The organism is Acinetobacter sp. ANC 4910 (assembly GCF_004331035.1).
GTDB lineage: Bacteria > Pseudomonadota > Gammaproteobacteria > Pseudomonadales > Moraxellaceae > Acinetobacter.
The window spans coordinates 1-115,343 of sequence record NZ_SJNT01000008.1; the positions used below are offsets into that span (position 1 = coordinate 1).

At 41.7% G+C, this 115,343-nt stretch carries 124 protein-coding genes and 1 pseudogene (1 of these 125 running past the window's edge); 44 read left to right on the forward strand and 81 right to left on the reverse strand.

The window, feature by feature from the left end:
• Nucleotides 1–577: 577 nt before the first annotated feature.
• The 5 genes from E0H82_RS10000 to E0H82_RS10020 all read right to left on the reverse strand — a co-directional run bounded on the left by E0H82_RS10000 (nt 578) and on the right by E0H82_RS10020 (nt 5,789).
• Nucleotides 578–2,773: a TRAP transporter large permease subunit gene (locus tag E0H82_RS10000; protein ID WP_131264501.1), complete on the reverse strand. Its 2,196-nt coding sequence runs from the start codon at nt 2,771–2,773 to the stop codon at nt 578–580.
• A gap of 163 nt (nt 2,774–2,936) precedes the next feature.
• Nucleotides 2,937–3,518 (reverse strand): rhombosortase, encoded by a 582-nt coding sequence (rrtA, locus tag E0H82_RS10005; protein ID WP_131264502.1) that lies wholly within the window; start codon nt 3,516–3,518, stop codon nt 2,937–2,939.
• A gap of 49 nt (nt 3,519–3,567) precedes the next feature.
• Nucleotides 3,568–4,638, reverse strand: coding sequence for a hypothetical protein (locus E0H82_RS10010; RefSeq protein ID WP_131264503.1), 1,071 nt, complete (start codon nt 4,636–4,638; stop codon nt 3,568–3,570).
• 517 nt (nt 4,639–5,155) lie between these two features.
• Entirely contained in the window at nt 5,156–5,539 is a 384-nt protein-coding gene (locus E0H82_RS10015; protein ID WP_131264504.1) for a hypothetical protein, read from the reverse strand.
• Nucleotides 5,532–5,789, reverse strand: coding sequence for a succinate dehydrogenase assembly factor 2 (locus E0H82_RS10020; protein WP_016168582.1), 258 nt, complete (start codon nt 5,787–5,789; stop codon nt 5,532–5,534). Before E0H82_RS10020 ends, E0H82_RS10015 begins: the two co-directional genes overlap by 8 nt.
• Before the next feature lie 186 nt (nt 5,790–5,975).
• On the opposite strand from E0H82_RS10020, the gene E0H82_RS10025 reads away from it, so the two are divergent.
• Nucleotides 5,976–7,148: an acyl-CoA dehydrogenase family protein gene (locus E0H82_RS10025; protein WP_131264505.1), complete on the forward strand. Its 1,173-nt coding sequence runs from the start codon at nt 5,976–5,978 to the stop codon at nt 7,146–7,148.
• 47 nt (nt 7,149–7,195) lie between these two features.
• Here the strand turns inward: E0H82_RS10025 and E0H82_RS10030 are convergent, their stop codons facing one another.
• From E0H82_RS10030 to E0H82_RS10175, 30 genes and pseudogenes are all read right to left on the reverse strand, one after another.
• Nucleotides 7,196–8,686, reverse strand: coding sequence for a flavin-containing monooxygenase (locus E0H82_RS10030; RefSeq protein ID WP_131264506.1), 1,491 nt, complete (start codon nt 8,684–8,686; stop codon nt 7,196–7,198).
• 194 nt (nt 8,687–8,880) lie between these two features.
• Nucleotides 8,881–9,246: a 50S ribosomal protein L17 gene (gene rplQ, locus E0H82_RS10035; protein ID WP_116761942.1), complete on the reverse strand. Its 366-nt coding sequence runs from the start codon at nt 9,244–9,246 to the stop codon at nt 8,881–8,883.
• 18 nt (nt 9,247–9,264) lie between these two features.
• On the reverse strand, nt 9,265–10,272 hold the full coding sequence (locus E0H82_RS10040) for a DNA-directed RNA polymerase subunit alpha (protein ID WP_116761944.1): 1,008 nt from the start codon (nt 10,270–10,272) through the stop codon (nt 9,265–9,267).
• A 17-nt stretch (nt 10,273–10,289) separates the two neighbouring features.
• On the reverse strand, nt 10,290–10,913 hold the full coding sequence (gene rpsD / locus E0H82_RS10045; RefSeq protein WP_016168587.1) for a 30S ribosomal protein S4: 624 nt from the start codon (nt 10,911–10,913) through the stop codon (nt 10,290–10,292).
• 12 nt (nt 10,914–10,925) lie between these two features.
• Nucleotides 10,926–11,312 (reverse strand): 30S ribosomal protein S11, encoded by a 387-nt coding sequence (rpsK, locus tag E0H82_RS10050; RefSeq protein ID WP_004281491.1) that lies wholly within the window; start codon nt 11,310–11,312, stop codon nt 10,926–10,928.
• Nucleotides 11,313–11,331: 19 nt separating this feature from the next.
• Nucleotides 11,332–11,688, reverse strand: coding sequence for a 30S ribosomal protein S13 (gene rpsM / locus E0H82_RS10055; protein ID WP_016168588.1), 357 nt, complete (start codon nt 11,686–11,688; stop codon nt 11,332–11,334).
• 107 nt (nt 11,689–11,795) lie between these two features.
• The gene (gene rpmJ, locus E0H82_RS10060) at nt 11,796–11,912 is read right to left on the reverse strand and encodes a 50S ribosomal protein L36 (RefSeq protein ID WP_000867907.1); all 117 of its coding nucleotides are present in this window, start codon (nt 11,910–11,912) and stop codon (nt 11,796–11,798) included.
• 20 nt (nt 11,913–11,932) lie between these two features.
• Nucleotides 11,933–13,252 (reverse strand): preprotein translocase subunit SecY, encoded by a 1,320-nt coding sequence (gene secY / locus E0H82_RS10065; RefSeq protein WP_171458285.1) that lies wholly within the window; start codon nt 13,250–13,252, stop codon nt 11,933–11,935.
• Between the two features lie 45 nt (nt 13,253–13,297).
• Nucleotides 13,298–13,738: a 50S ribosomal protein L15 gene (gene rplO / locus E0H82_RS10070; RefSeq protein ID WP_131264507.1), complete on the reverse strand. Its 441-nt coding sequence runs from the start codon at nt 13,736–13,738 to the stop codon at nt 13,298–13,300.
• A gap of 3 nt (nt 13,739–13,741) precedes the next feature.
• Nucleotides 13,742–13,918: a 50S ribosomal protein L30 gene (gene rpmD / locus E0H82_RS10075; protein WP_000849088.1), complete on the reverse strand. Its 177-nt coding sequence runs from the start codon at nt 13,916–13,918 to the stop codon at nt 13,742–13,744.
• 6 nt (nt 13,919–13,924) lie between these two features.
• Nucleotides 13,925–14,422 carry a 30S ribosomal protein S5 gene (gene rpsE, locus E0H82_RS10080; RefSeq protein WP_004657688.1) on the reverse strand — a complete coding sequence of 166 codons (498 nt, stop codon included), beginning with the start codon at nt 14,420–14,422 and terminating at the stop codon, nt 13,925–13,927.
• A gap of 2 nt (nt 14,423–14,424) precedes the next feature.
• Nucleotides 14,425–14,775 carry a 50S ribosomal protein L18 gene (gene rplR, locus E0H82_RS10085; protein ID WP_131264508.1) on the reverse strand — a complete coding sequence of 117 codons (351 nt, stop codon included), beginning with the start codon at nt 14,773–14,775 and terminating at the stop codon, nt 14,425–14,427.
• Between the two features lie 14 nt (nt 14,776–14,789).
• On the reverse strand, nt 14,790–15,323 hold the full coding sequence (gene rplF / locus E0H82_RS10090) for a 50S ribosomal protein L6 (protein ID WP_131264509.1): 534 nt from the start codon (nt 15,321–15,323) through the stop codon (nt 14,790–14,792).
• A gap of 13 nt (nt 15,324–15,336) precedes the next feature.
• Entirely contained in the window at nt 15,337–15,732 is a 396-nt protein-coding gene (gene rpsH / locus E0H82_RS10095) for a 30S ribosomal protein S8 (protein ID WP_116761950.1), read from the reverse strand.
• Nucleotides 15,733–15,745: 13 nt separating this feature from the next.
• On the reverse strand, nt 15,746–16,051 hold the full coding sequence (gene rpsN / locus E0H82_RS10100; RefSeq protein ID WP_004754234.1) for a 30S ribosomal protein S14: 306 nt from the start codon (nt 16,049–16,051) through the stop codon (nt 15,746–15,748).
• A gap of 9 nt (nt 16,052–16,060) precedes the next feature.
• Entirely contained in the window at nt 16,061–16,597 is a 537-nt protein-coding gene (rplE, locus tag E0H82_RS10105) for a 50S ribosomal protein L5 (RefSeq protein ID WP_116761952.1), read from the reverse strand.
• A 15-nt stretch (nt 16,598–16,612) separates the two neighbouring features.
• Nucleotides 16,613–16,930: a 50S ribosomal protein L24 gene (rplX, locus tag E0H82_RS10110; protein WP_116761954.1), complete on the reverse strand. Its 318-nt coding sequence runs from the start codon at nt 16,928–16,930 to the stop codon at nt 16,613–16,615.
• Nucleotides 16,931–16,939: 9 nt separating this feature from the next.
• The gene (gene rplN / locus E0H82_RS10115) at nt 16,940–17,308 is read right to left on the reverse strand and encodes a 50S ribosomal protein L14 (protein ID WP_001982634.1); all 369 of its coding nucleotides are present in this window, start codon (nt 17,306–17,308) and stop codon (nt 16,940–16,942) included.
• 89 nt (nt 17,309–17,397) lie between these two features.
• On the reverse strand, nt 17,398–17,655 hold the full coding sequence (gene rpsQ / locus E0H82_RS10120) for a 30S ribosomal protein S17 (protein ID WP_016168596.1): 258 nt from the start codon (nt 17,653–17,655) through the stop codon (nt 17,398–17,400).
• A complete protein-coding gene (gene rpmC, locus E0H82_RS10125; RefSeq protein ID WP_004650482.1) occupies nt 17,652–17,849 on the reverse strand; it encodes a 50S ribosomal protein L29 in 198 nt (65 codons plus the stop codon). The genes rpsQ and rpmC overlap by 4 nt, the downstream gene beginning before the upstream one ends.
• The gene (gene rplP, locus E0H82_RS10130; protein WP_016168597.1) at nt 17,849–18,262 is read right to left on the reverse strand and encodes a 50S ribosomal protein L16; all 414 of its coding nucleotides are present in this window, start codon (nt 18,260–18,262) and stop codon (nt 17,849–17,851) included. Before rplP ends, rpmC begins: the two co-directional genes overlap by 1 nt.
• Nucleotides 18,202–19,021 (reverse strand): annotated as a pseudogene (rpsC, locus tag E0H82_RS10135) (30S ribosomal protein S3). Before rpsC ends, rplP begins: the two are co-directional and overlap by 61 nt.
• Nucleotide 19,022: 1 nt before the next feature.
• On the reverse strand, nt 19,023–19,352 hold the full coding sequence (gene rplV / locus E0H82_RS10140) for a 50S ribosomal protein L22 (RefSeq protein ID WP_004691320.1): 330 nt from the start codon (nt 19,350–19,352) through the stop codon (nt 19,023–19,025).
• 9 nt (nt 19,353–19,361) lie between these two features.
• Nucleotides 19,362–19,637 (reverse strand): 30S ribosomal protein S19, encoded by a 276-nt coding sequence (rpsS, locus tag E0H82_RS10145; protein WP_004281508.1) that lies wholly within the window; start codon nt 19,635–19,637, stop codon nt 19,362–19,364.
• Between the two features lie 13 nt (nt 19,638–19,650).
• The gene (gene rplB / locus E0H82_RS10150) at nt 19,651–20,475 is read right to left on the reverse strand and encodes a 50S ribosomal protein L2 (protein ID WP_116761960.1); all 825 of its coding nucleotides are present in this window, start codon (nt 20,473–20,475) and stop codon (nt 19,651–19,653) included.
• 11 nt (nt 20,476–20,486) lie between these two features.
• Nucleotides 20,487–20,807, reverse strand: a complete 321-nt coding sequence (gene rplW / locus E0H82_RS10155) for a 50S ribosomal protein L23 (protein WP_116761962.1) — start codon at nt 20,805–20,807, stop codon at nt 20,487–20,489.
• Complete coding sequence (rplD, locus tag E0H82_RS10160; protein WP_016168601.1) at nt 20,804–21,406, reverse strand: 50S ribosomal protein L4; 603 nt, start codon at nt 21,404–21,406, stop codon at nt 20,804–20,806. The genes rplW and rplD overlap by 4 nt, the downstream gene beginning before the upstream one ends.
• Nucleotides 21,407–21,417: 11 nt before the next feature.
• On the reverse strand, nt 21,418–22,056 hold the full coding sequence (rplC, locus tag E0H82_RS10165) for a 50S ribosomal protein L3 (protein WP_116761964.1): 639 nt from the start codon (nt 22,054–22,056) through the stop codon (nt 21,418–21,420).
• Nucleotides 22,057–22,115: 59 nt separating this feature from the next.
• Nucleotides 22,116–22,427, reverse strand: a complete 312-nt coding sequence (gene rpsJ / locus E0H82_RS10170; RefSeq protein ID WP_000070912.1) for a 30S ribosomal protein S10 — start codon at nt 22,425–22,427, stop codon at nt 22,116–22,118.
• A 272-nt stretch (nt 22,428–22,699) separates the two neighbouring features.
• Complete coding sequence (locus E0H82_RS10175; RefSeq protein WP_131264510.1) at nt 22,700–23,434, reverse strand: type 1 glutamine amidotransferase; 735 nt, start codon at nt 23,432–23,434, stop codon at nt 22,700–22,702.
• Nucleotides 23,435–23,592: 158 nt separating this feature from the next.
• On the opposite strand from E0H82_RS10175, the gene E0H82_RS10180 reads away from it, so the two are divergent.
• The 7 genes from E0H82_RS10180 (at nt 23,593) to E0H82_RS10210 (ending at nt 30,836) form a co-directional block, all read left to right on the forward strand.
• Nucleotides 23,593–24,780 carry a PLP-dependent transferase gene (locus E0H82_RS10180; protein WP_228258646.1) on the forward strand — a complete coding sequence of 396 codons (1,188 nt, stop codon included), beginning with the start codon at nt 23,593–23,595 and terminating at the stop codon, nt 24,778–24,780.
• Nucleotides 24,781–24,799: 19 nt separating this feature from the next.
• Nucleotides 24,800–26,350, forward strand: coding sequence for a helicase HerA-like domain-containing protein (locus E0H82_RS10185; RefSeq protein ID WP_131264512.1), 1,551 nt, complete (start codon nt 24,800–24,802; stop codon nt 26,348–26,350).
• Between the two features lie 214 nt (nt 26,351–26,564).
• Nucleotides 26,565–27,773, forward strand: coding sequence for an NO-inducible flavohemoprotein (hmpA, locus tag E0H82_RS10190; RefSeq protein ID WP_116761972.1), 1,209 nt, complete (start codon nt 26,565–26,567; stop codon nt 27,771–27,773).
• Nucleotides 27,774–27,858: 85 nt separating this feature from the next.
• Entirely contained in the window at nt 27,859–28,305 is a 447-nt protein-coding gene (locus E0H82_RS10195) for an RrF2 family transcriptional regulator (protein ID WP_131264513.1), read from the forward strand.
• Nucleotides 28,306–28,392: 87 nt separating this feature from the next.
• On the forward strand, nt 28,393–29,256 hold the full coding sequence (yihA, locus tag E0H82_RS10200; RefSeq protein ID WP_131264514.1) for a ribosome biogenesis GTP-binding protein YihA/YsxC: 864 nt from the start codon (nt 28,393–28,395) through the stop codon (nt 29,254–29,256).
• Between the two features lie 122 nt (nt 29,257–29,378).
• Nucleotides 29,379–30,323, forward strand: a complete 945-nt coding sequence (locus E0H82_RS10205; RefSeq protein WP_131264515.1) for a metal-dependent hydrolase — start codon at nt 29,379–29,381, stop codon at nt 30,321–30,323.
• Between the two features lie 99 nt (nt 30,324–30,422).
• On the forward strand, nt 30,423–30,836 hold the full coding sequence (locus E0H82_RS10210) for a VOC family protein (protein ID WP_131264516.1): 414 nt from the start codon (nt 30,423–30,425) through the stop codon (nt 30,834–30,836).
• Nucleotides 30,837–30,838: 2 nt separating this feature from the next.
• Here the strand turns inward: E0H82_RS10210 and E0H82_RS10215 are convergent, their stop codons facing one another.
• The 3 genes from E0H82_RS10215 to E0H82_RS10225 all read right to left on the reverse strand — a co-directional run bounded on the left by E0H82_RS10215 (nt 30,839) and on the right by E0H82_RS10225 (nt 33,787).
• On the reverse strand, nt 30,839–32,083 hold the full coding sequence (locus E0H82_RS10215; protein WP_131264517.1) for a dicarboxylate/amino acid:cation symporter: 1,245 nt from the start codon (nt 32,081–32,083) through the stop codon (nt 30,839–30,841).
• Nucleotides 32,084–32,211: 128 nt separating this feature from the next.
• Nucleotides 32,212–32,823 carry a helix-hairpin-helix domain-containing protein gene (locus tag E0H82_RS10220; protein WP_228258647.1) on the reverse strand — a complete coding sequence of 204 codons (612 nt, stop codon included), beginning with the start codon at nt 32,821–32,823 and terminating at the stop codon, nt 32,212–32,214.
• Nucleotides 32,824–32,914: 91 nt separating this feature from the next.
• Complete coding sequence (locus tag E0H82_RS10225; RefSeq protein WP_131264518.1) at nt 32,915–33,787, reverse strand: acyl-CoA thioesterase; 873 nt, start codon at nt 33,785–33,787, stop codon at nt 32,915–32,917.
• A gap of 290 nt (nt 33,788–34,077) precedes the next feature.
• Between E0H82_RS10225 and plsB the strand changes: the two genes are divergently transcribed.
• The 3 genes from plsB to E0H82_RS10240 all read left to right on the forward strand — a co-directional run bounded on the left by plsB (nt 34,078) and on the right by E0H82_RS10240 (nt 37,842).
• Complete coding sequence (gene plsB, locus E0H82_RS10230) at nt 34,078–36,660, forward strand: glycerol-3-phosphate 1-O-acyltransferase PlsB (protein ID WP_131264519.1); 2,583 nt, start codon at nt 34,078–34,080, stop codon at nt 36,658–36,660.
• A gap of 160 nt (nt 36,661–36,820) precedes the next feature.
• Entirely contained in the window at nt 36,821–37,027 is a 207-nt protein-coding gene (locus tag E0H82_RS10235) for a helix-turn-helix domain-containing protein (RefSeq protein ID WP_131264520.1), read from the forward strand.
• An 80-nt stretch (nt 37,028–37,107) separates the two neighbouring features.
• Complete coding sequence (locus tag E0H82_RS10240; protein WP_131264521.1) at nt 37,108–37,842, forward strand: hypothetical protein; 735 nt, start codon at nt 37,108–37,110, stop codon at nt 37,840–37,842.
• Here E0H82_RS10240 and E0H82_RS10245 read toward each other — a convergent pair.
• Both E0H82_RS10245 and E0H82_RS10250 read right to left on the reverse strand, forming a co-directional pair.
• Complete coding sequence (locus E0H82_RS10245) at nt 37,839–38,912, reverse strand: DNA cytosine methyltransferase (protein ID WP_131264522.1); 1,074 nt, start codon at nt 38,910–38,912, stop codon at nt 37,839–37,841. The two genes, E0H82_RS10240 and E0H82_RS10245, sit on opposite strands and share 4 nt — an antisense overlap.
• A gap of 302 nt (nt 38,913–39,214) precedes the next feature.
• On the reverse strand, nt 39,215–40,024 hold the full coding sequence (locus tag E0H82_RS10250) for an NAD(P)H-binding protein (protein WP_131264523.1): 810 nt from the start codon (nt 40,022–40,024) through the stop codon (nt 39,215–39,217).
• A gap of 33 nt (nt 40,025–40,057) precedes the next feature.
• Between E0H82_RS10250 and recG the strand changes: the two genes are divergently transcribed.
• Both recG and E0H82_RS10260 read left to right on the forward strand, forming a co-directional pair.
• Nucleotides 40,058–42,103 carry an ATP-dependent DNA helicase RecG gene (recG, locus tag E0H82_RS10255; RefSeq protein ID WP_131264524.1) on the forward strand — a complete coding sequence of 682 codons (2,046 nt, stop codon included), beginning with the start codon at nt 40,058–40,060 and terminating at the stop codon, nt 42,101–42,103.
• Nucleotides 42,090–42,728, forward strand: coding sequence for a ComF family protein (locus E0H82_RS10260; RefSeq protein WP_131264525.1), 639 nt, complete (start codon nt 42,090–42,092; stop codon nt 42,726–42,728). Before recG ends, E0H82_RS10260 begins: the two co-directional genes overlap by 14 nt.
• A 39-nt stretch (nt 42,729–42,767) precedes the next feature.
• Here the strand turns inward: E0H82_RS10260 and E0H82_RS10265 are convergent, their stop codons facing one another.
• Together E0H82_RS10265 and E0H82_RS10270 are read right to left on the reverse strand one after the other, a co-directional pair.
• Nucleotides 42,768–43,169: an NUDIX hydrolase gene (locus tag E0H82_RS10265; RefSeq protein WP_131264526.1), complete on the reverse strand. Its 402-nt coding sequence runs from the start codon at nt 43,167–43,169 to the stop codon at nt 42,768–42,770.
• Nucleotides 43,169–43,768, reverse strand: coding sequence for a TIGR00730 family Rossman fold protein (locus E0H82_RS10270; protein WP_131264527.1), 600 nt, complete (start codon nt 43,766–43,768; stop codon nt 43,169–43,171). The genes E0H82_RS10265 and E0H82_RS10270 overlap by 1 nt, the downstream gene beginning before the upstream one ends.
• Nucleotides 43,769–43,922: 154 nt before the next feature.
• Between E0H82_RS10270 and E0H82_RS10275 the strand changes: the two genes are divergently transcribed.
• On the forward strand, nt 43,923–44,936 hold the full coding sequence (locus E0H82_RS10275; RefSeq protein ID WP_016168624.1) for a magnesium and cobalt transport protein CorA: 1,014 nt from the start codon (nt 43,923–43,925) through the stop codon (nt 44,934–44,936).
• A gap of 102 nt (nt 44,937–45,038) precedes the next feature.
• Here E0H82_RS10275 and E0H82_RS10280 read toward each other — a convergent pair whose 3' ends face one another.
• The 8 genes from E0H82_RS10280 to dxs form a co-directional block, all read right to left on the reverse strand.
• Nucleotides 45,039–45,323: an STAS domain-containing protein gene (locus E0H82_RS10280; protein WP_131264528.1), complete on the reverse strand. Its 285-nt coding sequence runs from the start codon at nt 45,321–45,323 to the stop codon at nt 45,039–45,041.
• A 12-nt stretch (nt 45,324–45,335) separates the two neighbouring features.
• Nucleotides 45,336–45,968: an MlaC/ttg2D family ABC transporter substrate-binding protein gene (locus tag E0H82_RS10285; protein WP_131264529.1), complete on the reverse strand. Its 633-nt coding sequence runs from the start codon at nt 45,966–45,968 to the stop codon at nt 45,336–45,338.
• 19 nt (nt 45,969–45,987) lie between these two features.
• Nucleotides 45,988–46,656, reverse strand: a complete 669-nt coding sequence (locus E0H82_RS10290) for an outer membrane lipid asymmetry maintenance protein MlaD (RefSeq protein ID WP_131264530.1) — start codon at nt 46,654–46,656, stop codon at nt 45,988–45,990.
• A complete protein-coding gene (gene mlaE / locus E0H82_RS10295; protein ID WP_116761088.1) occupies nt 46,656–47,435 on the reverse strand; it encodes a lipid asymmetry maintenance ABC transporter permease subunit MlaE in 780 nt (259 codons plus the stop codon). The genes E0H82_RS10290 and mlaE overlap by 1 nt, the downstream gene beginning before the upstream one ends.
• Nucleotides 47,432–48,250 carry an ABC transporter ATP-binding protein gene (locus E0H82_RS10300; protein WP_131264531.1) on the reverse strand — a complete coding sequence of 273 codons (819 nt, stop codon included), beginning with the start codon at nt 48,248–48,250 and terminating at the stop codon, nt 47,432–47,434. Before E0H82_RS10300 ends, mlaE begins: the two co-directional genes overlap by 4 nt.
• A gap of 402 nt (nt 48,251–48,652) precedes the next feature.
• Entirely contained in the window at nt 48,653–50,569 is a 1,917-nt protein-coding gene (locus tag E0H82_RS10305) for a DEAD/DEAH box helicase (RefSeq protein WP_131264532.1), read from the reverse strand.
• Nucleotides 50,570–51,007: 438 nt separating this feature from the next.
• Complete coding sequence (locus E0H82_RS10310) at nt 51,008–51,838, reverse strand: inositol monophosphatase family protein (protein ID WP_116761081.1); 831 nt, start codon at nt 51,836–51,838, stop codon at nt 51,008–51,010.
• 116 nt (nt 51,839–51,954) lie between these two features.
• A complete protein-coding gene (gene dxs, locus E0H82_RS10315) occupies nt 51,955–53,862 on the reverse strand; it encodes a 1-deoxy-D-xylulose-5-phosphate synthase (protein WP_131264533.1) in 1,908 nt (635 codons plus the stop codon).
• Between the two features lie 302 nt (nt 53,863–54,164).
• On the opposite strand from dxs, the gene ribA reads away from it, so the two are divergent.
• On the forward strand, nt 54,165–54,767 hold the full coding sequence (gene ribA / locus E0H82_RS10320) for a GTP cyclohydrolase II (RefSeq protein WP_131264534.1): 603 nt from the start codon (nt 54,165–54,167) through the stop codon (nt 54,765–54,767).
• A 57-nt stretch (nt 54,768–54,824) separates the two neighbouring features.
• Here the strand turns inward: ribA and hemN are convergent, their stop codons facing one another.
• The gene (gene hemN / locus E0H82_RS10325; RefSeq protein ID WP_131264535.1) at nt 54,825–56,195 is read right to left on the reverse strand and encodes an oxygen-independent coproporphyrinogen III oxidase; all 1,371 of its coding nucleotides are present in this window, start codon (nt 56,193–56,195) and stop codon (nt 54,825–54,827) included.
• Between the two features lie 232 nt (nt 56,196–56,427).
• Between hemN and hemF the strand changes: the two genes are divergently transcribed.
• From hemF to aroE, 3 genes are all read left to right on the forward strand, one after another.
• The gene (gene hemF, locus E0H82_RS10330; RefSeq protein WP_131264536.1) at nt 56,428–57,375 is read left to right on the forward strand and encodes an oxygen-dependent coproporphyrinogen oxidase; all 948 of its coding nucleotides are present in this window, start codon (nt 56,428–56,430) and stop codon (nt 57,373–57,375) included.
• Nucleotides 57,376–57,604: 229 nt separating this feature from the next.
• On the forward strand, nt 57,605–57,796 hold the full coding sequence (locus E0H82_RS10335) for a hypothetical protein (RefSeq protein ID WP_131264537.1): 192 nt from the start codon (nt 57,605–57,607) through the stop codon (nt 57,794–57,796).
• Between the two features lie 113 nt (nt 57,797–57,909).
• Nucleotides 57,910–58,698, forward strand: coding sequence for a shikimate dehydrogenase (gene aroE / locus E0H82_RS10340; RefSeq protein ID WP_131264538.1), 789 nt, complete (start codon nt 57,910–57,912; stop codon nt 58,696–58,698).
• A 72-nt stretch (nt 58,699–58,770) separates the two neighbouring features.
• Here aroE and E0H82_RS10345 read toward each other — a convergent pair whose 3' ends face one another.
• The gene (locus tag E0H82_RS10345) at nt 58,771–61,158 is read right to left on the reverse strand and encodes a hypothetical protein (protein WP_131264539.1); all 2,388 of its coding nucleotides are present in this window, start codon (nt 61,156–61,158) and stop codon (nt 58,771–58,773) included.
• Nucleotides 61,159–61,398: 240 nt separating this feature from the next.
• Between E0H82_RS10345 and E0H82_RS10350 the strand changes: the two genes are divergently transcribed.
• Nucleotides 61,399–63,222 (forward strand): acyl-CoA dehydrogenase C-terminal domain-containing protein, encoded by a 1,824-nt coding sequence (locus tag E0H82_RS10350; RefSeq protein ID WP_131264540.1) that lies wholly within the window; start codon nt 61,399–61,401, stop codon nt 63,220–63,222.
• 108 nt (nt 63,223–63,330) lie between these two features.
• Here E0H82_RS10350 and E0H82_RS10355 read toward each other — a convergent pair whose 3' ends face one another.
• Nucleotides 63,331–64,197, reverse strand: coding sequence for an alpha/beta fold hydrolase (locus E0H82_RS10355; protein ID WP_131264541.1), 867 nt, complete (start codon nt 64,195–64,197; stop codon nt 63,331–63,333).
• A 339-nt stretch (nt 64,198–64,536) separates the two neighbouring features.
• On the opposite strand from E0H82_RS10355, the gene E0H82_RS10360 reads away from it, so the two are divergent.
• On the forward strand, nt 64,537–64,722 hold the full coding sequence (locus tag E0H82_RS10360; RefSeq protein ID WP_131264542.1) for a hypothetical protein: 186 nt from the start codon (nt 64,537–64,539) through the stop codon (nt 64,720–64,722).
• Between the two features lie 169 nt (nt 64,723–64,891).
• Here the strand turns inward: E0H82_RS10360 and hchA are convergent, their stop codons facing one another.
• Nucleotides 64,892–65,761 (reverse strand): glyoxalase III HchA, encoded by an 870-nt coding sequence (hchA, locus tag E0H82_RS10365; RefSeq protein ID WP_131264543.1) that lies wholly within the window; start codon nt 65,759–65,761, stop codon nt 64,892–64,894.
• A gap of 805 nt (nt 65,762–66,566) precedes the next feature.
• Nucleotides 66,567–67,766, reverse strand: a complete 1,200-nt coding sequence (hemW, locus tag E0H82_RS10370; RefSeq protein ID WP_416224498.1) for a radical SAM family heme chaperone HemW — start codon at nt 67,764–67,766, stop codon at nt 66,567–66,569.
• Between the two features lie 79 nt (nt 67,767–67,845).
• Here hemW and E0H82_RS10375 point away from each other — a divergent pair, with 79 nt between their 5' ends.
• The 4 genes from E0H82_RS10375 to E0H82_RS10390 all read left to right on the forward strand — a co-directional run bounded on the left by E0H82_RS10375 (nt 67,846) and on the right by E0H82_RS10390 (nt 71,662).
• On the forward strand, nt 67,846–68,307 hold the full coding sequence (locus E0H82_RS10375; RefSeq protein ID WP_131264545.1) for a DMT family transporter: 462 nt from the start codon (nt 67,846–67,848) through the stop codon (nt 68,305–68,307).
• Between the two features lie 92 nt (nt 68,308–68,399).
• Entirely contained in the window at nt 68,400–69,698 is a 1,299-nt protein-coding gene (locus E0H82_RS10380; protein WP_323052914.1) for an MATE family efflux transporter, read from the forward strand.
• Nucleotides 69,699–70,005: 307 nt separating this feature from the next.
• Nucleotides 70,006–71,310: an ABC1 kinase family protein gene (locus E0H82_RS10385; protein ID WP_131264547.1), complete on the forward strand. Its 1,305-nt coding sequence runs from the start codon at nt 70,006–70,008 to the stop codon at nt 71,308–71,310.
• A gap of 97 nt (nt 71,311–71,407) precedes the next feature.
• Nucleotides 71,408–71,662 (forward strand): type B 50S ribosomal protein L31, encoded by a 255-nt coding sequence (locus E0H82_RS10390; RefSeq protein ID WP_131264548.1) that lies wholly within the window; start codon nt 71,408–71,410, stop codon nt 71,660–71,662.
• 91 nt (nt 71,663–71,753) lie between these two features.
• On the opposite strand, the gene crcB is transcribed toward E0H82_RS10390, so the two are convergent.
• Nucleotides 71,754–72,137: a fluoride efflux transporter CrcB gene (gene crcB / locus E0H82_RS10395; RefSeq protein WP_131264549.1), complete on the reverse strand. Its 384-nt coding sequence runs from the start codon at nt 72,135–72,137 to the stop codon at nt 71,754–71,756.
• Between the two features lie 162 nt (nt 72,138–72,299).
• On the opposite strand from crcB, the gene E0H82_RS10400 reads away from it, so the two are divergent.
• A complete protein-coding gene (locus tag E0H82_RS10400; protein ID WP_131264550.1) occupies nt 72,300–72,632 on the forward strand; it encodes a HopJ type III effector protein in 333 nt (110 codons plus the stop codon).
• Nucleotides 72,633–72,719: 87 nt separating this feature from the next.
• Here the strand turns inward: E0H82_RS10400 and E0H82_RS10405 are convergent, their stop codons facing one another.
• Nucleotides 72,720–73,241, reverse strand: a complete 522-nt coding sequence (locus E0H82_RS10405) for a hypothetical protein (protein ID WP_228258651.1) — start codon at nt 73,239–73,241, stop codon at nt 72,720–72,722.
• A 190-nt stretch (nt 73,242–73,431) separates the two neighbouring features.
• On the opposite strand from E0H82_RS10405, the gene E0H82_RS10410 reads away from it, so the two are divergent.
• A complete protein-coding gene (locus tag E0H82_RS10410) occupies nt 73,432–74,064 on the forward strand; it encodes a class I SAM-dependent methyltransferase (protein WP_131264552.1) in 633 nt (210 codons plus the stop codon).
• Nucleotides 74,065–74,095: 31 nt separating this feature from the next.
• Here the strand turns inward: E0H82_RS10410 and E0H82_RS10415 are convergent, their stop codons facing one another.
• Nucleotides 74,096–74,566 carry a Holliday junction resolvase-like protein gene (locus E0H82_RS10415; RefSeq protein ID WP_116761046.1) on the reverse strand — a complete coding sequence of 157 codons (471 nt, stop codon included), beginning with the start codon at nt 74,564–74,566 and terminating at the stop codon, nt 74,096–74,098.
• Nucleotides 74,567–74,677: 111 nt separating this feature from the next.
• Here E0H82_RS10415 and E0H82_RS10420 point away from each other — a divergent pair, with 111 nt between their 5' ends.
• The 5 genes from E0H82_RS10420 (at nt 74,678) to E0H82_RS10440 (ending at nt 80,108) form a co-directional block, all read left to right on the forward strand.
• A complete protein-coding gene (locus E0H82_RS10420) occupies nt 74,678–75,322 on the forward strand; it encodes a ParA family protein (RefSeq protein ID WP_131264553.1) in 645 nt (214 codons plus the stop codon).
• A 117-nt stretch (nt 75,323–75,439) separates the two neighbouring features.
• On the forward strand, nt 75,440–76,570 hold the full coding sequence (locus tag E0H82_RS10425) for an AI-2E family transporter (protein WP_131264554.1): 1,131 nt from the start codon (nt 75,440–75,442) through the stop codon (nt 76,568–76,570).
• A 145-nt stretch (nt 76,571–76,715) separates the two neighbouring features.
• A complete protein-coding gene (gene sodC / locus E0H82_RS10430) occupies nt 76,716–77,261 on the forward strand; it encodes a superoxide dismutase family protein (RefSeq protein WP_131264555.1) in 546 nt (181 codons plus the stop codon).
• Between the two features lie 251 nt (nt 77,262–77,512).
• On the forward strand, nt 77,513–79,663 hold the full coding sequence (yccS, locus tag E0H82_RS10435; protein WP_131264556.1) for a YccS family putative transporter: 2,151 nt from the start codon (nt 77,513–77,515) through the stop codon (nt 79,661–79,663).
• 160 nt (nt 79,664–79,823) lie between these two features.
• A complete protein-coding gene (locus E0H82_RS10440) occupies nt 79,824–80,108 on the forward strand; it encodes a DUF3817 domain-containing protein (RefSeq protein ID WP_131264557.1) in 285 nt (94 codons plus the stop codon).
• Nucleotides 80,109–80,185: 77 nt separating this feature from the next.
• On the opposite strand, the gene E0H82_RS10445 is transcribed toward E0H82_RS10440, so the two are convergent.
• The 4 genes from E0H82_RS10445 to E0H82_RS10460 form a co-directional block, all read right to left on the reverse strand.
• Complete coding sequence (locus E0H82_RS10445) at nt 80,186–81,415, reverse strand: MFS transporter (RefSeq protein WP_131264559.1); 1,230 nt, start codon at nt 81,413–81,415, stop codon at nt 80,186–80,188.
• 295 nt (nt 81,416–81,710) lie between these two features.
• A complete protein-coding gene (locus E0H82_RS10450) occupies nt 81,711–83,090 on the reverse strand; it encodes an AbiH family protein (protein WP_131264561.1) in 1,380 nt (459 codons plus the stop codon).
• Nucleotides 83,091–83,182: 92 nt separating this feature from the next.
• On the reverse strand, nt 83,183–83,554 hold the full coding sequence (locus E0H82_RS10455) for a hypothetical protein (RefSeq protein WP_116761034.1): 372 nt from the start codon (nt 83,552–83,554) through the stop codon (nt 83,183–83,185).
• Nucleotides 83,555–83,735: 181 nt separating this feature from the next.
• The gene (locus E0H82_RS10460) at nt 83,736–85,145 is read right to left on the reverse strand and encodes an FAD-binding oxidoreductase (protein ID WP_131264563.1); all 1,410 of its coding nucleotides are present in this window, start codon (nt 85,143–85,145) and stop codon (nt 83,736–83,738) included.
• 356 nt (nt 85,146–85,501) lie between these two features.
• Between E0H82_RS10460 and serA the strand changes: the two genes are divergently transcribed.
• The 4 genes from serA to E0H82_RS10480 all read left to right on the forward strand — a co-directional run bounded on the left by serA (nt 85,502) and on the right by E0H82_RS10480 (nt 90,161).
• Nucleotides 85,502–86,734 carry a phosphoglycerate dehydrogenase gene (gene serA / locus E0H82_RS10465; protein ID WP_131264565.1) on the forward strand — a complete coding sequence of 411 codons (1,233 nt, stop codon included), beginning with the start codon at nt 85,502–85,504 and terminating at the stop codon, nt 86,732–86,734.
• 279 nt (nt 86,735–87,013) lie between these two features.
• Nucleotides 87,014–87,919, forward strand: coding sequence for an EamA family transporter (locus E0H82_RS10470; protein ID WP_131264567.1), 906 nt, complete (start codon nt 87,014–87,016; stop codon nt 87,917–87,919).
• Nucleotides 87,920–88,001: 82 nt separating this feature from the next.
• On the forward strand, nt 88,002–88,892 hold the full coding sequence (locus E0H82_RS10475) for an EamA family transporter (protein WP_131264569.1): 891 nt from the start codon (nt 88,002–88,004) through the stop codon (nt 88,890–88,892).
• A gap of 183 nt (nt 88,893–89,075) precedes the next feature.
• A complete protein-coding gene (locus E0H82_RS10480; RefSeq protein ID WP_131264571.1) occupies nt 89,076–90,161 on the forward strand; it encodes a glycosyltransferase in 1,086 nt (361 codons plus the stop codon).
• A 76-nt stretch (nt 90,162–90,237) separates the two neighbouring features.
• Here E0H82_RS10480 and E0H82_RS10485 read toward each other — a convergent pair whose 3' ends face one another.
• Both E0H82_RS10485 and truB read right to left on the reverse strand, forming a co-directional pair.
• Nucleotides 90,238–91,008 carry a sulfite exporter TauE/SafE family protein gene (locus E0H82_RS10485; protein ID WP_131264573.1) on the reverse strand — a complete coding sequence of 257 codons (771 nt, stop codon included), beginning with the start codon at nt 91,006–91,008 and terminating at the stop codon, nt 90,238–90,240.
• Between the two features lie 13 nt (nt 91,009–91,021).
• On the reverse strand, nt 91,022–91,927 hold the full coding sequence (gene truB, locus E0H82_RS10490) for a tRNA pseudouridine(55) synthase TruB (protein ID WP_131264575.1): 906 nt from the start codon (nt 91,925–91,927) through the stop codon (nt 91,022–91,024).
• Between the two features lie 153 nt (nt 91,928–92,080).
• On the opposite strand from truB, the gene E0H82_RS10495 reads away from it, so the two are divergent.
• The 3 genes from E0H82_RS10495 to E0H82_RS10505 all read left to right on the forward strand — a co-directional run bounded on the left by E0H82_RS10495 (nt 92,081) and on the right by E0H82_RS10505 (nt 95,274).
• Nucleotides 92,081–93,118, forward strand: a complete 1,038-nt coding sequence (locus tag E0H82_RS10495; RefSeq protein WP_131264577.1) for a lipase secretion chaperone — start codon at nt 92,081–92,083, stop codon at nt 93,116–93,118.
• 33 nt (nt 93,119–93,151) lie between these two features.
• Nucleotides 93,152–94,135 (forward strand): lipase family alpha/beta hydrolase, encoded by a 984-nt coding sequence (locus E0H82_RS10500; RefSeq protein ID WP_131264579.1) that lies wholly within the window; start codon nt 93,152–93,154, stop codon nt 94,133–94,135.
• A gap of 167 nt (nt 94,136–94,302) precedes the next feature.
• Entirely contained in the window at nt 94,303–95,274 is a 972-nt protein-coding gene (locus E0H82_RS10505; RefSeq protein WP_131264581.1) for an esterase/lipase family protein, read from the forward strand.
• Between the two features lie 61 nt (nt 95,275–95,335).
• Here the strand turns inward: E0H82_RS10505 and rplS are convergent, their stop codons facing one another.
• From rplS to ispH, 12 genes are all read right to left on the reverse strand, one after another.
• The gene (rplS, locus tag E0H82_RS10510) at nt 95,336–95,710 is read right to left on the reverse strand and encodes a 50S ribosomal protein L19 (protein ID WP_131264583.1); all 375 of its coding nucleotides are present in this window, start codon (nt 95,708–95,710) and stop codon (nt 95,336–95,338) included.
• Between the two features lie 188 nt (nt 95,711–95,898).
• On the reverse strand, nt 95,899–96,633 hold the full coding sequence (gene trmD, locus E0H82_RS10515; protein ID WP_131264585.1) for a tRNA (guanosine(37)-N1)-methyltransferase TrmD: 735 nt from the start codon (nt 96,631–96,633) through the stop codon (nt 95,899–95,901).
• 43 nt (nt 96,634–96,676) lie between these two features.
• On the reverse strand, nt 96,677–97,225 hold the full coding sequence (gene rimM, locus E0H82_RS10520; protein ID WP_131264588.1) for a ribosome maturation factor RimM: 549 nt from the start codon (nt 97,223–97,225) through the stop codon (nt 96,677–96,679).
• A 25-nt stretch (nt 97,226–97,250) separates the two neighbouring features.
• Entirely contained in the window at nt 97,251–97,508 is a 258-nt protein-coding gene (gene rpsP / locus E0H82_RS10525; RefSeq protein ID WP_126035106.1) for a 30S ribosomal protein S16, read from the reverse strand.
• A 146-nt stretch (nt 97,509–97,654) separates the two neighbouring features.
• A complete protein-coding gene (locus E0H82_RS10530) occupies nt 97,655–98,098 on the reverse strand; it encodes a type IV pilin protein (RefSeq protein WP_131264590.1) in 444 nt (147 codons plus the stop codon).
• Nucleotides 98,098–98,664, reverse strand: coding sequence for a type IV pilin protein (locus E0H82_RS10535; protein ID WP_131264592.1), 567 nt, complete (start codon nt 98,662–98,664; stop codon nt 98,098–98,100). Before E0H82_RS10535 ends, E0H82_RS10530 begins: the two co-directional genes overlap by 1 nt.
• Complete coding sequence (locus E0H82_RS10540; RefSeq protein ID WP_131264594.1) at nt 98,652–102,581, reverse strand: PilC/PilY family type IV pilus protein; 3,930 nt, start codon at nt 102,579–102,581, stop codon at nt 98,652–98,654. Before E0H82_RS10540 ends, E0H82_RS10535 begins: the two co-directional genes overlap by 13 nt.
• 17 nt (nt 102,582–102,598) lie before the next feature.
• Nucleotides 102,599–103,426, reverse strand: a complete 828-nt coding sequence (locus tag E0H82_RS10545) for a pilus assembly PilX family protein (protein WP_131264595.1) — start codon at nt 103,424–103,426, stop codon at nt 102,599–102,601.
• On the reverse strand, nt 103,423–104,409 hold the full coding sequence (locus E0H82_RS10550; RefSeq protein WP_131264597.1) for a PilW family protein: 987 nt from the start codon (nt 104,407–104,409) through the stop codon (nt 103,423–103,425). Before E0H82_RS10550 ends, E0H82_RS10545 begins: the two co-directional genes overlap by 4 nt.
• A gap of 1 nt (nt 104,410) precedes the next feature.
• Entirely contained in the window at nt 104,411–104,953 is a 543-nt protein-coding gene (gene pilV / locus E0H82_RS10555; RefSeq protein WP_131264598.1) for a type IV pilus modification protein PilV, read from the reverse strand.
• Nucleotides 104,953–105,450, reverse strand: a complete 498-nt coding sequence (locus tag E0H82_RS10560; RefSeq protein WP_131264600.1) for a GspH/FimT family pseudopilin — start codon at nt 105,448–105,450, stop codon at nt 104,953–104,955. Before E0H82_RS10560 ends, pilV begins: the two co-directional genes overlap by 1 nt.
• A 164-nt stretch (nt 105,451–105,614) precedes the next feature.
• Nucleotides 105,615–106,565 (reverse strand): 4-hydroxy-3-methylbut-2-enyl diphosphate reductase, encoded by a 951-nt coding sequence (gene ispH, locus E0H82_RS10565; protein WP_131264602.1) that lies wholly within the window; start codon nt 106,563–106,565, stop codon nt 105,615–105,617.
• 135 nt (nt 106,566–106,700) lie between these two features.
• Here ispH and gmk point away from each other — a divergent pair, with 135 nt between their 5' ends.
• The 6 genes from gmk (at nt 106,701) to bfr (ending at nt 111,582) form a co-directional block, all read left to right on the forward strand.
• A complete protein-coding gene (gene gmk / locus E0H82_RS10570; RefSeq protein ID WP_016168687.1) occupies nt 106,701–107,324 on the forward strand; it encodes a guanylate kinase in 624 nt (207 codons plus the stop codon).
• A 79-nt stretch (nt 107,325–107,403) separates the two neighbouring features.
• Nucleotides 107,404–107,685 carry a DNA-directed RNA polymerase subunit omega gene (gene rpoZ, locus E0H82_RS10575; protein ID WP_004978050.1) on the forward strand — a complete coding sequence of 94 codons (282 nt, stop codon included), beginning with the start codon at nt 107,404–107,406 and terminating at the stop codon, nt 107,683–107,685.
• 222 nt (nt 107,686–107,907) lie between these two features.
• Entirely contained in the window at nt 107,908–110,013 is a 2,106-nt protein-coding gene (locus E0H82_RS10580; RefSeq protein ID WP_131264604.1) for a RelA/SpoT family protein, read from the forward strand.
• A gap of 74 nt (nt 110,014–110,087) precedes the next feature.
• Nucleotides 110,088–110,471 carry a RidA family protein gene (locus tag E0H82_RS10585; RefSeq protein WP_044739681.1) on the forward strand — a complete coding sequence of 128 codons (384 nt, stop codon included), beginning with the start codon at nt 110,088–110,090 and terminating at the stop codon, nt 110,469–110,471.
• A 219-nt stretch (nt 110,472–110,690) separates the two neighbouring features.
• The gene (locus tag E0H82_RS10590) at nt 110,691–110,885 is read left to right on the forward strand and encodes a bacterioferritin-associated ferredoxin (protein ID WP_016168690.1); all 195 of its coding nucleotides are present in this window, start codon (nt 110,691–110,693) and stop codon (nt 110,883–110,885) included.
• 232 nt (nt 110,886–111,117) lie between these two features.
• The gene (gene bfr / locus E0H82_RS10595; protein ID WP_131264606.1) at nt 111,118–111,582 is read left to right on the forward strand and encodes a heteropolymeric bacterioferritin subunit Bfr; all 465 of its coding nucleotides are present in this window, start codon (nt 111,118–111,120) and stop codon (nt 111,580–111,582) included.
• Nucleotides 111,583–111,623: 41 nt separating this feature from the next.
• Here the strand turns inward: bfr and E0H82_RS10600 are convergent, their stop codons facing one another.
• The 5 genes from E0H82_RS10600 to E0H82_RS10620 all read right to left on the reverse strand — a co-directional run.
• Nucleotides 111,624–113,252: a PglL family O-oligosaccharyltransferase gene (locus E0H82_RS10600; RefSeq protein ID WP_131264608.1), complete on the reverse strand. Its 1,629-nt coding sequence runs from the start codon at nt 113,250–113,252 to the stop codon at nt 111,624–111,626.
• A 137-nt stretch (nt 113,253–113,389) separates the two neighbouring features.
• Nucleotides 113,390–113,830 (reverse strand): pilin, encoded by a 441-nt coding sequence (locus E0H82_RS10605; RefSeq protein WP_131264610.1) that lies wholly within the window; start codon nt 113,828–113,830, stop codon nt 113,390–113,392.
• A 183-nt stretch (nt 113,831–114,013) separates the two neighbouring features.
• Entirely contained in the window at nt 114,014–114,487 is a 474-nt protein-coding gene (locus E0H82_RS10610; protein ID WP_131264612.1) for a pilin, read from the reverse strand.
• Between the two features lie 263 nt (nt 114,488–114,750).
• The gene (locus E0H82_RS10615) at nt 114,751–115,311 is read right to left on the reverse strand and encodes a TPM domain-containing protein (protein WP_131264614.1); all 561 of its coding nucleotides are present in this window, start codon (nt 115,309–115,311) and stop codon (nt 114,751–114,753) included.
• Nucleotides 115,305–115,343, reverse strand: the 3' portion of a protein-coding gene (locus E0H82_RS10620; RefSeq protein WP_131264616.1) for a TPM domain-containing protein. Its footprint extends 1,011 nt past the window's final position; only the last 39 of its 1,050 coding nucleotides appear in the window; its start codon lies off the right edge, out of view; it ends in the stop codon at nt 115,305–115,307. Before E0H82_RS10620 ends, E0H82_RS10615 begins: the two co-directional genes overlap by 7 nt.

Genomic DNA, 115,343 nt, shown 5'->3' on the forward strand with positions numbered 1-115,343 from the left:
AATTTAGAGGGTCGCCCTGTTGATGATAAATGAAGATTGAGTACATCAATCATCACTTTATAAGTAGACCAAGATATTCCCGTTAGGCGTTTGAACTGAGGATCAGTCAGTTTCTGTATATCAATATATTTCATGCATAAATTATGCATGAAATATCAAAAAATGTCGGTGCAGAATTACAGCAAATGATTGTTCGGTTTATGAGTTATGCAAGTTGTCTAATTAAAAATTTAATGAATTACATTCTTCTGATCCTGTCAGAATTTATCTCCATATGATCAGCAATTATTCATGTAATCACGTTCTAAGCATGAATAATCCAATAACATAAATTCAATCTATATCAATAGATAGCCATACCTAAAGGCTCATCGAACCAAATCTATCCGTATTTTTCTTCAAATAGAATCCAGAATCCGTTGTTACGGCATTCTTTCTAAGTACCCTGTTCTCATGAGATTTTTTAAATTTTTAGCAGTTTCATGGTTTTCACTGCTAGGGTGGAGCATCGTACCTATTTCCGAACTCCTAAAAGCCATCAAGCACCCGAAGGTGCTTGATGTATGACAGCATGTGATTAATGATACCAACCAAATAATTTAAAAATATAAGGAGCAAAAGTCACCAACATTAACGATGGAAATAACACCATAATCGGCAATAACCAACGTTCATAACGATAATAAAATTTGGTGTATTTTTCTTTGGCTTCAGCATCCGCTGCTCGTACTTCATCATCCCCTACCGACATTCGGGTCAATAAGTGATTCAGTGCTACTGGTGGCGTGACATAACCCAATTCAAAAGCAACCAGTACGATCATCCAGAAATGAATTGGATGAATGCCATTTTCATAAGCCACAGGAGCAACAGTGGCAGCAACCAGAATTACCGCACCAAATGGATCGGTTGTCATACCTATAATTGCAAGCAGTAATGCAATAAATGCCAGCGAAATATAGATATTGCCTAAATGCGTTGGCAATAGGGTCACTACTTCTGAACGTTCAATCAGCCCGCCGACACTCGCGGATAAAGCCATTAAAATAATTAATGCCCCAATATGTCCAACAGTCTCAGCCGAAGCAAACCAAATCGAACTCCCAAAACTGCGCCGATTTGCCTTATGTCCACCATGATCACGTAAAAATTGCGAATTTTGTTCATGCTCTAATGCCAATCTAGTATGTGCATCTTTAGGCTCTGGACTAAACCGATCGGCCCACCAGCGATCAAACATAATATAAGCAATCAGTATGATTGGAAGTACAACGGGCGCTGTAAATTCGTCCATTTGCGTATCTAAACCATACTTATAAAAAGCAATGACAAGCATAGTAATCACAACGTATGGAATCACTGGAACACAAGCACGTAGCATTCCTGGAATGGCAACTTTCGGGGAATTCACTCGGAAACGAGTTTCTGCCAACCACAGTGAAATTCCCAAGAATACAAAAGCGGTTAACCAAAAAACATACATACCATGATCAAATAACTCATCTGAGGTGACATGACGGCTATCCAGCATCGAAATCAAAATAATCAATAAACATGGTCGTATAACAACACCAAGTGAACCCGACATTGCCGAAACAGCTAAGGCAAACTGACGGCGAGAACCTGCATTCCAAACTTCTTTATAAATGATGGCACCCGCAGCAACCACAAAAATCCCCGATGCGCCGGTATACGCTGTCGGAATCGCGGCGGCAATTAAAATTAACCACGTTAAGGTTTCTGGTGCTAAATTCCACGGGCGTAATATGCCTAAAAATAGATCCATGACACGCGTTTGAGTCAGCAACATCCCTGCCCAAATGAACAATGCTAAATTTAAGAAAATTCCTGAAAATTCAACCAAAATACCGAGATAAATCCCTTGCCCCATCGGATAGTCCATGAAGAAGGTAAATGCAATGCCTGTAATAATGGCCATGTATGCATATAAAGGTACACTGAGCAGCGCTAAACCAACATTTCCACCTGCTTGTTTTGGTGCTGGGGGCATAAAGAGCTGAAATAAGCTCAAAATTGTCTGGATCATAAATAATCCGATCCAAATCCAATATCCCGCTAAGGTTTCAAAAGTACTGCTCACGCCAGAATTAATAACCGAATGATACTGACTCACAACGGAATAACTCAGTAAGCCATTCCCCATAATCATAAATAAGGCATAAACACGGTAATCAATTTTTGAAGCTGGTGCGCGTAAGCCAATATGGTGATATTTCACAGTAGCTGAAATTGCCGCGAAGAACACCATCACCAATAAGATGAGTACACGATTCTCAGAGCCAAATTTAAAAATACCGAAAAAGCCTGTTTCTATGGTTCTATAGGTTCTTAAACTTGGATGATCATCTAGATATTTCATAGATTTATCATAAAACTGATATTTTTCTTCACATTGCCGTACACCCGCCAATACGGAAGCACGTACATCTGACTCCGAGGCTGTACCAAAAATATCAGCAAACTCATCAGCTGAACTGGCTTGCATTTGAGTCCGCACTAAAGCATCAACATCTGGGTGACGATTACAATCGGGTTTAACAGGTTCCGCTCGAAGAAATGAGTACTGCATACCCACTGTTTCATTCCCATACAACCGCTCTCCTACACGTAAGAGCTGTCCATGAATCATTTCACCTGTGCCAATAATCAACGTCAAAATTAACAACAGCAAGATTACAAACGTTGAAATCCATTCTGTCCAAATATTCTTGATTAGGTCTAGTCCAGACCTTTTCTGTCCTGCATCCTTCATATGTGTTCCTATTTTTATTTTACTCATCACCAATGATGGTGTAGATATCCTTCAAGGACAGAACATCTCCATATTCTGTGCCAATCTTTATTGTTCAGCTTCACTCTGCATGTATTTTGGACTGAATAAAATGACTGTTTTTGTTTTCTTTCTGCCTAAAATGTCAACTTTTAGAAGTAACTATCCGATAATGAAAAGGAAAATATAATAAACCAAAGACCATTCCCCAGAATGCGCCCAGCAAATGTGCTTCAACCAATACAGGGCTGCCGATCAGTTCTGCTGTTCCAGTATTACCAACCGTGTTTTCCCAAATCAATTTCAGCACAATCAGCCCCAGTACTAGGGCGGCAAATTTACGTTCATGCGTATAACTTAAGTGGATCAATGCCACTGCGACATAAGCACCGTGCAATACGCCTGATAGTCCAGCATAAGCCTCAATGTCAGGAAAAACGTAATAGAAACTTAAGCTGATACAGACTGGAAGCACGACCAATAGGGCAGCCAAATGCCAGATTCTGACATGTGGAAAAATAAAAGGGAAACAGGCAAAGGCAAGCATATTCAGCAAATAATGTATCCATCCGACATGTACCCAATGTCCTGTCCAAAGACGCCAGAATTGCTCCAACAAATCTGGGCGCCAATAGATAAAATAGTCTGCAAAAATCTGTAAACAAGCAGATATTGAGGCAACTCCTGCAATAAAGACCACCTTTCGAGCAAAATATGGGTCATTCATCAGCATCTCCCTCGATTCCTACAGCAATTCTTGTATTGATACTTCAACGCTATGGGCTATTTTTTGCCGTACTTGCGGCATCCTCTGTGGCATTGAATAAGTCATCCAAGCCAGAACTATCCTCTTGCTCATCCCAGAATTTCTGCATACCATCATCGGCTGTACGTTTGCCTGTGTGTTCCGTCCAGTAGCGGTCTGAAATACCCTGCACCATACTGGCGGCCATACTGTCAATCAGCTTAAACTGAGGATTAACAGGTTTTTCATCTGAACGTGCCGCAGCAAACTGTTTTAAAGCATCACGAATTTTGGCATCATCGCCACTGGCTTGTGCTGCTACTGCATATAAGGCATGAGATAAGCGTACGCCTTTTTGCTCACCAATTTGCATGGATTGTTTAAGGGTTTGGTATGGATCTGGTTTACCATCTCCAGCACCTGGCAGCAAAGTCCAAATGGCCGCACGCGTTGCCTCGGGTGCCCCCCAAAACTTTTCATTGTTCAAGCACACCATACCGCGCTCTACAATTGCTGCAATATCTTTCGGTACATTGACTGAACCGCCCGCGTTGATGTCATTGGTCATGGCTTGTACACCGCTGATCAAGCCCAATAAGTACACGGTCTGATCAATGTCACTTTTCATTTTTGGGCAACTCTCACCCAATTCTTGCTGATACTTGGCTTGCCAACGCTTCTCTAAAAGTTGATAACCCGCATATTGCCGCTGTGCTGCTACAGCTGACCAACGCTTTTGCTCAATACGTGCATCTTGAGCTTCTATCACCTGCCCTGCTTTAGACGCACGTAAATACCGTAGTTCAGCATCAAGGGCTCTGTTTTCGGCACATGTGCCCGCAGCAGAATAGAGTAAAATTGCTATACGCGTCGGATCTGCACCCATATCTTGGGTTGACATAATTGCAGGTGTTAACGCATTCCCCGAATTACACACCATATCCGCATCTTCCATAGCTAAAATGGGCGGAACAATATGCTTTTCGCTAAATCCTAAAGCGACATTCGCACCAGATTTCACCACATGCGAACATCCTGTAAATACGGTTGTTGTAATCATTAAAATCGCCATACCTTGGCCAATTTTCTGGACTTGCGACATCTTCCTGTCCTCTATATTTTTTGTTTGTGTCCTTCGCAGTAAACATAGCAGAAGCTATTTTCGAATAAAAGAGTATTTACTCTAATTCAAAGGATTACTTTGCCATGAAAAATAAAGAGAAAAATTGACTGTAGCAGCAGGATTGTTAAATTTTGGGCAAAAAAAAGTAGCATTGCGACGGTTCAGCACATGCTACCTATTAAATGAACGCCCGATGGGCTTTATGTTTGTGCAAATCGATCCTTCAGCACAGTTCCTAAACGTCCTACAACAATTGCCAAAACAATCGCGACCATTAGAAACGACCACGTTGGAAAAATCATAGCGATCTCCTCGTTTGCTGTTGCGTGGTTTTAATGTACAAAGAAAATACAGATTAGTCTGTAAAAATTGTCTAACAATTTATACTTTATGCCAATATATTTATTTTTTGTCTAACAAAGCATTAACGAATTAATATTAAAATTTTGTTTTATATACTTTAATTAAATTGATAAAATTATTAACTGTCTAACAATCAGAACATTTTTGCCAACAATTTAAGTTTTTTCCAGTCTTTGAGTATTAACTGATCATACCAAATGACATAGCTACAAGATGATTGTTGTTGGAAATAAAGCACAATATAAAAATGATGATCAACCACTCGCGTAAGTCGCATGTGCTGTACAACCTGATCGGTTGGCTGAACAGACCATTCATCTATCGAAAATGCTTCAAAATAATGAAGTGTGGCGCGCTTAAATTGCATCCAAAAAGAAAATAGCAGCACAATCAAAATAAGTACGGCCAACCAGACAGGCAATAAAACCGAAACTAAACATTGAATAAGAAACAATAGACCAATCTGAAACACAATCGCCACGCGACTGCGTTTCAAATAATATGCGGTGTTAGCCATGAACGTAATGCTTTAATTTAAGAATAAACGTCTTAATTTCAGCACGTGGCGGTTCGCCGACTTCCATAAACCAATCGAGTAAATCAGGGTCTTCTTGTTCAACTAATTCTGCAAATAACGCTTTTTCTTCAGGAGATGCAGCTAAATAATAATTTCGAACATACGGGTCAAAATACACATCTATTTCTTTTAAACCACGACGTGCACGATAAATCACTTTGCGTTCTTCAAGCGTCATTTCTTCGCTCATTGTATTCCCCTAGACCAAACAGAAGTGCCTTAGTTTAACCGAATCATTGGCGAAGTTTCGAGACATTTCCCCTGAATGACCAAATCTACCAATTTTTTTATGGAATTGAGCATTGCTCACATTGCCCAAGTCACCACAGATCTTTTAATTTCAACCTCACAATGATAATTAATGGACATCATAATCATGCAATCTGGAGCCATTCGCCCACTGACCCACATGTTACCAAGACAACTGTTCAATTCGGAACATGAAGCATTCCGTGACATGGTACGCAAGTTTTATACTCAAGAGGTTGTACCGAATACCGAAAAATATGAACAACAACAACATGTTGATCGAGATTTATGGAATAAAGCCGGTCAGTTGGGCCTACTCTGTGCCACCATGCCCGAAGCTTATGGTGGTTCTGGTGTTGATCGTCTATACAGCATGATCCTAATTGAAGAGCAAGCCTATGCAATGGACTCCGCAACAGGATTCTCTCTGCATTCCGACATTGTCGCCAATTATATTTTTAACTTTGGGAATGAAGCACAAAAACAGCACTGGCTACCGAAAATGGCAACAGGTGAAGTCGTTACCGCCATTGCAATGACCGAACCTAGCACGGGTTCAGACTTACAAGCCATCAAGACAACTGCCATCCTTGAGGGGGATGAATATGTTATTAATGGTTCTAAAATCTTTATCACCAATGGTTATCTGTGTGATATGGCAATTGTGGTCTGTAAAACGGGCCACAGTGACAAAGGTTCTGCCAATCTCTCACTGATTATGGTCGAAGCCAAACGTGTCGGTTTCAGCAAAGGCAAGCCGCTCAATAAAATTGGCATGAAAGGTCAAGACACCTGCGAGCTATTCTTTGATGACGTGCATGTACCCAAGCACAACCTCCTGGGTGCAGAAGGTATGGGCTTTATGATGCTAATGAAAGAATTGGCATGGGAACGTATGCTAGTGGCAATTATTTGTCAGGCAGGTGCCGAAGCAGCATTTGCACATACCGTTCAATATACGAAAGAACGTCAAGCTTTTGGCAAAAGTATTTCTAATTTTCAAAATACTCGCTTTAAATTGGCTGAACTCCGCACCGAAATCGATTTTTGTCGTGCCTATCTTGATCGCTGTATGCAACTTCAACTTACAGAGCAATTAGCTGTCGATGCCGCAGCAGCTGCCAAATACAAAATCTCAGAAATGTTTTCTAAAGTGGTCGATGAATGCTTACAACTGCACGGTGGTTATGGCTACATGCTGGAATATCCAATTGCACGTGCGTATATCGATAACCGTGCCAATCGCATTTACGCAGGCACCAATGAAATTATGAAAGAGCTAATTTCACGAACTTTATAACATCATAAAAAAAGGAGCTTAATGCTCCTTTTTGATTACTTCATAGCTCAAGAAACCAATTTCGGCTTACGTTGGTCATGTGATAGTGCTTTTTGAAACTTTAACACGGCATCTTCAAAGGTTGCATTTTTTAACGCCGTACGATCCGCCAAATAATTATTGGTGACTTTCCATGGCGCGTGCTTCCCCTGTTTCGGCATCACATTGGCAGCACGGGCAATATAACCTGAAGTTAAACTTCCCATCACCGTGTCTTCCAACAGTTCAGTTGGATCACTTTGCGGAATCACCTGCACATAACCTTTTTGATCCATATAGTTAATCAAACGACAAATATAGTCAGCCGCAATATCCACCTTTAATGTCCATGACGCATTAATATAACCAATAATCATCGCCATATTCGGGACATCACTCACCATTACACCTTGATAAAGCATATGCTTTGAGGTATCGATAGGCTGGCCATCTAAAGTTGCCTTTAAGCCCCCTAAAATTTGAATATCTAGGCCTGTCGCTGAAATAATAATATCAGCTTCGAGATGTTTACCTGACTTTAACAAGACACCTGTTTCTGTGAATCGTTCAATTAAATCTGTCTCTACACTGGCTTGACCAGAGCGTAAAATTTTAAACAGATCACCATCAGGCACCACACATAAACGCTGATCCCAAGGATTATAACTTGGGGTAAAGTGTTTCATATCCACTTTACCTTTCAATTGCAACTCAATTGATTTTAATAGGAATTTACGCAAGAGTTTCGGTTGCTTTTGTGCCAAGGCATAGATACCACGTTGCATCCCTATATTGCGTGCGCGGGTCAGTTTATATGCTAGGTCTTCGGGTAAAATTTTACGCATTTTATCGTAAACAAAATCAATCGAAGGAACTGAAGCAATATAAGTCGGTGAACGTTGCAACATGGTCACATGTGCTGCCCCACCTTTTGCCATAGCGGGCACTAACGTGATTGCGGTAGCGCCACTACCAATGATAAGCACCTTTTTCCCACGATAATCTAAATTTTCTGGCCACTGCTGTGGATGAATAAACTCGCCTTTAAACTCTGGCTGATTCGGGAATTTAGGTTGATAACCGTGATCATAATTATAATAACCCGTACAGCCGAGAATAAAGTTTGCTACCCAAGTCTGTTTCTTTTGCTTATGATCTTCAATTTCAACCACCCATTTTTGAATAGTCGAATCATAATTGGCAGAAATAACATTGTGTTTAAAATGAATTTTCGAGGCAAGTTGGTATTCTTCTACAACTTCGGTTAAATAGCCTTTGATTGCAGCACCCTCAGCCAATACACTTGATTGCTGCCATGGTTTGAAATTATAACCAAAGGTGGACATATCTGAATCAGAACGGATCCCAGGATATTTAAACAAATCCCATGTACCACCAATACTCTCTCGACGTTCGATAATTTCATAAGAACGGTTTGGATTATTCTTGGATAAATGTGCAGCTAAACCAATCCCTGAAATACCTGCTCCAATAATCAATATATCAATTTGCTTTTCCATGTTGTTTTTATAACCTGACTGATAATTCTATTTTATTAAAGCACAAATTTGACAATGATCAATGTCAAGTTGAGTGAATTCAGATAAAAATCTTGTCATTTCAGGACAACAATGAATATTGTCGAACAGTAGACAATAAAAAAGGTCGGTTAAAAACCGACCTTTTTCAAGAACAACTGAGTTATCCTGCGAAATTAGTTAACTTCGCGATCTACTAGTTCAACGTAAGCCATTGGTGCAGCATCACCCGCACGGAAGCCCGCTTTAAGAACACGTAGATAACCGCCGTTACGCTCTTTGTAACGAGGGCCAAGAATGGTAAATAATTTACCAACAGTTGCTGCTGAACGAGTACGAGCAAACGCTAGACGACGGTTTGCAACAGTATCGTTTTTAGCTAAAGTGATTAAAGGCTCAGCTACACGACGTAACTCTTTTGCTTTTGGCACAGTTGTTTTGATCAACTCGTGCTCAAACAAAGAGTTAGCCATGTTTTGAAACATCGCTTTACGATGACTGCTTGTACGGCCTAATTTCACACCACTATTACGATGACGCATGGTGATAGTCCTACTTAATTAACGGCTACGATAGGCGAAACGATCGTCCATACGGAGACTAGCTGGTGGCCAGTTCTCTAAACGCATGCCGAGCTGTAAGCCCTTAGAAGCCAGAACATCTTTGATCTCAGTAAGCGATTTCTTACCAAGGTTAGGAGTTTTAAGTAACTCAACCTCAGTACGCTGTACAAGATCACCAATGTAGTAAATATTTTCTGCTTTTAAACAATTCGCAGAACGAACAGTAAGCTCTAGATCATCTACTGGACGAAGCAAAATTGGATCAACTTCTTCACGAGGTTCTTGAGCAACAGGAGCTTGATCTTTTTGAAGGTCAACAAAAATTGCAATTTGTTGTTGCAAAATTGTAGCCGCTTTGCGGATTGCTTCTTCAGGATCAACTGTACCGTTGGTTTCAAGATCAATGATCAGTTTATCAAGGTCAGTACGTTGTTCTACACGCGCATTTTCTACGATGTAAGACACACGTTTGATTGGGCTATAAGATGCATCTAACTGTAAACGACCCACTGGGCGAGTTTCGCCTTCTGGGAAACGTGAGTCAGAAGTCTCATAACCACGACCTTGAGCAACTTTCAGGCGCATTTTTAATGAGCCTGAAGCACTTAAAGTACCGATCAAATGTTCAGGGTTAACCACTTCAACATTATGAGGTAAACGAAGGTCAGCAGCAGTAACGTCGCCAGGACCTTGTTTCTCTAATGTCAAATAAGCTTCATTTTGATCGAACAGCTTAATAGACAATCCTTTTAGGTTCAGCAAGAGCTCGACGATGTCCTGCTGCAAGCCTTCCAAAGTACTGTACTCGTGCTCAACACCTTCAATTTCAACTTCAACCACAGCAGCGCCAGGTAAAGAAGAAAGAAGGATGCGACGTAAAGCATTGCCCAGAGTATGACCAAAGCCACGCTCTAAGGGTTCTAGAATAACTTTTGCCGAGGTCCCGCTAACCGCTTCGACCTTGATCGCTTGCGGAGTTAGAAACTCATTTGCAGTACGCGTCATTATTGCTACCTCAAGGATTATTTAGAATACAATTCTACAATCAAGCTTTCGTTGATTTCAGCAGGTAAATCAGAACGATCTGGTGCAGCTTTAAATGTACCTTCCAACTTAGAATGATCAATTTCCATCCAAGAAGGAATACCACGTTGAGCAGCTAATTCAACTGCGTTTTTGATACGCAATTGTTGCTTAGCACCTTCGTGAACTGCAATCACGTCACCAGCTTTAACTTGGATAGACGCAATGTTAACACGACGACCATTTAAAGTGATAGAACGGTGAGATACAAGCTGACGAGCTTCTGCACGTGTAGAACCAAAACCCATGCGATAAACAACGTTATCTAGGCGGCTTTCAAGCAATTTCAACAAGTTTTCACCAGTTGCGCCTTTAACACGAGCAGCTTCTTTATAGTAGTTACTAAATTGACGCTCTAAAACACCGTACATACGACGTACTTTTTGTTTTTCACGTAATTGTAGTGAATACTCAGATTGTTTTGCACGGCTTTGACCATGTTGGCCAGGAGCTTTAGCATGTTTTTTTGTCTTAACGTCAAATGGTTTAACGCCAGATTTTAATTGCAGGTCTGTCCCTTCGCGGCGAGAGAGTTTGCATTTTGGACCAATATAACGAGCCATGAATGTTTCTCCTTACACGCGACGTTTTTTAGGTGGACGGCAACCGTTGTGCGGGATTGGCGTCACATCGGTAATGCTGTTAATTTTATAACCCACTGCACCTAAAGCACGAACCGCAGATTCACGACCAGGACCAGGACCTTTTACAAGGACGTCCAAGTTTTTCAAACCGTAATCTAAAGCAGCTTTACCAGCAACTTCAGCAGCTACCTGAGCAGCAAACGGAGTTGATTTACGTGATCCACGGAAGCCTTGTCCACCTGAAGTAGCCCAAGCCAATGCATTACCTTGACGATCAGTGATCGTTACAATGGTGTTATTAAAAGAAGCGTGAATGTGTGCAACACCTTCAGAGACGGTACGAGTGACCTTCTTGCGTGCGCGAGTATCTTTAGCCATCTTTTAGCTTCCAGAAATCTTATTTCTTAATAGGTTTGCGCGGACCTTTACGGGTACGTGCGTTAGTTTTGGTGCGTTGTCCGCGGACAGGCAAGCTGCGACGATGACGAAGACCGCGGTAGCAGCCTAAATCCATTAAACGTTTAATGTTCATGGAAATTTCGCGACGTAAATCACCTTCGGTCGGAACCTTAGTAACTTCTGCACGAATCGCATCAAGCTGAGCATCATCTAATTCACGAATCTTAGTCGTTGGAGCGATACCTACAGCAGCTAAGATGTTCTTAGCAGTGTGGCGACCAATACCAAAGATATACGTGAGAGAGATAACAGCATGCTTGTTATCCGGAATGTTTACACCGGCAATACGAGCCATTCAATTTTCTCCAAAAAGGCAGTAGAGATAATCAACCGCCCCACAAAAATCTTGAGGGGCGGATAATAACCTAATTAGCCTACTGAAATCAACAGGTCTTGATCAGATTAACCTTGACGCTGCTTATGACGAGGTTCTGCGCTGCAAATTACGCGAATAACCCCATTACGACGGATAACTTTACAGCTACCACAAATTTTCTTTACAGAAGCTTGTACTTTCATGATGAAACCTCTAAGTGCGCTTATCCCTTCGGATGAGCAGTCGTTTTTCTCATTAACGTTTGATTATCATATTGATGAGATGTGAGATGTGCTTGCAATTGCGCCATGAAATCCATAACAACAACTACAACGATCAGCAAAGACGTACCACCCAGATAGAATGGAATACCAAAAGAACTTTGCAAAATCATTGGCATTAAACACACGATCGCAATATAAATCGCACCAATAAACGTCAAACGATTGAGAATATGATCTAAATAACGAGCAGTTTGCTCACCTGGGCGAATACCAGGCACATAAGCTCCGCTGCGTTTTAAGTTTTCCGATACTTCTTTCGGGCTAAATACTAACGCCGTATAAAAATAACAGAAAAAGATAATTAACGCACCAAAGAGCACCAAATACAACGGCTGTCCAGGCGACAATAAAAGAGCCAAATCTTGAAGACTACGCTTGATTATCCCTGCACTCGGATCTGAGCTTCCCACCCACTGTCCCAAGCTCGCTGGGAACAATAATAAAGAGCTTGCAAAGATCGCTGGAATTACACCTGCCATATTAATTTTTAATGGCAAATGCGTTTGTTGTGCAGTAAATACACGACGGCCTTGTTGTTTTTGAGCATAGTTTACTGGAATACGACGCTGCGCTTTCTCAATAAACACAATTGCTGCCAAAACACCTAGAGACAATAAGCCAAAAATAACCAAGCCAATCAGACTTGTTTGACCATTATCTACCGATGAAATTGATTGCATAATTAAATTAGGCAATCCAGCAACAATACCCGCGAAAATGATCATGGAAATACCATTACCCACTCCGCGTTCGGTAATTTGTTCACCCAACCACATTAAGAACATAGTACCTGCAACCAATGAGGTTACAGCAGGAACATAAAAGGCTAAACCAGCTGACAAGGTAATTCCTTGACTGATCAAACCTGCACACATTCCAGTTGCTTGCACTAAAGCTAAAAGCAACGTACCTTGACGTGTATATTGATTAATCTTGCGCTTCCCTTGCTCTCCTTCTTTTTTCAAAGCTTCGAGTGATGGAATCACAGTCGACATTAACTGCACAATAATCGATGCAGAAATATACGGCATAATTCCCAAGGCAAGAATTGACATTCTTTCTAAAGCACCACCTGAAAACATGTTAAACAAACCAAGGATGGTACCCTGGTTTGCATTAAAGAGGTTTTCAAGTGCAGCATTATTAATGCCCGGTACTGGAATATGCGCTCCTAGTCGAAAAACCAACAATGCACCGAAGAGAAACATCATTCGGCGAATAATTTCACGATATTTCACGTAAAACGGTTGCCCTTTCATCATGTGAACATGACCTGAAGAACTAGGAGACATAGACACTCGCGATTACTCCTCGACTTTGCCGCCAGCAGCTTCAACAGCAGCTTTAGCGCCTTTAGTCAATGCAACACCTTGTACAGTGAATGCACGAGTAATTTCACCAGAAAGTACGATACGAGCACGTAACATATCTTTACGTACAACGTTTGCAGCTTTTAAAGTTTCTAGGCTAACAATATCGCCTTCAACTTTAGCAAGCTCAGATAAACGTACTTCAGCAGTTTTCAAAGCGATTTGGCTAGTGAAACCGAATTTAGGTAAACGGCGATATAACGCAGTTTGACCACCTTCAAAGCCTGGACGAGTACCACCGCTCTTACGTGAATTCTGACCTTTGACACCACGGCCACCAGTCTTACCAACGCCAGAACCGATACCACGACCCAGACGAAGATTATCACGCTTCGCACCTTCTGCAGGCGCAAGTTCATTTAAACGCAGAGTCATGGCTTATTCCTCTACACTAACCATATAGTAGACTTTGTTGATCATACCACGGTTAGAAGGCGTATCTTGCACTTCTACAGTATGACCAATACGACGCAGACCTAAACCTTGTAAGCAAAGCTTGTGATTTTTCAAGCGGTGCGAAGAAGATTTAGTCTGGGTAACTTTAATCGTTTTCATGATTGATTACCCTTGAATTTGTTCTACAGAAAGACCACGTTTAGCAGCTACTTTCTCTGGAGAAGTCATATCACGCAAACCTTTGAAAGTTGCGTTTACAACGTTCGCAGCGTTTGTAGAACCGTAACATTTAGCAAGTACGTTGTGTACGCCTGCAGCTTCAAGAACGGCACGCATAGCGCCACCAGCAATTACGCCAGTACCTTCAGAAGCAGGTTGCATGTACACACGGCTTGCACCATGACGAGCATTCACAGGGTGTTGTAAAGTAGTACCAGCAAGGTCTACAGTAATCATGTTACGACGTGCAGCTTCAAGTGCTTTAGAAATCGCAGCTGGAACTTCACGCGCTTTACCACGACCAAAACCTACACGACCATTACCATCACCCACAACAGTTAATGCTGTGAAAGAGAAGATACGACCACCCTTAACAACTTTGGCTACACGATCAACGGCAACCAGCTTTTCAACAAGACCTTCGTTTTGTTCAACTTTAGCCATGATTAGAACTCCAAGCCGTTTTCACGAGCAGCATCAGCCAAGGCTTTGATACGACCATGATATTTAAAACCAGAACGGTCAAATGCAACTTTAGTAATACCAGCTGCTTTAGCACGTTCTGCGATTAAAGCACCTACTTTAGTCGCTGCTTCAATATTACCAGTTGAACCAGCACGTAAAGTAGCATCTAAAGTTGAAGCTTGCGCTAAAACTTTGCCACCATCTGCTGAGATAACTTGAGCATAGATGTGACGCGGAGTGCGGTTTACACACAAACGAGTCGCACCCAATGCACGAATGTGCAAGCGTGTGCTTTTCGCACGACGCAAACGGGATTGTTTCTTTTCGTTCATAAGAACCTCGCGCCTTATTTCTTCTTAGCTTCTTTACGAAGTACAACTTCATCAGAATAACGAACACCTTTACCTTTATAAGGCTCTGGCGGACGGTAACCACGGATATCTGCAGCAACTTGACCTAAACGTGCTTTATCAGCAGATTTAAGGATAATTTCAGTTGCTGTAGGAGTTTCAGCAGTTACACCTTCAGGAAGCGTATAGTCGATCGGGTGAGAGAAACCAAGGTTAAGGTTAACAATGTTACCCTTAACCGCAGCTTTGTAACCAACACCGATAAGTTGCAACTTACGTTCGAAGCCTTCGCTAACACCTTTTACAAGGTTGTTAAGAACAGCGCGAGCAGTACCAGCTTGCATCCAAGCGTCTTTCGACTCAGCTTTTGGAGCAACAGCTACAATACCGTCTTCCTGTTTAAGCTCGACCAGCGCATGCAGGTTGAAAGACAATGTACCTTTACTGCCTTTCACTTCGACCTGCCGGCCGTTCTGAGTAACTGTAACACCGTTAGGCACAGTTACTGGGGCTTTAGCCACACGAGACATGAGGAATCACCTATTAAGAAACAAAAGCAACAACTTCACCACCAACGCCTGCAGCACGTGCAGCGCGATCAGTCATGATGCCTTTGCTTGTAGAAACAATTGCAATACCTAAACCTTGCTTAACGCTCGGGAGTGCATCTTTACCGCGATACTGACGTAGACCAGGACGGCTTACGCGTTTCACAGTTTCGATAACTGGTTTGCCTTCGAAATATTTTAAAGTGATGGTCAAAGTAGCTTTGCCTTCAACTTCAGCAACTTCTACATTTGAAACATAACCTTCTTGTTGAAGTACGTTTGCAATTGCAACCTTCAACTTAGAATTAGGCATAGAAACAGATTGTTTCTTTGCCATTTGTGCGTTACGAACACGAGTTAACATGTCGGCAACGGTATCTTGCATACTCATTTCTAGTCGCTCCTTACCAGCTTGCCTTAACAACGCCTGGTACATCACCTTGCATTACTGTGTCACGTAATTTGTTACGGCTTAAACCGAACTTACGGAAGTAACCATGAGGACGACCAGTTAAACCACAACGGTTACGAAGACGTACTGGAGATGCATTACGTGGTAATGCTTGTAACTTCATCATCGCTTCGAAACGCTCTTCGTCGCTTGCATTTACATTTGCAATCGTAGCTTTTAATTCAGCACGTTTTGCAGCAAATTTAGCAACTGTCTTTTCGCGTTTCAATTCGCGATTAATCATACCTTTCTTAGCCATATCGACCTCTTATTTGAACGGGAAGCCGAATGCACGCATAAGCGCACGGCCTTCGTCATCGGTGCGAGCAGTCGTAGTAACGGTAATATCCATACCACGAATACGATCAATCTTATCGAAATCGATCTCAGGGAACATGATTTGTTCTTTAAGACCCATAGAGTAGTTACCACGACCATCAAATGATTTCGCAGAGAAACCACGGAAGTCACGGATACGAGGGATCGCAATAGAGATCAAACGGTCTAAGAATTCGTACATACGTTCGCCGCGTAAAGTAACTTTACAACCGATCGGCCAACCATCACGGATTTTGAAACCAGCGATTGATTTGCGAGCTAACGTAAGCACTGGTTTTTGACCAGCAATTGCTTGCATATCAGCTAGAGCACCATCAAGGAGTTTTTTGTCAGCAGCTGCTGCGCCAACACCCATATTGATCGTGATTTTAGTGATGCGAGGGATATCCATCACATTTTTAACGCCTAAAGTCTCTTGTAATTGAGCTTTAAGTTCGTCATTGTAACGCGTTTTAAGTCTGGCCATTGCCTTCTCAACCTATTACTTCGCTACCGCCACTGATTCACCATTTGACTTATAAACGCGAGTTTTCACGCCTTCAGTCACTTGGTAACCAACACGGTCAGCCTTTTGGGTTGTAGCATTAAAAATTGCCACGTTAGAAATATGAAGCGAAGCTTCTTGTGTAACGATAGCGCCTTCAGCACCTGTTGCACGGTTCGGCTTTTGGTGCTTCTTAACCAAGTTAAGGCCTTCAACCATAACACGGTCATTAGAAACAGACAGAACAGTACCCTGTTTGCCTTTTTCCTTACCTGCGATCACAATTACTTGATCGCCTTTTTTAATCTTAGCCATGAGTGCCTCTTATAGAACTTCAGGAGCCAATGAAATGATTTTCATGAACTGTTCAGTACGAAGTTCACGAGTCACTGGTCCGAAAATACGAGTTGCAATCGGCGCTTTGTTGTTGTTCAAAATAACAGCTGCGTTATCGTCGAAACGAATAACTGAACCATCTGGACGACGGATGCCGAATTTTGTACGTACAACCACAGCATTCATCACGTCACCTTTTTTAACACGTGCGCGAGGAATAGCTTCTTTTACAGTAACTTTAATAATATCGCCAACTGAAGCATAACGACGATGTGAACCACCAAGTACTTTAATACATTGTACGCGGCGAGCACCACTGTTGTCTGCTACGTCGAGCATAGTTTCGGTTTGAATCATTGCCCTACTCCAAAACCGTGCATCACCGGTCGCAATTTCGAAAGGCTCAAAGAGTACTCGAAATTGACCGATGATGCAAGAACGTTTAATTACTCAGCAGCAGCTTCAACAACTTCAACTAAAGTCCAAGACTTTGTTTTAGAAATTGGGCGGCTTTCTTTGATTGTCACAACGTCGCCTAATTTAGCAGTGTTGTTCTCATCATGAGCATGTAATTTAGTTGAACGGCGGATTGATTTGCCATACAACGGGTGTTGAACACGACGTTCGATAAGTACAACAATAGACTTGTCCATTTTGTCGCTTACTACTTTGCCGGTTAACGTGCGGACTGTTTTTTCACTCATTGTCCGTTCCCCTGTTTTTCGGTAAGGAGGGTCTTAATACGAGCAATAGTCTTACGAGTAAGCGCAACTTCGTGCGACTTACCCAATTGACCAGTTGCTTTAGCCATACGAAGACGGAATTGGTTAAGCTGTTGCTCATCAAGCAAAGCTGTCAACTCTTCTACCGATTTTTCACGTAGATCTTTAGTTTTCATTACATTACCGTCCGAGTCACGATAGTGGTTTTAAACGGAAGCTTAGCAGCAGCAAGCGTAAATGCTTCACGCGCCAATTCTTCGTTCACACCTTCCATTTCGTACAGGATCTTACCTGGTTTGATTTCACAAACCCAGTACTCCACATTACCTTTACCGTTACCCATACGAACTTCTAATGGCTTTTCAGTAATTGGTTTGTCTGGGAATACACGAATAAAGATCTTACCACCACGCTTAACACGACGGCTAATGGTACGACGCGCAGCTTCAATTTGACGTGAAGTCATACGACCACGTTCAGTTGCTTTAAGCGCGATTGAACCAAATGATACTGTACTACCACGGTGCGCTAGACCAGTGTTACGGCCTTTTTGCACTTTACGGAATTTGGTACGTTTAGGTAGCAACATGGATTATTCTCCCTTGTCAGCAGCACGGTCATTACGACGTCCACGACGTTGCTCTTGACCTTCACCACGACCACGACCGCGTTTAGCTGGACGCTCTTCAGCTGGAGCTGGGTTCATGACTTGTTTCATGCCACCCAAGATCTCACCACGGAAGATCCATACTTTAACACCAATCGTACCGTAAGTCGTTTCAGCACGCATAGTTGAGTAGTCGATGTCCGCACGAAGCGTATGCAAAGGTACACGACCTTCACGATACCATTCTGTACGAGCAATCTCTGCACCACCTAAACGGCCAGAAACTTCAACTTTGATACCTTTAGCACCAGCACGCATCGTGTTTTGTACCGCACGCTTCATAGCACGACGGAACATAACACGCTTTTCTAATTGAGAAGCAATTGCTTCAGCAACTAAACGAGCGTCTAAGTCTGGGCGATCGATTTCGTTGATGCTTACTTGCGCTGGAATACCCATAATTTGAGTAAGTTCACGCTGTAATTTCTCAATGTCTTCGCCTTTTTTACCGATCACGATACCAGGACGTGCAGTGCTAATAGTTACTTTAGCAGCGCCCGTAGGACGTTCGATAAGAATATTGCTGATCATTGCATTCTTAAGTTTTTTAGTTAAAAACTCACGAACTTGAAGATCTTTAAGCAAATATTCAGCGTATTGTTTCGGACTCGCATACCAGTTGGCGTTATGACGTTTTACAACACCAAGGCGGATACCGATTGGATGAACCTTCTGACCCATATCAAACCCCTACCTTAACGGTAATGTGACAAGTACGCTTAGTAATACGATCTGCACGGCCTTTAGCACGTGGCATAATACGTTTAAGGCTAGTGCCTTCATCAACGTAAATCGTAGTTACCTTAAGGTCGTCTACATCTAAACTGTTATTGTGTTCAGCGTTTGCAATTGCAGATTCCAATGCTTTTTTAACCAAAACTGCAGCTTTTTTGTTGCTGAAGTTAAGAATATTAAGCGCGTGAGCAACAGATTTGCCACGGATTAGGTCTGCAACCAAACGAGTTTTTTGTGCCGAGATAGCGGCACCGCGTAATTTAGCAGTAACTTCCATCATAGCACCTTAACGTTTAGATTTCTTGTCAACACCGTGACCGCGATAGGTACGAGTTGGCGCGAATTCACCAAGTTTGTGACCAACCATGTGTTCAGATACGATCACTGGAACATGGTTACGGCCATTATGTACAGAGATTGTTAAACCAACAAAATCCGGGAGGATCATCGAACGACGTGACCAAGTCTTGATCGGCTTACGATTGTTAGCAGCAATAGCAGCTTCAACCTTAGCGAACAAGTGCGCATCGACGAATGGACCTTTTTTCAATGAACGAGGCATTAGTCAGATTCCTTTACTTGACGCGACGATCGCGAATAATCATCTTAGTCGTACGCTTGTTGGTACGTGTCTTGTACCCTTTAGCTTTTTGACCCCATGGGCTTACAGGTTGAATACCTTTGTTACGCCCTTCACCACCACCGTGTGGGTGATCAACTGGGTTCATCGCCATACCACGAACGGTAGGACGAACGCCACGCCAGCGTGCTGCACCTGCTTTACCAAGTGAGCGAAGGTTGCTTTCTTGGTTAGAAACTTCACCAAGAACTGCACGGCACTCAACGTGAATTTTACGCATTTCACCAGAACGTAAACGAACGATGGCGTAAGAACCGTCACGACCCAACAACTGAACTGAAGTACCAGCAGAACGAGCTAATTGCGCGCCTTTACCGATTTTAAGTTCGATGTTGTGAAGAGTAGAACCGATCGGCATGTTGCGAAGCGGCAAGCAGTTACCTGGACGAATTGGAGCATCGTTACCAGATTGAACTTTATCGCCAGCGCGAAGGCCTTTAGGCGCGATGATGTAGCGACGCTCACCATCAGCATACAATACAAGTGCAATGTGTGCTGTACGGTTAGGATCGTATTCAATACGCTCTACAGTCGCAGGAATGCCATCTTTGTTACGTTTAAAGTCAACAAGACGGTAGTGCTGCTTGTGACCACCACCAACGTGACGAGTCGTGATGTGACCGTTGTTGTTACGACCACCAGTACGTTTTTTAGCTTCAACCAACGGAGCATAAGGCGCGCCTTTGTGAAGATGGTCGTGAACGACTTTCTCTACAAAGCGACGTCCAGGAGACGTTGGCTTACATTTTTGAATTGGCATAATTCTCGTCCTTATTCCGCTGTGCTTTCAGCGGTATCGCCCAAGTCAGCCATTTCAACATCTTGGCCAGCTTTCAGGGTGACGTATGCTTTTTTAACATCAGAACGACGTCCTAATGTTTTACCAAAGCGTTTAGACTTACCTTTAGTGATCGTTGTGTTAACTTTAACAACCTGAACACCAAAGAGTTGTTCAACTGCTTTTTTGATTTCAAGTTTATTTGCATCAAGTGCAACTTTAAAAACTTGAACACCAGCAGTCTCACCTAAAACTTGTGCTTTTTCTGAGAATACAGGTCCTTGTAGGACTTGATAGATACGTTCGTTGTTCATCCGAGTTCTACCTCAATTTTCTTAGCAGCAGCAACAGACATAACAACTTTATCGAACGCGATCAAGCTAACAGGATCGATTGCAGTAGCATCAACCACATCAACGTGTGGAATGTTGCGAGCTGCTAGATATAGATTCTCATCTACAGCATCAGTAACGATCAATGCGCGAGTAGCATTCAAGTCGTTAAGTTTCGCAAGCAATTCTTTAGTTTTTGGAGCTGCAACAGCAATCTCTTCAACTAATACAAGGCGATCTTGGCGAACAAGTTCAGCTAAGATACATTGCATTGCACCGCGGTACATTTTGCGGTTTACTTTTTGAGACCAATCTTGTGGACGAGCAGCAAAAGTTTTACCACCACCAACCCAGATTGGGCTACGAATAGAACCAGCACGCGCACGGCCAGTACCTTTTTGACGGAATGGTTTTTTACCACCGCCAGATACGTCAGCACGTGATTTCTGAGCTTTCGAACCTTGACGACCACCAGCTAAGTAAGCTGTAACAACTTGGTGTACAAGAGCTTCGTTAAATTCACGACCGAAAGCAACTTCAGATAATTCAACAGCAGAGCCGGAAACAGTTTTTAAATTCACGTTATTTCCCCTCAGGCCTTGATCGTAGGACGAACGGTAACGTCGCCACCAGTAGCACCAGGAATCGCGCCCTTAACAACTAGAACTGAACGCTCTGTGTCGATAGCAACGATCTCAAGACCCTGTGTAGTTACGCGTTCAGCACCTAAATGGCCAGCCATTTTTTTGCCTTTGAATACGCGACCAGGAGTCTGGTTTTGACCAGTAGAACCTAAAACACGGTGAGAAAGTGAGTTACCGTGAGTAGCATCTTGGGTACGGAAGTTCCAACGCTTAACACCACCTTGGAAACCTTTACCTTTAGACGTACCAGTAACGTCAACGATTTGACCAACTGTGAACAAATCAACAGTTAGAACACCACCAACTTCACGACCTTCAAGATCAGCTTCTGTAGCGCGGAATTCTTGAACTAGACGACCAGCAGCAACACCCGCTTTCGCAAAGTGACCTTTCTGAGCGTTAGTTACACGAGATTCGCGACGTTCACCAGTAGTGATTTGAATCGCTTGATAACCATCAGTTTCAAGCGTTTTGATTTGAGTGATGCGGTTAGGATCAACCTCAATCACTGTTACAGGCACAGAAACACCAGCATCTGTAAAGATACGGGTCATACCGCACTTGCGACCGACTAAACCAATAGCCATGTGCATAACCTCTAAAAAAGCGGCCTAATTAACTTAAAAACGTTAATTAACCGAAAGTCTTAACCCAAAGCGATCTGAACATCAACACCAGCAGCAAGATCTAACTTCATCAATGCATCAACAGTTTTATCTGTAGGTTGAACGATGTCGATCAAACGTTTGTAAGTGCGGATCTCATATTGGTCACGCGCATCTTTGTTAACGTGTGGTGATGTTAAAACGTTAAAACGTTCGATGCGAGTTGGCATCGGGATTGGACCACAAACTTGTGCGCCAGTACGTTTTGCTGTTTCTACGATCTCTTGAGCAGATTGATCAATTAAACGGTGATCAAAAGACTTCAAACGGATACGAATTCTCTGGTTAGACATACCAGTTAACTCCAAGCCAAATATATAAAGAATCACCCTTGACGCATCTCACCCCACTAAATAAAGGGTAAGTGTCAAGAGCAGTGAAATATCACTAAGGTCATGATCGATGCCACGACTGTCACGATGTTAACTACTTTCTTCGCAGTTAACCCCCTTTCATTAAAGGGTCGCTCATTATAGCCATTGTTTAACGCTTAAGCAAATCCATTTTGCCTTTTTTGGTCTTTTTTTCAAATTTCCATGATTTTCAGTTGTTTGTTATTTAACCGCTATGCTGTTTTTTGTAAGACATACTCAATCGCTTGATTGAGCAACTGATTTCCCTCGAAAAAATGTGCCCTCTGTGAGCGTTTTAATTCACTTTCAGTTTGCACAAAGGCTCCAGAAAAGTGAGCCAGCTCATCATCATTCTCTAAAAATAAACTCAGGGTTTCGGGTGTAATTTCGGGATGAAATTGAAAACCGAGTACATTTCTTCCAATCTGGTACATTTGATTACGACATACATCATTTTCTGCCAAATGAATCGCGCCTTTGGGAATTTCAAAGGTCTCACTGTGCCACTGCATGACATTGAACTGCTCAGGTAGCTCAAAGCAATCTTGGGGTACATGTTGTACTTTACGTACCGTCGTCCAACCCAGTTCCTGCATGCCACTCTTACTGACCGCAGCACCCAAAGCATTCGCGATCAATTGTCCACCCAAGCACAGACCAATAGCAGGCTTACCCAATGCCAAATAACGTCTTAGCCAGCGCTTTTCGATTTTTAACCATGGATAATTAACCTCATCATTTACACTCATGGTTCCTCCCATGATGATGAGAAGATCTACATCTTCAATTTGCGGTAAAGCCTCAATTTCCAGAGGTAAATCCACAGGTAAGGCAAAAAATTCTGTGGCTGTAATTTGTGCCTGATGTGCTTTTAAAAACTCATAACAACTACCGAACCCTTCACCAGCAATATGCTGAAAATAATGTACTTTTAAATGCGACTTCATGCGCTGTAACCTATTGTTGTAGCTTTGCTTAGATTTAGCAAAATTGAAGCCAACTTTTGATTTGGTTGCTTGTTTTTACAGTTCTTCCCAATTCGGTAGCGAAAATTGACATATTCTCTTAATCTAGGTTCCATCCTACGCTTTACATGAGTCACATCTTGAACAAGAAACCTCAAACTGCGCTAATTCATGCACCAAGAAAAGCACCCCAATATATTTCTAGCGTTCAACCTCCCCTGTTTCGTGCATCCACCATTATTTTTGAAAATACCGATGCACTATTTAATCGCCACTGGACTGACCCGTATGACTACAGCTATGGCACTCATGGCACTCCAACAACGTTTACTTTAGCAGATCAAATCGCTCAAATTGAAGGTGGCGAATACTGCTTATTGGCACCCAGTGGACTTTCTGCAATTAATTTAGTCAATTCCGCTTTACTCGCGCAAGGCGATGAAGTCTGGGTACCCGATAATGTCTATGGTCCTAATATGGAGCATCTGCGTAATCTGGAAAAACGCTACGGCATTCAAGTGCAAGTTTATAATCCTGTAGATGTTACAAGTTTTACCCCATCCGACCATGCCAAACTCCTTTGGCTTGAAGCTGCGGGATCCGTCACCTTAGAATTCCCTGATTTAATCGGCTTAGTTCAAAAAGCACAAGCTGAACAGATTTTGACAGTGTTGGATAATACTTGGGGTGCTGGTTTAGCCTTTAATCCGTTTGATTTTTCTGATGAACATTTGGCTGTAGATATTAGTGTGCATGCCTTAACCAAATATCCGAGTGGTGGTGGTGATATTTTGATGGGCTCTGTGGTGACACGCAATCAGCAACTACATCATCAATTATTCCGTATGCATGCTATACAAGGGATTGCCGTTTCTGGCGATGACACCGCCCAGATTCAGCGTAGCTTGGCTCACATGGCCATCCGTTACGAACAACAAGCAACATCAGCCTTAAAACTACTTGCATGGTTAAAACAACAACCGCAATTTAGTCAGGTCTTACATCCGAGTGATCCTGATGCTGCAGGGCATGCACACTGGAAACAAGTGTGCCTCACAGGCAAAAGTGCAGGCTTGGTGAGTGTGATTTTTAAGCCCGAATATGACTTAAAAGCAGTGCGTGAATTTTGTGATCATCTGAATTTATTTAAGCTCGGATTTAGCTGGGGTGGCCCAATCAGCTTGGTCATGCTGTATGAACTCAACCACATGCGTTCACTGAAAAATACACATTTACAACAAGGTTTATTGGTCCGCTTTTGTATAGGACTAGAAGATGCTGACGATTTAGTCCAAGATATTCAAAACGCATTAAAACAGCTCGAATAAATTCTAAAATAGGTGAAAAATGAGTAAACCAATCGTCATTGCAAAAAAAACCACGGATACCACACAAGACATTGTTTTACATTCTCAATTTGCCAATCGGCACGGTCTAATTGCGGGTGCAACGGGAACTGGTAAGACGGTGACCTTAAAGGTATTGGCGGAAAGTTTTTCACGCATTGGTGTACCGGTTTTCCTTGCCGATGCCAAGGGCGATGTTTCTAGTCTAGCCCAAGCTGGCAGTAGCAATCCAAAATTTGATGAACGCATTAAAAACCTAGGCATTGATTCCATTCCCTTTGCTGCCTCACCTATGGTTTTCTGGGATTTATTTGGCGAGCAAGGACATCCAATTCGCAGCACAGTATCTGAAATTGGACCACTTTTACTGGCACAAATGTTGAATTTAAACGACACACAGGAAGGGGTTTTATCGGCAGTTTTTCGGATTGCAGATGATCAGGGGCTACTATTGATTGACTTTAAAGATTTAAAAGCCATGCTCGGTTATGTCAGCGAACATGCCGCAGAATTTAAAGCTGAATACGGCAATCTCTCCCCTGCCAGTCTAGGGGCCATTCAACGCAACTTACTGGCACTGGCCGATCAGGGCGGAGATCAGTTTTTTGGTGAACCTAGTTTGAATATTCTTGATTTTATTCAAACCGATGCCGATGGTCGAGGTTACATCAATTTACTTGCAGCAGATAAATTGATGAACACCCCCAAACTGTATGCCACTTTTCTCCTCTGGATGCTCTCTGAGTTATTCGAGCAGTTACCTGAAGTTGGCGACATGGATAAACCGAAACTGGTGTTCTTCTTTGATGAAGCTCATTTACTTTTTGATAATGCCAGTGCTGCACTGCAAGAAAAAATTGAACAAGTAGTACGCTTAATTCGCTCCAAAGGCGTCGGGATTTATTTTGTAACCCAGAATCCGTTGGATTTACCTGAAAGCGTATTAGGGCAACTGGGGAATCGAGTACAACATGCATTACGCGCCTTTACCCCTAAAGATCAAAAAGCAGTTAAAACTGCAGCCACAACTTTTCGTGCCAATCCTGAGTTTGATGTCGAGCAAGCCATTACCGAACTGGGCGTTGGTGAAGCGCTAATCAGTTGCCTCGATGAACAAGGCATACCACAAATTGTCGAGCGTGGCTGGGTCATGCCTCCCTACTCTGCGTTTAGCCCAATTTCACCCGAAATCCGCAAAGCATTAATGAGCAAAAGTAGCGTGGCAGGCGTATATGAACAAAGTATAGACCGTGACAGCGCTTACGAACGTTTACAGCAAAAAGTGGCTGAACGCCAACAGCAAGCTCAAGCAGATGTCCTTGCGAAAGAACAAGCTAAACAACAAGAAACCTTTGCTAAACAACAGGCCAAAGATCAGGAACGTATAGCGCGAGAACAACAAAAAGAAGCCGATCATGCTGCCAAGCAGCGGGAAAAGTTCACCGAAGATATTGTGGGAACTTTTGCCAAAAGTGCTGCCCGCAGTTTAGGTGGCTCTACAGGACAAAAAATTATGCGTGGTTTACTCGGTTCTTTATTTGGTGGTAAATAGCGTTCTAATCATTTTTCAACGCCATCGACATATCAAGATACCAATACCGACCTTAGATTTTCCATCATTTCTAAGGTCTTTTTTTCTCCACAACCCCTTAGATTATTTATTCCATAAAAATAATAGGGTTTTGTGTTAAAAATAGATTGCAATTAAAATATTAAATATGTATTTTAAATACATCTTATAAATAACAGCCAAGTGAGATCACATCATGACTCCGCAGCAAATTGAACTTGTAAAAGCCACTGTCCCTGTTCTTCGTGAAAATGGCGTTGCATTAACCGGCTATTTTTATAATCGCATGTTAGGGAATAATCCTGAATTAAAAGAAACCTTTAATATGGGACACCAACGTAGCGGCGCTCAAGCACAAGCACTTGCGGGTGCCGTATTGGCTTATGCAGAAAATATCGAAGACCCTTCTGTTCTTTTACCTGTGGTTGAATTAATCGCACACAAACATGTCAGCCTAAATATTCAAGCCCCTGACTACAATATTGTGGGTGAAAACTTGCTCCATTCCATCAGTGAAGTCCTTAACATCTCAATGGAAGATCCATTAATTGATGCGTGGGCAGCGGCTTATGGGCAGTTGGCAGATCTATTTATTAGCACTGAAAAAGCCATTTATAATCTGCATCAACAAACCCAAGGTAGTTGGTTAGGCTGGCGTAATTTTAAAATTGCCAAGAAAGTGGTAGAAAGTGATGAAATTACCTCTTTCTATCTTGCGCCTGTCGACGGCGGTGCATTACCAAAATATGAAGCAGGTCAATATATTTCAGTTCGCGTATTTGTCGAAGAGTTAGGTTTAAAACAACCTCGCCAATACACTTTATCGACCAGCCCGCAAGCCGACTATTTACGCATTTCGGTAAAACGTGAAGATGAGAAAGGTGATTTAGCTGGTGGTTGGGTATCAAGCACACTGCATGGTTTGGCTGAAGGTGCTGAAATTGAAGTCTCTGCACCAACAGGTAACTTCTATCTGATTGATAGCAGCAAACGCAATGTCTTTATCAGTGGTGGTGTGGGCTTAACCCCAATGATTGCCATGCTTAATCAATTGGTTACACTGGATATGCCACAACCTGTCAGCTTTATTCATGCTTGTCGCAGCAGCCAAGTCCATGCCATGAAACAACATATTCATGAGCAGAAATCAAAATTCCCTCGCCTAACAACGTTTACTGCCTACGAATTTCCACATGAAGGCGATGTATTAGGTGATGATTATGATGTGGCTGGACGCTTAGACTTAGGCACTGTGGATGCAGCATTGTTACCAAAAAATGCCGATTACTACCTATGTGGCCCAATGCCATTTATGGCAGAACAACATAAAGCCCTCGTCGCTCGCGGCATTAAACCTGAACAAATTCATAGTGAAGCATTTGGTACAGGTGGGGTTCGCATCTAAACCTGCTACCGCATGCGTACCGTATAAGGCTAGTCTATGTTAGACTAGCCTTATCTATTCATCTCAAAAAAAGATGAGCACAATCATGCAACTAAACAAATTTACCGATTATGCCCTGCGTATACTTATGTATATTTCACGACCACGAGCACATGCTTATACCATTGCTGAAATTGCAGCAGACCTTCAGGTATCACAAAACCATTTGGTTAAAATTGTGCATTTTATGGGCAAGCAAAACTGGTTGATCACCACCCGTGGTAAAGGCGGCGGCATACGGCTGAATCCCGATGCGGTTCACCTTAAAGTCGGTGATGCAGTCAGAACCCTACAAGGTGAAAATCAGATTGTGGAATGCAACAATCCTCCGTGTGTACTTAGAAGTCATTGCGGTCTAAAAAGTATTTTAGATCAAGCACTCGATCAGTTTTATCAGCATTTAAACCAATACACCTTAGGTGAAGTACTTGCGCGCTCAAATGCTAAAAAGACCAAGACCATTACAAATGGCATTGAACTACTCAACCTATAACATTTTCAAGTTACAAGAGGAAAATTCGCGTGCGTGGGCGACTTCCTTTATACTAGGCACTTGAAAATAAGTGAATGAAGTTGAGTTATGCACCACAGCAGAGGAAAATCAAAAAACAGTAAAACCGCGCAGGCGCCTAAGCAAAAGATCAGCTATGAGAAAAAGCTTGATCCTGTGATTACTGAATATGCTGTACGCGCACTCAACTGGCTACGTAAAGCCGCATTTTTAATGAGTGCACCCAAGCTCGATATCTGCGTAGAAGATACTGGTTACGAAATTGCGTTTGCTGGACGTTCCAATGCGGGTAAATCCAGTGCAATTAATGCGTTAACCAATCAAAAGCAGTTGGCACGCGCCTCGAAAAAACCAGGGCGTACCCAAATGATCAACTTCTTTAGTTTGGGCAATCCAGATCAACGTCTGGTCGATTTACCAGGCTATGGATATGCAGCCGTTCCTGAAGCCATGAAAATTGTGTGGCAGAAAGAGCTTGAAAATTATCTGATTCATCGTCAAAGCCTACAGGGCTTGGTATTGTTGATGGATATCCGTCATCCTCTACAACATTTTGATGTGATGATGCTGGAATGGGCTTACTCACGTAAACTGTTTGTGCATGTGCTGTTGACCAAATCAGATAAGATGAACCGTGGTCCTGCCAACCAAGCCTTATTAGACGTCAAACAACAATTGAAGAAAATGAAACTCGATTTCTCGATTCAATTGTTCTCTTCATTAAACAAACAAGGTTTAGAAGAACTTGCCAGTGTCATGGGTGGGCGCCTGAATTTCACCCTTGAACAATCTGCCCAGTTTGACCTAGCGCTTATTCCTGAAGCAGAAGCAGATGATTTAGCCGAAGACAGCATTGAAGATGATGAGAGCGAAGCTTTTGATGCCGAGGAAATTGAAGTAGATACCCCTGAGCAAGCACCGAAACAAGATTAAGTGCGATTCAACCCCATCAACTCTTCATGAATTGACATTGAAATGTCCCGTATTGCTAAACACATTGCGGGATATTTTTTTCATACTGCCCTCAATGCGTCAAAAAAGCTTGAGACCGTAGAATGAAACTCTTACAACGCCTGAGAAAAACAAAAATTAGCTCTTCAATTCAATATCGTATTCAACCGCGCAAAGTGAAGTTTGAATGGCAAAATACACCCGTGGACTGGGTGCCAGAACAACCTTTTGTCAGCTATTTTATTAATGAAATTAATATGATTTTACCGGCAGGCGAGTTCTGGTTTTGCCGTTTGTACAATAAAGTCCTACCGCAAATTCAAGATGAAAAACTCAAACAAGATGTACAAGCCTTTATTCGTCAAGAAGCCATGCATGCTCAAGCACACAACTCTGCCAACAAAGAATATTTACGCGAACGCCAAATCGACATTCAACGTAATCTGGATCTGATGGATTTTTTATTTGGAAAGCTACTGGCAGATCAACCTCTGGGCTTAAACATTCCTAAACCGCTAGAACATCAATGGGACTTGTTCCGTTTAGGGATTGTTGCCACAGTTGAGCATATGACCTGTGTTTTGGGTAAATACGCACTCTACAATACCGAGTGGCAAAAACGTGGTGCAGATCCTGCCATGCTAGATTTAGTGAAATGGCATGGTGCTGAAGAAATTGAACACCGTACCGTGGCATTCGATTTGTACCGACATTTGGGTGGCGGCTATCTGGCACGTTATTACCTCAGTGTTGTGGTGATTGCTGCGGTACTTGGGCTATGGGTTGATGGCACAGCACATATCATGCAACAAGACCCACGCTTTAAATCGATTCGCCCTGCAATCTACAAAGCTTGGATTTGGCGTGAATGGTATGCAATTTCTCAACGCAACAATGGTTTGTTGCCAAACCCACTCTGGCTCATCTCTCAACAATTGGGCTACTTAATGCCGTGGTACGACCCTGTACATGAAGCCAAAACTGAAGATGCAATTGCTTACCTCAATCAATCGCCTGCTGCACTTCGCGCGATGCTCAAAGTCGCATAAATCAATTATCCGTATGTCGGAACACTACAAAAAGCAGGCTGAATAGACCTGCTTTTTCGCTCATTCTAAAATATCATGTTTAGATGTTGAGCACTCGCCATGCACGCCCATCTCAGTGTACTGACCCTTGCGGTTCATGATCTACAAGCTTCACTCAATTTTTACTGCCAAGGATTGGGTTTTAAAAGTGACGGTATTATTGGACAAGAATATGAAAATGGCGCGGTCGCCTTTATTGAATTACAGTCTGGCTTAAAACTGGCACTTTGGCCGCAACAGAGTTTAAGTCAAAATTCGGGCTTGGCTTCAACACCGTTCTGTCCGACCGGATTTTCGCTAGGACACAATGTCGGTTCAGCAGCCGAAGTCGATGCCATTATGGCACTCGCTAAAAGAGCTGGAGCAACCACCACCAAAGCTGCACAAACCACTTTTTACGGTGGCTATGCAGGCTATTTTCAAGACCTAGATGGACATCTTTGGGAAATTGTTTGGAATCCTTGTTGGGAATAAAGCTAGCTGTTTGGTTCCGTCACAGCTTCACGAGTATGGCGATCAACCACCACACTAATCATCATATCGCCTTGCACGTTTACCACGGTTCGCACCGTATCCAACAAGCGGTCGATCGGCAATAAAATCGCGATCGCCTCTGCGGGTAAACCCACCGATTGCAACACCATAATCATGGTGACCATGCCTGCACTTGGAATACCAGGTGCGCCTAATGATGCGATCATCGCGGTTAAGCAGACAATGATTTGTTGTCCCAGACTCAAGTCTAAACCAATTAAATTGGCCACAAACAACGCAGCCGCAGCTTCATATAGCGCTGTGCCATCCATGTTCAACTGCGTACCCAGTGGAATCACAAAGCCTGCGGTGGCAGGACTGACTTTGAGATTTTCTTGTGCACATTTCATGGATAGCGGCATGGTCGCAGAACTGGAACTGGTAGCAAATGCGGTAATCAACGCGGCTCGCGTACCTTTAAAGAACGTCACAGGATCCATCTTGCCAAAAACCCATAACAACAATGGCAACACCACCGCACCATGAAAAATGGTCGTTCCTGTCACCACCACAGCAAATTCGGCTAAACGGCTGAGTACCGAAAGATCTTCCGTGGCAATCAGTTTGGCGAGTAATGCAAAAATCCCCAATGGCGCCAGTTTCATGACCCAACGGATCATCAGCATCATGATTTCAAAGAACTGTCCTGCAAGCTGACGCACCGCTTTAAAACGCTCCCCCCCATGTACCAATGCCACACCAATAAAGAGTGTAAACACCACCACTGCCAAGACATTCCCTTCTGCAAAGGCTTTAAATGGATTGATTAACGTATTCTGAATAAAATTGGTAAAGAAAGACGATGGCGTTAAGGTATCAGGCGTTTGGTATTGATTCATGTCATTCTGGAATAAGGCGATATCTACCCCCTTCCCGACGTCAAATAAATGTGCACAGCCAATACCTAAAATTAAGGCTAAAGTGGTGGTGGTGACACAGCAGGCGACCGTGATTTTCCATACTTTTCCAAGTTGCCCACCTGCTTGCAAGTTGGATACCCCAACCACAATTGAGCTAAAAATGAGTGGAATTAGCAGCATTTTCAGTAGGCCAATGAAAATACTACTGATAATGCCCAAGCCATATAAACTGGTGCTAAAGAAGCTACTCTGTGGAAAGACACTGAGCAGAAAACCAAAAGCAATCCCCAGAATGGCAGCAATTAAAATCTGTGTGTTTAAATTCATTGTGATTGATAAAGAAAGCATTTGAACTTAACACTACTATGTCATGCTGATGTTGAAGAATCGAGCAATTTTTTGTCACAACCTTATGATAAAAAAGCCAATAAATGATTCACCTACCCATCGCGTTTTCAACGAAGATATTGTTGGAAGATCATTTGAGCTTTTTCTTCATTTGCTGGTACGCCATCAAAGCTAGCACCATTGACAACTAAGCCACAGGTCGAAGCATATAAAACATTTTGTGCTGAACTAAGTGCAATTACTCTGTGAATAACATCAACCCAATCCTTAAATTGCCCACCATTTATACGTTCTTTCACAATTTTTTCAGCTGTTTCCTCACGGATACTACACACTTTTGCTAACTCAGCAGCCGATGCGGCATTAATTTCCACCAAATGCAATTCATAGCGCAAAGCACGTTTAGCGTCTTTCTCTGCTTGTCTTATTTGACGTTGTTGGGCATTTCTAGCATCGTGAGCTTCATCTTCAGCTTTCTTTCGTGCTAAAGCTTCTGGTGACTTTTCCGCCTCTCTTTGAGCTTGAGCTTCTTGCATGGCACGATAAGAGTTTATATCAATACATTTATATTGTTGGTTAATCGTATAACCATCTTCTAATGCCTGATTACGCTGCTCTATTGTAAATAAGGGTTCACCATAACAGGCATTTTGGTATTCTTGTGAAGTCGATGCATCATTTGAACAACTCGAAATCGCGAAACATATACTGACGGTCATCATCGACATCTTAAGGTGAGTTCGCAATAGTCTTACCATTGAATTTTTGAGCACAGCAAACTCACCTATTAACTATTTTAATTATTTTTTCTTACTGCGTTTCAATTTCTCTGAGCCGAATCAAGCCTTCTTGGGTGGTACTACAGACCAACTCACCATTTTGCCACATCCGTCCAAAATTTAGTCCACGCGAATTCGCACTCACAGTTGCCTCCATGTCATACAACATCCAGTCATCCACCCGGAATGGTTTATGGAAATACATGGCGTGGTCAATACTGGCACATTGCAAACTTGGTGATAACCAACTCAAACCATGCGGTCGTAATGCCGTGGTCATTAAAGTAAAGTCTGAATAAAATGCGGCAATGGCTTGATGCAGTGAAACCTCATCAATTTCTGGCGCAATTGGGTCATGCGTACGAATATAGTGTGCATAAGAAGGTGCCGCTGGTTGTGGCTGATACGGATTCATTGGATCAATTGGTCGAATCTCAACATGACGATCACGCATAAAACTGGCACGTACGTTTTCAGGTACAAATTCGACCAGCATTTGTTTTAATTCAGCTTCCGATTTCACTTGCAGCGGTGCTGGATAATCAGGCTCCTGAATCTGATAATTCAAGCCTTCTTCTGGCTCTGCAAAAGAAACCATCGCGGTAAAAATGGTGCGTCCATGCTGGATGGCACGCACTTGACGACTGACAAAACTTTTCCCATCCCTTAAACGATCCACTTCATAAATGATCGGTGCATTCACATCACCCCCGAAGAGAAAATAAGCATGTAAGGAATGCGCAGGGCGATCTGCTGTGTAAGATGCGGCACGTAAAGCCTGCCCCAAAACTTGCCCACCAAAAACACGCTTACCCACCAAATTACGACTTTGACCGCGAAAAATATTCTCTTCGATTTTTTCAAGGCTAAGCAGTTCAACCAATTCTTGAGTTAAGGCATTCATAGCAGACCCGTTTTAAATTTTAGACACACCCGTGTTGGTGTTGATTAGAAAGACCATAGAGCACTCGCTCTAAAACTATATTACATAAATGTTGACCGTTCCCCTAGAGATTAATTGACTGTACTGTCACTGTAATTTTCAAATTTAATTGCTAAAAATATGTGGTTTAAGGCTAGAATCTTGGCATAAGCAGTGAATTTATCAGAAAATGACCTCTAGTTTTTGATTACAATTACCCAGAATAATTCCCCCTTCACATTTTGGGGCTTCGTACCGTATTAGGAGTATTTATGTCCAAGCGTGGCTTTGGTCAAATGTATCGCCAGCTTTCCAGCAAGCTGCTTGACCTTGTGGTAACCCCTCATATTTTGGGTGAAGTACCCAGCAACCCGACAACTCCAACAACCAGCGAAGACCCAAATGTTGCCAACACGCCCAGCAAAAAAGTGGTGTGTTACGTCTTACAAAATTATTCGCGTAGCAATGCCTTGGTGGTCGATGGCGAAACCCGTCGTTTAAAACTACCTGCCGCATTAGACCCACTATTGATTGGTGAACATAAAGAAAAAGCCTCAATCTTATTCTTGCAACATCATGATGAGCAGAACTTACTGAGTCCACCACCCAATACGTTCCCCCCTCGTCTATTACGCCTCATCGACTTACTCGAAAAACATCCAGATTTAGACATTGAGTTGGTACCTGTCACGGTGCTGTGGGGGCGTTCGCCAGATAAAGAAGACTCTTGGTTTAAACTGTTATTTACCGATACATGGGCAACACCAAGCCGTGTCAAACAAATGGTGAATATTGGCTTGCATGGACGTGAATCTTATCTGGAATTCCACGAAGCCCAATCCTTACGTGACCTGATCCAGTATGCCAAAATCACCCATCCAAATTTATCGCCTGCGACGTATATTATTAGCAGCTTAAATAACTATATGGATGCACAGCGTGAAGTGGTGCTTGGTCCTGATTTATCAGACCGTCGTAACGTCATGCATAGCCTGATTAAGGCACAAGATGTACAAGATGCCATTCGTCGCGAAAGTATTCGTAGCAAAATCAGTATGCTAGAAGCAGAACGTCGTGCGATTAGCTATTTAAATGAAATTGTCTCGGACTATTCATCTTCTGCGGTACGCTTTGCCGATATGGCGCTGACGCGTTTATGGACGCAGCTCTATGATGGCGTTGAAGTGCATAACTTCAGCACGGTACGTGAACTGGCGAAAGAATACGAAATTATTTATACCCCATGTCACCGTAGTCATATCGACTACCTGTTATTGTCTTATGTGATTTATAAACGTGGCTTGATGGTGCCGTATATTGCTGCGGGCGATAACCTGAATATGCCATTTGTAGGTCAATTATTACGTGGTGGCGGTGCGTTCTTTATTCGCCGAACTTTCCGTGGCAATGGCTTATACACTACTGTCTTTAAAGAATATTTATACAGTATTCTGGCGCGTAACACGCCTTTGGAATATTTCATTGAAGGCGGACGTTCACGCACAGGCCGTCTATTGCCCGCAAAAACAGGCATGCTCGCCATGACGGTACACAGCCATCTTCGTGGACGTGCAAAACCGATTGTGTTTGTTCCTACCTATATTGGCTATGAACGCCTGATGGAAGGTTCAACCTATGTTGGTGAAATGCAAGGCAAACCGAAAGAAGCAGAATCAGTCCTCGGGATTGTGAAAACCCTGCGTAAAATTGAACGCATCTTCGGTAAAGTACATGTGAACTTTGGTGAACCTGTATTCCTAGACGACAAACTTAAAGCCTTCGGTGCTGAAAATATTCGCATTGAGAAAAATGACGATCCAATTCCAAATGAAGTCTCCGATGCTGTGAGTAGTGCTGCACATACCATTTTGGAAAACATCAACCGTGCCGTAGTGATTAACCCGGTATCTTTGTTGTCTTTAATTTTATTGGCGACACCAAAACATACACTGGATGAAGAACTGTGCATTAAACAGTTAGATGCTTATCGCAATTTGCTGACTGCACTGCCTTATGATGAGCGCACGCAAGTTACGCCACTTTCTGGCAAAGAAATTATTGCCTACGGTTTAAAACTCAAACTGATTAAGCGCGTGAAGCACGTTCTGGGTGACATTATCGCGATTGAAGACAATCAAGCTGTATTACTCACCTACTTCCGCAATAACATTGTGCATGCTTTTGTCTTGCCATCTTTGATTGCAGCATTGGTGGAACATAACGGCAGCATCAAGCGTCACGATTTATGCAATGTCATTCGCACCCTGTATCCATTCTTGAAAGCTGAGTTGTTCCTGAAATGGGATGACGAAAGCTTAAAAGCGCAAATTTCCGCTTACGCAGATGCTTTACTCAGTACAAAACTGATCACTGAAGATGCCGATGGACACTTGATTTCTCCTGCACCAAATACTGAAGAACATAATCAATTGTTAGTGCTCGCTGGTCCTGTAATGCAAAGCCTAGAGCGCTATTACATGACCTTAGCGCTGATTACACAGCGTGGTTCTGGCAACATCTCGACGCGTCAAGTGGAAGAGTTGAGTCACTTGGTGGGTCAACGCCTCTCAGTGTTGTATGAATTCAATTCGCCAGAGTTCTTTGATAAAGCGCTATTCCAAGGGTTTATTCGTGTACTGACTCAACAAGGCTATATCAGTACCAATGCCGAAGGCTCGATTGTGTTTGACAGCAACTTTAGCAATATTGCTGCCAATGCGAATTTGGTACTGGATGATGTGACTTTACAAATGTTGCAACACATCACTACCTTTAGCGATGAAGAGTTAAAGCAGGTATTAGATGCAGTTGCAGCACAGCAAGCGAAACGTCGTTTGAAGCGCAAGAAGAAGTGATTTTAAGAAGCATAGGTATCTGCAATTGGTAGATGCCTATGCTGTATGTATAACAAGAAAGTTACATCTATTTCGTAGATGAGATTTTATGTTAAATATTATTTGTATGTGACTTATAGTATGTAGACTTATAGTCTACTTTTGACAGATATTTATATACATGAATATCTGTCAAAAATTTGGTATGAAAGTACGCGAAAATCGCGAAAGACTGAAATGGTCACAAGAAGATCTTGCTGAACATTGTGGTTTACATCGTACTTATATTAGTGGAATAGAAAGAGGTAAAAGGAATCCAACATTACAAATTGTTGGTTGTATAGCTACTTGTCTTGAAGTTAAGCCAGAAGAATTATTAAAAGATTGAATACATTTACAATGTTACTTATAGGCTGTGGTGAGAACATTCTCTTTGCTAAAAAATTATCATTTTTTTAGTATCTAATAATGATTTTTTCTACCCCTGATCAAATCCAACGTATTGCTAGTATTTTATATTCTTATGCTCGTTTACCATTTGTAAGTAATAATATTCCTGGTGCAATAATGGAAAGTGTTTTAGCAACTGTTAGAGATGCTGAAGTACTAGATACATATGACTTTATTGATGTTTTAAACAAAGATACAAAAATAGGATGGCAAGTAAAATCTACACAAGCATCAACTCCAGTAACATGGAAAAGAGCAAAAATAACTAATTCTTCAACCTTGATTAATGATTCTCTGAGTAGTCCTGAAGCATGTCAAATTTTAGGTGATGCTATTATTAAATTTTGCAATGATCATGCTCAACATAGTTTGGATCTTTATAATTTAGAAGAAATTGGTTATAGCCGATTAATTCTACATAAAAATAATAAAGCTACCTATTTTGAGAAAAAACTATGTGATAAAAATTCACCACTAATTTTTAAATCGGAAGATTATTATTGGGAATGGTCTATTCCAAAGAAAACAGATAAGAAAGAGCAATTACCATCTTTCAAAGGCATTCGAAAATTAGATCGCAAAAAAGTATGGGCATGGCATGGATTGGGTGAAAATCAATTACATTTTACTGCAGAAAAAGAGTGGTGGCTTCCTGTAGGGCATATCAATAGGATTGATTTTGATATGCCTACAGATATTCAAAAATTCACTTTAGAACAAATTTTAGAAATGCTGGAAAAAGGCTCTAATTAACTAATATCTTCAATCATACTTTCAATAATAGCCTTGATTAATAGAGGTGGAACCGCATTACCTAGTTGCCCTGCTTGATCTGTGTATGTACCTGTAAATTCATACCAATCGGGGAAGCTTTGAAGTCGTGCTGCCTCTCGAATGGTTATTAACCTGTAGTCAATTGGATGTCCCCAACGGCCTGAACCAGGATGAAAAACCCATCTTGTTATTGTTGGTGCAATCATATCTTTAGTCAGACGACCATATGCCCCACTGTACCCACCTTTTACTTGTAAATGTTCAGGTAAGTCTTTGAGTCCTTGTCCTGGTAAAAGGGCTTTAATTCGCTCTTCCTGTAATGGTTTTAATGGTTTTGCAAAATGGTTCTTTAAATCCGTTGAAGCACCATTGCGCATTATTTTTTGGAAATCATTTAAGGGGGGAAATTCGTAATATGACTTTTTTTCATCTAAATCTAAATTTGGAAGATCACCAATAGCATCCCATACTGTAACATGTTGTGATTTAGTATGAGTTGGATGCGGAATCTTGAATTTCACACCTAAGCGATTAGCTATAAAAAAAGCTCGTTTCCGTCTTTGAGGAACGCCATAATCAGCTGCATTAAGTACCATTTCAGTAACTTGATAGCCTAGATCAGAAAGTCCTTCAAGAATTCTATTTGCATAAGACCCTTCAAAACCATTTTTCATTTCAGCAACATTTTCCATCAATATCATTTTTGGAAAAATATCTGAACAATATTTCAAAAACGTATTAATTAATTGGTTATTTTGGCTATCAATTTCCCTTGCTTTACGAGGCACATTTTTAGAGAAGCCTTGGCATGGTGGCCCACCTACTAGAATATCTAGTACGCCTTTTTCAAGATTCATCTGATCTAAAATTATATTTGGCTCTGTGTATGATAAATCACAGGTAATAGCTTGGCTTTTTAAAAAATTATTTTCAAAAGAACTAATGTATTTTTTTTCAACATCTAAACCTGCAATCACTTCTACATTAGCCATCAACAGGCCTGTTGAAATGCCTCCACATCCACAAAAAATATCTATAGCTTTTAACATCAATAGCGCCTAATTGTTACTCATAGTATTCAAAATGTTTGAACTAATTGTATGTCAGTAAGCTTTTTTCAGATAGTAAAATATATTTTTATTTTTGTTGATTCATCTTTTAGTTATTTTAAAATTAACATAATGTACGTTATACGTAATGCTATTTTTTATTATTATTTAAATCAGTCGGTTATCGTGTTGTTTGAAGCCCAATCCACCCCGATTGGGCTTTTTTATGCACTTTTCATGTTCCACGGTCAATAAGCGAGCAAAGTTCCACATCTTTCATTAGATAAAATACAAAATTTACTTCATTCACTCTTCGCCAACAGCGCCAAATAATCCTCAAAACAATCAGGATGCTGTAATTCAAAATCCATCTTCTGCATATTGGAAGCATAAATTCGCTTACCTGATACCACATCGCTTTCCAAGACTAAAACTGGTAGTGCCAACTGCTGCTGAAACCACTGAATAATTTCATGCAAAGGAATAGGCTGATTATTTGTGACAATATAAGAGCTTTCAGGATGTTCCACGTGAATCAAATGCGCCAGAAAGCGGGCTAAATCTTCAATATGAATACGATTGCTATAATGAATGTTCGGATACGTCGAGGTCTGCTGCGCCAGTTTCACCATACGTGCGACAGAAGCTCCGTAAATGCCTGTCGGGCGAATAATAATACTTTGCTCAGGATACGCAGCCTGCCACAACAATTCCATCTGCCGTAGAATCTCGCCTTGTGCATCGATCGGCTTAGGCACACTAGCATCATCAATACGCTCCCCCGCTTGTTCGCCATAAACTCGTGTTGAAGACACTACGATGACTTTTTTGACAGGATGAGCTTGTAAGGCCTTCTGCATCGCAGGAATCGCATCGACAAAAGTCGCTTGATAGCCTTCAGGTGTACTCGATGCAAGAGATAATAATACATAGACGATATCTACGGGAGCAATCTGACTCAAATCAAGTTGATGAATATCTTGAATCAAATGCGTGGCAAAATCTTGCGGTTTAGCTGTACGACTAATTGTGGTAATTTGGTGGCCTTGTTGAAATAATTGTTTAGCAACCCGTTGAGATGTTTTACCATAACCTATAAATAAAATATGCATTTAGCACCTAATGAGCACTTTAGTTGAGGGGACATGGCCGCAGTCCAACAATTGCATGGGGTTGGAAGTGCCTCTGCTGCATTACTTGAAAAACTGAATATTTTCACCACGGATGATTTACTGTTTCATCTGCCGCGGGATTATGAAGATCGTAGCACGATCATTCCAATGAACCAATTGGCGGTTGGGCGCAGCTATCTGCTTGAAGGTACGGTAAAATCTGTCGACTTTCCCTCAGGAAAGCGCAAATCTATGGCCATTTTACTGGATGATGAACTCGGTAAAGTCACGCTACGCTTTTATCACCTGTATAAAGCCCTGACTGACCGCGGCAAGGTGGGCAACCGTTTACGGGTTTTTGGAGAAGTTCGTGTCGGTGCTCGTGGTTTGGAAATGTATCATCCTGAAATTCAGTTAATTAGCGAACATACGCCTCTACCACAAACCCAGCTCACGGCAATTTACCCTGCTACCGATGGGCTGACCCAAACCAAGCTACGTGAATACGTCAAACATGCCTTAAAACAGCACAGTGATGATCTACCAGAGTTGCTACCACAGAAATTCACCAATGGCTATGCATTAAAACAAGCCTTATATTACATCCATGAACCGCCACTGGATGCCAATATGTTGCAGTTGAGTCAAGGCTCACATCCTGCACAGCAACGCCTGATTTTTGAAGAGTTGGTAGCTCATCAAGTCAGCCTGCTGACCCGTCGTGCCTACATTCAGCAAATTGCAGCTCCTTCGTTTACCAACAGTAAAACCTTTGCTAAACAACTGCTTGCCGCTTTACCCTTTAAAATGACCGCAGCCCAGCAGCGCGTGTCTAAAGAAATCTCCGATGATTTAAAGCAACACAAGCCAATGTTACGTCTGGTACAAGGCGATGTTGGTGCGGGTAAAACGCTCGTGGCAGCTCTTGCTGCTTGTCATGCTTTAGAAGAAGGTTGGCAAGTTGCCCTCATGGCACCGACTGAAATTCTCGCAGAACAACATTATTTGAATTTTAAACGCTGGTTTGAACCTTTGGGTTTAAGTGTGGCATGGCTATCAGGCAAGCAAAAAGGTAAAGCCCGTGCCTTAGCAGAGCAACAGATTCAACAAGGCTCGGCTCAACTGGTAATTGGTACCCACGCCTTGTTCCAAGACAGTGTTGCCTTTCATAAATTGGGTTTGGTGATTATTGATGAGCAACACCGCTTTGGGGTCGATCAGCGTTTAGCGCTTCGTAATAAAGGCGCACAGCAAACCACGCCACATCAACTGGTGATGACCGCAACCCCTATTCCACGTACTCTCGCCATGTCCGCATATGGGGACTTGGATACCTCAGTGATTGATGAATTGCCGCCTGGTCGAACCCCGATTCAAACGGTGACTATTCCTTTGGACCGTCGTGAAGAAGTGTTACAACGGATTGCCAGTAATTGTGCCGAGGGCAAACAAGCCTATTGGGTTTGTACATTGGTCGAACAGTCAGAAACTTTAGATGCTCAAGCCGCAGAAGCCACCTATGCCGAAATCAAACAACGTTTTCCAACACTAAATATCGGACTGGTACATGGCAAAATGAAAGCCGATGACAAGCAAGCCGTCATGCAACAGTTCAAGGACAATGAGCTACAACTGCTTATTGCAACCACAGTGATTGAAGTCGGCGTGGATGTGCCAAATGCCTCTATTATGGTGATTGAAAATGCCGAGCGTCTGGGCTTATCACAACTGCATCAGTTGCGTGGTCGTGTCGGACGTGGTGCCAAGGCCAGTTTTTGCGCCCTGCTGTATAAAAATCCACTCTCGCAAAATGGACAAGAACGCTTACGCATCATGCGTGAAACCAATGACGGCTTTATCATTGCAGAGAAAGATTTAGAAATTCGTGGTCCCGGTGAATTACTCGGCACTAAACAAACGGGAGATATGGGCTTTCGCGTTGCCAAATTAGAACGGGATGATCATTTGCTCAATCAAGCACATTATGTCGCACAGCAAATCCTGAAAGACTATCCAGTTCAGGCAGATGCTTTACTTAAACGCTGGCTGCCTGAAGCCCCTCGCTATGCCTATGTTTAAACCTTTTTTATCTAGCGCTCAGCAATGGCTACATTCAGTACTACCATGTCAGTTTTGTGGACTTGAGCGTGGTCATCAGGCGAGCCTCTGTCAAGATTGCTGGAACCATTTACCTTGGTTCAAACAAAGTGTGCAACGCCAAGAAATTGAGGTTCAAGTCGCCTGCCATTATGCCTATCCGCTCGATCGCGTGATTCAGCAATTTAAATACGAGCAACAACTACATTTTCAAATTTTGCTGACTGGACTACTGAAACAGCTCGAATATCGACAAATTCAGGCGATTGTCCCTATGCCGATTTCGACTCAGCGCTTAGCCGAACGAGGTTATAACCAAAGTGTCATTCTGGCACAGCGTTTGGGACAACACTTAAACATTCCAGTCTGGCAACCCATTCAACGGCAGCATCAACATGCACAAAAAGGCTTAAGCCGTTTAGAACGGCTGGATCAAATTGAACAGCAATTTAAAATCGCCCCGACAAATCGACTGCGTTTTCGTCGCGTGTTAATGCTGGATGATGTAGTGACGACAGGCAGCTCGCTCAAAACCTTAGAACGAGCACTTGCCGAATTGGGTTGCCGAAAAATTGAAGCGGTTTGTATTGCGGCAGCTCAAGCCTAACCTTCGCCAAATTTTAAACAACCGCTCAGATCAAATGCACTATGCTTGGGTTTTGAATTGCTCACGCACCCACGGCAACACGATTTCTCGAGTCAATGGGGCCAATGGCGTCATTTGATCATCCCAATCAATCCATTTCAGTTCTGCAATTTCAGCCGCAATTTGTGGTGCAGTGTCTAGTTCCACATGGAATACATGGCTTATCAATAAATGATCGGGTTCATTGGCCGCAGCGGTTTCGAAGCATCCAACAAACTGAATAATTTTCGCCTGACAACCAATTTCTTCCGCGATTTCACGCAAGATACAATCTTCAGGTGCTTCATCTGGTTCTAGCTTGCCACCCACCTGCATAAAAAAACGAGTGTTGTGCTTACGCACCAATAACAACTGCTGTTGTGTATTTAACACAATACCCGCAGCGACAGTAATTTGTTTCATTAGGCGTGTTTCACCAAGTCTTGCTGCTCGGTCATGCCCCATTTCGGGGTAGGTGCAGTAAATACATCAAACTGCTGTAGAATCGCTTCAACTGAGTTTTCAGCAATTAAGGTCTCTGTGAAACGTGAATGCGTAAAGCCTTTTTCGGTCGTTAAGTTGATGAATTTAAGCAAGTCATCATAAAATCCTTCAACATTTAAAAATGCACACGGTTTTAAGTGAATCCCCAGTTGTGCCCACGTCCATTGCTCAAAAATTTCTTCCAAAGTCCCCGCACCTCCTGGCAATGCAATAAATGCATCGGAAAGCTCGGACATTTTAGTTTTACGTTCATGCATGTTTTTCACCACATGCAGTTCCGTTAAATCAGGATGCGCCAACTCACGATCCACCAAGGCATGCGGAATAACCCCAATCACTCGTCCACCCGCCTGCAAGGCACTATCTGCAATGACCCCCATCAAACCCGAGCGCCCACCACCATAGACCAGTGTTTTACCTTTCTGAGCCAAAGTTTTGCCAACATGACGCGCTGTTTCTAAAAAAATTGTGTCTGTACCAACCGCTGAACCACAAAAAACTGCAATAGAATGTGTCATTATTTCACCATGTTATGATCTTGTCATACCGCGAACGTAAACTAGATGGAGATTTTTTCATAAATTAGCAATCCAAGCAGTGTTTTTCATGAAATCCTTGTCTAAAATACACCCATCGATTTAACCCATACTGCGTAAGGGAGAAAAGACATCCATGCTTGAAGCCTTTTACGCCACAGAGCGCGGTAGCTTAGAAGATGCCACCATTAATGGCGGTTTTGATTTACACCCAGAATTGGTCTGGGTCGATCTCATTGCACCTTCACAAGAAGAACAGCAATGGGTTTTAGATGCGTATGATCAAAACCTACCTACATTAAAGTCATTAGAAGACATCTCTTCATCTGCCCGATTCTACCGTGATGATGATGGTATTTTGCATATCAGCACGTATTTTTTAACGAAAAATAAAAATTATCAGGTGGATGGTGAAGCAGATGATAATTCCAGTATTTTAGCCACAGTACAAACCGTCGCTTTTATTTTGCATAAAGAGCGTTTGTTTACTCTGCGTGGTGAAAAGCTGGTGGCATTCCGTGCCTTTCGTGCACGCGCGCGTCGCAATGACTACGAAATTGACTATAAAGACCCGACTTGGGTCCTATTAGGTTTACTCGAAGCCAAACTGGATGAGCTTGCGGATATCTTAGAAGATATCCACAAGGACTTGGAAAAATACTCCACAGAGGTCCTGAATAACCGTCATCGTGAACAAATTCTCGACCTTGATGACATGATTACCCGACTGGCACAGTTAGAAGATATGTTGGGTAAGGCGCAACTGTGTTTGATTGACTTACGTCGTGTACTGACCTTTTTATCCCGTCCGCGTGCCCTAGGCAGTCATATCTATGATGCAGACATCCGAGAGTTGAGTGAAGATGTACGCTCACTGGTCGAACATGATGCCTTCTTGTTCCAGAAAGTGCGCTTCTTGCTAGATACCACATCAGGATTCATTAACACTGAACAGAATGACACCATTCGTCGCTTCTCGATTTTACCGAGTATGTTGGCACCCCCAATGTTAGTGGCAAGTATTTACGGTATGAATACGGATGTTTTACCCTTTGCCCACGGCACCACCAGTTTTATAGCCGTCAGCATGATTATTGTCGGCTTCTTTATTGGACCGCTGATTTACTTCCGCTGGAAAAAATGGATCTAAATATTATTTTTTGGATTGTATGATCCGCGAAGCACAACGGAACACTGTCTTTTTGAGCATAAGATTCAACATAAAAAAGCACCGCAATTGCGGTGCTTTTTTTTAGATGATCTGCAGATCATCTTGCAGGTGACAAGCCTGAATAATCTTCATCATTTTCTCAGGCACAGCCTTAAACTGTAAACCTTGTGCTTGTGGTGTTTGTCGCAACCAACGCACCAGCACAGCTAAAGCCAAGGTACTTCCTTGTTGTAACTGTGCCAAATTCACCACCACAGGCAACGGTTGTTTCTGAATCAATGCTAAACCCTGCTGATAATATTGCTCAGCATTGTCATAATCTATTTTTCCAGTTACCTGTAATTCCTGATTGACGAAACTAATCACCTTTCACCTATCTTATTTTTTCTTTACAGCTGCATCAGCATCTGGTTCAAAGTTAGCAATCGCTTTATCCAGATTACCACCATTACGCTTCACTGTCGCTGCGAACTGGTTACGGAATTGTAGACCTAAATCGATACCAGAAACATTGATGTTACGAATCTTCCATTGGCTACCTTTATCCGCCAACTGGAACGATACAGGAATCTTTTCACCATTGTTATTAAAGTCTATGGTCACAACAGGGTTAGCACTACCAGTCGCTTTATAAGGACGAACCGTGTAGGTTTGGTTACTGAATTTCGCAAATGCAGTGCCATAATTTTCAATCAGTGTTTCGCGAAAGTTCTTTTCAAACTGTGCACGTTGTGCCGCTGTACTGTACTGATTGGTTGCATAAGTACCCATCACAATACGGGTAAAAGCTTGTGAATCCACATATGGATCTAAGTTTTGACGTACAATGGCTTTTACTGCCGTTGGGTTGTTCTGCAATTTTGCATGATCGGCTTTTAAGCGACCAATTAAGCCATCCGCCACACGCTTAATAAATACTGGAGGGGCTTCAGCTGGCGCAGCAAATGCAGTACCTGCAATCATGGTTGATAAAATGCTTGCCGTTAGTGTTTGTTTCAACAACATATTCACTTCTAAATTCCTCTCTCAATTACTCAACAAATGCCGGTTCAGCATCTGTTTTGTCAGTTGGTGCCTCAGCTTCTGCTGATGGGGTCGATGACTTACCAGCACCTGCTGTAATAAATTTACTAATTAAATCTTCAAGATCCATCGTACCTTGAGTATTGGCAATGGATGCACCGCGCTTAACATAATTCAAGCCACCACCTGGAACAACTTTCAAATACTTCTCACCCAACAAACCATTGGTCGCTACCATTATGTAAGCATCTTCATCAATACTGGTGATGGATTTCATGTTCGCAATAAGTTGCTGTTCCATTTCTTTTTGTTGCGCTGGTGTTGCTGCAGTATATTCTGTGCTATAGCGTAACTCATCTAATGCATTGTTTTCGACTGTCTTTAACTGCTCTGCGTTAAATGACGTTAACTTGCCATCCAACTCAAAATGCACGGTTGCCAAACGCGTAACAGGATCTAAGGTAATATCCGTCACACGACCAATGGTTACACCACTCATGGTAACTTTAGCACGAGGCTTTAAGCCATTCACATTATCAAATTGTGCCGTCATGCTATACGCATCACGTAAGTTGGTGCCGACTAAGCCACTCACTTTCATTGCCAAGAAAAATAATGCAACACCGAAGACAATGACAAATAATCCTACGGCCAGCTCACTTGCACGTGATTTCATTAAACCCCTCCGAACATGACCGCAGTCAACACAAAATCAAAACCTAATACACAAAGCGATGAATACACCACAGTACGCGTTGTGGATGTCGCAATACCTTCCGATGTCGGTACACAGGTATAACCTTGATAGACCGCAATCCAAGTACACAAAATGGCAAAAACAATACTCTTAATAATCGTGCCATTAAAGATGTCTTTATAGAATTGCACATTACTTTGCATGCCACTCCAGAAAGAACCTTCATCTACGCCCAGAAAATCTACACCGACCATTTTACCGCCAATAATACCAATAGCAGCGAACACCACACTCAACATCGGCAAGCTGAAAATCCCAGCCCATAAGCGTGGTGAAACAATACGTTTTAAGGGATCAACCCCGATCATTTCCATACTGGACAATTGTTCAGTCGCTTTCATTAAACCAATTTCTGCGGTCAGTGCGGAACCTGCACGGCCAGCAAACAATAATGCTGCAACCACTGGGGCCAATTCACGCAACAAGGTTAATGACACCATAGTGCCCAACATGGCTTCTGAACCAATGTTGACCAAAATGGAATAGCCTTGTAGACCTAAAACCAAACCAATAAATAAGCCCGACACCGAAATAATCAGTAAGGACATCACCCCGACACGGTACATCTGGTAAACAAACAGTTTGACGCCTAACCATGTCGGCATTGAGCATAGAATTTGCAACAACATAATGGTTGCAACACCGACACCCTGAACACTTTGAATAACGCGTCTACCTAATGAGGCAATAGCATTCATGCACGAACCTCGCCTGCCAAATACGCTTGATGACTAAACTGATACTCTACAGGACCTTCAGCAGCCCCCGTAAGAAACTGACGTACAAATGGCGATGCATTGGCTTTCAACTCTGCTGGTGTGCCTTCACCTTGCACCTTCCCTTCTGCAACTACATAAATATAATCTGCAATGGAGAGGGTCTCTGACACATCATGCGACACAATAATTGTGGTCAGCTCTAATGCCTCACGCAGAGAACGAATTAATCGCGTGAGCACCCCTTTAACAATCGGATCCTGACCCGCAAAAGGCTCATCATACATAATCAATTCTGGATCTAATGCAATGGCGCGTGCCAATGCTACACGTCGGTTCATCCCACCCGAAAGCTCAGAAGGCATGAGCTGCTCTGTTCCACGCAACCCTACCGCTTCCAACTTTAGTGCGACCAATTCTGCAATCAAATGCTCAGGTAATTGGGTATGTGCACGTAAAGGAAATGCAACGTTTTCATAAACGCTCATATCGGTAAATAAGGCACCGCTTTGAAACAGCATGCCCATACGCGCCCGTGCCGCAAACAACTCATGTCGCGACATCTGCCCAATATCTTTACCATCAAGTAGCACTTGCCCATGATCTGGGGTCAATTGTCCCCCAATTAAACGTAGCAGTGTAGTTTTACCTGTTCCAGATGGCCCCATAATGGCGGTAATCTGACCACGTCGAATCTTCAGACTGACTTGTTCATAAATGATTCGTTCCCCTCGCTTAAAACTCAGATCTTTGACTTCAATCAAAGCTGAATTTTCAAGGGGTGCTTGATTATTCATAGCGGAGAAAGTTCCTGCAATTTTCCAGCACGCATACTATAAAGGATTGAACTATAAAATGTTACCTAGTTGCGTCGGGTAAACTGTGTGCAATTTGTTTTTTTGATTCTGGCATTTTAATTATATGAAACCACTCACACAGCATAAAAATTAGAACGCTGTGTTATATAAATTGAGCGTAAAAAAAATAGATCAGATTGCTCATAAAAAGAATAAAACTCAGATAAGGCATAACGACCTCTTTTAACGAGTACCCTAACATAGGTTGTTGTTCTATATTGTTGTTCATATTTGTCATATTTCAACATAAATTTGACTTAGTATACATTTTTAAAACAATAAACAAAATCTTTAAGCATAAAAAAACCAGCGCATTTGCGCTGGTTTTTTAGAAGCTATAACTTAGTCGTTAAACTTACGACGTGGGCGGTCAAAACCACCTTCAGTACGTGGACGATCTGAGTTAAATTCGCGCTTAGGGCGATCTTCGCCACCAAAAGTACGCTTAGGACGATCTTCACCACCGAAAGTACGTTTTGGACGGTCATCACCAAACGAACGTTGTGGACGGTCGCCAAAACCACCTTCACGACGTGGCGCTGGACGATCACCAAAATCACGTTTTGGACGGTCACCAAAAGAACCTTCACGACGTGGTTTATAGTCTACACGATTACCGCGGTTGTCATCATTCGATTCAAAACGTGGCTTATCGTTGAAGCCGCCTTCGCGACGTGGACGATCAGAGTTGAATTCACGCTTTGGACGATCATCAAAAGAACGTTGCGGACGATCACCAAAACCACCTTCACGACGTGGCGCTGGACGATCACCAAAATCACGCTTTGGACGGTCATCAAAAGAACGTTGTGGACGATCACCAAAACCGCCTTCACGACGTGGTGGACGATCGCTAAAATCACGACGTGGACGATCTTCACCGCCAAAAGCAGGACGTTCGCCACGTGGTTTGTCATCGTAGCTACGACGTGGACGATCTTCACCACCTTCACGACGTTTAAAATTGCTTTCGCCTTCAAAACGGCTACGACCACCGCCATCACGACCACGACCACCGCCGAAACCGCCACGACCACGACCGCCGCCATCACGACCACGACCGCCGCCATCACGACTACCGCGTGCAGGAGGTGGAGATGGCTCAAGACCTTCAATCTCAGATACGTTTAAACGAGCATCTAAGAAATCTTCTAAAGCACGGATCTTGCCGCGTTCACGGTAAGTTGCAAGTGTAATTGCTTTACCTGTACGACCAGCACGACCTGTACGACCGATACGGTGTACATAATCTTCGTTCTTCATAGGAAGACCAAAGTTAATTACGTGAGAAATTGTTGGTACGTCAAGACCACGAGCAGCAACGTCTGTTGCAACTAAGATTTTTGCACGACCTTCACGAATGCTGCGTAAACGACGGTTACGTACAGTTTGTGGCATAGCACCGTGAAGCGCTACAACTGATAAACCTGCTTCAGCAAGTTCTTCAGCCAACATATCTGTGTCTTCTTGAGTAGAAGCAAATACTACAGCTTGATCAACGTCTTCAGCGCTTAACCAATGAGTAAGTAATTTTTTCTTGTGTTCAAAGCCATCAGTCCAATGCAAAGTTTGAGTGATGTCAGTGTTTGTAGAGTGACCAGTTTCGATCGCAATACGTTGTGGATCATTCATCATGCGTTCTGCAAGGCTGATAATACGACCAGCAAAAGTTGCAGAGAACATTAATGTTTGTTTACGATTAGCAGCTAAATCACTGATTGCTTCTAGGTCTTCAGAGAAACCTAAGTCAAGCATACGGTCAGCTTCATCAACGATTAACGCGTCAACATTGTCTAATTTAATTTGACGACGGTTCACAAGGTCAAGTAAACGACCTGGTGTCGCAACAACAACTTGCGCGCCTTTTAACTGTTGGATTTGCTTACCAAACGGCATACCACCCATGATCGCTGCAATACGTGCACCTTTCATGTGACGTACAAATGCAATTGCGTCTTGGCTTACTTGTTGCGCCAACTCACGTGTTGGGCAAAGAACTAAAATATTCGGTTGAGTAATTGCTTTCATGCGTTCTTTGAACGGAACGAAAGTCTCTTGATCTGCAAGTGCGTTTAACGTTGGAAGTAAGAACGCCGCAGTTTTACCTGAACCTGTTTGGCTTGATACAAGAAGGTCTTTACCTTCTAAAGCAGCAGGAATCGATTGTTCCTGTACAGGCGTAGGAGAAGTAAAACCTAAGCTTTGTAAAGCTTGTTGTAACGATTCATGTAAAGGAAAATCAGCAAAAGTTTTGCTCATAGAGTATTTCACCCGAAAAATGGGTGCTCCATTAAATATATGGTCTGATGGACATCGGCAAAAAGCGGCACAGCAATAATCGCTGAAAATATAGAATCAGCGGCGATCCGAGAACGACGATGCGTATAACGCACATTTGATTACAGCCGCAACCTGAAGGAATCGCTTAAGCGATTGGGTGGGGCGCGAAATAATGTCCTCTCTTTGGACCGGACGCGCATACACAATGATAGAAGAGAATGTTCAGGTAATGAACGAAATTTAGTGCGTGGCGAGATTATAACAGCATATTTTTAAAAGTCACCTATTTTAATCGACTTTTACCATTTTTTTACAAAATATTATTCAAAGATGCAATTAAGCCTTGGAATTCTATATAAAAAAAGCCCTCAATTTTGAGAGCTTTTTTTATCATCACTTGATCACGTCATCATTCGATTACTTGGCAGCTTCGCCCCATGCTGGCACTACAGCCTGCATTAATGGCTTTAACATTTTCATTGAACATGCAAGTACTTGACCATTTTCCATAGAGTCGCTACCACCACGTGCATCAACCACAGTACCGCCCGCTTCTTTCACAATCAACTCGCCTGCTGCGATATCCCAAGGCTTTAAGCCGAGTTCGAAATAAGCATCGAAACGACCCGCTGCTACATATGCCAAATCTAATGCTGCTGAACCTGTACGACGGTATTGCGCGCCAGCTTCAGTTACATTTAACAATGAAGCAAAATGATTTTTTGCATAAGAAATCACTTCACCATTACGTTTTGCGCGGTAAGCATGACCTACAGACATGAATGTATTTTCAAGGCTGTCTTTCACATTTACACGAATACGACGTTGGTTCATCATGGCACCACGACCACGACTTGCAGAGAACAATTCATCTTTCACAGGGTCGTAAATTACGCCGTGTTGGGTAATGCCTTTATGTTGAACTGCAATAGAGATACAGAAGTGAGGAACACCATTAATGAAGTTTAAAGTACCATCAAGTGGGTCAATGATCCAACACCAATCTGCGTCGTGACCTTTGCCTTCTTGAAGACCAAACTCTTCACCAAGGAAACTGTGGTTTTTATAGCTTTTACGTAGGGTATCGATGGTCAATTGTTCCAAATAACGGTCTACACGCGTTACTGGTCCATCAATTCCTTTTTCTTCGACTTGTAGATCAAGTTTATGACGATTTTGATGCGCTTTTAAAAGCTCTTGACCGACTGTTTGAGCCGCACGCGCAGCCATCACCACCATAGGTTCCATTGAACACCCACTACAAATTTGAAGATATTGATTAAAGAATAATGCATAAAAGCCCTTATATCTTAACAAATATAAGCGCTTTTAGGGAAAAAATGTTTCGAAAATTTAGCTTTTGATTAGCTTATATTTTGCACAAGCTTTAACCATACGGATTCTATTGATTTAACAATGCCTTGTGCATCCAAGCCCGCTTGCTGCAACATCTGATTGTGTGTTGCCTGATGCATAAAGTTATCTGCCAAACCTAAATTCAACATCGGCTTAACAATCTGTGCTTGTGCCAAATATTCATTGACCGCACTCCCTGCACCCGCCATCACCGCATGTTCCTCAACCGTAACAAACAATTGTGTTTGATCGGCTAAGCTTGACAACATCTGCTCATCTAAAGGTTTCACAAAGCGCATATTGACCACACGCACCCCAACATCCAGTTGCTGTGCCAGACTATGTGCCGCTTCTACAGATGCAGCAACACGACTACCAAAGGCCAAAATACTGATTTGTTCATCGGCAGTTTCGTTCAATTGCAAGATGATTTCCGCGCGACCAATTTCAAGCTCAGTCATGTGCTGTTGTATTTCTACCCCTAAGCCATTGCCTCGTGGATAACGTACCGCAGCGGGTCCTGGATATAAATAGGCGGTATGCAGCATTTGACGGCATTCATTTTCGTCTTTCGGTGCCATAATCACCATGTTCGGCACAGTACGCATAAAGGCATAGTCATACGCACCTGCGTGGGTTGGACCATCCTCGCCCACCAGACCTGCACGGTCAATACCGAACGTCACATCCAAATTTTGTAATGCTACGTCATGAATCAACTGATCATAACCACGCTGCAAGAAAGTCGAATAAATCGCGACCACAGGTTTTAAACCTTCACAGGCCATGCCCGCAGCTAAAGTCACCGCATGCTGTTCCGCAATCGCCACGTCAAAGAAACGTTCTGGATATTGCTGCGCGAACTTGACCATGCCAGAACCTTCACACATGGCAGGTGTAATGGCCAGTAAACGCGAATCTTGTGCCGCTTGGTCACATAACCACTGACCAAAAACATCTGAATATTTAGGCGCGGTTTGCGGCGTTACCTTGGCATTTATTTTGCTAATGGCATGGTATTTAATTTGTTCTGCTTCGGCAGCTGCAAAGCCTTTGCCTTTTTTGGTATAGACGTGAATTAGACGTGGGCCACTACGCTTTTTCAAAGCTTCAAATACATGTGCCAATTCTTTGACATTATGACCATCGAATGGGCCGAAATAATCAAAACCAATCGCTTTAAATAGATTGTCCGCGGCTTCCGTTGCGGATTGATGCAACCGTGAATTGTACGACCATTTTGGATGCGGCTGAACATAGGCTTCACCTTGTTCTGAAATATGAACCGACTGACCACTTTCCCAAATGGCAGCCAAATGTTTGGCAAAACCACCTGTACTGCATGAAATCGACATATCGTTGTCGTTGAGCACTACCATCAAGTCAGCATTATGCGCCACTGCATCATTCATGGCTTCAAAGGCCATGCCCGCAGTCATTGCACCATCACCCACAATCGCCACCACATCGCAAGGATTTTGTTGGTAACGACGTGCTAAGGCCATCCCCAGACCCGCAGAAATTGCGGTAGAAGAGTGCCCGACCCCAAAGGTATCAAAAATCGATTCTTCACGCGCAGGAAATGCCGCCAAACCATCTTTAGCACGAATGGTGGTTAACAACTCACGACGACCTGTTAAAGCTTTATGCGGATAGGCTTGATGCCCCACATCCCAAATTAGGCGATCATCTGGCGTGTTAAAACAGTAATGCAGAGCAACTGTTAGCTCAATGACACCCAAGTTCGCGCCAAAATGTCCGCCGCTTTGTCCAGCTGCATACAAAATAAATTGACGTAACTCATCCGCCACTTGTGGTAGTTGATCACGCGCGAGCAAACGCAGTTGTTGTGGATGATCGATCGTATCCAGCAACGGTGTTACAGGGCGTTGAGTTGGTATTTCTGTATACAACATATGTGGCAAAGCCTTCTAAAGCCTGGCAAATCCTAAGCTAGGTAAATGGGTTACTCGATCATCGTGGGATGATATCACCTTCAATCAGCCACATTTCTGGCGATGCGTACTTGAGTACAAAACTCAATTGGCGTTTTTTGGTGCCTAGATTATCCTGAATAATATAGCTATTTATCAACTATTATCGTTCGCTTTCTACAAAAAAGAAAATCTTGCACACATTTTCAACGTCACTATTCTACTAATGTCCAAGCATTACGCTATACTTTAGTCAATTTATAAACTATTTAACGGGTTAAACAGTGCCTATAGAATTTGTCGCAACGTCTCGCCTTCCCACTGCTTTTGGTGAATTTAAAATTACGGTCTTCCAAGACCCGAAAACGGGTGAAGAACATGTGGCGCTCTCTAAAGGACTCGATACACCGCCAACGGGTCCAGTATTGGTTCGCATTCATTCGGAATGTTTAACTGGCGATGCTTTTGCCTCATTAAAATGTGATTGTGGCCCCCAATTACAAGCCACGCAAAAACTGATTAATGACGTGGGACAAGGCGTTATTCTCTATTTACGTCAGGAAGGTCGCGGCATTGGTCTTACCAATAAAATTCGCGCCTATGCCCTGCAAGATCAAGGACATGATACCGTCGATGCCAACCTCATGCTGAATTTACCTGCCGATGCACGTCGCTACGACATGTGTAGCATTATGTTGGATCATCTCAATATCAAAGAGGTCCGCTTAGTGACCAATAATCCACTCAAAATTAAAGCATTAACCGATCTTGGCATTAATGTGATTGATCGCGTACCACTCACTGTGGGTTTAAATCCGTTCAATGAAGATTATTTAAAAACCAAACATGAACGTATGGCACACATGTATAAAAAGGATGACTTTTAAGTCATCCTTACCTTATTTGTTCGCACACTTTCCAACCAACATCAACACTAAAATCAGCTAGATGGTCATTGAGAAAATACGGTTATTCGGCATTTTCCGACTTAAACGTAAATCAAACGCCATACAAATATTTCGAACAAAAGGTTTACCTTGCTCGGTAATCTGTATGTGATCGGCTTCAATCGTTAACAAACCATCTTTTTGCATTTCTTCCAGTTGTTGTAGCACCTGTGATAATTCTGTAAATCTCTGAGCTTTGTCCTGCCATGACGTCGTAAAGGTACACATTAAATTCAGAATATGTTGCCGAATGACCAAGTCTTCATCGCTTAAAATATGCCCACGATAGACAGGGATTTCATTCTGTTCTAGGCGCGCATAATAATCTTCTAAAGTCTTTTCATTTTGAGCAAAGCTGTACCAACTATCACTGATGGACGACAGCCCCAAACCAATCATGACTTGGGTTTTCGATGAGGTATACCCCATAAAATTACGATGCAAATTCGCTTGCTGAAAGGCTTGATACATTTTGTCGTGTGACAAAGCAAAATGATCCATCCCAATTTCATAATATCCATGTGCCAGCAGTTTTTTCTTGCCCTCTTCATAGAGCTGACGCTTTAAGTCGTCTTTCGGTACATCCTGATCTTTAAAACCACGTTGTCCATTGCCTTTAATCCAAGGCACATGTGCATAACTATAAAATGCCAAACGGTCTGGATGTAACAGATTGGTTTGATCAATGGTATGTAAAACATCGCTTAAATCTTGGAAAGGCAGGCCAAACACTAAATCATGCGAGATAGAGGTATAGCCTATTTCCCGCGCCCAATCCGTCACTTGTTGGACATGGGCAAAGGGTTGAATGCGATGAATAGCTTTTTGCACCTTCTCATTATAATCCTGCACCCCATAACTGACACGGCGAAAGCCCAAGTCATACAAGGCTTGTAAATGTTCTCGCGTGGTATTGTTCGGGTGCCCTTCAAAACTAAATTCATATTCTTCGGCAACTTCAGCTTTCGCCAAAATGCCTTGAATGAGTTGGGTTAAATGTTCGACCGAAAAGAAAGTCGGTGTGCCACCGCCCAAATGAATTTCTTTGATAATGGGTTTTTCCACCAACAACTGACAGTACAGGTCCCATTCTTTTAACACCGCTTGAATGTAAGGCTGTTCCATCTCATGCTTTTTGGTGACGCGTTTATGACACCCACAAAAGGTACATAGGCTTTCACAAAACGGCAGATGGATATACAAACTAATGCCTTCGCGAGCATTAGATTCATTAAATGCCCGTTTTAGGCTTTGCTTCCATTGCGCCAAACTAAAATCTTGCTCTTCCCAATACGGCACAGTCGGATAACTGGTATAGCGTGGACCTGCAACGTTATATTTTTGAATGAGTGAATTGGCTTGAGTCATGGATGCCCCATCAGAATCTCTGCCTGATACAACAGGCTTGAGCCTCCTATTGTGCGGAGCTTAAATTCAGAATTCAACCCAGCCTTTTAGTCGGGATAATTTCTATGAGATCAGATAGATACTCCCCTTTAAACACACAACTCCACTCACCCAAATAAGAAAAAAACCTTAATTTTTTTATGATTTTATGTTACATGTTAGGGCAACTTTTACTATTTTTCAGAGGCTAGAGATGCAGCATCCAACGTCCACAGATATTCAACGTGTTCGTGATTTTCTTCTCGATTTACAAGCCCGTATTTGCGCCAGTCTAGAACAACAAGAACGTGCTGGCGGTGGAACTGCTGAATTTGTGATTGATGATTGGCAACGCCCTGAAGGCGGTGGCGGACGTTCACGCGTATTACAAAATGGTACGGTGATTGAAAAAGGCGGGGTGATGTTCTCACACATCAACATTTCCAAACTGCCTGCTTCTGCCACCGAACGTCATCCTTCGATTGCAGGTGCAAAAGCGCAAGCCATGGGCGTGTCTTTAGTGATTCATCCTAAAAACCCCAATGTACCGACGTCACATGCCAATGTCCGTTTATTTGTAGCGGAGCCTGAAGGACAAGACCCGATTTGGTGGTTCGGCGGTGGCTTTGATCTCACCCCATTTTATCCTAATGATGAAGATGTACTGTCATGGCATCAAACGGCATATGACTTATGTGCTCCATTTGGCGAAACGGTTTATTCGCAACATAAACAATGGTGTGATGACTATTTCTATTTAAAGCATCGTGATGAACAACGGGGTGTTGGTGGTTTATTCTTTGATGATTTAAATCAATGGGACTTTGAAACCTGTTTTAACTACATTCAAGCCGTGGGCAATGGTTACCTAAACGCTATCTTGCCCATTTTCCAAAAAAATCAAGATAAACCCTATACTGAAGCACAACGTGAATTTCAGCTTTACCGTCGTGGTCGTTATGTGGAATACAACTTGGTTTATGACCGCGGCACATTATTTGGGCTACAAACAGGTGGACGGATTGAATCCATCTTGGTCAGTCTGCCTAATTTAGCCGCATGGTCGTATCGGCCTGAATGGGAACAAAATAGTCCCGAAAAACGCCTAACCGATTACTACTTAAAACCGCAGGACTGGTTAACAGAACTGGCTCCACAATAACCAGCTGCATAAATTTTAAAATAGCCACGACTGAAAGTGGCTATTTTTTTGCATATGGTTTCTGAAGGATGTGAACATTTCTGGCATATTCGCTTACAGCTTTAAACTGTGCAACACCTGATTTTTGGTTACACTCATTCAAGTTCAATGCGTTGATTCACTGTATGTGTAGCAACAGGTCAAATGGACGGTGATTTTTTTAACTTTAGGTTTAATGATGATTAAAACAATGCCATCAACAACAGGATTATTTTGGAGCACGCTGTTTACCTTTTGTGCCGCACTCAGTATTAATCTTATTTATGAATATGCACTCACCGATCACTTGAGTTTAAGTGTCACTATTTTGGCAGGCGCTGTTTTGCTGATTACCTTGTTCTTATTATTAATTGAGGTTGTACAAGGTATTTGTAACCCCTAAGTATATCTGCAATAAGAAGCTCTCTCAGAGAGAATCATTCAAGGCGTTCTGGTCTTTAGCATTGCACCAAATTACCGTATAGTGCTGCATATTTCTCCACTGGATCTTGTGTGATGCGCAAACAGTTTGCCGTGATTGGCAACCCGATTGAACAGTCCCGTTCCCCTGAACTTCACCATGCCTTTGCAGCAAAAACAGGCATTGATCTCCACTACAGCAAACGTTTGGCTCCTCTTGATGGCTTTGAAGCCAGTGTGCAGGAGTTTTTCGCTCAGGGAGGCTGCGGCATGAATGTCACTGTTCCATTTAAAGAGCAGGCCTTCGCGCAATGTCAGATACTGACCGAACGCGCTAAAATTGCCAAGGCAGTCAATACCCTGTGGATGCAAGATGGAATACTGTATGGCGATAATACCGATGGCCAAGGTCTGGTCGATGCCATACACGCCTTGGGATGGTCACTCACACAAAGCCGTATCTTAATTTTAGGTGCGGGTGGAGCAACACGTGGTGTGATCTACCCCTTGGTACAAGCAGGCGCGAAAAAAATCGTGATCGCCAATCGCACCCTATCTCGGGCGGAACAACTGGTGACAGATTTACAACAGCATGTCCCGCAAGCTGAACTCAGTGCGACAGCGCTCGACACCTTAACTGGAGAATTTGATTTGGTGATTAATGCCACTTCTGCCAGTTTGAGTGGTGAAGCCTTAATCCTTCCAGAACAACTGATCTTTCAGCATGCTTATGAAATGGCCTACGGTAAACCTTCCAGTTTTCTTGATCAAGCCAAAGCACGCGGCATTCCAAGTTCTGAAGGTTTTGGCATGTTAGTCGGACAAGCCATTGAAGCCTTTTCAATTTGGAATGGGGTAAAGCCTGAATTAAAAGATTTCCTTTAATCACTCAATAAAATCCATGCAAAAAATAAAAAAAGCCAACCGACTGGGGTTGGCTTTTTTTGATCTATGGCTTTATTTCAGGTGAGTCACCACAGCTACATAGGCTTTTTCATACAGATCATAATCCATAAAACCATCGTGGTCTTTGCTTAACTTGGCAATGGATTTTTCCGAAAGTTTATTTTTACGATCATCGGCAAAGGCTTGACCCAACACGACTGCCGCACTTTTTAAGGATGTGACTTGCTCAGCATTCAGCTCATAATCATCCTTAAATAATTCAACATAATAGTCTGCAAATACTGCTTGTGGGGTTTTGAATTGTTGAATCCGCTTATTCCATGCCTGATATTCTTTCGCGCCTTCTGAAGCTTCCTGAACAATACGCGCAGCACTATAGCCCAACTCATCAAACTGGTCTGGCTCAAGCAATTTATGCTTGTCCTTGAGTGCATTTAAGCGTGTTAACGCTTTGCCTTTCGGTTCTTCTAAACGGTCATTGAATCGGTAAGCATAAACTTCCGCAATTTCATTTAATTCACTATTGCTATAGTGCTTCACCACTTCAGGACGGTTTGCAGACAGCATCAAAACAAATACGGATTGATAGGTTTTGATATAAGAACCCGTGCTCGCAAAGGTTTTTTCTGCCAAGTCCGACAACTGCTGATCAAAGCTCAAACGATCTGTCTGCTGCCCATCCAAATCACTTTCAGACATGCCTAAAGATTTGGTAAAACCAGTCACTACATTTTCTAACATTGAACCTTTGGTGACTTCTTCAACCGATTTAGCATCACGTAACGCTTTTTTATCAATCGGTGTAGCATGTCCATAATTCAAGACCTGCATATCTACATGGATACCGAAATTACCCATCTTCTCATCAGCAAATTGTAATTGATATGCCAAATCTACTGCACGACCTTGATCATCCAGCGCAACATCAACAGTCACTGGCATAGCCTGTTCACTTTCTGCTAAAGCAGCCTGAATTTCAGGCTGATGCTTAATCCATAGTGCTTTAAACGCTTGTACATCCGTCAATTTCTCGCTGACATACGGTTCAAAAATATGTTGTATCTCTTGCATCGCCAGCAAGTTTTTCTCAAGCGTAGAAGCAGAAGCCGTTGATTTCGTATTGTCTTGCTCTGCTTGTAGCAACTTGATGCCGTACATATCCTGACAGTAAGTCACATCGCCCATCGCGAGATGTTTTTTACTGCCCAACAACGCTTCACATGCCTGTTCCGATAAAAGTTGACTTGACGATGCTGTAGTAACCGCAGCAGTGGTAACATCTGCCGCAGTTGCATCTTCAACAGCTTCTTCCTGTGCTTCGGCAACATATTCCGTATTCTCAGCGGTGTCGGTTGATTCTTGCTCTGGATATAACAACTCATCCAAACGATTGTTGATTAAGGTTGCAACACGCTCGGAAGATGAAGAAGCTTGTGTACTTACCGATGAACTGCTTGCTTCAACCACGGCTTCTGCAGCTTTTGCAGCCTCTTCTGCTGCTGTTGATGCATCCTCACTGACGGCATCAGTTTCAACCAAGCCCAAGACCTGCTGATTAAAATACGGTTTATTGATTTGCTCAAAAGTATTCATTTGCAGGATTAAACTGCCCAAATCACCTTGATAGCGGATTTTGTTGCGAATGCCCTGCTGTTTTTCTGATGCTGAAACATGCACACGCTGTAACTGTTTAGTGTCTGCCAGTACATAAGGCAAAGCATTCATCTGTTTTAGGTAATCGACCAGTTTAGGTACATTGACACGATCAAGATCTTGTTTATATTTGGAAAAATCTAGATACGCATAAGATGCCTGACTGTCTTTATTGACCAAGTACGGCATGAAAGCGAAATAATTGGCATAGAACTTATAGTTTTGAAAATCCACCACCATTGGGAGCTTAGCTTCAACCAGTAGTGTTGGTTTTTGATATTTGGCCACCAGATTTAACGAGGCCATTTTGTCTCGATAATGGACCGAACCATCATAGCTAATTTTTAAATCATTCATGAAATTCATGAGACCAGCAGCAACGCGTGCGGATGATGAATCCGAGCCTTTGCTATAAGCATACGACGGGTTTTGCTCTGCAACAATTGCCTCATACAAGGCCAGTTTTTCTTGTTTACTCAACGACAACTTTTGTTGTTTTAAGTACTGATCTAACTGCTTTTGAATGGCAGGGTCTAAATTCTGCGTTGAATTCGAGGCTGGTTGAGTACTGGCAATTTTGCCTTTACTGGTATCGAACTGGAAACCCATGTTACCGCGATAATCGTAACTCGGATATTCATACATCGCATTGACGCCAGTAACCGCTTGTTGTTCCAAAGAGGTATTGGCCAAAGAAGATGCATTCGAATTGGATTTTATGACATGCTGAGAGCAACCGACCATGCTCAAACTTAAAAGACAGCAACTTAAATATTTTAAACGCATAGGTTTTTTTAAACCCCTTATTTATTTATACTTTAAGACATCAAGAAAATTGATTAAATGATCAAAAGACCGCAGATACTGTAGCAAAAAAATACAATATTTTGATAACAATTTTTACCTTAATTAGCCTTTCTGACATTTTTATTGGGCTACACTATCAATGTATTTTTATAACTAATGTGAATAATCAAATTATCGATTCAGATAATCCAAAACTATTTTTAAATTAGGATTAATATCATGCCAGCATATAAAGCTCCTTTACATGACATTCGCTTTTTAATGAATGAAGTGTTTGACTACCCTGCACATTACAAAACTTTATCCAACGGCGAACTCGCTGATGCTGACACTGTAGATATGATTCTAGAAGGTGCGGCGGATTTCTGTGAAAACGTACTCTCTCCGATTAACCAATCTGGCGATGAAGAAGGCTGCCATTTTGACAATGGTGAAGTGAAAACCCCAAAAGGTTTTAAAGAAGCCTATGACCAATTTGTCCAAGGCGGTTGGCAAGGGTTGTCTTTCCCTGAAGAGTTTGGTGGTCAGAACCTACCACAATCATTAAACCTGATTAAATCGGAAATGATGGGGACAGCAAACTGGTCATTCCAAATGTACCCAGGCTTAAGTGTGGGTTGTATGAACACCATTTTACAGTTTGGTACAGATGAACAAAAAAATCTGTATATGCCAAACTTAGTGGCGGGGACATGGTCAGGCACCATGTGTTTAACCGAGCCACAATGTGGTACAGATTTAGGTCAAGTCAAAACCAAGGCCGAACCAAATACCGATGGTACCTATAGCATTTCAGGCACCAAAATCTTCATCTCTGCGGGCGAACAAGATTTAACTGAAAACATCATTCATATCGTGCTTGCGCGCCTTCCAGATGCGCCTGCTGGTACCAAAGGAATTTCTCTGTTCATTGTGCCTAAATTCTTGGTGAATGAAGACAGCAGCCTAGGTGAACGCAACCCTGTAAGCTGTGGTTCGATTGAACATAAGATGGGGATTCGTGCCTCTGCAACAGCGGTATTGAACTTTGACAATGCTGTGGGTTATCTGATTGGTGAGCCAAACAAAGGCTTACATGCCATGTTTACCTTTATGAACACGGCACGTATTGGTACGGCCATTCAAGGGATTGCACATGCGGAACTGTCTTTCCAAGGCGCACTACCATATGCCAAAGAACGCATGTCGATGCGTGCCCTTTCAGGCAAGAAAGATCCTGAAAAAGTCGCTGATGCAATTATTCACCATGCCGATGTTCGTCGCATGTTACTGACCCAAAAAGCCATTGCTGAAGGCGGTCGTGCCATGATTTATCATGCTGCACAAATTGCCGATAAAATGGCGGATGCCTTAACACTGGGTGATACAGCCGCTTTTGAAGCAGCCGATGATCATTTAGGTTTTTATACCCCAATTTTAAAAGGTTTTCTGACCGAACTCGGCTTAGAAGCAGCCAACCATGGTATGCAAGTTTATGGTGGTCACGGTTATATTAAAGAATGGGGTATGGAGCAAATTGCACGTGATGCACGTATTGCAACTTTGTATGAAGGTACCACAGGTGTTCAGGCCCTCGATTTAATTGGTCGTAAAGTTTTACTGACCTCTAAAGGTAAAGTGATTCGTGACTATACAGCCGAAATTTTGAAATTCTGTGGTCAACATGCGCGCAACAAATACATGCGCCGTTTTGCGTGGGACTTAACCAAGCTTTGTGCACAGTGGAATACGTTGACTGTCCGCATTATGCTTGCAGCACGTAAAGACCGTGACATCGTATCAAGTGCCTCAGTAGACTTCTTAATGTTCTCGGGCTATGTGATGATGGCTTACTTCTGGGCACAACAAGCGGCGGTGGCTTCTGCCAAACTTGCAGCGGGTGAAGGTCAAGAAACGCCTGAATTCTATAAAGCCAAAATCAAAGTCGCTGACTTCTACTTTGAGCGTTTGTTACCTCGTACACAAGGTCATGCCGAAGCAATGGTCAATCCTTCACGTACCATGACTTCTTTGGCTGCGGAACACTTTAGTTTTGATTACTAAGTAAAAACGAAGAAAAGTATCAGACCGATAAAAAGAGCGCCTAGGTGCTCTTTTTTTTACTTTCAACAGTTCTGCAATGTTTTTAGCCACACATTAAATCAATGCTGATTAGGCACTCAGGACAACAGGCTGTGCTTTAAGACCATTTGACTGAAAGTGTGCCAATAATTTTAGACTCAGCCATTCAGGTTTTGCCAAAGGGATCCAGTGATGACAATCAATACTGTCATAACGCCACGTCCCACTCACCCATTTTTGACTATTGTGCATTTGTGGTTCTAAACAATAACGGTCGGTATAACTCCATAAGCCTAAGGTCGGTACCGTACATTTCGGATGTTTGCGGAATAACTCTTTCGGCAAAGAGGCTCGATAAATATTTAGTGCTGCAACCAATCGTTGAGGCTCTTTAAAACGTTGAGACACCTCAGCCATATTAGGATGGTCATCAAACACTTTCGCAAGCCCCATCTTCATTTTTGTTTTAAGTAAATTTTCACTGCCCATCAATTTAAAATAAAGAATGTACCAAGACGCTTTTAATTGATGCAGATTAGGTTCGGCAAAAGCCCCAGGATGACCGACCGATAAAGCAGTTAAAGTATGGAACCGTTCTGGATGATAACACGCTAAAAACCATGCTGCTGCTGCTCCCCAATCGTGACCCACCACATGCACTTTTGCAATCTGCAACACATTCAGTAAAGCAATATGGTCTTGAATAATCTGTGTCACATTGTAGTCACTTTCACGTTCAGAAATTTCCGAATGACCGCAGCCGAGCGTATCGGGTGCAATACAACGATAGCCCTGCTGACTCAGTAAGTCCATCGACTTTAGCCAGAGCTTTGCGGTGTCTGGAAAACCATGTAAAAACAACACAATCGGACGATCTTGCTGATCTGGATGCGTATCGAGATATGAAAGTTGATAACTACGATGATGAAAGCTAAAGCGTTGAATAGGATGACTCATTTAAACAAACTCCATGTTAAAAAAGACCGTTTCATACTTAGAAAATATTGTTATGTCCTATCGATCTAAGTCTGATTCTATTGGGATCTGCTGATTAAAAAACCATCCAAAAGAATGGTTTGCACAAAATAAATAAGCGTTTAGACACATACTTTTCATATTCAGTTCACGTTTATTCTCCACCGTCCTATATGCTGTCTTTTTAGCATATAGTTGCTCACTCCCTATCGATCAGAGCCTGAATTCCTGTCGTAAATTTCAAAGCTACGAATGCTGAACCCCTTAATAGAAAAATCCATATGAGATATTTATATTCATCCACAAAAAATAAGACCGAGATTGACGTTCAAGTCACCACTGGCCCGACGCCACAATAGCCTGAAAAAGCCCAGCGTGATGCCAATGGCATCTAAAGCAGATCCCAAACCTATTAAAGGATTTAAAGATCTAAGCAAGCCAGACACCAAAGTTGTGGTGATACATGGCACAGGTCAAGGCCACACGATTTTTAAACAATTGGGTTGAAGCAAATTGGTTGAAGCCAATAAGTTTTTTAATTTAGCCCTTTATCCTGATTAAGCAGTCTTAGAGCTAAGTGTTCAAGTTTGAGAGATGAGGTGACAATGAAGCCCTCGATAAGAAAATTGAATAATAAAAAAGAGTGCTACAGCACTCTTGATTTAATACAGTTCAACTATTGAGCCTCAGCCAAAAGTGCCTGTGCAGCCATTTTACCCAAGGTATTCGATGCCAAAGGACTATCTCCTGTAATTAACTTACGGTCTTGAATACACTGTCCCGACATTTCTTTATTGACCACTTCGACTCCCAACTTTTCTAAGCGATCTGCCAGTAACCACGGTAACTCCCCCGGCATATAACCTATGTCTAAGTTTGCCCCTTGATCGAGTGCATCGGGGAAAACACACATTTTATAACCTTTGAAAATATAGTTTTCTGGTGCTTCATTCACAGCCGCTGCCAATAAGCCTGCTGGCCCATGACACAAAGAAATCACAAATTTATCTTTGGCTACCGCCCATTTCAGTAAGGTTTTTAAGTCTTCACTTTCAGGTAGACCAATTAAAGCCCCATGCCCACCGGGAATAAAGACAGCCAAATAGGGAGAGTCTTCACCTAAACTATTTTTCAATACATCTGCAAGTTTTAAAGGCTTTTTAAACTGGGCTAAATATTTTTGGAATGTTGCTGGCACTACAGCATCTTCATGCGGCATCGCCCACATTTCAAGCTTAACGGGATTGCCCGATAAGGTCGCAATATCAATTTGGAAACCTGCACGATCTAAATGATACATCGGCAACAAGGTTTCTACAGGATGATTGCCTGTAGAGAAGAACTTGCCATTTTTCATCAGCAAATAGCGTTCATCACTTGCAATCATCAAAATTTTTTTATGTCCAGTATAAAGTGTCGGATAGTCGGTTCCATCGAAATCAGTTTTACTGGCGGTGTATTGAGAAAGTGAGTAAGGTGAAGGGAAAAAGGCATTATCTTCAGCTAAATCTGGGGTTGGATTACGGTCTTGGCTGGTCTGTGCCATGCTGATTCTCCTTTGTTATTGCTTGGTTATTTTCAATTTTTCGAAACCTAGAGTCCTGTACCACAGCTCATTTATTCAGCATAACAAAGTTTCACAAGGTCTCTGTTGTAAGATGTAAATATACGTTTGTTTTCAGGGCAAGATAAAAAATTGGGCAATAAAAAAACCCCGACATCCTGTCGGGGTTTTTTCGTATTAAGTGCTGAGGTATAACTCCTGTCGTACCTGCGTCCTTGTGCTGATCTTTATTATTATTCTATTGGAGCATCCTGCTCTCTATGCTTCTATATTAGGAAAATCATATGTAGACGTATAGGCGCAAAAAGCGGGAATTGATGTAAGCCAATTCGTACAAAGTCAAAATAATTCACCGTATGAAGCATTTTACCGATGCAGTCAAACTTAGGATATTTAGAAAAATGCGTGGCAGGAATCACAGCTTTATCCAAGCGAGAACTGATTTATATTGCAATATCAGCTAGATTTCATGTCATCTCAATGACATTCAACACATATAAATTCAAAGCATTTTTTAAGTCAGATTAACGAAATCTAGGCGCGTGTAACCACTCTTAATAAACTTACAACTTTGGGCAGACTGCATACCCCAATCGTGCCTTGAGTTTGAATGATTTAAAAGACGGTCAGCTTTTGAATGTTTGTACAACAAAGCTTTTCACGATCAACAAAAAGTCCAATTGGAGTTAAATGCTGCTGGTCAGTAAAACCATCAAAATTTAGCTCTCACTTTCAATAAAAATAAGAGGTTATGCTTAAACTGACGCAGTAATGCTCTGTATTTAAGCTAGAGAAACTCTTCCAAGACCGAATTTAAGAATACATGTCCTTGCTCGGTACATGCCAAACGGTTTATATCATCCGACATCAATTTTCGACTGCGGAGAGAGTCTAGAGTTTCAGCCAAACCATCCAGATTCAAACCTGTACGCTGTGCATAATTTTCGGCAGCAACGCCTGCATTTAAACGCAGAGCATTCATCATAAACTCAAACGGCAATTCATCGGCTGCAATCTGCTTAAACTGCACATGCTCTGCAGGGACTTTGGCTAAATAATCTTTAGGTAAACGGGTTTTCTGAAAACGGTACACGCCATCTGGCTGGGTAACTTTGGCATGTGCGCCTGCCCCAATCGCCAAGTAATCACCAAATTGCCAATAATTCAAATTATGTGCCGAAGGTAATTCTTTACGCCATGCCGAAACTTCATAGTTAATAAAGCCTTGTGCTTTTAAATAGGCTTCACCTTGAGCCTGAATCTCTTCCAGTACATCATCCACAGGTAAAATCGGTTGGGTTCTAAAGAATACTGTGTTCGGTTCAATGGTCAGTTGATACCATGAAATATGCGTTGCACCATTGTCTACCGCGAGCTGCAAATCCAATAAGGCTTGTTCTAAAGTCTGCTCAGGCAAACCATGCATGAGGTCGACATTAATTCGCTGAAAGCCAGCATCACGCGCCAAACCAATCGCTGAAATCGCATCGGCATTGCTGTGAATTCGTCCCAACTTGGTTAAATGTTCAGTGTTAAAACTTTGAACCCCAATCGAGAGGCGATTAATTCCTGCTGTTAAATAATCGGCAAAAGGATCATGCTCTACTGTACCCGGATTGGCTTCTAAAGTTATTTCACAATCGACCTTAAAAGGCAGCAAGGCTTTTAATTGGCTAAATAACCATTGATAACCTTGTGCAGAAATCAGCGAGGGCGTACCACCGCCAATAAATACGCTATGAATGGCTCGACCTTGAGCAAATTCAACTTGGGTCTTAAAGTCCTCAACCAAAGCCTGTAAATACTGTTGCTCCAAATCCAAAGACAGTTTGCCATCTGGCACCGCATGCGAATTAAAGTCGCAATACGGACACTTACGCACACACCAAGGCATGTGAATATATAAAGACAAGGGAATATTTTCAGGATGTAAATCAGTCAAGGAAAAGACTCTAAAGCACAACGGTAATCTTGCATATTTTAACATGACTGCATCAAGACACTTATGAAATCTGTGTGTATTTGGATTAGACTGATAAAAAGACAAGAAGAATGAATGGTTTAAAATGATGAAAATATCGAGCCAGTTGCTGTTTTTCTTACCGCTTGCATTCGGTATTGGCATTGCCATGACCTTTCAAACCGCAATTAACAGCCAATTAAGAGAACATTTGCATTCACCACTTCAAGCAGCATTGTTGTCATTTGCTGTAGGGACAATGGTCCTAGCCCTGTTGGTACTGTTGCAACCCGTACCTAAACCCAATTTACAAGATTTTTCCAGTATTCCTGGATACCTATGGCTGGGTGGATGCTTAGGGGTTTATGCCATCAGTATAAGCATCTATACTGCACCTAAATTAGGTTTTCTTACGTTCTCAGGGTTGGTCATTTTTGGTCAAATCCTGACGTCGATGATTTTTGACCATTTCGGTCTACTTGGTACCGACAAAACGCCTGTGAATTGGCAGCGTTTACTTGGTGGCGTCGTAATTTTTATTGGTGTGCTTCTCACTTTACAACGCTAAATTTATTCTGACCAAGCACATAATGAAGATGAGTAATTTTTGTGTCGAATGTCATATCTACCCGCTATGAATTAAAACAACTTTTCCATTTAATGTTACCCATTTTGGTGACGCAATTTGCCCAAGCTGGTTTGGGTCTGATTGATACCATTATGGCAGGACATTTATCGCCAAACGATTTAGCCTCTATTGCTGTTGCAGTTGGTCTTTGGATTCCTGTCATGCTGCTGTTTAGTGGCATCATGATTGCGACCACACCTTTGGTGGCGGAAGCCAAAGGTGCTCGTACACCTGAAAAAATTGCCATCATTGCCCGACAGTCTTTATGGGTCGCATTTATTTTGGGAACCATTGCAGGACTTGTTTTACAAGTTATGCCGTTTTTACTGCCACTGTTTGGTGTACCTGAAAGCCTGCAACCCAAAGCCAGCCTGTTTTTACATGCGATTGGTTTTGGTATGCCTGCTGTGACTATGTATGCGGCGCTGCGCGGCTATTCAGAAGCTTTAGGCTATCCACGACCTGTCACTGCTATTAGCCTTCTAGCTTTAGTCGCACTGATTCCGCTGAACTTTGTGTTTATGTATGGCTTAGGACCTGTGCCCGAATTGGGCAGTGCAGGCTGTGGCTTTGCAACGGCCATTTTGCAATGGCTCATGTTCCTGACTCTTGCCACCTATATTTTTAAAAGCAGTGCGTATAAAACCACACAAGTCTTTGCTTTATGGGAAAAGATAAACCCTTACTGGATCAAACGTATTTTAAAATTGGGGTTACCGATTGGCTTGGCCATTTTCTTTGAAGTCAGTATTTTCAGTACCGCAGCCATTATTCTCAGTCCATTGGGCGATACCATTGTCGCCGCCCATCAAATTGCGATCTCGATTACCTCACAATTGTTTATGATTCCAATGTCCTTGGCGATTGCTCTCACCATCCGCGTGGGAACCTATTATGGTGAGAAAAACTGGGCAGCCATGCGGAAAGTCCAAAAACTCGGACTGGCAACAGGAACCGTTTTGGCGCTGATGACCATGCTACTGCTCTGGGTGTTTCGCGCTGAAATTATTGCGATTTATACGTCGGACTATGGTGTTGCACAAATTGCGATGTATTTGGTTTTGTTTGCAATTGCCTACCAACTCATGGATGCATGGCAAGTCAGTGCTGCGGGCTGTTTGCGTGGTATGCAAGACACCAAAGGTCCAATGTGGATCACCATGATTGCCTATTGGGTGGTGGCCTTTCCCGTGGGTATTTATTTGGCACGCTTTACCGCCATGCAAGCAGCTGGCGTATGGGTAGGCTTGATTGTCGGTTTAAGTATTGCTTGTGTGCTGTTGCTCAGCCGTTTATATCTCAATAATCACCGCCTCAAACAGTCGGCTTAATCAATGCCTGTGTTCCCTTGTAGCTCGAATGCAAGGGAATACACGTGCCTATTTTAGGCCTATCAATTGACCTGTTCATACGCCACACCATTTTGATGATCCCATTTATCTTTTTTCATCCTGCGATGATCTCAATTGATGAAATGCTTTTTGGCATTTTTCACTCAACAATAACCATAAAAATTGCTGATTTAAACCAAATTTCTAAGCATCTACACGCATTTTTAACAATTTAAAATAGGCAAACTGGGTTTTAACGCCTATGATCAAAAACACTCAAGACCGAGATCTTTCCGAGGAACACTGCATGGCCAAAACGGCTCGTACACCTGGTCGTCGCTTTATGAAACTTGCCAGTATGACTGCAAGTATTGCCACCAAAACCGTGTCCAATTCGATTAGAAACTTTAATGCCGATGAAGAACAAAAAAATGCGGCACGTAGCCAGTTGTTTCAAGATATAGGCATTCAAATTGCGGATACCCTCGGTGAGATGAAAGGTGCCGTGATGAAAGTCGGTCAGATTGCCTCACAATATAAAGATATTTTTCCGCCTGAAGTTGCACGTGCTATTGCCAAACTGCAACGCCAAGCCCCAGCCATGCCATTTGCCGAAATCAAAAAACAACTCGAAAAAGAACTGGGCAAACCTTTAGATCAAATCTTTAAACACTTTGATGAACAGCCCTTTGCCGCTGCTTCAATTGGTCAAGTGCATAAAGCCATCTTACCGCATGGTGAACAAGTGGTGGTAAAGGTGCAATATCCAGGGGTGGATGAAGCCTGTGAGAGTGACTTGAAACAAGTTCGACTGGCATTACGCCTTATGGGAGTATTAAAGGTCGATCGCAAATTGCAGGACCGTTTATTTCAGGAAATTCAAACCAGCTTAGACAACGAATTGAATTACCAGATTGAAGCGCAGAATTTAGAAGTCGCACGTACCTTCCACGAGAAGCTCGACAGTAAAATTATTATTCCCAAAGTCTATCCCGATTACTCTTCACGGCATGTCCTGACCTTAAGCCTAGAAGTTGGTGACAGTATTGAAACTGCCAGCACATGGTCACAACAGACCCGCAATGAATTAGGTCGACGTTTACTGCGCGCGATTGGGCAGGAAATTTTCTATCTAAAACGCTTTCACTGTGACCCACATCCGGGCAACTTCGCTTTTCGTGAAGATGGCTGCGTGATTATTTATGATTACGGCGGTGTGAAAGTGTTGTCTAATGAAATCGTGCATCATTTCAAACAATTAATCCAAGCCGCACGTCGACAGGATATTTCCGAAATTGAACAGCAACTGAATGCCTTACATGCCATTGCTGAACAAGGAAAATTCCCTGAACCGCTGTATAAAGCGTGGTTAGAAGTATTGATGCGCCCACTGACGACACATTATGATTTTGCAGAAAATTCAGCGCATCATGATGGCATGGAACTGGTGAAATCATCACTGAAATATTGGGATGTGTTTAAACCTTCTCCTGATACCTTAATGGTCAATCGCACCGTGTCTGGACATTATTGGAATCTCATTCATTTAAAAGTGAATGACAATTTAAATGATGTTTTTGAAGCACTTGTCCCTTCGCCACATATCGAATAAAACTCCAAAAAAGACCAATAGCAATATCGGTCTTTTTATTTGGATTATTTATGTTATATTATAACATACCAATTAAGATTCAATAAGGAGTTTAACCATGCGTCCAAATATTCATCCCGAATATCGTGAAGTGCTGTTCCATGATACCAATGCCGATGCGTATTTTATTATTGGAAGTACCATGCATACAGCGCAGCAAAAAGACTATCAGGGACAAGTATATCCTTATGTCAGCTTAGATATTTCTAGCGCCTCACATCCGTTTTATACAGGTGAAGTGCGTCAAGCCAGCAATGAAGGTCGCGTTGCCAGCTTCAATAAACGTTTTGCACGTTTTCAACGGAATCATTAAAAATTAATCTTAATTTAAGTTTGACGTTCTAGACTACAACTATTCAGAAGTCTAAGTCCCCTATCCTCCACTTAGACTTCTTTTTTTATGCTTAAGTTTTAAGCTGCAATAAATAAGAAAAAATAACATAGCCCACAGCCAGAAAAATCACCCCAAGAATGACACTTGAAACGGCATAGCCAATTGCCCACAGGGCTTGTCCTTCGCGCAATAAATTAAAGGTTTCTAATCCGAAGCTGGAAAATGTGGTAAAGCCACCTAAAATGCCCACCATCAAAAATAAACGCGCATTGTTCTGTAAAGTCGGATATTGCTGACTAAAGGCAAAAAATACACCTGCCAAAAAACAACCCAGCAAGTTAATACACCACGTCGCCCACGGAAAGGTCGAACTGGTTTTAATGAAATAACTGCCCAAACCATAACGAGAAACAGCACCGATTGCACCACCCAGTGCCACTAATAGCCAATTCATGCTTACATGATCTACATTAAATAAACCCTGTTATCCTCCTCTCATCGCGTATTGTCAACGCTGATCCTTGTAAGATAAGAACATAACCCATATAAAAAACATCCGAATTTAGGCAAAATTTGCTATAGTCAGAAGCTATTTTCTACTGTGTTTGAGGACATTATGGCTCAGGACTTACTGGCACAATTACAATCAGGTGAAGCTAAATTTGCAGATGTATTGGCTTATATCGAAGCACGTTATAGCCATAGCCCAACGGCGTTCAAAAATGGACAACACAGCAATGCTGCAACTGAAAACCAAGGCAGTGCCAAAGTCTTTTCTTTTGCCAAGCTAAATGATTTAAATCCTGAGCAAACCTTGTCTTTATTTGCAGAACACTATGCTGCAGTATTGGCTACGCCTGAAGCAACAGATCATCAGAACATTCGCCAATTTATGCAAAATGGCTGGGCGGGCATTGAGTTTGATGGGCAAGCGTTAACTGCAAAATAATTGCACATTCATCTGCAAAAGCACTGTTCAAATTTGTCCTTCACTTCACAATGAAATAAAGATTGAACAGTGCCCTAACCAATTCAATTATGCTTTGACTTTTTCAATCCAAACAATCGATTTCACCCGAAACAACTCACACGCACCATCGCCCGTATCTGTGGGTGTTAAAGATGAGCGCCAAACCAGATCTTTGTCTTTAATCTCGACCAAATCACCCTGCAAGCGCACCAAATCTCCTCGTTTAACTTTCTGAATTTGCTGTGCAACCTGCGGATTGGCAGGAATAATATGCATATTCGACACCATTTGCATGGCTTGTACTGTCGACACAGGGACTTTATCCATTTTCCAATTTAGGTAACGGTCATATTGATTGACTGAAATATGACGGGCTATTTCAGGTTCTGCAAACAACCCCCAACTGACCGCATAATCAATCGGTGAAAACTTGGCTTGTTCATCATCGCTATAGGCTTTAGACCCCAAAATTCGGAAATCCCCCTTAAACGGCTGCAACACAGAAATCGATTGATCTTTAGCAATCGGTGCCAAACCCTTGGCAATATTATATTCAATCGAAGATGCCATTGAGCCTGTACTTAACATACTCAAACCCAATAATGACAGTGCAATGAGTCGAATGTTCATGGCTACCTCTTGCAATACATTTAAACCTGTTCTAGTGTCAATCTTACGCCTGAACCCAAGCTTAAAATTTGCAGAATTGGTAACAATATAGAAGAGTTTGGTCACAACCACCCAATTCAACCGCTATTTAGAGTGAACAGATACCGCCATGCTTTATCAGTTTTATCAACAACAGATTTTCCCTCACCTGCTCAATCAGGTCATGCAAACGCCCAGTTTAATGGATAAGCGGCGCGAGCTTTTGCTACCCGTTGCAGGTGAAGTACTCGAAATTGGCTTTGGGACAGGCATCAATTTACCGTTTTATCAAAATGTAGATTTACTCTACGCCCTCGAGCCGAATCAAGATATTTTTAAATTGGCATCAAGCCGAATTTTTGCAAGTGATATCGAAGTGCAGCATTTACAAGCCCGTGCGGAACATATTCCCTTAGCCGATCACTCTATCGACCATGTGGTGAGCACGTGGACCTTGTGTAGCGTAAAACGACTGGACCAAGTCTTGCAAGAAATTCAACGCGTACTCAAACCCAATGGTACGCTGCATTTGGTCGAGCATGTGCTCAATACTGAGAAAAAAAGCATACGCCAATTACAACATCTGATTACGCCTATTCAAAAACGTTTGGCAGATGGTTGTCGCTTAAATCGTAATATTGAACTGGCATTACTCAAAGCTGGTTTTAGCCTGACCCAATATGACTATTTTTATGCCGAAGGTATTCCCCAAATTGGGCAGCAAATGTTGTTGGCACATGTACAAAAAGCTTCGGCTTCTTAAATGTCAGTCGTACAATATTTGAGGTGTTGCGTTAGCTATCTTCAAAGTCAATCCGAATGGTCTCAAAACGAATTCGACCCTGCTGAATGGCTTGTGCAATCGCTTGCTGACCTTTGGTTAAGCGCGCACCGCCACTTTTAATATCAATCAGTACAATCTCAATATCATCGACTTTACCTTGCCCATCACGCAAATCGGTATAACCATCAAAAACCACATAATCTACAGGATCGCCTAAAAACTTGGCATCACTGGGTAAGTATTGAAATTCGGGTAAAATGGGCGCAAATTGTTCCGCCATTTTGCCTTTTAACACCGCACGACTGGTATTCACACTGCGTTTTTGTGCATTGATTAATGCTTGCTGATGTTCCAGTTGTAACTCCGCAATATATCGCTCATATTCAGCTTTAATTTTACCGTTACGGGTTTGACTTAAAATTAATGTCGTTAGTACAACACCAATACATGCCCCTATCAGCATAGCCATCCAAATCGACATGCATTCTTCCTAACTTCAAATAAATTTTGACTTACAACTTTTGTTCTGTGCCCTAATCTTCGCACAAAAGAATGATATGCTAGGACTGAACAAAATTAAATCTTTAGGGTCATGAAAACAATTTTAATTGCCAATCAGAAAGGGGGTTGTGGGAAAACTATCACAGCGATTAGTCTTGCCGCAGCATTAGCACAAAAAGGCTATAAAGTTGCTCTGGCCGATGCTGACAATCAGAAATCGGCACGTCAGTGGCTGAAACAACGCCCTGAAAGTGCTGCCAACATTCAAAGTCTGGATTGGCGTCAGGACAAATCCGTCGGAGAAAGTCCTAAACATATTGAGTATCTGGTGATTGATGCACCAGGTGCATTATCAGACAGTCAGGCTGAACAACTGATCAGTGAAGCCCATACAATTATCACACCATTGCAGCCTTCATTTTTCGATATTGACAGTACCCGTCGTTTCTTAAAACATTTACAAGAGATCAAGCGGATTCGTAAAGGTAAAGTGCAGATTTTACTGTTGGCCAACCGCGTTAAAGCCAATACCTCGGGTTCAAAAGAAATTCAGGATTTTTTCAGCAAAATTGAACAACAACCTGTCGCATGGATTTCAGAACGTACCGCTTATGGGCAACTGGCTATGCAAGGTTTAACTGTATTTGATAAATCTCAGAAAAACTATTTAACCCTGCAAAGCCAATGGCAGCCTGTATTGAATGCCATTATTGATGATCCAAGTGAGTGGTTCTGATTTTTCAGGATAATACGGCCCCCATCGAGATTATGTGAAACTTACCGAGCACTCATTTTCGAGTGTGCTGTTTTCGGTTAAGATGAGTTTGACCCTTAATATTGATCAGTGAAGATAGTGCAACAATACGCGCCTACAATACAGAAAGTCTTGTTATTTGGATTGTTTTTTATCCTGATGTTTTTGGGCTTTCATGTGCTCAAATACTTTATTGTGCCTGTACTGTGGGCCACGATTATTGCCTATATGACTTGGCCCCTATACCAGTCCATTTACCGTTCCTGTGGTCAACGCTCTACCCTTAGCGCAACACTGATGATCTTATTCATTATTTTGGTGATTGGTATTCCACTCACCTTTGCCATTTTTATTTTGCAGCATGAGGGACGTAATCTCTATTACGAGCTACAAAAACAAGTTTTTTCTGGGCATTTTAATGTGCCTCAATTTATCCGTGACCTCCCTGTGATTGGTAAAGAAGTTACGCGTACTCTTAAAGAATTAAATCAAGATCCAAACAGCATTATTCAGAATATTTCCAATTGGATTCAAGGTCATCTGAATTATGGCAAATTTCTATTGAATGAAATTAGTAAAAATATTATTAAACTGTGTTTCGCCATCATGTCGCTGTTTTTCTTTTACCGTGATGGACAAACCATTTTAAATCAGGTTAGTAAAGCGCTTGAAATGGTCATTGGTCCACGCGTACACCATTATATTGATACCATCTCTGAAACCACACGCGCTGTGGTCTATGGCGTGGGTTTAACTGCTGTTGCACAGTCATTTTTAGCAGGTCTGAGCTATTTGGTTGCAGGTGTGCCGAATCCAATGGTACTGACCATTATTACCTTCTTACTGGCACTCATTCCCTTCGGTCCTCCTTTGGCCTATACCTCTGTTGCCCTCTGGCTGTTTGCTCAGGGACAAACCATTGAAGCGATTGGTGTTATGGCGTGGGGGGTCTGTATTGTGAGTACTGCGGACAATGTCATTCGTCCTTTGGTCATTTCTGGCGCAACCCAAATTCCATTCTTACTCATTATGTTTGGGGTGTTGGGTGGTATTGCCAGCTTCGGTTTGGTCGGACTCTTTATTGGCCCCGTAATTTTAGCGGTGTTGCTCGCCATTTGGCGTGAATGGCTACATGAAACCCATGAAGATGAAGCACTGATCATGCCTAAAGCAACTCTCGCCTATGATCTGGATAATGACTTTGATCCCCCCAAAGATCCTCCTCAATAAGATCTCATCTTAAAGCCAGTGGTATGCCAACTGGCTTTTTTATTGATGAAACTCATACATTCCCAAACTCAATCAATACTTTATTCATGCTGAATCTCTGATTAAATAGTGATCACTTACAGATATCACAGAATAAGGAATATCGATGCGAACTTCTTACTTCAATACTGGGGTACTTTCACTATGTACTGCTCTGCTGATTGCAGGTTGTAGCACAACACCACCCCAATCCACATCCAATGTGCGTACAGTTCAATTAAATAGTGTTTCTGCCCAAGGCATTGGTGCTTCGGTCGGGACCGTGACCTTACAAGACAGCCCAGTCGGCTTAATCATTCAAACGCAGTTAACCAACCTGCCTGCTGGCCCTCATGGCTTCCATATCCATGAAAAAGGCTCCTGTGAACCTGCTGAAAAAGACGGAAAAATGGTGGCAGGTTTAGCTGCGGGCGGACATTACAATCCAACGCAAGTCGCCCACGGAACCCCAATGACGGGTCATCTGGGCGATTTACCCGTGTTACATGTAAATTCTGCTGGACAATCGCAACTCAAACTGATTGCACCACGCTTAAAACTGGCAGATGTTCAAGGGCATGCCTTGATGATTCATGCAGGTAGTGATAATTATGCCGATCAACCTAAACCTTTCGGCGGTGGTGGAGAACGCATTGCCTGTGGTGTCATTTAAGTCCAACTGTGGATAAGTTCCGGGTTATACACAATGCCGTACAAAGCCTAAATGTACTGTTGATAAACCAAAACTTATCCACAATTCTGTCCTACACATGCCTTATTCAATAAGAATTTTCACTTTAACTGCGGTCTCTTCATACAGAGCCGCCGCTTAAAGCAAAACGAAAAGATCAATCAAGAATTGACAGCTAGACTAAAAAAGGTCAGGCTCATTGAAAACGATAACATTCTATAAAGAACAACATTGTGAATCCTTTACGTCAGTTTCTGCGTCCTTTTTTCTCCAATTCAATTTGGGTCTATTGCCTACAAATATTGATTGTGTTGACAGGAACAACATTGGGTTTGTTCTATGCAGGCCATCAACTGCTTATCGTTCCCGTAACGCTAGGTGCAATTGCTGCCGCACTGACCGATTTTGATGATCGACTCAGTATTCGCCTACGTAATCTGCTCTATGTCTGTATTTTATTTTTTAGTGTCAGCAGCATTCTCGAATTTCTCGCCCCGTATAAATTGCTGTTTATTTTGTATTTGTCTTTATCCAGTGCCTTCCTGATTTTGATGGGTGCACTGGGACAACGCTATGCTGCCATTTCCTTTGGCACCATTTTACTGTCGATTTACACCATGTTCGGACTGAGTGAATATCACGCATGGTATCAACAGCCCAGTTATTTTGTCTTGGGGGCAATCTGGTACGGACTCAGTTCTATTTTGTTTTATTTACTCAAACCCACTCAGGCTGTACAAGATAATTTAGCGCAAAGCTTTCAGCAACTGTCTACATTACTTCAAGCGAAAGCACGACTGTTTGATCCCGATAATATTGATAATGTTGAAACGCTACTGTTTGATGTTTCACAACAAAATGCACAAGTGGTACAACGCTTAAATCACTGTAAGGCTTCATTACTCACGCGATTAAAAGCCTCACGTGCCAATCAAAAAACGATTTATTGGCTCAATCTATATTTTCTGGCGCAAGACATTCACGAGCAAGCCACCTCGAATTATTTGCACTATGAAAATCTTCATCGCAACTTTAGCCGCACCGATTTGATTTTTCGGATTCAAAAGAATATTCGTTTGCAAGCCAATTCCTGTCAAAAATTGGCGGAATGTATATTGCAGCAACAGGCTTTTGAAATGGACTCGACACATGCCTCGGCTTTGCAATACCTAGAAGATTCCATGCATCATTGGATTTTAGATCATCCACACAATATTGAAGTGAAAAACTTGACCTTGGTCCTGCGAAATTTACGTAATGTCCAAGAACAATTTTCCAATTTAGCCATTGAACAAGACCACTACCAACAACATTATTCTGCACATCAAGACAATTTAAATCTGCTAGATGATGACATTCATGGCATACCTGATTTGTGGCTTAAACTGCGCCAGCATTTAACCCCACAATCTGCCCTGTTTCGGCATGCCGTGCGTATTGCCTTTGTCTTTGCTGCTGGATACGCCTTGTCCTTATTGCCTTTTGCCAAAAATGGCTATTGGATTTTACTGACCAGTTTATTTGTCTGTCAGATCAGTTATTTTGCCACCAAAAGTCGTTTAAAGCTCAGAACCCTCGGCACATTACTGGGGGTCATTTTAGGTGTTCCACTCTTATACTTTGTCCCCAGTATTGAAGGACAACTAATCCTCACCATTTTATCAGGGGTGGCTTTTTTCTATTTACGCTCGCAAAAATATGCGATTGCTACTCTCATGGCAACCTTAATGGTGCTGTTGATTTTTAATCTGAAGGGTGCGGGTTATGACATCATTTTTCCACGCATTATTGATACCTTACTCGGCTGTTTCATTGCATGGTTTGCGGTCAGCAGCATTTGGCCTGACTGGAATTTTCGCAACATTTCTAAAAATATTCTCAACAGCAACCAAGCAACTTTGGATTATTTCACCGCGATTGTGGAGCAATATCAACAGGGCAAAAATAACAGTATGGCTTATCGCAAGGCGCGGCGCTTAGCGCATAATGCACAAATTGAACTCTCCAACATGATTTCAAGCCTAAGCACTGAACCACAGCCAAATCCTGAACTGATTCAACATGCCTTTCGCTATTTGGTCTACAGCCATAGCCAACTCAGCTACATTGCTGCTTTGGGCAGCCATCGTGAGCAGGTCCAAGATCCAAAAATTCTTGAGCTGATGCAATGGTGCTTGCAGACCTTAAATAGCAGCTTGATCCAACAACAAGTTTTAAACCCGCAACTGATACAAAACAAACTGGATGAAATTCAGCAGATCAGCAACGAAACAGAGCTATCTGAACATTGGCAATTGGTACTCAAGCAAATGAGTCTGTTACTCGAAACCTTACCTGAATTATTAAGGCTAAAACAACGCTTATTGGCATTAGAGATTAAATGAATATAAATTATGCAAAGTACCCAAAACCTTGTACGCCTATTGATAATGGACAGCCACTCACAGCATGCAAAGTTTTATCAATTGCACCCATTTTTTATGTATAAAGATTCACCCGTTTCCGCTAGAATCGAGATTCATTCTCAATTTTATTGTTTTGAATATGACTATTAAAACCTTACGTATTGTTGGTTTTCTGGAAGGCTTATCTTTCCTACTTCTCCTGTTTATTGCTATGCCTTTGAAATATATTTGGGGCAATCCAATCTTAGTGAAATTCGTCGGAATGGGACATGGCATTCTGTTTATTCTATTTTTGGCCGTGCTATTTGTGGTCTGCGAAAAACAGAAATGGTCGATTAAAATGTTCATTCTGGGCTTTATCGCCTCAATTTTACCCTTCGGCCCCTTTGTTTTTGATCACAAATTAAAGAAATTTGAATCTTAAGCAATGCCATTTTCACAGCATCCAAGTGAATCAAACAGGCAGATATTTGCCTGTTTGAACAAAAAATTTTAAGCGAATTAAAACTCGCCTTTGGCTTTACGTTCCAATAAGATTTGCTGCAATATGCGTCTAGGGAAACTAAACCACAATGCAATTAAAGTGAAACACGCCAAGCCATAGGCCAGTAAATGGTACTGTTCATAAAGAATACGCACCCCTTCAATAATAAAAAAGAAACTGAACATCAATAGCATCGACACCGCCGCGGCGACAGTTCCTTTAGAAACTTCCGAAGACATCAGAGCAAAACGATACAGTACTGAAAAACTAATGCCTTCTCCAAAGCTAATTAAAGTCATACCGACAATTAAGCAAATGAGAAAATAATCACGCCAAACAACACCCGCCAGAATCAGCAACGTACCCAACAGCATAATCGGTAAACCCATCATCACTGTTTTGCCCAAAGCCAGTCGATCAATAATTTTAATCAACACCAGATTGCCTGCGATTAATCCACCTAGCACAGGAAATTGCGCCAGACCATATTGCAAACTACTCAGTCCCAGCTCTTCTATCAACATGACTGGCGAAAGTGCAATCCACAACATTAACGGCATACTCACCATCGGTAATGCCAAGGTTAAACCAAGAAAACGTTGATTTTGATAGACTCGTTTAAAGTCTGAAAAAATATAGCGTAATGGCTGTTTCACCACGGCTGGTTGTGTTGCAGGCATTTTGGCTTTTAAACCAAACCAACTTAGAAATGCCAATAATGCAATCCCAATAAAGCCCCAATGCCATGACACATGGTCAATCAAGAAAGCTCCTAAAACAGGACCGAGCAAAGGTGCAAGTAAGGAAATATTGGCCATCAGTGCCATGACTTTAATGGCATCGCGTTCTTCAAAGGTTTCCTGAATAGCGGCATAACCCACAGCAGAAATCACGGTTAATCCAATGCCTTGTAAAAAGCGCAGGGCAAGAAATTGCTCAATATTGTGGGTGAGTAAAATCAGTAAACAACAGACGCTAAAAAACAGTACGCCTGTTAACAATACTTTTTTCCGCCCTAATCGATCTGATAAGGGACCTAAGAGCCATGCAACACAGGCTCCACCCAACAGATAAAAAGACATGGATGATGGTGCCCAACTGCTGCTGACACCAAATTCTTTGGTGATGGCTAGCATGGCGGGTTGGACTAAATCATTTCCGATATAGACGGAAAATTCGAACAGCACCAAAGCTAAAGGAAACATTAGCGTGGCACGGTTCAATGGGGTTGTTTGAACTTTTTGCATTTTTTCTACAGATCATTATGGTCTGATCTAGACTGGAAGCTATTTTTGGGAGATAAGCGTCAGCCCAATGACCAGCACTGAGAGATTTATTTAAATTACGTTTTTTTTGAATGCGCTAAGCTTTAGCGGCTTAATACACCGTATTCACAAGGTGTCTAAGACAGTTTAAGTAATTTCAGTTGTGAGATTTTTATCACTCAAGCTAGTACACCCACTAGGTCAAGTAGGTGTAGTTTAGCAGTTTAGGTATTTGGAATTGTAATTTTTTACATTAAGCAAAAGATCGAAATTTTAATTAAGCAATTTGTTGGCTCTCAGATTCAATAAATCTAACTTCAGGATTTTCTTTGAATTGTAGCCACTTATTTTTCATCCATTGCTCAACTTTATCTTTGCCTAAAATTGCCAATAAATTATTTAATAATGAAAATTTTGCAGGCTTATTAAAATAATAAACTGTTACGCGTACATTACGATCTATGTCATCATTTAAGCTAAAGATATCTATAATATAATCCTTATCCGATACATCTAGTGAATGCCCCCAGATATAAAAATTTAGATCAAGACTGCTTTCTTGTGAAATTGACTTAGCCCTAGCAGCTTTCACTCTAATTTCGTTCAATGCATTTGCACTAAGTAATTTAAGATTCTCTTCAAGGACACGCTTATTTCTCTCAATAAAATTTTTATATTCATCCAAAAAAAGATAATCAGTATCTTTAAAAAGCTTTTGCTGATATTTGGTAAATCCATACGCTTTTACTTTTTTTAAGGATTCACTCTCTAAATCAGAAACACCCAGAACAATATTTTGATGTTCCCCGCAACTACCATGTAAGTATTCTACAGCTACAGAATCATGGAGTCGTTGGTAGGTATTGGTATAATTAAATGAGAAAATTTTATCAGGATAGGACCACTCAGCATGAATATCGATTATTTTGCTTTGGGAGAGTTGACCTACAATAATTTCCAAATATAGGTTAAAGATTTCTATAAATTCTTCTAATTGCTTATAAGTAAATTCTAAAAATGAAGATGGATTCATTCCATTTTTGTCATTTCTTCCATAACAAAATTGAGTATTGAATCCTTTATGCATTCCCTTATTTTCAAATATATGAAAGCTATCTAAAACCAAAATATTTCTTTTACCTACAGTATTCTCAAACGTTCTGAGAGGGAAAGCATATTCTGATTTTCCATTTATTTGCTCAATGAAAGGGATCACATTTACAAAACTTAATAACACTTCTTCAATTTTTTGTTCAAAATCGATCCATGTTTTAATGTCATTTACATGCTTTTTAAAATATTGATACCAACAGTTTAATTTCAAACGATATTGAAGCTTTAAAACATCTTTTGCACTAAGTTCAATCTCATTAGTCAAATAACACTCTTTGGTTTTTTCAATAAATTCAGGGTCTAGTGTTTGCGAAAACAGCTCATCAAAACTCATCTGATAATTAAATTGCGATCCCCCTTCTCTTTCATGAAAATTTTTATCAATCTCAATTATCCATTCATCGACTGTATGAATCGATAAATCTTTTGCTTTTTCACCCGTGTTCTTTTTCTCAATGGACCCCATCACATCCATAAAGTGATCATACTTAGTCGGCAAATAATGCGACAAATCGAAACCATTCCCCACAATTAAAATATTCATTTTTATAAAGTCCAAAATAAAAAAAGCGCATCACTTGATACGCTTTTTATGAAGCAAAACAGCCTAATTTTCAACCATAAATCAAAGATTTATTAAGAACACTTCGCAGTTTGGAAATTCTTGGTATTTTTACCACGCATACATTGATATGACTTTTCAGTTTCGATCAACTTCCAGTCATTATCCATATGTTTAAAACTATAAATCGTACGAATCGAACGAACAGAATCATCCATTAAGCCTGTTTCCGTCACTTTCACTTGTGCAGCCGTTGGTGCTTCTACACTGTTAAAAAATTGACGAATTTCTACGGTAGATAATTCTTTGACTAAATCAGGACGTTGTTTTAATACTTGCGCCAAAGGTGTGTCTGGACTGCTGACCTTATTGACTAAATTTTGTGTGGTGGCACAGCCTGCCAATAATCCTAAGCATAAGGCTGAAACCGAAACTAAACGCAACATGACAAATTCCCCATAGATATCATTACATACCCGTTATGATGCAATGCTTATCCACATAACTCTATGGCAACAATGTAGCGTTTGTTTTTCTTGGTCAGAGATATGTATCCCTTTTTATTCAAGCAATAAAAAACACCGCAATGTTGCCATTGCGGTGTTTAGTATTTCATTCGATGTAAACTTATAAATCGAATAATTTACCAGGGTTCATAATCCCGTTTGGATCGAAAACTTTTTTCAAGGCTTTCATGTATTCAATTTCTTCAGCACTGCGTGAATACTCCAAATATGGCTTTTTGGTCATGCCCACACCGTGCTCGGCAGAGATAGAACCGTCATATTTTTTCACAGTATCGAATACGTATTTATTCACCACCTGACATTTGGCAAAGAATTCATCTTTGCTTAAATCGGCAGGTTTAAGAATGTTTAAGTGCAAGTTACCGTCACCAATATGACCAAACCAGCAGATTTCAAAGTCTGGATAGTTTTCTGACACAATGCTGTCAATTTCTTGAATAAAGGCAGGCACATGGGTAATCAAAACTGAAATGTCATTTTTGTATGGGGTAAATGGCGCAATCGACTCAGAAATATCTTCACGTAAACGCCATAAGCTTTCGACTTGCTCAAGGCTTTGGCTCAACACGCCATCTAGCACCCAACCTTGTTCCATGCAATGCTCAAAAATTTCCATCGCCTTGTCCATAATTGGCTCAAATGGCGCTTCAAATTCAAGTAATACATAGAATGGACATTGTGTTTCAAATGGACGTTGCACGTGACCATGATCCAGTACTTTCTGCATTGCCAATTCACCAAAGAATTCAAATGCAGTGAGGTCAATTTTAGCTTGGAAGGCATGTAGTACAGGCATCACCGCATTAAAATCAGGCACACCCAACACCATCACTTGCAGGTCTTGCGGTTGACGCTCTAATTTAATTTCAGCTTCAGTGACTAAACCTAAAGTACCTTCACCACCAATAAATAAATGTTGTAGCGCATAACCTGTAGCATTTTTAATCATGCCTTTGTTTAAACGCAAAATGTCGCCTTTACCCGTCACTACGGTTAAACCCAACACCCAGTTACGCGTCATGCCATATTTAATGACCTTAATGCCACCCGCATTGGTGCCAATATTACCGCCAATTTGTGAAGAACCCGCAGAAGCAAAATCTACTGGGTAGTACATGCCTTGTTCTTGGGCATAACGCTGTAATTGTTCAGTGACCACACCCGCTTGTACGCGCACCATACGGTCAGCAGGGAAAAATTCCAGAATCTGGTTCATTTTGTCCATGCTCACCACAATTTCACCATTGGCTGCCACTGCACCCGCAGATAAACCGGTACGACCACCCGATGGGGTTACCGCAACATTGTATTGGTTCGCAAGCTTAACAATGGCTTGAACTTGTTCAGTCGTTGCAGGGAAAACGATCACAGATGGGTTTGGATCAAAGTGTTTAGTATAATCCCGACCCCAATTTTGCAGGCTATCGGTATCCGTTTTAATACGGTTTTCGCCAACAATTTCGATCAATTGGGTCAACAACTCTGGGGTTAAAGCGACTGGAGCATTCATCGTTTTCAGACCTTGCAATGAAGTAAACAAGTGGTGTCGAATCTAATGCATTATTCAGCTGAAACAGCGGTAACAAAGGAACAATAACTAGACAGCACGTGAAGTAACGGACAGTCCATCTGCACCGTATTTTTTCACGGAGCATTATTATATGCCATTTTTCGATAAAACCCGCAGAAAATCGCGTTTTAACAAGGTTACCTTGTAAATTACAGGCTTAGTTAGACCAACAACGACAGGTTGTGACGTATATTTCGCCAAAATACCTGATCGCTGGGTCATAAAGGAAATGTATATCGGCCCAAGTCCTATGTTATGATACCGCGACCAAATTTGGCCTTTGTAGCGGAGCCGTAATGAGCCAACATCTTTCCCTGCCTAAAGATAAAATTCGTTTCTTGTTGTTAGAAGGCGTTCACCAAAACGCAGTCGACACTTTAAATGCTGCTGGATACACCAACATCGATTATCGTAAAACTGCGCTTGAGGGTGAAGCGTTGAAAGAAGCGATCAAAGATGCACACTTCATTGGTATTCGTTCCCGTACTCAATTGACTGAAGAAATTTTTGAAGCAGCAAACAAATTGATTGCTGTGGGCTGTTTCTGTATTGGGACCAACCAAGTGAACTTAAATGCTGCGATGGTTCGTGGTATTCCAGTTTTTAACGCACCATATTCAAATACACGTTCAGTAGCTGAACTTGTACTTGCAGAAGCTATTCTTCTTCTTCGTCGTGTACCTGAAAAATCAACAGATACACATGCGGGCGGTTGGAACAAATCTGCTGTAGGTTCGTTTGAAACACGCGGTAAAACTTTAGGTATCGTGGGTTATGGTTCAATCGGTTCTCAACTTTCAGTTTTAGCTGAAAGCATGGGGATGAAAGTCATCTATTTTGACGCAGTCACTAAATTACCTTTAGGTAACGCACGTCAAGTCGGCAGTATGGCTGAACTTCTTGCCAACGCTGACGTGGTTTCTTTACACGTACCAGATGTTCCGTCTACACGTAACTTCTTTGGTAAAGACCAATTTGCACAAATGAAAGAAGGTTCTATCTTCATCAATGCTGCACGTGGTACATGTGTCATCATCGAAGACTTAGCAGATGCCTTAAAATCAGGTCATGTTGCGGGTGCTGCGGTTGACGTATTCCCGAAAGAACCAAAAGCCAATGGTGAAGAATTTGTTTCTCCACTACGCAACATTCCAAACGTGATTTTAACCCCGCACGTGGGTGGTTCGACTATGGAAGCGCAAGCAAACATTGGTTTAGAAGTCGCTGAGAAATTCGTTTCTTACTCAGACAAGGGGATGACCCTCTCTGCTGTAAACTTCCCAGAAATTGCATTGCCATTAACTGAAGGTAAACACCGTCTACTTCACATTCACAAGAATGTGCCTGGCGTACTTTCAAAAATCAACAACTTGTTTGCTGAACATGGCATCAACATCTCTGGTCAGTCTTTAATGACCAAAGGTGATGTCGGCTATTTAGTTATGGATGTTGATGCAACTGCATCTCAAGAAGCACTTGATACATTACAAGACGTTGAAGGTACAATCCGCGTTCGCGTATTGTTCTAAGTTATTCGATGTGAAAAACCACAGACTTGTGTCTGTGGTTTTTTATTGATCCATCCTCCGCTTAATTGGGTCAATAAAAAGCATTTCACAGCTCAAAACCGATCTATTGCCTATGGGGAATAGATCGGTTTTGTTTCAATTCAGCTTCTAGTTTTAATCTGCATCTATTACACAGCATTGATTTAGTTCATCCGCTACAAGCTATTTCACCTGCACAGTGTTATGATTGAAAAAAATACACAAATTGACCAACCGATATAAAATATAACGCACTAGACCATGCTGAACTTAAAAAAACCCTCTTATTTACAAGCAGTGTTCCTGCTATTTATTGCCATGCTCTGTGTGCAAAGTAGTGGTTCATTGGCCAAAATTCTATTTCAGCAATTTCCAGTTTTAACGGTTTCTGCTATGCGTATGCTGCTCGGTGCGCTGATTCTGGCAATTATTTTTCAAATCTGGAAAATTAATTTTAAAAGCGTGCGTTGGTCTTCTATTTTAAGTTATGGCATTGCACTGGCAGGCATGAACGGACTATTTTACTTATCGATTGAACGACTCCCGCTGGGTATTGCCGTCTCGTTTGAGTTTATTGGCCCCTTAAGCGTCGCCTTGTACTATGCACGGCAAAAATACGATTTACTTTGGGTCAGCATGGCAATTTTAGGTTTAGTCTTGCTGTTTCCTTTTGACCAAGCCACACAATCGCTCGATTTAATAGGCATTGCCTTCGCGATTGGCGCAGGGGCATGTTGGGCGGTTTATATTATTGCGGGGCAACGTCCTTCGGGTATTTCAGGCAATCATACGGTGTGTTTGGGCATGTTTGTCGGCATGCTGTGCTTACTACCCGTCGCCTTATTTTCAGGCATGACCAGTCATGTTTTCCAGCCTCCTAATTTATTCTATTTTATCGGTTTAGCTGTTCTGGCAAGTGCTTTACCTTTTACTTTAGAAATGATTGCTTTACGTAATTTGACTGCCTTAAGTTTTGGAACCTTAATGAGCCTTGAACCTGCGATTGCAGCACTGTCTGGCTTTGTGTTCTTAAATGAGCAATTGCTTTGGACACAGTGGTTAGCACTTGGCACCATTATTACTGCTTCGATTGGCTGTACCTATACCACACAACAAGCCAAACGCCGTACCGAAGCCAACTTAGAATCATCCAGTGAATCAAGATGATTCGCTAAACGATTCATCATAACCATATTTTGACTTCCCCCACTCTTCTTTTGCTTTCTTTGTCATGGAGACCACAACTGATATGCCAAACAGTCAACTGAGTGCCGTATTTTTCATGGTGTTATCCATGTTGGCATATCAAGTCAGCGCCTCATTTGCCAAGCAGCTCATGCAAGCATTAGACCCTTTTACTGTGGTGACTTTACGGCTTAGCTTTGCGTCTATTTTGGTGGTATTGATGTTCCGTTCATGGAAAATCATCCAGCGTCTACCTCATTTAAAATGGCGAGACTTATTATTTTACAGCGCCGCAGTCTGCGTCATGAATGTTTTGTTCTATGCTTCTTTAGGCAAGTTACCCCAAGGCATTGCTGTTGGATTAGAGTTTTTAGGACCCCTGACCTTAGCGCTGCTCTCGATTAAACACAAAAGCGATTATATTTGGGTCGGACTCGCAATTGTAGGGATTGCCCTAATGGTGCCTTGGCAAGATGCACACGCCCACAATTTCTCTTATATTGGTGCTGCATGTGCATTAGGTGCAGGTATTTGTTGGGCATTTTATATTTATTTTGGTCAAAGAGTTGCACGCCAGAATATGGGGATGCACGCGTTGAGTATCGCCATCGTACTGTCGACCCTCATTTTATTACCCATTAACAGTATCCGTAATCCTGAAGCGATGTTGCAATTTCAATACTGGCCACAAGCCTTAATGATTGCCCTCCTAGCCACTGCAATTCCTTATACACTTGATTTAATGGCACTCAAACGTCTGAGTAAACTCAGTTATGGCACACTGTCTAGCTTATCTCCTGCTTTAGCAGCGATTGCCGGTATGCTGTTATTAAAAGAACATATTACCCTTTGGCAAACTTTGGCCCTGATCTGCATTATGACCGCTTCGGTTGGTGTCACCTATCGTGCCAGTCGCACTGCACCTAAATCTGATATAGAAGCATCGACCTCTTAAAACCCTAATTTAACCCATCAAAAACAGTTGCTGACTTTTAATATCTGCAACTGTTCTTTACACGGCAAAATTCCATCTAGCCAAGTGCCCTCAACTAAAATAACGCTTACGGGAAGGCCCTTGAATTCAATGTGATGAAAAACTACTATAATCAAAAGAATTAAAAGGAACATAAGAACAACAATGCAACCACATATTCGCCTCAACATGATTGTTAAAAACGAATCTGCTGTGATTTTACGATGTTTAAAATCGGTCAAACCGTGGATTCATTCTTGGGTGATTGTCGATACAGGATCAACAGATGGTACACAACAACTGATTCAAGACTTTATGCAAGATCTGCCAGGCAAACTATTTGAGCGCCCTTGGCAGAATTTTGGTTTCAATCGTACTGAAGCCCTACAACTGGCACAAGATCCGTCCCTGCCACATGCCGATTACCTGATGTTTATTGATGCCGACCAAACTCTCATGGTATATCCTGAATTTCAATGGGGCACTTTATCGGGCTTAGCGTATTATTTTGAATATATTTACGGAAATACCCGCTACCAATTAAATTCGCTTGTTTCAACTCAAGTACCCTGGAAATGGGAAGGTGTTTTACACGAATATTTAAACTCACCAGAATCACATCAATGGCAGCTACTCAAAGGTCTTCATGTTTTTGTGCAGCATGATGGTGCCAGAGGGCATGATCCCACAACTTATCTCAAAGATATTGAAATTCTAAAACAAGGGATCAAAGATGAACCTAACAATCTCCGATATAAATTTTATTTAGCACAAAGTTATCAAGATGCAAATTTACCCGAACAAGCCCTGCAAGCCTATCAAATACGCGCCGATGCAGGAGGATGGGAAGAAGAACGCTGGACAGCACAATTTCGTGCAGCAAAATTCATGGAAAAACTCAAGAAACCGACAACTGACATTCGCAACGCTTATTTGCAAGCTTGGGTCAGCCGTCCACAACGTGCTGAATCCCTCTATGAATTGGCACGCTTTTATCGAGAACAGAAGCAATTTGAAACAGCGTGCCAATTTGCCTTACAAGCTTGCCAGATCAAACGACCAAATGACATTTTATTTGTCGATGACAGTGTCTACACATGGCGAGCGCTGGATGAACTGAGTGTTACAGCATCCTATTGCCCACACTATAAAGAGGAAGGCAAAAAAGCCATCCTCAAATTATTGATGGAACAAAAATACCCTGCCTCCGAAGAAACACGACTCATTACCAATCTACGCTTTTATAAATAAAAAACCCTTGCTGAGGCAAGGGTAAGCTTAGAAATTGAATTTAAGCAGCTGATGCAATTTTGCATCAGCTGAACCATCAAGCTGTGAAGAAAATTTGATAACTTAGACGGACAATTAAAATAGACACTAATATTAAAAAGATGATGCGAATAAAACCACTGCCATATTTTAAAGCGAGTTTAACCCCAACCAAAGAACCTGCAATATTGGCAACGGCCATGGTTAAACCAATGCCAAATAACACATGACCTGCGGGCACAAAAAAACTCAATGCAGCAAAATTGGTCATGAAATTGGCAATTTTAGAGAGCGCCGAAGCATGAAGAAAATCGACTTTTAAGTAGCGAATAAAATAGAAAATAAAGAAACTACCCGTGCCTGGTCCAAAAATACCATCATAAAAGCCAATCAAGACACTGCCGACCGCTGCAAGTACCAGTATTTTAGTGGTGATTTCCTGTTGAAAATGTACCTGACCAAATTGTTTCTTCATGAATGTGTAAATTGCGATAATAATCAACATACACAGCACAAAGGGTTTCAATACTTGGGTGGGAATCATGGAAACACAGGCGGCTCCCAAGTAGGAACTAATAAAAGCCCCCACCCCTATCACCAACAGCAATTTCCACGACAATGATACACGGCGCATAAATGAAAACGCCGCAGATGCCGTACCAAAAATAGAAGAAAGTTTATTGGTGCCAAAAACTGTGGCAGGCGCCAACTGTGGCATTGCCCCCATAATGGCAGGGATTTGAATGAGTCCACCCCCACCTACTGCAGCATCAATTGCTCCTGCACAAAAAGCAAAGAAGACCAAACTCAGAATAAGATCAAGTTCCATCGTATTGAGCCTCCTACAGATTCAAAACACGTTTAGGAATTAAACGCTTTCGATCATTAATTTCGGCCAAGCCTAAACACTTTTCACCATCAAAAACCAACACTTGTGCTTCGGCAGCATGCTCAATATTACTTTCCATACCGCGACTAAAATAGTCTGCCCGACCTTCAGGAACTTGAATTTGAGTAAAATGCTGAACAGGTGCATACACAGGCAATAACAGCGCTTCGCGCTCTTGTTCCGTTAAGCCTTCTAAATATTCAATCGTATAACTTGGAATCAGCTCAAAGTGACCCGTCTGAATACGGTGCAAATACGTCAAATGCCCTTGCGTCCCTAAAGCTTTGGCAATATCTTCCCCCAGCACACGAATATAGGTGCCTTTAGAGCAAGTCACATCTAAAGTAATGCTGTTTTCAGTAAAGGAAAGGAGCTGAATCGCCTCAATTGTAATAGGCCGTGCTTCACGTTCCACTTCAATGCCTTTACGCGCCAATTCGTATAGTGGGCGCCCCTGCTTTTTGAGGGCAGAATACATCGGTGGAATTTGCTGAATTTCTCCAACAAACTGATTCAATACCTGCTGAATTTTAACTTCTGTCAGTTCTGGCACCGCTTGTTCGAGCAGTATCTCCCCTTCCACATCACCCGTCGTTGTGCTGTGGCCAAGCTGGATCGTGGTTTGATAACGCTTGGTTGAATCTAATAAGAAATGCGAGAACTTTGTAGCTTCACCAAAGCAAATGGGTAATAAACCAGATGCCAGAGGATCCAAAGCACCCGTATGTCCTGCTTTCTCTGCCCTCAATAACCAGCGCACTTTTTGTAATGCCGCATTTGAACTAATACCCAAGGGTTTATTTAACAAAAACACCCCATGAACCGCGCGGCGCTGGATTTTTGCAGCAGATGATTTCATAACTCAGAACACGTATTTCAACTGCCGCAATACTAACAACCGCTCATCTAGTTTTACAACTTTTCTGTTGTTTATTTGCGTTTGCATTGCACAATAAAACAAGTTCAGCGAATGAACTGCATAAAAATTAAAAATGGATATTAGGCATAGGATATGCAAAAAAAGAAATTATGGCTGATACTCGCCGTTGTACTGGTTATTCTAATCGGCTTTTTAGTGTGGCTTGCGCCGAGTGCAACCACAGGCTCCAATACCACAGCCCTTTCACTCGCAAATGCGCCGTCGAATTCAACATCGGCTCTTGCTGGGAATACAGCATTATCGCCTGACTCCACACAGCCTTTTGTCAGCACAAGCCAACAAGATACCGAAGTGAATTGTCAGCTTAGTTTAGACCAAAGCCAGCATTTAATCGTGAATGAGCAAACACGCAATTGCTTTGAATATTTCATTACCCAATATGGTGAAAAAAAGATTGACCAGATTAAGCAAGATTTTACGCACTACATGCAAAAAGGCTACAAAGAACCTGCGTTAAGCCAAATTATTGATTTGTGGAATCGCTATATTGATTACCGTATTCAGTTAGGCAACTTAAAAGAACCCAACTTAGACAAACAAGACCCTGAGTACTATCGAAAAGTTTTTACATTGATGAAAAACTTACGCACACAATTTTTTTCCCCTACTGAAATTGAGGGATTATTTGGTGCAGAAAATACCTACCATGAATATACCTTAGACCGCATGTCAATCATGGCAGATTCATCTCTAAATGAAGTTCAAAAGGCACAAAAACTAAAAGAACTATTTGCCCAGTTGCCTGAAGATTGGCGTGAAAATTTGGAACAGTTGTCTAAGTTGGAAGATCTACGCAAATTGGCCAGTGATATTAAAGCTCGCGGTGGTTCTGCTGATGAACTTCGCCAAATGCGTATGAATTTAGTCGGTGCAGATGCAACCGCTAGACTAGAACAACTAGATCAAGACCGAGGCCAATGGAAATCACGTGTAAATGATTACTTAATGCAGCGTGACCAAATTCTAAAGAGCCAGATGAGCGAATCTGCACAACAACAAGCGATTGCTCAATTACGCCAGCAACAATTTAAAAATCCACAAGAACAACTTCGACTTGGAACCTTTGAAACCACCCATGACTCAGGAGGAAAGCTCCCGTTCGCGGAATAATGCTGCATCACACACTTTTTTCAGGATGAAAATATGTATAAAACGAAAAATATAGCACATAGTCTTTCACTGCTCGGTTTAGCCGCATGTATCGGGCTTGGCACTCAAACTGTATCTGCTGGTGTCCTAAGCGTGACGAATACTGCCCAAAGTACCTATGCCAAAACCAAATATCCATTATTGTTCACTCATGGAATGTTTGGCTTTAGTCGCGTTGGCGTCGCTGAATTCGGCTTGGATTATTGGTATCAAATTCTGCCCGATCTGGCACGTAATGGTGCAACCACTTTTGCTGCACAAATCTCACCTTTAGAATCGACCGAAGTCCGTGGTGAACAACTGTTACAGCAAGTCGAAGAAGTGATGGCCATTACTGGTAAATCCAAAGTGAATTTAATAGGACATAGCCATGGCGGGCCGACCATTCGCTATGTCGAAGCAGTCAAACCTCAATATGTCGCTTCCCTAACTGGGGTGGGTGCTACATTTAGAGGTTCCAAAGTCGCAGATGATTTACTTGCAAACCAAACGGGTTCACAGCTCTTAAGCATCGCCACAGATTATATTATTGGACCACTCATTACCTTTGCAGAAGGGAACCCATCGCTGCAAAGTGATCTTAAAGCCTCTCTAACCTCGATCAGCGAAAAAGGCTCTCAAATCTTTAATCAAAAATACCCAACCACAGCCTTAGCATCGGACTGTAGTAAAAGTGGAGCCAGCTCCAACAATGGGACCTATTATTATTCTTGGACTGGAACCTCTCAAGTGACCAACGTCATTGATGTTGCAGACAGTGCCATTTCACTACTGGCTCCCATCTCCTATCTCAGTACCGACAATGATGGATTGGTTGCGCGTTGCAGCACCCATTTCGGAAAAGTCATTCGTGATAATTACGATTGGAATCACCTAGATGAGGTGAACCAAGTTTTAGGATTAAGAGGATTGTTCAGCCCAGATCCCGTCGATGTTTATCGTCAACATGCCAACCGCTTGAAACTTCAAGGTCTTTAATACAGACACTCCCGCTGAGCACATGACTTAGCGGGATTTCTTTAGAATTATAAAGTTACAAATTGCATTTAATTTAATCGGATTTATCCGCCCAATCCTCACTCCAACTTTATACTCATTTTGACAATTATTTTTGTCGATAGAAAAATTAAAATAGAGGAAGATCAATGAAATATGGACTCTTGATAGCTGGACTGCTATCAACCTGTGTACTAAGCACCACCCAAACCCAAGCCAGTGCATCACAAATTCAAGCTAATTACGTCACCTCAAACTATGCAAAAACCAAATATCCATTGGTCTTTGCACATGGGATGGGCGGATGGATTCGTGCAGGCACAGATGAACTGGGTGTGGATTATTGGTATCAAATTTTGCCTGATTTAGCACGCAATGGTGCCAATGCATGGGCAACACGCGTTTCACCCTTTAATAGCTCGGAAGTTCGCGGTGAACAACTGCTACAACAAGTCGATGAAATTTTAGCCATTACAGGTGCAAGCAAAGTCAATTTACTGGGACATAGTCACGGCGGGCATAGTATTGCTTATGTTTCGAATGTTGCCCCATCTAAAGTCGCTTCTGCAACTGCAATTTCAAGTCCATTAAAGGGCTCACCTGTCGCAGATCTGATTATTTCTGCTCAAGGTACACCGCTAGAACAACCCTTGGTTGGCCTGATTAACTTTGGCTCTAAAGCGATTGTATGGGCACAACAGCAAGACCCCAACGCCCTCCCACATGACGCTCTTGCTGCAGGAAAAAGCTTAAGTCAGGCAGGCTCAAAAGCATTTGCACAAAAGTATGCACTGGGTATGCCCCAAACAAGTTGTGGTGAAGGTGTTGCAACAGAAAATGGAATTTACTTCTATTCGTTTTCGGGCAATTCTACTTTAACCAATATCCTTGATCCAGATTCATTATTGGCAGCTACAGGTTTATTGATGCAAGCACCAAATGACAATGATGGTTTGGTTTCACGTTGTAGCGCAAAATATGGTAAGACCATTCGAGACAATTACAACTGGAACCATTTAGATGTCATTAATCAATTCTTTGCTTTGCGCTCAGTATTCTCGCCAGATCCAGTCGATGTCTATCGTCAACATGCCAACCGCTTAAAACTGCAAGGGCTTTAATCATCAAGCATAAAAAAATGCGCCATTTGGCGCATTTTTTAACTCGTGTAAAAACTTAAAATTAAGCTTTAACTTTACGAGCTGGTAATTTTTCACGAATACGTGCAGCTTTACCAGACAATTCACGTAGGTAGTAAAGTTTAGCACGACGAACGTCACCACGACGTTTCACTTCGATTTTAGCAACAACTGGAGAGTGAGTTTGGAAAACACGCTCAACACCAACACCGCTAGAAATTTTACGTACTGTGAACGCAGAGTTCAAGCCACGGTTTTTCTTCGCAATAACAACACCTTCAAATGCTTGAAGACGCTCGCGATCACCTTCTTTTACTTTTACCTGAACGATAACAGTATCACCTGGTGCAAAAGCTGGGATGTCTTGTTTAAGCTGTGCATTTTCAACAGCTTGTACTAAAGGATGCTTACCGCTCATGGGGTATCTCCAATATGTGTGGGTCAGAAGAGGTCTGATATCCACTGGGTATAGAGGCTAAAATCGCATAGACCCGATTGACTTTCCCTTTATACTTGACCGCTTCAAGACATAAAGAGCCTAATAAACAACACTTCAACACAACCGTTCAAGTATTGGGTTCGGAAAATAACTTGAAGTTATCTGCCTTATAAATCTTTCAGCCATTTTTTTTGCTGCTTGGTCAACTCTACCTTTTCCACCAACTCAGGTCGGCGTTCAAGAGTACGCTGATAACGCTGCAAAAATCGCCATTTTTCAATATTGGCATGATGTCCCGACTTCAATATATCGGGCACATCCAAACCTTCAAAATGGTCTGGCTTGGTATATTGTGGGCAATCTAAAAGACCGTCCACAAAAGAATCTTGCACAGCCGATTGTTCATCAGACATGGTATTCGGCAAACGTCGAATAATACTGTCCAACAACACCATCGCAGGAAGCTCTCCACCCGATAAAACGTAATCCCCTATGGACCATTCCTGATCAACATATTTTTGGATCAAACGCTCATCAACCCCTTCATAGCGCCCACATAATACAATCAACCCATCATAATCGACAAACTGTTGTACCGCAGGCTCATTTAAGGTTTTTCCTTGCGGTGACATATACACCACAGGAACATGAACTGCGCCCGCTTGCTCTGCAAGCTGTTTGGCACGTTGAATGGCTTTTGCCAGAGGCTCCGCCATCATCACCATACCTGGACCACCACCAAAGGGACGTTCATCCACTCGTTTGTAGTTGCCCTCAGCAAATTCACGTGGATTAATACAATGGACTTGTATAATGTCACGCTTTGCTGCGCGCCCGCTAATACCGTAGGCTGTAATCGCTTCAAACATTTCAGGAAAAAGCGTAATGACTGCAAAAAACACCGCAGACTCCTCTATTTTCCTGCTGTGTGAATCCTAAACAGGATTAATAATCTACGCCCCAATTTACGTAGATACGACCAGCTTCGAGATCAACGCGTTGTATCACATCTTTATGCCATGGAATCATACGCTCTTCACTATCGATGCTTTCAGCAGTTGCGCGAACCACCATCACATCATTAGCGCCTGTTTCGAACAGTTCATGGATTTGACCGAGATTCACTTCTTGCTCTTCATCATTCAGACCTAACACAGTTAAGCCTTTTAAATCCGACCAATAATACTCGTCCACGCCTGCTTGAGGCAGTTGAGATTTTGAGATCCAGACATTTGCACCGACCAGATTATCTGCTGCTGTGCGATCACTCACACCCTTCAGCCAAACAACCAAACCTTTGCCATGTGGTTTCCAACGTTTTACATCGACAACTTGCCAACCTGCTTTGGTCTCAATGTACCAAGGCAGGTAGTCAAATATGTTGCTCATAGGTTCTGTATTGGAATAGACCCAGAGCCACCCATTTAATCCATATGCTGAACGTAACTGTCCAATCTGAATACGATCTTCGGGAACATTCTGTGTTGGTGTCATGGGCTACCTACTACTTAATCTAAAATTATGCAGTAGCTGTAGCTTTCTTAGCTTGAGCAGCTAAAGAAGCAACACGATCAGAAGGTTGAGCACCTTGTGCTACCCAATGAGCAAAACGGTCAGCATCTAAACGAAGTTTTTCTGCTTTACCTTGAGCTGTCGGGTTGAAGAAACCAATACGTTCGATGAAACGACCGTCACGTGCATTACGACTATCAGTCACAATGATTTGATAAAACGGACGTTTTTTAGCACCACCGCGTGCAAGACGAATAACTACCATGATACAACCTTATAGTTTTTACGGATTATCCCTGTACCGACCATCGATACACTTCAAACCCCTTTCATAGAGGGCAATATTCTACGCTAAATTCTGCAATAGGGAAAGGTTAAAAAATGATTTATCCACAGTTTTGAATTTAGCTGCTAGCGACCATCCCACGTTGAGCCTGCTGACAGTGCACATGTAGTCGCAGCCTTTGCCCAATATTTTTGCCCTTGGTCATTTAAACAAATAATCCCATTTCCGTCTTGAGCCGTGCCTGATTTAGGGGTTGCTATCAACAACCAACTATTCGTATCAGCGGAACTACTGGTTAGTGCAACATTATTTCTATCAGTGATCGTTAAGTCATACATCCCGTCAGGGGTTTGAGTCGCACTATATACATTTGACAATGTTCTTCCCGCAAAATTACTGTTGGCGAGCTTATAACTCGCCAAAGTACGTGCAATTTGTAACATTTCAGCTTGTGCATCTGCTCTCTGCACACGCACCTTGTAACCTATATAAGATGGGTAAGCGATTGCTGCGAGAATTCCGATGATTGTAACGACAATCATTAACTCGATAAGTGTAAAGCCTTTCATTACCAACTTTCGCTCCCTGTTGCAGATGTCCCACAATCGGAATATGTTACATTTGCTCTTGTTTTATTTTTGCAACGTAAACCAGAACTGGTCATCAAAAAATTAAAGTTCTTTGCATCACTGGTTTCAGCAATCATTGCCCAACGCCGTGCTCTAATTGCTGGCGAAGCGGTCGTATCAGTTAATAACTTGGTCGTATCATCTCCATCGCGAATGGTAATGGTATATTTGATGCCTGAACCAGTTGCCCCTCGAGGTAATGTGACTGAAGTCATTGCACCTGTAACCCCATAAACAAAATTGGGGTCAAAACCTCTATACGAAAAGTTACGAGACTTATGTCTCTCTAATTGTTCCGCTATTTTTTGCAACTCTTGTTGAGCTAATGCAGCATCTGCACGGCGTACATAATTCAAATAGCTTGGTATTGCAATCGCAGCAAAAATTGCCACGATCACAACAACAATCATTAATTCAATTAAGGTAAAACCTTGTTGTCCCCGCCCTAGACGACAACCCCAAATGGAATGTAATTTAGGGAACCTATATTTATTTATTGTGCCCATTTTTCATACCACCGTGTTGGGTTAACAATTCGACGGCATTCCCACTTACCAACACTACCCTGACTGGTACTAATGGTCGATTCACAATCCGTTCCACCTGTACCCGAACCTGTTGGCACCAAGGCAATACCACGGATACCTGAACCAATCGGATTATCATTACACTCAGCCACACCAGCAGGGCATCCTGTCGTTTTTGTAACAAATCCTGTCCCACCTTCTCGAGTAATATCAACGGCACCGCTCGTAGTCAAACATGCACCAAATGGTAAGCAATACTTTTGACGGTCTGTTTCACCCACCACACGTGGTAAACATGGATTTTGTGGTGCAATACCCGTACCTTGCGGGTCATATACTGGAACAAGTAAATTCCCTGTAATCGCCATTGGTTCTTCAAAAGCCTTCATTCCACCTAGTACACGGAAGCTTCCTCCAGCACGCTCTGTACCAGCTCCATTACTTGAAAGTGAACGATACCAACCATCTTTACTTGCACTTGTACCAATAAAGGTAGATGCAACAACACCTGATAATAATTGTGGATTTTTTTGTAAATTCGCGAGGGTCTTATTTTGAGACTCTAAGGTTGGAGAACCTGTAATTAAATTACGCTTAATAAAGTCACGATCAATAATACCATATACGTTATTGACCAACCGATCAGTCAAGGCTGTGGTTGGTAACATACCATCACGACCTACACTCGGATAAACATCAAGTGGTGTGCTTCGGTTACCTGATGCCAAACCAACAAGAATAAATGTGGTCGCCCCTTGATCATGAATCGTTACGGTTGGTGCCTCATAAAAACGTGGATTTTTACCTAAAGTCAATGCTGCACCAGTCGTCCCATCCGTCGCAAGATTGGCTAAACGGGCAACACGCACACCAAATGCACTGTAAGTTGACCCGGATAAAGTTTGGCTATTATTTAAGTCAGCACGAAAGACTTGCCCACCTAAATCACCGAAATAAAGATGATCAATCAGGCCATCTGCATCACGATCCAGTGCACTGATGCGGCTTACCACACTGTGCGTCATATTGGCATTATTTGTGTCTGCACCAGTGGAACTTGCCCACCAGATACGTTCACCTGTTTTTGCATCAATAATATAAACTGCATTTCCTTGAGCAGCTGACTTATTATTACAAGTGGTATCGGGATAATCTGTTGTTGCAACAGTTGCTCCTAAACGGAAGCTAGGGTTTTCATAACATTGATCATAGCCCCCACCAACAATCATAACGCGACGAATTGCGCCGTTATAACGAATATTTGCCAATACTGGTTTAGACCAAGATTGTCCCATTCGACTGTAATTAGAGATATCAGGACCAACTCTAAACAACAACTTCGGACTCGTAGGGGTCAACACATCTAAACCATAATAGCTGCTTCCACCCATGCGTAACCCGCCATAAATATTCATTTGGCGTGCTTTAACCATACTACTTTCTGAAGATGATGCAGCTTTTTGAGTTTTATAAGCAGCATCTGCCACCCACGCACCATCCACACCATTTACAGGTGCATTAGTGTCATCTTGCCCTTTTACCAATGCTTTGGATGATACTGTACCGCGCAATAATTCCGCAGGAACAAAGACCATTTGCTCGACACCTGTATCACCATCGACCAAATGCAAACCACCATCCATTGTTCCATACAATACAGATTGGCTACGGGTACTAGTTAATTCACCAGCACTATCTAATGTACCTGAGTAAGTCAACTGAACAGGAAATGAGTGGATACTTGCACCCATTGCTAAATATGGTGAATTTGGAGTAGTTAAGGTGGCAGGTAAAGCTGTAGCCGTTTCATCTAAAGGAACACTGTAGCCTAAATAGTTCAACAGTTTTTGCTTTGCCAATAATGGAAAATTTTGAAGTGTCGTTTGAGTACCAAATTGACTCAAAATATAAGTCGTAATATTTGAAGTAGGTAAGGTTCCACTTGGAATACTGAGTAAGTCTGCGCCATTTGCAGCATTTGTTAACGTTGCTCCTCCAGTTGCAGATACATCCGTATACAATCGACGTAAGCGATTCTCATTAGCTGTATATGCATATTGTTTTGGGGTAGCAGTTAAATTTTGCGTTTGACCTAAAATCGGCATTGGAACTTTAGAATATGCACCACCTAGAGTAATAACGCCACCGTCATCATAACTTTGGTTCTGATAAACACTTGCACTGTTCCAAAGGTCTTTGGTGTTAGTTTGGAAACCACCATCCGTATTATAAACCAAGGTTGTTCCATTCGCTGCAGCAAAAGCACCTGCGTTAGTACCTGAAAGTAAAACTTGATATTTCTTTAAGTTCCCAGCCCAAATAACTTTATTACTCTGTGGGTTTGGCTCTAGAGCACGCAAATAACCATAAGGTTGCAAACCATTTGGATTCAAACTATCCACAGGCACTGAAATCGCACCCGTAGTTAATGGTTCCAAAGGTGCAGCACCCAAGTTATTAATAAAGGCAACAACACTATCAGTTACCCCTGTCGAACTTTGTGTTGTAAAGAATCCACCATTACCATAACCAGGATAGGTGACTGAATATGTACCCTGACCTGGCGAACATGCATCATCACCCGCTCTATCTGCCTGCGAACGTGAACTTAACTTACATGCATTCTGCACGTAAGACTGGCTCAAACTATTCATTTCATTACCAAAACCCACAAATGCCGTTTGGATAGAAACACCTGCTGGATTGGTAGATGCATTAAAGAGTTTTTTGGCAAATTCCCCCATACAGTCCCAACCAGAATCAGTTCCCCCACCAGTTAAGCCACCCGAACAACTAAAATTTGCTCCATAGGTGCTACCTAATGCAGTAGACATAATTTTTGTTGCTTCACTTGTTGAAGTATTGTTAGCGGCACCGTCCGATAAGACATAAACCCCCTGCCCATCACAAGAGACTCTGTCTGCTACAGCGGGCAAAGGTGATTTATACTGTGCATTCACATTTGAAGCTGTACGATCGACTACAATATCTGGATTAGATATTGTATCGTTAGCTTTTGAACGCGGCATACCACTATTAGGGTCATAAGTTACAGCTTGTTGGGTCTCCGTAATTCCATAATAAAAATTATCATTTGATTGACTAACCCATGTGACTCCTGATGGATTGCCAGGCTGATTCACCCATGTCGGATTAGTATTTGAAGTCTGGTTTGTAGCCTGCCCCGTTGTTACCGTTGGGTTCCCCCAGTTACTACATGTTTGGGTACCATTTGTGAAATTTGTTGCATTCCATGCAGCACAGGTATACGAGTAATAAGTATAATCATAAGTATAGCGATTAGGATTACGACTTGTTCGAGTCGTAGTATAAGAACGCTGCATTAATTTCGTATATTTATCAATCGAATAATTAGTTGAAGTTTCAGAATATGTGGTGGTTCCCATTAAGTATGCTGCCGCCTCAGCATATGCATGTGCTGTAGGCGTATAACTATTTGCAGTCAAATTCTGAACAGCTAGTTTTAGCTTATAGCGTTGAGAACCAACAGTATTTAAAGTACTCACATCACCTAATGGAGCAGCAGGGACCAAGATATTACCTGTCTGCCCATCACCACCTGTAGAAAAATTCCCTAACCCAACCCGTACATCGGTCAAAATAGGATTATTACTCCCTAAAAATGCATACATCCCCTGTTGTAGGCGGTATAAACGTGAGCCTGTTTGGCCTGTATCTGAGTTACCCATCGATCCTGATGTATCCAACATCATAACAATGGTTTTTTTACCTGCACTTGGTTTTGCATAAATTTGTAAATCTGTCGCTTGAACAACAGATGATGCAATGAGTAACGTCCCCGTAAACACTACTGAAAATACAGCACCAGTATGAATATGGGTGCGATCTTTTCGCTCAAACTTATTTGGTTTCATTATCGTTCTCCCACTTATCATGGCGCTGTGATTTGAATATCACGTTTACGTAAATCAATTTCTTGAACTTGAGTATTCACAGGAATACCATAACTTCTTAAACAGTCAGCAACCGTTCTTTTTCCAGAAACTGCGTCATCAATATTGTCATTGATATACCCCACTGTACTTGAAGACCCGATACATTCACTCTGTACTGTTGAAAGATTTTCTGTTGAATATGCTGGCATAATTGCTGTTGATGTAACACGTACACGAGCTTCAACTTTTCCTTTAGATGTATTTGATTGCAAACTTACATCCGTATCTCGCGCGAGTGTTGAACCTGGATTTGCATCCGAAATTGCATCTGTTGGAATACGCACAGCAACTTGGGTCACAACTGCCTGACGAGCACTGCCATAATCGGCCTCTAAATCACAAAAACCACTGCGATTTGTTTGGGTCGAATCTATCGTCGCTTTGCTATTTGCTGGGTCATTTTTAGCAGGTGGTACTAGCACTGTCGTATCAAGTGCTGAACCCAATTTGAGATTGGAGGTAGGTCTGTAGCAAAAAATGATTTCTTTACCAGGTGCTACCTTGTTTTCCTCAATAGCCTTACCTATTGCACCACTTAAAACCGTTAAATCATTATAATTGGCAACGTTTAAAAATTGATTGGTCGGTGTATCACCTGTTTGCAATAAAAGCTGACCCACTTGACTATTGGTTGCGATGTTTAAAGATGTGATTGCAACACGAATACCGATGATGCCCACAATAGTAATGAGCAACAACATAAAGAGCACAACTATCAGTGTCGCGCCGCGCTGTGCTTGGTGAGTTAAAGTACTGTGTTTCATAGTGCCTCTCCCAAACCATTGCGCAATGTAATATTGGTGGTATATACACGACGAGCAAATTTTGTGGTTGTATTATTTAACGTGACATTTTGATTCAAAATTGGAATTTGCTTAGTTAAATCAATAGCCGCGTTATTAGTATTGTCCATTGACCGCACTAAGACCCCAAGTTTTACAGAGATAATACGTGGTGGAATTCTAGATGCCGCACGTTCGGTTGTTGCAAGCGTCCGATATTGATTAATTGTGTAATATGCCAAACTACCCGAACCATTTCGTACACCCAATTGCACTGTAAAATGATCTACACGTGGAATAATAATTTCTCCCGCGTCACCAAAACCATTAATTGCTGTAGGCGGCAACACAGGTGCTGTACCTGCAGCTGTTGGTTGATTTGCATCACAAGCTAGTCCATAGTCTGTACCAGAGGTAGCAGTTGCAGGATCTCGTCTAACAAAATATCGTTGTATAACATAGTCACCCGCTTGAACATTTGCTCCTTCGCAATTTATCATCGCATTTGGAGAGATGAATTGGATGGTCAACTGGTCGCTAGTAAGGTTAACATTCGAAAGTCCGCGCCATTCATTTGTTACAGTACTTAAAGTGTCGCCTTGACTGTGGCTTAATAAGCCATTTGAAACAAATGGAGTAGAAGCTGGAATAGGAATATTCGCTGTTGTGACTGTAGCTGTTCTTGCCGTTAGAACTATCCCACCCCATGAGGTCTGTTCATTTAGTTCAGGATTGGTTGTATTGGCGTAATTAGCTAAACGAATATCTTTAGCAATATAATCCAAACCAAACACACCACTATTTTGTAATTCAGCACTTGCCTCTTGCATGCGGGAAGACAGCAAACCACCAGTAAATAATTGAATTGCAGCAGCACTAACCAATAACCCTAAAACTAGGGCAACCATCAATTCAACTAAGGTAAAACCTTGATGTTTTGTCATAGAAACATAGTTGTTATTCATTTTAATATGCCTCCATCATCAAACAACGTGCAGTATTTACATAAATTCCATTGGATGACATACATTGACTAACATCAGCCGCAGATGACGTTGCTGTTATCGTTGTATTATCCCATGCAGCATATAAGCATTGTCTTCTAACAGGCGCACTTGAAACACCTGGACATTCCGCCATTGTAATTTTCATCCCAATTTCAAATGCTGACTTTGCTGCATTATAGGCATCGTAATTCGCCATTTGCGCTGGGGTACATAATGTTGAAGGATTGAAACAAGATGGAGTTGGAGCTGTTGGAGTTGCCGTAATAGAAGTATAACCACGAACCGCAGTAGCATAACTAGCTTGACCTGCGCCATTTGCGCGAATATTTTCAGCCAAACCTCTTAGAATTAAGATCCCTTGAGATTTAGTCAAAGCTTCAGATGAAGCATCAATTGCACGTAGTTGCAAGGCAACATAGCCTAGTACACCAATTGCCAATAGCAATAAAGCAACTAGTACTTCCATAAGCCCTACGCCAGCTTGATATTTATTATAGTTCATTAGCAGGTTCCTGAACTTTGACTAATTGCACCTAAACGCTGCACGGTTATCGTTCGTGAATTTCCAGAAGCACAGATATTAAATGAGACCTGAGCATTAGCGCTGCCAGTAGGGTTAAATAATGCTGCAGTGCTACTTGTTGATTGTACTGTCACGGCTGGATCCACCTGAACTTGAAAAACGCGATTAATCTGTACTGCTTTTTTCTGCTCGTCATCCATGGATGAATAGTTTGGAATTACTGCAGTTGCACACTCGTCTTTTTTGAAATCATCATCACTATTGGTTTTATTCGGACATACTGCCACAGTTGTTCGCAATAATGCCGCTTGAGATTTGGCTTGATTAAGCGTTGCAATAAAGTCGCGCGCGTTACCATTCAATTTTTGTCTTACGACCAAATTCCCAAAAGAAGGCGCCGCCATCGTGGCAATAATTGCCAACACAGCAATTACCACCATGAGCTCTATTAAGGTGAACCCTCGATTTGTTTGCATACGCCCTCCCCAAGGCAATTTATCTTTACCCTATTTAAAATCATATTTCTTTTTTTTACAAAACGAACACAAAAAGGATAAATGGCATAAAAAAACAGATGATTGCCAAAAAGCCATCATCTGTCAAATCTTTAATAAAAATAAAATGTTAAGCGATTATCACTTTAAGCTTGTGTTACAGGAATACGTAGCTCTTTCGGCAAACTAAAAGTAATATTTTCTTCACGCCCTGCAAGCTCTTCCGGTACTTTCGCACCCCAATCTTGCAAACGCTGAATGACTTGTTTAATCAAAATTTCAGGCGCAGAGGCACCAGCCGTCACACCAATTTTAGTATTTGCATCAAACCAATCTTGCTGTAACTGTTCGGCATTATCAACCAAATAAGCCGCTTTACCCATACGCTCCGCCAGTTCACGTAAACGGTTCGAATTCGATGAGTTTGGAGACCCGACGACCAAGACCACATCGCACTGCTCAGCCAAATCACGCACAGCATCTTGGCGGTTTTGCGTGGCATAACAAATATCATCTTTGCGAGGGCCCTGAATCTTCGGGAATTTTTTGCGTAGCGCATCAATCACTTTCGCAGTGTCATCAATCGACAACGTTGTTTGCGTCACAAAAGCCACTTTATCAGGATGATGAACATCTAACTGAGCGACGTCCTCTTCATCTTCAACCAGATAAATATCGCCGCCATTTTTTTTGTCATATTGCCCCATTGTGCCTTCCACTTCAGGGTGGCCTTCATGACCAATCAAAATGGCTTCCACCCCTTCACGGGCATATTTAGTGACTTCAATATGTACCTTGGTGACCAATGGACACGTCGCATCAAAAACTTTTAAACCGCGATGCTCTGCCTCTTGCTGTACCGCTTTAGATACACCATGTGCGCTAAAAATCACGATATTGTCATCAGGCACTTCATCTAATTCATCGACAAAAATCGCGCCACGCTGACGTAAATCATCCACCACAAATTTATTGTGTACCACTTCATGACGCACATAAATAGGCGGCTGAAAACACTCAAGTGCACGATTTACAATCGCAATGGCCCGATCAACCCCTGCACAAAAACCACGCGGATTAGCCAATACAATTTCCATAAGACCCTCATTGCTCACTTAAATGCACGTCATGCGAAACTAAATTTATGCAAACTAAAATTCGACTAGCTATTTAGTTTGCAACACATCTACTCTAAAATAGAGAAGATATTTTATCATATCAGGAAAAATATCATGTCGGGTCTCTTGTTTGTCGTTTCTGCTGCGTCAGGAACTGGCAAAACATCTCTCGTAAAAGCCCTACTTGAGCGTGTAAGTAATTTACATGTTTCTGTATCTCATACCACTCGTGGGCAGCGTCCTGGTGAACTTGATGGTGTGCATTACCATTTCACTCAAAAAGAAAACTTTCTGACTTTAGTGGATCAAGGTGGATTTATTGAGTATGCAGAAGTCTTTGGCAATTATTACGGCACTGCACAAGCAACTGTAAAAGAGCAACTCGCCAAAGGACATGATGTTTTACTGGAAATTGACTGGCAAGGTGCAGAACAAGTCCGCAAATTGTTCCCAGAATCAATACAGATTTTCATTTTACCGCCAAGCCAGTTCGATTTACGCCAACGTCTATCTAACCGTGGTACGGACAGTGTGGAAGTGATTGAACATCGTTTAAGTTGTGCAGTCGAAGACATGCAACAATTTGTCAATTTCGACTATGTCATTATTAATGATGACTTTAATAAAGCCTTGCATGATCTTGAATCTGTCATTACAGCAAACCGTTTGGTTCTGACGCAGCAAGCCAATCGTCATCAAGACTTAATTCAAAAGCTAATCACTCCTGTTGAATCGTGATTAAAACTTGAGTCTAAACTGAAAGCATTTTATACTGCACAGTCTGTTTCCGCATTTTAGCATTTATACGAGAGCACATATGGCACGCGTAACCGTTGAAGATTGTTTAGACCATGTAGACAACCGCTTTGAGCTTGTACTAGTGGCAAGCAAACGTGCGCGCCAACTCGCACGTCAAGGTATTGAACCAACTGTAGAATGGGACAACGACAAACCAACAGTTGTTGCTCTTCGTGAAATCGCAATTGGTCACGTTTCAAAAGATATTTTGAAACAACGCGAGCAAGACTACCAAACTTCAAGCCTTGATCTTGCACTTTCTGCAAACAATTTGAATTTAGATGGTTTCTCTTTCCAATAAGAAAGAAAACCACATAAAAGCCTAGTTTTTAACTGGGCTTTTTTATGCTTGGAACTTTAATATTTCTTCAAGAACAGTTATAACATTAACTGAAATTACGCTATTTTTTTTAACTGCCAATTTGCGATTTTTGAATAAAAAATTTGACAAGTTTCGCACTTTGCTTTTTATTAAAAATTGAACCCATTAATCGATTCCTCATGGTATAGGTACAGGTGTTATATGCCAGGCGCAGAAGTCAGCCAAGCCAAACAACAACTCAAAGTGATTGTCGACGCTTATCTTAATGAAAGCGAAGTCGAACGAGTGCTTGCGGCCTGCGATTATGCCGATATTGCGCATGATGGAATTACGCGGAAAAGTGGTGAGCCATATATCCTGCACCCGATTGCGGTCAGTTGTATTTTGGCACATATGCGCTTAGACGCAGAAACCCTGATGGCGGCATTGCTGCATGATGTGATTGAGGACACCGATTTTAGTAAAGAAGATATTAAAGAAAAATTTGGTCTTACTGTGGCAGAATTGGTCGATGGTGTCACTAAACTGAGCCATTCCAGCGATAAAGAATATAACAAAGCCGCTTCATTCCGAAAAATTTTACAAGCTACCCTACAAGATCCACGTGTCATTATTATTAAATTGGCTGACCGCTATCATAATATGACCACGCTAGAATCTTTACGCCCAGATAAACGTGCACGCATTGCTCAAGAAACCTTTGATGTCTTTGTACCAATGGCACGTTTAGTGGGCATGAATGAAATGGCCGATAATCTTGAACATTTGTGCTATCAAAATCTTGATTTAGACATGTTCAATAATGTTCAAGAAGCCTTGCTTAAAACTAAGCCCAAACGCTGTGAATACCAAGCCTTATGGGAAAAAAATCTGACCGCACTGTTACAACAAAACCAAATCAGTGGGCGAATTAAAAAGAAAAACAACAATATTGAGTTACTCCGTCACTTCGTCAAGAACGATATTGATTTACAAGAACTGACCCATAGCCATGCCTTTGAAATTATTCTGCAAAGCATCGCGGATTGTGACAATCTGGCTGAAATTTTAAAAGAACATTTCCAAATTCTATCTTATCAAGATCATATTCGCCGACCATTGCCTGGTGGCAACCAGTCGCTCATGCTGCGCCTGAAAGGTGAAAAAACCACGCTCTCTCTGACTTTGCAAACCGAATTGATGCGTAAGGCTGCGCGTTATGGCGTTGTATTGGGTGAAAATGCCCCTCAAGCCTGCCGTTCCGCAATTCAAGCCTCTATGCAGAACTTAAATGTTTTAATTGATAGCAGTTGTGCAAAAACTACCTTTAACGATTTACTGGATTATTTGCACCAAGAAAAAATTTGGGTATATACCCCACATGGGCAATTGCATGAATTACCACAAGGAGCAACTGCCGTAGATTTTGCCTATTCAGCCAGCCTTTTCTTAGGCAATCATGCGGTTGGTGCGAAAATTAATGGTGAAACCAAGCCTTTATCTACACCACTTGTGAGTGGGCAAGTCATCGAGATTATTACCGATGTACTCGCCACACCAAATCCAGATTGGCTCAGCTTTATCAATACACAAAAAGCCCGTCGTGCCATTCAAAATATCCTACGAGACCAAGATGTAGAAGAGCAGCAATTGGTTGGAGAACAAGCGCTCAACCGTGCCTTAAAACTTTTCCATCGCTCTACAGACGACCTGACTGAAGATGATTGGTTGGATCTTCTACAATGGCGTCATCTAGATTCCAAAAATCGTTTATTCCAACAAATTGCTGTGGGTGACTTGTTACCACAACTGGTTGCCAATCATTTATTTGCTCAAGATCAATCCATTGAAGATCATAACTCCGACCGCCTCATTCAAGGTACAGAGGGTGTGGATGTCAAATATGCACATTGCTGTAATCCAGTGCTAGGCGACCCAATTCAAGGACATCTTTCACGTCGCGGATTAATCGTACATCGTGCCCGTTGCCACAACCTTCTGCATGAGCAACATTTACATCCTGAAAATATCATGCCACTGCAATGGTCTTCCGAAGACCTCGACGATGTCAGCTTTACTGCCTATCTTTGCATTGATATGGAGATGGATGATGAACAGATTTCAGATTTAATCTATCAATGCCGTAAAGCTAAAACAGGGGTAGAAATGGTGCGCAATTACGACCATAAAACCTATGTGAATATTGTGGTCAATAATCGCAAACAAATAGCCCAGATTATTCGTGACTTACGTATGCACTACGGTTTTCCACGCATTACCCGTCTAGCCATACCAATGAATATGACCGAAGCTTCTATAGCAAGTTAATCATTTAAATCGATAGGGCTTCTGTATCTGGATACAATCCTTTAAGATGTATTCAGATATAAAAGGAGAAATCGATGTCCCGCCAAGTTATTCATACTGAAAATGCCCCTGCTGCGATTGGTACTTATTCACAAGCAATTCTCGTTGGTGAAACACTTTATCTTTCAGGGCAAATCGGTTTAGATCCGTACAGTATGGAATTGGTAGAAGGCATTGAAGCGCAAATTCGCCGCGTTTTTGATAACTTAAAAGCCGTGTGTGAAGCCGCAGGTGGCTCTCTGGCTGATATTGCGAAACTCAATATCTTTTTAACTGATTTATCTAATTTCCAACTGGTCAACCAAATTATGGGTGAATATTTTGCCCAACCCTATCCAGCACGTGCTGCGTTAGGTGTGGCAAGCCTACCTAAAGGTGCATTAGTCGAAATGGATGGTATTGTGATTATTCCACAATAATTTATAAAACCAATTCAATCACCACCTTCAATATTTAGCTCTCAATGACATAAAGATTTTGTGCAAAATCCGAGCACAACTCGGATTTCCGCTCAGGTAATATTTTTTTATTCAAATTCCCAATGATAATAATTCTCTTTTTAAATGAATGTTATTGACAAACGATAACAATTATCAATAATATTACTTATCGTATTTAAATTCATCTGGCTCGCAGTCATGTACGTATGTTTGTGTCGTGGTATTACCGATCAAGATATTAAAGATGCCGTTGCTAACGGTGCAGAAAGCTATCGCGAAATCCGTGATTTGCTTGATCTTGGTACATGCTGTGGTCGTTGTGCGCCTGAAGCGCGTGCCATCATCAGTGACGAAATTGCAGAAATTGCTGGACGTATTGCTGTCGCAGCCTAACAATACTTAAAAATGAAATGATCTTGATTGATCATTCCACCTCCCCGCTTTTGACTCTAAGCGGGTTTTATTTTTCTAGTTTAATATCCAATTGTTTTTGATTGCGATTTTCATTTGCCGTTCAATAAAGCTCTCGCCTTTCAGCATTTTCTTGTTTAAGATTTACAGAATAACAGGCTGTTATGGTCTAACTTAGAATTTTAAACCAGCATTGATTGATGGAGTTTATGCTATGAAAGGCAATCGCGATGTGATTAACCAGTTAAATCAGGTGCTCTATCATCATTTAACTGCTATTAACCAATATTTCTTACATTCAAGAATGTTTAATGACTGGGGTATTGAACAACTCGGCTCTGCTGAATATAAAGAATCAATTCGTCAAATGAAGCATGCTGATAAAATTATTGAACGTATTTTATTTTTAGACGGCTTACCAAATTTACAACACCTCGGTAAACTTTATATCGGTCAGCACACCGCTGAAGTTCTAAATTGTGATATTCGCAAAGTGAAAGAAAATATTGAAAGTATCAAAACTGCGGTCACTTTAGCTGAACAAACCTTAGACTATGTAACGCGTGATTTGGTTCAAGAAATTCTAGAAAAAGAAGAAGAATATTGGGATTGGCTCACCACTCAACTAGATTTAGTCGAAAGCGTTGGCATTGAAAACTATATTCAAAGCCAACTCTAATCAATAAAAAAGCCAGCATATTGCTGGCTTTTTTAGATCTTTTATTTTGCTGGTTCTAACAAAGATTCATAGCTTACATCGACATGTTTCAATTGTTTTAATAACCATAATTGGTGACGTGCTCCCTGTTCATCCCCATTAAAGGCAAGGACACGTGCATATTTCAACAGATCGTACTTGGTTGGATAGCATTGCACCATCTCATAGATTTGCTGCAATTCTGCCTTAGTCAAAAGTGTATTCGGGTTCAGTCGAATCCATGCAATTCTGCGACTCAGTTCATCTAAAACATAAATGCGATCATGGTTGGTAATTTTTTCAGGGGTATGTTCATAACGCATCGATTGATTCAGTTTTGGCACGGCCACCATATAATCACGATGAATTAAAACCAAAAGTAAACCACCCACAACAAACATCATTTGTGTATATTTGGGCGCTAAAGTCCAGACTTTCAGTTGATTTTCCTGCGACAGCACCAAACCTACGATAAAACCCAATGGTAATAAGAAGTAAGCATAGTTCTGTGGATACTCTAATAAGGCATGAACCAATACTGCCACAATCATCAGAATACCAATGACCGACTCTGTGGAACTCACTCTGCTAATTAGGCGATATCCGAGATAAATTAAATAACTCAGGAAAGGTATGCCTATCAGTAAGCCATTCCATACCAAGAAATCTAACACAAAATTATGTGAGCTTCGCACCCATTCAGGAATACGATAATATTCACTTACTGCAACCTGAGCGACACTGGTCTGATTCCAGCCATAACCAAACCATGGGCGATCTGAAATGGCATAAAGCATTTGTTGCCAAATACCCAAACGTAAATGGCCAGTACTTGCACGCTCAATCGCTGTTGGCGAGTCCGCAATTGCCAAATGCGCAGCTTGTGCCACCCAATGATCCAAGGCTGGCATAACTAAAATTAGCCCAATAAATAAACCAACCCAAGTCAACATTGCATACCACTTGAGACGCAAATACCCTCTATATTGTTGATAGAAGAAATAAGCGACAAATAGAATACAGACGACCCATGATGTTCTAGACTGGCTTAAGACCAATGCGATCAAGATCATCAATGAGCATAGACTTAAAATCCATGCCTTAAGCTTACTTTTCTCGAATAAATACAGACTCGCCATTAACGAAAGAATAAGGAAAGTGGCCATATTATTTGGCTGAGCAAAATTCGCATAAGGACGATTACTGCGTAAATTTGCAATGCCAGGAATATGATTTTCAATCGTGAGCCACTGACAGATTGCCATCAGGCCTGAGAGCGTACCGACCACCAACAACACATAACTCAAATTCGTAAATACTTGTTCTCGATCTTTTAAGGTTAAAGATAAGTTATAACCCAGCACTATGCTTAACCAGAAAGCAAAAACAAAAAGACCTGAAATCAATGCGATACTAAAGAAAAACTCTAGCCCAAGTACCCATTGCAACAATGGAATAAAGACCATAGCGATGAATGGAAGTGTCAAAACTGGTAGTTTTATTTTTTGCTGAAGAAAAATGGCGGCGAGTGCAAATAAGGATAGAAAAGCAAATAATTCACCCGTATAGGTCACCCACGGGCGATAGTGAACGGGCAAAAGCCAAGCCAGTGCAATCAGCACACTGGCAAGTAAAGAAAGAATAAATTTCATGGGGTGCTACAGTTGCAGAACTGTGCATAGTGTAATTCAAAATGTTGGTTTTTTTTCCATCTGTATTTGCTTTATTCAGTCAACTTTAGTTAATGCTGAATAACACATCATCTAATTAATCGAAAACTATTTTATTACTAACGTTTATTCAGCTTATAATATTTATCTAATGTATCCAAATTAGTTTTTGTAAACACCATATTTCCTGAAGCATCTATTGAACCATCTGCATTGTAAACCAAACTCATGACTTCAGAAGATCCTTGAAAATTAATATTCACTTTTCCAATCGAGCCAGTTAATGCAATTGCACTGAGCGCATATCTTGGCGTTGGTAAAACACTACCACTATATCCAACCTCTTGCAGATCAATCAAAGTGTCGCATAATGTCCCCTGATTAGCTTTTGTAATCATACATATACGGATTGCATTTTTTACGCCTTCAATATCAGCAATATTGGCTTTCCATTTTGTTCGTATTTGATAATTTTGATATGCAGGAACTGCTATTGCTGACAAAATTCCAATTATTGTCACAACTATCATCAATTCTATTAAAGTAAATCCTTTTTGCATTATTACGACTCCGCAATGAATTCCTTCAATCTATATGCAATTATTACACCAAAATAAAAAAACATAAAAAACATGCACTTAAATTTAACTCTAACAATATTATGTCAAAAATTAACAAATACTGTCTTAAATTTAAAAAAAAATGGCGGAATTAATCCGCCATTTTTTAAAAATTTATTTAAATTAACGTTTATTACCTTTCATATACTTATCTAAAGTATCAGTAGCGGTAACTTTTGTACATTCAAAATTACCACCAGCGTTTACTTGACAATCAGCGTCATATACTAAACTCTTAACCTCACTTGTACCTGTAAACGTAAGGTTAACTTTACCATCACCTGCTCCTGGAGCAGTTGGAGCAGTGCCAGTTATAGCAACAACAGCAGCTCCATATGATGGTGTTGGCAGCGCAGTACCAGGGAAATCATATGTTTTTAATTCAGCCAAAGTATCACACTTAGTACCATCTGTTGCTTGATCATTTAAACAAGCTTTAATCGCTGTTTTAACCCCTTCAACATCTGTTACATTTGATGCCCATTTTGTTCTTACAGTGTAATCTTGATAAGCAGGAATCGCAATTGCAGCCAAAATACCAATAATGGCAACTACGATCATTAATTCAATAAGAGTGAAACCCTTTTGAGCGTTCATAACATTCTCCACAAATGTTTTGTTTAGTTTTTTTTAAGCTTTGTAAAGCAAGAAGCGCTTTTGTATGCTTTGTTTATAATGAGCACGGAATGTGCCAAGATTTATTATAGTTAAATCCAACAAAAAAACAGCACCTTAGCCATGTTTTTTTCAAATAATTTTAACTCATTATTATTTAAAATTTGACAAATTAGATACATAGTTGACAATAATTGTCAGTTTCAAGCTGATCATCTATTCTATGCGTGCCCCAGTTCTCATTATCAATCCAGAATAATTGGCTCATTAGGTAATTCATTAATCTGTTCAATTTCCTTTTCAGCATAAAATTTTTGCAATAATTTGCCGATGCTAGAAATCGCTTGTATGACTGCCTCATTATACTGATGTTGACCAAATTGCTGCACCAAGTTCTGACAAATTGAATTCCAAATTTCTTGCTCAGTCGCTTGCTGCAATCCTCGATCAAAGACTAACTCCACCTTTCGCTCGCATAAGTTTAAGTAAAATAATACTCCACTGTTGTGTTCGGTATCCCACACACCCAATTCTGCAAATAACTGCTCTGCGCGTTTTCGTGTATTTTGCCGATAGGCTTGTAAACATGGTAAATGCCCTTCGATTACCACTTGAATCTCACCAATATGCCCCTGTTCTGCATGCTGAACAGCAACTGCGATTTTCTGCAAATCGGCAGGTTGAAAATAGCGTCGCGTATTTGAAAAATAACAACAATGCTTAAGCCAACGCTTAAAGCTAGGTTGAACATGCTCTTGCATATTCGGTGTTGTGACTATTTGAGTTGAATCTGTTTTTGTTACCATGAGCCTGAAGCACCTCCCCCACCAAAACCGCC

Bases quoted from the DNA above. Each gene is read 5' to 3' on its own strand.
- E0H82_RS10000 (WP_131264501.1), bottom strand. From the start codon at position 2,773: ATGAAGGATGCAGGACAGAAAAGGTCTGGACTAGACCTAATCAAGAAT.
- rrtA (WP_131264502.1), bottom strand. From the start codon at position 3,518: ATGAATGACCCATATTTTGCTCGAAAGGTGGTCTTTATTGCAGGAGTT.
- E0H82_RS10010 (WP_131264503.1), bottom strand. From the start codon at position 4,638: ATGTCGCAAGTCCAGAAAATTGGCCAAGGTATGGCGATTTTAATGATT.
- E0H82_RS10015 (WP_131264504.1), bottom strand. From the start codon at position 5,539: ATGGCTAACACCGCATATTATTTGAAACGCAGTCGCGTGGCGATTGTG.
- E0H82_RS10020 (WP_016168582.1), bottom strand. From the start codon at position 5,789: ATGAGCGAAGAAATGACGCTTGAAGAACGCAAAGTGATTTATCGTGCA.
- E0H82_RS10025 (WP_131264505.1), top strand. From the start codon at position 5,976: ATGCAATCTGGAGCCATTCGCCCACTGACCCACATGTTACCAAGACAA.
- E0H82_RS10030 (WP_131264506.1), bottom strand. From the start codon at position 8,686: ATGGAAAAGCAAATTGATATATTGATTATTGGAGCAGGTATTTCAGGG.
- rplQ (WP_116761942.1), bottom strand. From the start codon at position 9,246: ATGCGTCATCGTAATAGTGGTGTGAAATTAGGCCGTACAAGCAGTCAT.
- E0H82_RS10040 (WP_116761944.1), bottom strand. From the start codon at position 10,272: ATGACGCGTACTGCAAATGAGTTTCTAACTCCGCAAGCGATCAAGGTC.
- rpsD (WP_016168587.1), bottom strand. From the start codon at position 10,913: ATGGCTCGTTATATTGGTCCAAAATGCAAACTCTCTCGCCGCGAAGGG.
- rpsK (WP_004281491.1), bottom strand. From the start codon at position 11,312: ATGGCTAAAGATACTCGCGCACGCAAGAAGGTCACTCGTACCGTCTCT.
- rpsM (WP_016168588.1), bottom strand. From the start codon at position 11,688: ATGGCTCGTATTGCCGGTGTAAACATTCCGGATAACAAGCATGCTGTT.
- rpmJ (WP_000867907.1), bottom strand. From the start codon at position 11,912: ATGAAAGTACAAGCTTCTGTAAAGAAAATTTGTGGTAGCTGTAAAGTT.
- secY (WP_171458285.1), bottom strand. From the start codon at position 13,252: ATGAAAGGGCAACCGTTTTACGTGAAATATCGTGAAATTATTCGCCGA.
- rplO (WP_131264507.1), bottom strand. From the start codon at position 13,738: ATGACTCTGCGTTTAAATGAACTTGCGCCTGCAGAAGGTGCGAAGCGT.
- rpmD (WP_000849088.1), bottom strand. From the start codon at position 13,918: ATGAAAACGATTAAAGTTACCCAGACTAAATCTTCTTCGCACCGCTTG.
- rpsE (WP_004657688.1), bottom strand. From the start codon at position 14,422: ATGGCTAAAGTTGAACAAAACGAAGGTCTTGTTGAAAAGCTGGTTGCC.
- rplR (WP_131264508.1), bottom strand. From the start codon at position 14,775: ATGAACGAAAAGAAACAATCCCGTTTGCGTCGTGCGAAAAGCACACGC.
- rplF (WP_131264509.1), bottom strand. From the start codon at position 15,323: ATGTCTCGTGTGGCTAAAGCCCCAGTAACTGTGCCTAACGGTGTTACA.
- rpsH (WP_116761950.1), bottom strand. From the start codon at position 15,732: ATGAGTATGCAAGATACCGTTGCCGACATGTTAACTCGTGTTCGTAAC.
- rpsN (WP_004754234.1), bottom strand. From the start codon at position 16,051: ATGGCTAAGAAAGGTATGATTAATCGCGAATTGAAACGCGAAAAGACA.
- rplE (WP_116761952.1), bottom strand. From the start codon at position 16,597: ATGGCCAGACTTAAAACGCGTTACAATGACGAACTTAAAGCTCAATTA.
- rplX (WP_116761954.1), bottom strand. From the start codon at position 16,930: ATGGCTAAGATTAAAAAAGGCGATCAAGTAATTGTGATCGCAGGTAAG.
- rplN (WP_001982634.1), bottom strand. From the start codon at position 17,308: ATGATTCAAACCGAAACTATGCTCGACGTAGCAGACAACAGTGGTGCT.
- rpsQ (WP_016168596.1), bottom strand. From the start codon at position 17,655: ATGAGTGAAAAAACAGTCCGCACGTTAACCGGCAAAGTAGTAAGCGAC.
- rpmC (WP_004650482.1), bottom strand. From the start codon at position 17,849: ATGAAAACTAAAGATCTACGTGAAAAATCGGTAGAAGAGTTGACAGCT.
- rplP (WP_016168597.1), bottom strand. From the start codon at position 18,262: ATGTTGCTACCTAAACGTACCAAATTCCGTAAAGTGCAAAAAGGCCGT.
- rplV (WP_004691320.1), bottom strand. From the start codon at position 19,352: ATGGAAGTTACTGCTAAATTACGCGGTGCCGCTATCTCGGCACAAAAA.
- rpsS (WP_004281508.1), bottom strand. From the start codon at position 19,637: ATGCCTCGTTCATTGAAAAAAGGTCCATTCGTCGATGCGCACTTGTTC.
- rplB (WP_116761960.1), bottom strand. From the start codon at position 20,475: ATGCCAATTCAAAAATGTAAGCCAACGTCTCCTGGACGTCGCTTTGTA.
- rplW (WP_116761962.1), bottom strand. From the start codon at position 20,807: ATGAACAACGAACGTATCTATCAAGTCCTACAAGGACCTGTATTCTCA.
- rplC (WP_116761964.1), bottom strand. From the start codon at position 22,056: ATGGCTATTGGTTTAGTCGGTCGCAAGTGCGGTATGACCCGTATCTTT.
- rpsJ (WP_000070912.1), bottom strand. From the start codon at position 22,427: ATGTCTAACCAGAGAATTCGTATCCGTTTGAAGTCTTTTGATCACCGT.
- E0H82_RS10175 (WP_131264510.1), bottom strand. From the start codon at position 23,434: ATGAAGTCGCATTTAAAAGTACATTATTTTCAGCATATTGCTGGTGAA.
- E0H82_RS10185 (WP_131264512.1), top strand. From the start codon at position 24,800: ATGAGTAAACCAATCGTCATTGCAAAAAAAACCACGGATACCACACAA.
- hmpA (WP_116761972.1), top strand. From the start codon at position 26,565: ATGACTCCGCAGCAAATTGAACTTGTAAAAGCCACTGTCCCTGTTCTT.
- E0H82_RS10195 (WP_131264513.1), top strand. From the start codon at position 27,859: ATGCAACTAAACAAATTTACCGATTATGCCCTGCGTATACTTATGTAT.
- yihA (WP_131264514.1), top strand. From the start codon at position 28,393: ATGCACCACAGCAGAGGAAAATCAAAAAACAGTAAAACCGCGCAGGCG.
- E0H82_RS10205 (WP_131264515.1), top strand. From the start codon at position 29,379: ATGAAACTCTTACAACGCCTGAGAAAAACAAAAATTAGCTCTTCAATT.
- E0H82_RS10210 (WP_131264516.1), top strand. From the start codon at position 30,423: ATGCACGCCCATCTCAGTGTACTGACCCTTGCGGTTCATGATCTACAA.
- E0H82_RS10215 (WP_131264517.1), bottom strand. From the start codon at position 32,083: ATGAATTTAAACACACAGATTTTAATTGCTGCCATTCTGGGGATTGCT.
- E0H82_RS10220 (WP_228258647.1), bottom strand. From the start codon at position 32,823: ATGACCGTCAGTATATGTTTCGCGATTTCGAGTTGTTCAAATGATGCA.
- E0H82_RS10225 (WP_131264518.1), bottom strand. From the start codon at position 33,787: ATGAATGCCTTAACTCAAGAATTGGTTGAACTGCTTAGCCTTGAAAAA.
- plsB (WP_131264519.1), top strand. From the start codon at position 34,078: ATGTCCAAGCGTGGCTTTGGTCAAATGTATCGCCAGCTTTCCAGCAAG.
- E0H82_RS10235 (WP_131264520.1), top strand. From the start codon at position 36,821: ATGAATATCTGTCAAAAATTTGGTATGAAAGTACGCGAAAATCGCGAA.
- E0H82_RS10240 (WP_131264521.1), top strand. From the start codon at position 37,108: ATGATTTTTTCTACCCCTGATCAAATCCAACGTATTGCTAGTATTTTA.
- E0H82_RS10245 (WP_131264522.1), bottom strand. From the start codon at position 38,912: ATGTTAAAAGCTATAGATATTTTTTGTGGATGTGGAGGCATTTCAACA.
- E0H82_RS10250 (WP_131264523.1), bottom strand. From the start codon at position 40,024: ATGCATATTTTATTTATAGGTTATGGTAAAACATCTCAACGGGTTGCT.
- recG (WP_131264524.1), top strand. From the start codon at position 40,058: ATGGCCGCAGTCCAACAATTGCATGGGGTTGGAAGTGCCTCTGCTGCA.
- E0H82_RS10260 (WP_131264525.1), top strand. From the start codon at position 42,090: ATGCCTATGTTTAAACCTTTTTTATCTAGCGCTCAGCAATGGCTACAT.
- E0H82_RS10265 (WP_131264526.1), bottom strand. From the start codon at position 43,169: ATGAAACAAATTACTGTCGCTGCGGGTATTGTGTTAAATACACAACAG.
- E0H82_RS10270 (WP_131264527.1), bottom strand. From the start codon at position 43,768: ATGACACATTCTATTGCAGTTTTTTGTGGTTCAGCGGTTGGTACAGAC.
- E0H82_RS10275 (WP_016168624.1), top strand. From the start codon at position 43,923: ATGCTTGAAGCCTTTTACGCCACAGAGCGCGGTAGCTTAGAAGATGCC.
- E0H82_RS10290 (WP_131264530.1), bottom strand. From the start codon at position 46,656: ATGAAATCACGTGCAAGTGAGCTGGCCGTAGGATTATTTGTCATTGTC.
- mlaE (WP_116761088.1), bottom strand. From the start codon at position 47,435: ATGAATGCTATTGCCTCATTAGGTAGACGCGTTATTCAAAGTGTTCAG.
- E0H82_RS10300 (WP_131264531.1), bottom strand. From the start codon at position 48,250: ATGAATAATCAAGCACCCCTTGAAAATTCAGCTTTGATTGAAGTCAAA.
- E0H82_RS10305 (WP_131264532.1), bottom strand. From the start codon at position 50,569: ATGAGCAAAACTTTTGCTGATTTTCCTTTACATGAATCGTTACAACAA.
- E0H82_RS10310 (WP_116761081.1), bottom strand. From the start codon at position 51,838: ATGGAACCTATGGTGGTGATGGCTGCGCGTGCGGCTCAAACAGTCGGT.
- dxs (WP_131264533.1), bottom strand. From the start codon at position 53,862: ATGTTGTATACAGAAATACCAACTCAACGCCCTGTAACACCGTTGCTG.
- hemN (WP_131264535.1), bottom strand. From the start codon at position 56,195: ATGACTCAAGCCAATTCACTCATTCAAAAATATAACGTTGCAGGTCCA.
- hemF (WP_131264536.1), top strand. From the start codon at position 56,428: ATGCAGCATCCAACGTCCACAGATATTCAACGTGTTCGTGATTTTCTT.
- E0H82_RS10335 (WP_131264537.1), top strand. From the start codon at position 57,605: ATGCCATCAACAACAGGATTATTTTGGAGCACGCTGTTTACCTTTTGT.
- aroE (WP_131264538.1), top strand. From the start codon at position 57,910: ATGCGCAAACAGTTTGCCGTGATTGGCAACCCGATTGAACAGTCCCGT.
- E0H82_RS10345 (WP_131264539.1), bottom strand. From the start codon at position 61,158: ATGCGTTTAAAATATTTAAGTTGCTGTCTTTTAAGTTTGAGCATGGTC.
- E0H82_RS10350 (WP_131264540.1), top strand. From the start codon at position 61,399: ATGCCAGCATATAAAGCTCCTTTACATGACATTCGCTTTTTAATGAAT.
- E0H82_RS10355 (WP_131264541.1), bottom strand. From the start codon at position 64,197: ATGAGTCATCCTATTCAACGCTTTAGCTTTCATCATCGTAGTTATCAA.
- hchA (WP_131264543.1), bottom strand. From the start codon at position 65,761: ATGGCACAGACCAGCCAAGACCGTAATCCAACCCCAGATTTAGCTGAA.
- hemW (WP_416224498.1), bottom strand. From the start codon at position 67,766: ATGTTAAAATATGCAAGATTACCGTTGTGCTTTAGAGTCTTTTCCTTG.
- E0H82_RS10375 (WP_131264545.1), top strand. From the start codon at position 67,846: ATGATGAAAATATCGAGCCAGTTGCTGTTTTTCTTACCGCTTGCATTC.
- E0H82_RS10380 (WP_323052914.1), top strand. From the start codon at position 68,400: ATGTTACCCATTTTGGTGACGCAATTTGCCCAAGCTGGTTTGGGTCTG.
- E0H82_RS10385 (WP_131264547.1), top strand. From the start codon at position 70,006: ATGGCCAAAACGGCTCGTACACCTGGTCGTCGCTTTATGAAACTTGCC.
- E0H82_RS10390 (WP_131264548.1), top strand. From the start codon at position 71,408: ATGCGTCCAAATATTCATCCCGAATATCGTGAAGTGCTGTTCCATGAT.
- crcB (WP_131264549.1), bottom strand. From the start codon at position 72,137: ATGAATTGGCTATTAGTGGCACTGGGTGGTGCAATCGGTGCTGTTTCT.
- E0H82_RS10400 (WP_131264550.1), top strand. From the start codon at position 72,300: ATGGCTCAGGACTTACTGGCACAATTACAATCAGGTGAAGCTAAATTT.
- E0H82_RS10405 (WP_228258651.1), bottom strand. From the start codon at position 73,241: ATGTTAAGTACAGGCTCAATGGCATCTTCGATTGAATATAATATTGCC.
- E0H82_RS10410 (WP_131264552.1), top strand. From the start codon at position 73,432: ATGCTTTATCAGTTTTATCAACAACAGATTTTCCCTCACCTGCTCAAT.
- E0H82_RS10415 (WP_116761046.1), bottom strand. From the start codon at position 74,566: ATGTCGATTTGGATGGCTATGCTGATAGGGGCATGTATTGGTGTTGTA.
- E0H82_RS10420 (WP_131264553.1), top strand. From the start codon at position 74,678: ATGAAAACAATTTTAATTGCCAATCAGAAAGGGGGTTGTGGGAAAACT.
- sodC (WP_131264555.1), top strand. From the start codon at position 76,716: ATGCGAACTTCTTACTTCAATACTGGGGTACTTTCACTATGTACTGCT.
- E0H82_RS10440 (WP_131264557.1), top strand. From the start codon at position 79,824: ATGACTATTAAAACCTTACGTATTGTTGGTTTTCTGGAAGGCTTATCT.
- E0H82_RS10445 (WP_131264559.1), bottom strand. From the start codon at position 81,415: ATGCAAAAAGTTCAAACAACCCCATTGAACCGTGCCACGCTAATGTTT.
- E0H82_RS10450 (WP_131264561.1), bottom strand. From the start codon at position 83,090: ATGAATATTTTAATTGTGGGGAATGGTTTCGATTTGTCGCATTATTTG.
- E0H82_RS10455 (WP_116761034.1), bottom strand. From the start codon at position 83,554: ATGTTGCGTTTAGTTTCGGTTTCAGCCTTATGCTTAGGATTATTGGCA.
- E0H82_RS10460 (WP_131264563.1), bottom strand. From the start codon at position 85,145: ATGAATGCTCCAGTCGCTTTAACCCCAGAGTTGTTGACCCAATTGATC.
- serA (WP_131264565.1), top strand. From the start codon at position 85,502: ATGAGCCAACATCTTTCCCTGCCTAAAGATAAAATTCGTTTCTTGTTG.
- E0H82_RS10470 (WP_131264567.1), top strand. From the start codon at position 87,014: ATGCTGAACTTAAAAAAACCCTCTTATTTACAAGCAGTGTTCCTGCTA.
- E0H82_RS10475 (WP_131264569.1), top strand. From the start codon at position 88,002: ATGCCAAACAGTCAACTGAGTGCCGTATTTTTCATGGTGTTATCCATG.
- E0H82_RS10480 (WP_131264571.1), top strand. From the start codon at position 89,076: ATGCAACCACATATTCGCCTCAACATGATTGTTAAAAACGAATCTGCT.
- E0H82_RS10485 (WP_131264573.1), bottom strand. From the start codon at position 91,008: ATGGAACTTGATCTTATTCTGAGTTTGGTCTTCTTTGCTTTTTGTGCA.
- truB (WP_131264575.1), bottom strand. From the start codon at position 91,927: ATGAAATCATCTGCTGCAAAAATCCAGCGCCGCGCGGTTCATGGGGTG.
- E0H82_RS10495 (WP_131264577.1), top strand. From the start codon at position 92,081: ATGCAAAAAAAGAAATTATGGCTGATACTCGCCGTTGTACTGGTTATT.
- E0H82_RS10500 (WP_131264579.1), top strand. From the start codon at position 93,152: ATGTATAAAACGAAAAATATAGCACATAGTCTTTCACTGCTCGGTTTA.
- E0H82_RS10505 (WP_131264581.1), top strand. From the start codon at position 94,303: ATGAAATATGGACTCTTGATAGCTGGACTGCTATCAACCTGTGTACTA.
- rplS (WP_131264583.1), bottom strand. From the start codon at position 95,710: ATGAGCGGTAAGCATCCTTTAGTACAAGCTGTTGAAAATGCACAGCTT.
- rimM (WP_131264588.1), bottom strand. From the start codon at position 97,225: ATGACACCAACACAGAATGTTCCCGAAGATCGTATTCAGATTGGACAG.
- rpsP (WP_126035106.1), bottom strand. From the start codon at position 97,508: ATGGTAGTTATTCGTCTTGCACGCGGTGGTGCTAAAAAACGTCCGTTT.
- E0H82_RS10530 (WP_131264590.1), bottom strand. From the start codon at position 98,098: ATGAAAGGCTTTACACTTATCGAGTTAATGATTGTCGTTACAATCATC.
- E0H82_RS10535 (WP_131264592.1), bottom strand. From the start codon at position 98,664: ATGGGCACAATAAATAAATATAGGTTCCCTAAATTACATTCCATTTGG.
- E0H82_RS10540 (WP_131264594.1), bottom strand. From the start codon at position 102,581: ATGAAACCAAATAAGTTTGAGCGAAAAGATCGCACCCATATTCATACT.
- E0H82_RS10545 (WP_131264595.1), bottom strand. From the start codon at position 103,426: ATGAAACACAGTACTTTAACTCACCAAGCACAGCGCGGCGCGACACTG.
- E0H82_RS10550 (WP_131264597.1), bottom strand. From the start codon at position 104,409: ATGAATAACAACTATGTTTCTATGACAAAACATCAAGGTTTTACCTTA.
- pilV (WP_131264598.1), bottom strand. From the start codon at position 104,953: ATGAACTATAATAAATATCAAGCTGGCGTAGGGCTTATGGAAGTACTA.
- E0H82_RS10560 (WP_131264600.1), bottom strand. From the start codon at position 105,450: ATGCAAACAAATCGAGGGTTCACCTTAATAGAGCTCATGGTGGTAATT.
- ispH (WP_131264602.1), bottom strand. From the start codon at position 106,565: ATGGAAATTGTATTGGCTAATCCGCGTGGTTTTTGTGCAGGGGTTGAT.
- gmk (WP_016168687.1), top strand. From the start codon at position 106,701: ATGTCGGGTCTCTTGTTTGTCGTTTCTGCTGCGTCAGGAACTGGCAAA.
- rpoZ (WP_004978050.1), top strand. From the start codon at position 107,404: ATGGCACGCGTAACCGTTGAAGATTGTTTAGACCATGTAGACAACCGC.
- E0H82_RS10580 (WP_131264604.1), top strand. From the start codon at position 107,908: ATGCCAGGCGCAGAAGTCAGCCAAGCCAAACAACAACTCAAAGTGATT.
- E0H82_RS10585 (WP_044739681.1), top strand. From the start codon at position 110,088: ATGTCCCGCCAAGTTATTCATACTGAAAATGCCCCTGCTGCGATTGGT.
- E0H82_RS10590 (WP_016168690.1), top strand. From the start codon at position 110,691: ATGTACGTATGTTTGTGTCGTGGTATTACCGATCAAGATATTAAAGAT.
- bfr (WP_131264606.1), top strand. From the start codon at position 111,118: ATGAAAGGCAATCGCGATGTGATTAACCAGTTAAATCAGGTGCTCTAT.
- E0H82_RS10600 (WP_131264608.1), bottom strand. From the start codon at position 113,252: ATGAAATTTATTCTTTCTTTACTTGCCAGTGTGCTGATTGCACTGGCT.
- E0H82_RS10605 (WP_131264610.1), bottom strand. From the start codon at position 113,830: ATGCAAAAAGGATTTACTTTAATAGAATTGATGATAGTTGTGACAATA.
- E0H82_RS10610 (WP_131264612.1), bottom strand. From the start codon at position 114,487: ATGAACGCTCAAAAGGGTTTCACTCTTATTGAATTAATGATCGTAGTT.
- E0H82_RS10615 (WP_131264614.1), bottom strand. From the start codon at position 115,311: ATGGTAACAAAAACAGATTCAACTCAAATAGTCACAACACCGAATATG.